At 49.6% G+C, this 115343-nt stretch carries 108 protein-coding genes, 7 tRNA genes and 3 rRNA genes (2 of these 118 only partly in view); 68 read left to right on the top strand and 50 right to left on the bottom strand.

Features of this window, described 5'->3' with window-relative positions:
• The 11 genes from ACRQU7_RS12360 to ACRQU7_RS12310 form a co-directional block, all read left to right on the top strand.
• Window positions 1-369 carry the 3' portion of a winged helix-turn-helix transcriptional regulator gene (locus tag ACRQU7_RS12360; protein ID WP_038324888.1) on the top strand. 15 nt of this gene lie to the left of the window's left edge, so 369 of the gene's 384 nt are visible here — the last part of the coding sequence; its start codon lies off the left edge, out of view; the stop codon is at window positions 367-369.
• A gap of 198 nt (window positions 370-567) precedes the next feature.
• Window positions 568-1293 carry a LytR/AlgR family response regulator transcription factor gene (locus tag ACRQU7_RS12355; RefSeq protein WP_052010642.1) on the top strand — a complete coding sequence of 242 codons (726 nt, stop codon included), beginning with the start codon at window positions 568-570 and terminating at the stop codon, window positions 1291-1293.
• Window positions 1294-1297: 4 nt separating this feature from the next.
• Window positions 1298-2608: a sensor histidine kinase gene (locus tag ACRQU7_RS12350; protein ID WP_444641184.1), complete on the top strand. Its 1311-nt coding sequence runs from the start codon at window positions 1298-1300 to the stop codon at window positions 2606-2608.
• A 139-nt stretch (window positions 2609-2747) separates the two neighbouring features.
• On the top strand, window positions 2748-2903 hold the full coding sequence (locus ACRQU7_RS12345) for a cyclic lactone autoinducer peptide (RefSeq protein WP_141825527.1): 156 nt from the start codon (window positions 2748-2750) through the stop codon (window positions 2901-2903).
• The gene (locus tag ACRQU7_RS12340; RefSeq protein WP_141825526.1) at window positions 2903-3496 is read left to right on the top strand and encodes an accessory gene regulator ArgB-like protein; all 594 of its coding nucleotides are present in this window, start codon (window positions 2903-2905) and stop codon (window positions 3494-3496) included. The genes ACRQU7_RS12345 and ACRQU7_RS12340 overlap by 1 nt, the downstream gene beginning before the upstream one ends.
• 10 nt (window positions 3497-3506) lie before the next feature.
• Window positions 3507-3707: a hypothetical protein gene (locus ACRQU7_RS12335; protein ID WP_038324883.1), complete on the top strand. Its 201-nt coding sequence runs from the start codon at window positions 3507-3509 to the stop codon at window positions 3705-3707.
• A gap of 307 nt (window positions 3708-4014) precedes the next feature.
• Entirely contained in the window at window positions 4015-5718 is a 1704-nt protein-coding gene (locus ACRQU7_RS12330) for a sensor histidine kinase (RefSeq protein ID WP_444641183.1), read from the top strand.
• Window positions 5711-6487 (top strand): response regulator transcription factor, encoded by a 777-nt coding sequence (locus ACRQU7_RS12325; RefSeq protein ID WP_444641182.1) that lies wholly within the window; start codon window positions 5711-5713, stop codon window positions 6485-6487. Before ACRQU7_RS12330 ends, ACRQU7_RS12325 begins: the two co-directional genes overlap by 8 nt.
• Window positions 6488-6618: 131 nt before the next feature.
• Entirely contained in the window at window positions 6619-7692 is a 1074-nt protein-coding gene (locus ACRQU7_RS12320) for an ABC transporter substrate-binding protein (RefSeq protein WP_444641181.1), read from the top strand.
• Between the two features lie 34 nt (window positions 7693-7726).
• The gene (locus ACRQU7_RS12315; protein WP_141825522.1) at window positions 7727-8815 is read left to right on the top strand and encodes an ABC transporter ATP-binding protein; all 1089 of its coding nucleotides are present in this window, start codon (window positions 7727-7729) and stop codon (window positions 8813-8815) included.
• A complete protein-coding gene (locus ACRQU7_RS12310) occupies window positions 8802-10457 on the top strand; it encodes an ABC transporter permease (protein WP_038324878.1) in 1656 nt (551 codons plus the stop codon). The genes ACRQU7_RS12315 and ACRQU7_RS12310 overlap by 14 nt, the downstream gene beginning before the upstream one ends.
• Window positions 10458-10603: 146 nt before the next feature.
• Here the strand turns inward: ACRQU7_RS12310 and ACRQU7_RS12305 are convergent, their stop codons facing one another.
• From ACRQU7_RS12305 to ACRQU7_RS12275, 7 genes are all read right to left on the bottom strand, one after another.
• The gene (locus tag ACRQU7_RS12305) at window positions 10604-11374 is read right to left on the bottom strand and encodes an ABC transporter permease (protein ID WP_444641180.1); all 771 of its coding nucleotides are present in this window, start codon (window positions 11372-11374) and stop codon (window positions 10604-10606) included.
• On the bottom strand, window positions 11375-12136 hold the full coding sequence (locus ACRQU7_RS12300; RefSeq protein WP_444641179.1) for an ABC transporter ATP-binding protein: 762 nt from the start codon (window positions 12134-12136) through the stop codon (window positions 11375-11377).
• Entirely contained in the window at window positions 12133-12504 is a 372-nt protein-coding gene (locus ACRQU7_RS12295) for a DUF1048 domain-containing protein (RefSeq protein WP_038324874.1), read from the bottom strand. The genes ACRQU7_RS12300 and ACRQU7_RS12295 overlap by 4 nt, the downstream gene beginning before the upstream one ends.
• The gene (locus tag ACRQU7_RS12290) at window positions 12497-12832 is read right to left on the bottom strand and encodes a PadR family transcriptional regulator (RefSeq protein ID WP_444641178.1); all 336 of its coding nucleotides are present in this window, start codon (window positions 12830-12832) and stop codon (window positions 12497-12499) included. Before ACRQU7_RS12290 ends, ACRQU7_RS12295 begins: the two co-directional genes overlap by 8 nt.
• Before the next feature lie 371 nt (window positions 12833-13203).
• Entirely contained in the window at window positions 13204-13797 is a 594-nt protein-coding gene (locus tag ACRQU7_RS12285) for a lactate utilization protein (protein ID WP_141825519.1), read from the bottom strand.
• A 197-nt stretch (window positions 13798-13994) separates the two neighbouring features.
• Window positions 13995-14504 carry a pyridoxamine 5'-phosphate oxidase family protein gene (locus ACRQU7_RS12280; RefSeq protein ID WP_444641177.1) on the bottom strand — a complete coding sequence of 170 codons (510 nt, stop codon included), beginning with the start codon at window positions 14502-14504 and terminating at the stop codon, window positions 13995-13997.
• Between the two features lie 179 nt (window positions 14505-14683).
• The gene (locus ACRQU7_RS12275; RefSeq protein WP_444641176.1) at window positions 14684-15250 is read right to left on the bottom strand and encodes a GrpB family protein; all 567 of its coding nucleotides are present in this window, start codon (window positions 15248-15250) and stop codon (window positions 14684-14686) included.
• A 295-nt stretch (window positions 15251-15545) separates the two neighbouring features.
• Between ACRQU7_RS12275 and ACRQU7_RS12270 the strand changes: the two genes are divergently transcribed.
• Window positions 15546-16190, top strand: coding sequence for a TetR family transcriptional regulator (locus tag ACRQU7_RS12270; protein WP_444641175.1), 645 nt, complete (start codon window positions 15546-15548; stop codon window positions 16188-16190).
• Window positions 16191-16193: 3 nt separating this feature from the next.
• Complete coding sequence (locus tag ACRQU7_RS12265) at window positions 16194-17441, top strand: glycosyltransferase (RefSeq protein ID WP_444641174.1); 1248 nt, start codon at window positions 16194-16196, stop codon at window positions 17439-17441.
• Window positions 17442-17596: 155 nt separating this feature from the next.
• Here the strand turns inward: ACRQU7_RS12265 and ACRQU7_RS12260 are convergent, their stop codons facing one another.
• The 6 genes from ACRQU7_RS12260 to ACRQU7_RS12235 all read right to left on the bottom strand — a co-directional run bounded on the left by ACRQU7_RS12260 (window position 17597) and on the right by ACRQU7_RS12235 (window position 23191).
• The gene (locus ACRQU7_RS12260; protein ID WP_141825514.1) at window positions 17597-18619 is read right to left on the bottom strand and encodes a hypothetical protein; all 1023 of its coding nucleotides are present in this window, start codon (window positions 18617-18619) and stop codon (window positions 17597-17599) included.
• Between the two features lie 250 nt (window positions 18620-18869).
• The gene (locus tag ACRQU7_RS12255; protein ID WP_444641173.1) at window positions 18870-20357 is read right to left on the bottom strand and encodes an MBOAT family O-acyltransferase; all 1488 of its coding nucleotides are present in this window, start codon (window positions 20355-20357) and stop codon (window positions 18870-18872) included.
• A 188-nt stretch (window positions 20358-20545) separates the two neighbouring features.
• Entirely contained in the window at window positions 20546-21310 is a 765-nt protein-coding gene (locus ACRQU7_RS12250) for a GNAT family N-acetyltransferase (RefSeq protein ID WP_444641172.1), read from the bottom strand.
• 40 nt (window positions 21311-21350) lie between these two features.
• Window positions 21351-22148: a glutamate 5-kinase gene (gene proB / locus ACRQU7_RS12245; protein ID WP_444641170.1), complete on the bottom strand. Its 798-nt coding sequence runs from the start codon at window positions 22146-22148 to the stop codon at window positions 21351-21353.
• Window positions 22149-22487: 339 nt separating this feature from the next.
• On the bottom strand, window positions 22488-22709 hold the full coding sequence (locus ACRQU7_RS12240) for a hypothetical protein (RefSeq protein WP_444641168.1): 222 nt from the start codon (window positions 22707-22709) through the stop codon (window positions 22488-22490).
• 29 nt (window positions 22710-22738) lie between these two features.
• On the bottom strand, window positions 22739-23191 hold the full coding sequence (locus ACRQU7_RS12235) for a GNAT family N-acetyltransferase (protein WP_444641166.1): 453 nt from the start codon (window positions 23189-23191) through the stop codon (window positions 22739-22741).
• Window positions 23192-23675: 484 nt separating this feature from the next.
• On the opposite strand from ACRQU7_RS12235, the gene ACRQU7_RS12230 reads away from it, so the two are divergent.
• From ACRQU7_RS12230 to ACRQU7_RS12175, 12 genes are all read left to right on the top strand, one after another.
• On the top strand, window positions 23676-24317 hold the full coding sequence (locus tag ACRQU7_RS12230) for a GntR family transcriptional regulator (RefSeq protein ID WP_141825508.1): 642 nt from the start codon (window positions 23676-23678) through the stop codon (window positions 24315-24317).
• A 128-nt stretch (window positions 24318-24445) separates the two neighbouring features.
• Window positions 24446-25354: a dihydrodipicolinate synthase family protein gene (locus ACRQU7_RS12225; RefSeq protein ID WP_444641163.1), complete on the top strand. Its 909-nt coding sequence runs from the start codon at window positions 24446-24448 to the stop codon at window positions 25352-25354.
• A gap of 54 nt (window positions 25355-25408) precedes the next feature.
• On the top strand, window positions 25409-26608 hold the full coding sequence (locus ACRQU7_RS12220; RefSeq protein WP_444641161.1) for an ABC transporter substrate-binding protein: 1200 nt from the start codon (window positions 25409-25411) through the stop codon (window positions 26606-26608).
• Between the two features lie 89 nt (window positions 26609-26697).
• Window positions 26698-27561, top strand: coding sequence for a branched-chain amino acid ABC transporter permease (locus ACRQU7_RS12215; protein ID WP_141825505.1), 864 nt, complete (start codon window positions 26698-26700; stop codon window positions 27559-27561).
• A gap of 35 nt (window positions 27562-27596) precedes the next feature.
• Window positions 27597-28586, top strand: coding sequence for a branched-chain amino acid ABC transporter permease (locus ACRQU7_RS12210; RefSeq protein WP_444641160.1), 990 nt, complete (start codon window positions 27597-27599; stop codon window positions 28584-28586).
• Window positions 28579-29394: an ABC transporter ATP-binding protein gene (locus tag ACRQU7_RS12205; RefSeq protein ID WP_444641158.1), complete on the top strand. Its 816-nt coding sequence runs from the start codon at window positions 28579-28581 to the stop codon at window positions 29392-29394. Before ACRQU7_RS12210 ends, ACRQU7_RS12205 begins: the two co-directional genes overlap by 8 nt.
• Entirely contained in the window at window positions 29387-30097 is a 711-nt protein-coding gene (locus ACRQU7_RS12200; RefSeq protein ID WP_444641156.1) for an ABC transporter ATP-binding protein, read from the top strand. Before ACRQU7_RS12205 ends, ACRQU7_RS12200 begins: the two co-directional genes overlap by 8 nt.
• 24 nt (window positions 30098-30121) lie before the next feature.
• Window positions 30122-31234, top strand: a complete 1113-nt coding sequence (locus ACRQU7_RS12195) for an iron-containing alcohol dehydrogenase family protein (protein ID WP_444641154.1) — start codon at window positions 30122-30124, stop codon at window positions 31232-31234.
• Between the two features lie 75 nt (window positions 31235-31309).
• The gene (locus tag ACRQU7_RS12190; protein WP_444641152.1) at window positions 31310-32257 is read left to right on the top strand and encodes a ribokinase; all 948 of its coding nucleotides are present in this window, start codon (window positions 31310-31312) and stop codon (window positions 32255-32257) included.
• A 4-nt stretch (window positions 32258-32261) separates the two neighbouring features.
• The gene (locus tag ACRQU7_RS12185; RefSeq protein ID WP_444641150.1) at window positions 32262-33716 is read left to right on the top strand and encodes an NAD(P)/FAD-dependent oxidoreductase; all 1455 of its coding nucleotides are present in this window, start codon (window positions 32262-32264) and stop codon (window positions 33714-33716) included.
• 18 nt (window positions 33717-33734) lie between these two features.
• Window positions 33735-34976, top strand: a complete 1242-nt coding sequence (locus ACRQU7_RS12180; protein WP_444641148.1) for an NAD(P)/FAD-dependent oxidoreductase — start codon at window positions 33735-33737, stop codon at window positions 34974-34976.
• Complete coding sequence (locus ACRQU7_RS12175; RefSeq protein ID WP_444641146.1) at window positions 34973-35332, top strand: DUF1667 domain-containing protein; 360 nt, start codon at window positions 34973-34975, stop codon at window positions 35330-35332. Before ACRQU7_RS12180 ends, ACRQU7_RS12175 begins: the two co-directional genes overlap by 4 nt.
• A 254-nt stretch (window positions 35333-35586) precedes the next feature.
• On the opposite strand, the gene ACRQU7_RS12170 is transcribed toward ACRQU7_RS12175, so the two are convergent.
• The 3 genes from ACRQU7_RS12170 to ACRQU7_RS12160 form a co-directional block, all read right to left on the bottom strand.
• Window positions 35587-35973 (bottom strand): hypothetical protein, encoded by a 387-nt coding sequence (locus ACRQU7_RS12170; protein WP_444641144.1) that lies wholly within the window; start codon window positions 35971-35973, stop codon window positions 35587-35589.
• An 18-nt stretch (window positions 35974-35991) separates the two neighbouring features.
• Window positions 35992-36525, bottom strand: coding sequence for a hypothetical protein (locus ACRQU7_RS12165; protein WP_444641142.1), 534 nt, complete (start codon window positions 36523-36525; stop codon window positions 35992-35994).
• 156 nt (window positions 36526-36681) lie between these two features.
• Window positions 36682-37035, bottom strand: a complete 354-nt coding sequence (locus tag ACRQU7_RS12160; protein ID WP_444641140.1) for a helix-turn-helix domain-containing protein — start codon at window positions 37033-37035, stop codon at window positions 36682-36684.
• 191 nt (window positions 37036-37226) lie between these two features.
• On the opposite strand from ACRQU7_RS12160, the gene ACRQU7_RS12155 reads away from it, so the two are divergent.
• On the top strand, window positions 37227-37874 hold the full coding sequence (locus tag ACRQU7_RS12155; protein ID WP_444641138.1) for a flavodoxin family protein: 648 nt from the start codon (window positions 37227-37229) through the stop codon (window positions 37872-37874).
• Window positions 37875-38102: 228 nt separating this feature from the next.
• Here the strand turns inward: ACRQU7_RS12155 and ACRQU7_RS12150 are convergent, their stop codons facing one another.
• The 13 genes from ACRQU7_RS12150 to ACRQU7_RS12090 form a co-directional block, all read right to left on the bottom strand.
• Window positions 38103-38636, bottom strand: a complete 534-nt coding sequence (locus tag ACRQU7_RS12150; protein ID WP_444641136.1) for a hypothetical protein — start codon at window positions 38634-38636, stop codon at window positions 38103-38105.
• A gap of 359 nt (window positions 38637-38995) precedes the next feature.
• On the bottom strand, window positions 38996-39361 hold the full coding sequence (locus tag ACRQU7_RS12145; protein WP_444641135.1) for a hypothetical protein: 366 nt from the start codon (window positions 39359-39361) through the stop codon (window positions 38996-38998).
• 12 nt (window positions 39362-39373) lie between these two features.
• Window positions 39374-39934: a CPBP family glutamic-type intramembrane protease gene (locus ACRQU7_RS12140; RefSeq protein WP_444641134.1), complete on the bottom strand. Its 561-nt coding sequence runs from the start codon at window positions 39932-39934 to the stop codon at window positions 39374-39376.
• 21 nt (window positions 39935-39955) lie between these two features.
• A complete protein-coding gene (locus tag ACRQU7_RS12135) occupies window positions 39956-41065 on the bottom strand; it encodes a helix-turn-helix domain-containing protein (RefSeq protein ID WP_444641132.1) in 1110 nt (369 codons plus the stop codon).
• Between the two features lie 588 nt (window positions 41066-41653).
• A tRNA-Leu gene (locus ACRQU7_RS12130) sits at window positions 41654-41740 on the bottom strand.
• A 123-nt stretch (window positions 41741-41863) separates the two neighbouring features.
• On the bottom strand, window positions 41864-42658 hold the full coding sequence (locus ACRQU7_RS12125) for an RnfABCDGE type electron transport complex subunit B (RefSeq protein ID WP_444641130.1): 795 nt from the start codon (window positions 42656-42658) through the stop codon (window positions 41864-41866).
• Between the two features lie 11 nt (window positions 42659-42669).
• Entirely contained in the window at window positions 42670-43278 is a 609-nt protein-coding gene (locus ACRQU7_RS12120; protein ID WP_038324790.1) for an RnfABCDGE type electron transport complex subunit A, read from the bottom strand.
• Window positions 43275-43964, bottom strand: a complete 690-nt coding sequence (rsxE, locus tag ACRQU7_RS12115; RefSeq protein ID WP_444641128.1) for an electron transport complex subunit RsxE — start codon at window positions 43962-43964, stop codon at window positions 43275-43277. The genes ACRQU7_RS12120 and rsxE overlap by 4 nt, the downstream gene beginning before the upstream one ends.
• A gap of 1 nt (window position 43965) precedes the next feature.
• Window positions 43966-44520, bottom strand: coding sequence for an FMN-binding protein (locus tag ACRQU7_RS12110; protein WP_052010635.1), 555 nt, complete (start codon window positions 44518-44520; stop codon window positions 43966-43968).
• Window positions 44510-45463 (bottom strand): RnfABCDGE type electron transport complex subunit D, encoded by a 954-nt coding sequence (locus ACRQU7_RS12105; protein ID WP_038324788.1) that lies wholly within the window; start codon window positions 45461-45463, stop codon window positions 44510-44512. Before ACRQU7_RS12105 ends, ACRQU7_RS12110 begins: the two co-directional genes overlap by 11 nt.
• Window positions 45460-46803, bottom strand: a complete 1344-nt coding sequence (gene rsxC / locus ACRQU7_RS12100) for an electron transport complex subunit RsxC (RefSeq protein WP_444641126.1) — start codon at window positions 46801-46803, stop codon at window positions 45460-45462. Before rsxC ends, ACRQU7_RS12105 begins: the two co-directional genes overlap by 4 nt.
• 171 nt (window positions 46804-46974) lie before the next feature.
• Window positions 46975-48024 (bottom strand): FAD:protein FMN transferase, encoded by a 1050-nt coding sequence (locus ACRQU7_RS12095; protein ID WP_038324785.1) that lies wholly within the window; start codon window positions 48022-48024, stop codon window positions 46975-46977.
• Window positions 48025-48260: 236 nt separating this feature from the next.
• A complete protein-coding gene (locus ACRQU7_RS12090; protein WP_444641123.1) occupies window positions 48261-50519 on the bottom strand; it encodes a diguanylate cyclase domain-containing protein in 2259 nt (752 codons plus the stop codon).
• A 489-nt stretch (window positions 50520-51008) separates the two neighbouring features.
• Here ACRQU7_RS12090 and ACRQU7_RS12085 point away from each other — a divergent pair, with 489 nt between their 5' ends.
• The 17 genes from ACRQU7_RS12085 (at window position 51009) to ACRQU7_RS12005 (ending at window position 67206) form a co-directional block, all read left to right on the top strand.
• Entirely contained in the window at window positions 51009-51497 is a 489-nt protein-coding gene (locus ACRQU7_RS12085) for a YbaK/EbsC family protein (protein ID WP_444641121.1), read from the top strand.
• Window positions 51498-51509: 12 nt separating this feature from the next.
• Window positions 51510-52172: a tRNA (guanosine(46)-N7)-methyltransferase TrmB gene (trmB, locus tag ACRQU7_RS12080; protein WP_444641119.1), complete on the top strand. Its 663-nt coding sequence runs from the start codon at window positions 51510-51512 to the stop codon at window positions 52170-52172.
• A 97-nt stretch (window positions 52173-52269) separates the two neighbouring features.
• Complete coding sequence (locus ACRQU7_RS12075; RefSeq protein WP_038324781.1) at window positions 52270-53283, top strand: methionine ABC transporter ATP-binding protein; 1014 nt, start codon at window positions 52270-52272, stop codon at window positions 53281-53283.
• Entirely contained in the window at window positions 53273-53935 is a 663-nt protein-coding gene (locus ACRQU7_RS12070) for a methionine ABC transporter permease (RefSeq protein WP_038324779.1), read from the top strand. The genes ACRQU7_RS12075 and ACRQU7_RS12070 overlap by 11 nt, the downstream gene beginning before the upstream one ends.
• A 40-nt stretch (window positions 53936-53975) precedes the next feature.
• Window positions 53976-54842: a MetQ/NlpA family ABC transporter substrate-binding protein gene (locus tag ACRQU7_RS12065; protein WP_444641117.1), complete on the top strand. Its 867-nt coding sequence runs from the start codon at window positions 53976-53978 to the stop codon at window positions 54840-54842.
• Window positions 54843-55004: 162 nt separating this feature from the next.
• The gene (locus tag ACRQU7_RS12060; RefSeq protein ID WP_444641116.1) at window positions 55005-55910 is read left to right on the top strand and encodes a magnesium transporter CorA family protein; all 906 of its coding nucleotides are present in this window, start codon (window positions 55005-55007) and stop codon (window positions 55908-55910) included.
• Between the two features lie 252 nt (window positions 55911-56162).
• Window positions 56163-57158: a LacI family DNA-binding transcriptional regulator gene (locus ACRQU7_RS12055; RefSeq protein WP_243122472.1), complete on the top strand. Its 996-nt coding sequence runs from the start codon at window positions 56163-56165 to the stop codon at window positions 57156-57158.
• Window positions 57159-57173: 15 nt separating this feature from the next.
• On the top strand, window positions 57174-58343 hold the full coding sequence (locus ACRQU7_RS12050; RefSeq protein ID WP_444641113.1) for a phosphopentomutase: 1170 nt from the start codon (window positions 57174-57176) through the stop codon (window positions 58341-58343).
• Window positions 58344-58356: 13 nt separating this feature from the next.
• Window positions 58357-59067 carry a purine-nucleoside phosphorylase gene (gene deoD, locus ACRQU7_RS12045; protein ID WP_444641111.1) on the top strand — a complete coding sequence of 237 codons (711 nt, stop codon included), beginning with the start codon at window positions 58357-58359 and terminating at the stop codon, window positions 59065-59067.
• Window positions 59068-59200: 133 nt separating this feature from the next.
• Window positions 59201-60283, top strand: a complete 1083-nt coding sequence (locus tag ACRQU7_RS12040; protein WP_444641109.1) for a BMP family ABC transporter substrate-binding protein — start codon at window positions 59201-59203, stop codon at window positions 60281-60283.
• A gap of 99 nt (window positions 60284-60382) precedes the next feature.
• Window positions 60383-61933 carry an ABC transporter ATP-binding protein gene (locus ACRQU7_RS12035; protein ID WP_444641107.1) on the top strand — a complete coding sequence of 517 codons (1551 nt, stop codon included), beginning with the start codon at window positions 60383-60385 and terminating at the stop codon, window positions 61931-61933.
• Complete coding sequence (locus tag ACRQU7_RS12030; RefSeq protein WP_444641105.1) at window positions 61908-63035, top strand: ABC transporter permease; 1128 nt, start codon at window positions 61908-61910, stop codon at window positions 63033-63035. The genes ACRQU7_RS12035 and ACRQU7_RS12030 overlap by 26 nt, the downstream gene beginning before the upstream one ends.
• On the top strand, window positions 63025-63945 hold the full coding sequence (locus tag ACRQU7_RS12025; RefSeq protein ID WP_038324769.1) for an ABC transporter permease: 921 nt from the start codon (window positions 63025-63027) through the stop codon (window positions 63943-63945). The genes ACRQU7_RS12030 and ACRQU7_RS12025 overlap by 11 nt, the downstream gene beginning before the upstream one ends.
• Window positions 63946-63984: 39 nt before the next feature.
• Window positions 63985-64650, top strand: a complete 666-nt coding sequence (gene deoC, locus ACRQU7_RS12020; protein ID WP_141825476.1) for a deoxyribose-phosphate aldolase — start codon at window positions 63985-63987, stop codon at window positions 64648-64650.
• Window positions 64651-64826: 176 nt separating this feature from the next.
• Entirely contained in the window at window positions 64827-65246 is a 420-nt protein-coding gene (locus tag ACRQU7_RS12015; protein ID WP_444641102.1) for a cytidine deaminase, read from the top strand.
• A gap of 1 nt (window position 65247) precedes the next feature.
• A complete protein-coding gene (locus ACRQU7_RS12010; RefSeq protein ID WP_444641100.1) occupies window positions 65248-65874 on the top strand; it encodes an HAD family hydrolase in 627 nt (208 codons plus the stop codon).
• A gap of 12 nt (window positions 65875-65886) precedes the next feature.
• Window positions 65887-67206, top strand: a complete 1320-nt coding sequence (locus ACRQU7_RS12005; protein ID WP_444641098.1) for a pyrimidine-nucleoside phosphorylase — start codon at window positions 65887-65889, stop codon at window positions 67204-67206.
• Between the two features lie 134 nt (window positions 67207-67340).
• Here ACRQU7_RS12005 and ACRQU7_RS12000 read toward each other — a convergent pair whose 3' ends face one another.
• From ACRQU7_RS12000 to ACRQU7_RS11985, 4 genes are all read right to left on the bottom strand, one after another.
• Window positions 67341-67910, bottom strand: coding sequence for a TlpA family protein disulfide reductase (locus ACRQU7_RS12000; RefSeq protein ID WP_444641096.1), 570 nt, complete (start codon window positions 67908-67910; stop codon window positions 67341-67343).
• A 10-nt stretch (window positions 67911-67920) separates the two neighbouring features.
• Window positions 67921-68592 (bottom strand): cytochrome c biogenesis CcdA family protein, encoded by a 672-nt coding sequence (locus ACRQU7_RS11995; protein ID WP_444641094.1) that lies wholly within the window; start codon window positions 68590-68592, stop codon window positions 67921-67923.
• A gap of 302 nt (window positions 68593-68894) precedes the next feature.
• Window positions 68895-70634, bottom strand: a complete 1740-nt coding sequence (locus tag ACRQU7_RS11990; RefSeq protein ID WP_141825471.1) for an ABC transporter ATP-binding protein — start codon at window positions 70632-70634, stop codon at window positions 68895-68897.
• 27 nt (window positions 70635-70661) lie between these two features.
• Window positions 70662-71177 carry a peptidylprolyl isomerase gene (locus ACRQU7_RS11985; protein ID WP_141825470.1) on the bottom strand — a complete coding sequence of 172 codons (516 nt, stop codon included), beginning with the start codon at window positions 71175-71177 and terminating at the stop codon, window positions 70662-70664.
• A gap of 255 nt (window positions 71178-71432) precedes the next feature.
• Here ACRQU7_RS11985 and ACRQU7_RS11980 point away from each other — a divergent pair, with 255 nt between their 5' ends.
• Together ACRQU7_RS11980 and ACRQU7_RS11975 are read left to right on the top strand one after the other, a co-directional pair.
• A complete protein-coding gene (locus ACRQU7_RS11980; protein ID WP_141825469.1) occupies window positions 71433-72209 on the top strand; it encodes an exodeoxyribonuclease III in 777 nt (258 codons plus the stop codon).
• Window positions 72210-72212: 3 nt separating this feature from the next.
• Window positions 72213-73817, top strand: coding sequence for an MBL fold metallo-hydrolase RNA specificity domain-containing protein (locus ACRQU7_RS11975; protein ID WP_444641091.1), 1605 nt, complete (start codon window positions 72213-72215; stop codon window positions 73815-73817).
• A gap of 79 nt (window positions 73818-73896) precedes the next feature.
• On the opposite strand, the gene mscL is transcribed toward ACRQU7_RS11975, so the two are convergent.
• The 3 genes from mscL to ACRQU7_RS11960 are packed head-to-tail and all read right to left on the bottom strand — an operon-like array spanning window position 73897 to window position 78503.
• Window positions 73897-74304 carry a large-conductance mechanosensitive channel protein MscL gene (gene mscL, locus ACRQU7_RS11970; protein ID WP_444641089.1) on the bottom strand — a complete coding sequence of 136 codons (408 nt, stop codon included), beginning with the start codon at window positions 74302-74304 and terminating at the stop codon, window positions 73897-73899.
• Entirely contained in the window at window positions 74301-75599 is a 1299-nt protein-coding gene (locus ACRQU7_RS11965) for a 2-hydroxyglutaryl-CoA dehydratase (protein ID WP_444641087.1), read from the bottom strand. Before ACRQU7_RS11965 ends, mscL begins: the two co-directional genes overlap by 4 nt.
• Window positions 75600-75608: 9 nt before the next feature.
• On the bottom strand, window positions 75609-78503 hold the full coding sequence (locus ACRQU7_RS11960; RefSeq protein WP_444641085.1) for an acyl-CoA dehydratase activase-related protein: 2895 nt from the start codon (window positions 78501-78503) through the stop codon (window positions 75609-75611).
• A gap of 310 nt (window positions 78504-78813) precedes the next feature.
• Between ACRQU7_RS11960 and ACRQU7_RS11955 the strand changes: the two genes are divergently transcribed.
• Genes ACRQU7_RS11955 through ACRQU7_RS11945 form a run of 3 tightly spaced genes read left to right on the top strand, consistent with a single transcriptional unit; the run spans window position 78814 to window position 81977 of the window.
• Window positions 78814-79449 (top strand): flavodoxin family protein, encoded by a 636-nt coding sequence (locus ACRQU7_RS11955; RefSeq protein ID WP_444641083.1) that lies wholly within the window; start codon window positions 78814-78816, stop codon window positions 79447-79449.
• Window positions 79450-79487: 38 nt separating this feature from the next.
• Window positions 79488-80228: a YebC/PmpR family DNA-binding transcriptional regulator gene (locus ACRQU7_RS11950; protein ID WP_444641081.1), complete on the top strand. Its 741-nt coding sequence runs from the start codon at window positions 79488-79490 to the stop codon at window positions 80226-80228.
• 48 nt (window positions 80229-80276) lie between these two features.
• Window positions 80277-81977 (top strand): PASTA domain-containing protein, encoded by a 1701-nt coding sequence (locus ACRQU7_RS11945; RefSeq protein WP_444641079.1) that lies wholly within the window; start codon window positions 80277-80279, stop codon window positions 81975-81977.
• Window positions 81978-82029: 52 nt separating this feature from the next.
• Here the strand turns inward: ACRQU7_RS11945 and ACRQU7_RS11940 are convergent, their stop codons facing one another.
• The gene (locus tag ACRQU7_RS11940; RefSeq protein WP_444641077.1) at window positions 82030-83136 is read right to left on the bottom strand and encodes a DUF3810 domain-containing protein; all 1107 of its coding nucleotides are present in this window, start codon (window positions 83134-83136) and stop codon (window positions 82030-82032) included.
• Window positions 83137-83297: 161 nt separating this feature from the next.
• Here ACRQU7_RS11940 and ACRQU7_RS11935 point away from each other — a divergent pair, with 161 nt between their 5' ends.
• From ACRQU7_RS11935 to ACRQU7_RS11910, 6 genes are all read left to right on the top strand, one after another.
• Window positions 83298-83789 (top strand): LURP-one-related family protein, encoded by a 492-nt coding sequence (locus ACRQU7_RS11935; RefSeq protein ID WP_038324755.1) that lies wholly within the window; start codon window positions 83298-83300, stop codon window positions 83787-83789.
• A gap of 129 nt (window positions 83790-83918) precedes the next feature.
• Complete coding sequence (locus tag ACRQU7_RS11930) at window positions 83919-86543, top strand: valine--tRNA ligase (protein WP_444641075.1); 2625 nt, start codon at window positions 83919-83921, stop codon at window positions 86541-86543.
• Between the two features lie 169 nt (window positions 86544-86712).
• Window positions 86713-88005, top strand: coding sequence for a bifunctional folylpolyglutamate synthase/dihydrofolate synthase (locus tag ACRQU7_RS11925; protein ID WP_444641073.1), 1293 nt, complete (start codon window positions 86713-86715; stop codon window positions 88003-88005).
• 156 nt (window positions 88006-88161) lie between these two features.
• Window positions 88162-88494: an STAS domain-containing protein gene (locus ACRQU7_RS11920; protein WP_038324753.1), complete on the top strand. Its 333-nt coding sequence runs from the start codon at window positions 88162-88164 to the stop codon at window positions 88492-88494.
• Window positions 88481-88930: an anti-sigma F factor gene (gene spoIIAB / locus ACRQU7_RS11915; RefSeq protein WP_038324752.1), complete on the top strand. Its 450-nt coding sequence runs from the start codon at window positions 88481-88483 to the stop codon at window positions 88928-88930. Before ACRQU7_RS11920 ends, spoIIAB begins: the two co-directional genes overlap by 14 nt.
• A gap of 1 nt (window position 88931) precedes the next feature.
• On the top strand, window positions 88932-89582 hold the full coding sequence (locus tag ACRQU7_RS11910; RefSeq protein WP_038324751.1) for a sigma-70 family RNA polymerase sigma factor: 651 nt from the start codon (window positions 88932-88934) through the stop codon (window positions 89580-89582).
• A gap of 49 nt (window positions 89583-89631) precedes the next feature.
• Here the strand turns inward: ACRQU7_RS11910 and metA are convergent, their stop codons facing one another.
• The gene (gene metA, locus ACRQU7_RS11905; protein ID WP_444641070.1) at window positions 89632-90555 is read right to left on the bottom strand and encodes a homoserine O-acetyltransferase MetA; all 924 of its coding nucleotides are present in this window, start codon (window positions 90553-90555) and stop codon (window positions 89632-89634) included.
• A gap of 423 nt (window positions 90556-90978) precedes the next feature.
• On the opposite strand from metA, the gene ACRQU7_RS11900 reads away from it, so the two are divergent.
• From ACRQU7_RS11900 to ACRQU7_RS11850, 11 genes are all read left to right on the top strand, one after another.
• Window positions 90979-92540 (top strand): 16S ribosomal RNA (locus ACRQU7_RS11900).
• 252 nt (window positions 92541-92792) lie between these two features.
• Window positions 92793-92868, top strand: a tRNA-Ala gene (locus tag ACRQU7_RS11895).
• A gap of 128 nt (window positions 92869-92996) precedes the next feature.
• Window positions 92997-93073, top strand: a tRNA-Ile gene (locus ACRQU7_RS11890).
• Window positions 93074-93406: 333 nt separating this feature from the next.
• Window positions 93407-96238: ribosomal RNA gene (locus tag ACRQU7_RS11885) — 23S ribosomal RNA — on the top strand.
• Between the two features lie 132 nt (window positions 96239-96370).
• Window positions 96371-96446, top strand: a tRNA-Lys gene (locus tag ACRQU7_RS11880).
• Between the two features lie 61 nt (window positions 96447-96507).
• A tRNA-Glu gene (locus ACRQU7_RS11875) sits at window positions 96508-96582 on the top strand.
• Window positions 96583-96801: 219 nt separating this feature from the next.
• Window positions 96802-96918, top strand: a 5S ribosomal RNA gene (gene rrf / locus ACRQU7_RS11870).
• The 16S, 23S and 5S rRNA genes sit together here with 6 tRNA genes alongside, the layout of an rRNA operon.
• A 7-nt stretch (window positions 96919-96925) precedes the next feature.
• A tRNA-Asn gene (locus ACRQU7_RS11865) sits at window positions 96926-97001 on the top strand.
• Between the two features lie 384 nt (window positions 97002-97385).
• A tRNA-Ile gene (locus ACRQU7_RS11860) sits at window positions 97386-97462 on the top strand.
• 167 nt (window positions 97463-97629) lie between these two features.
• Window positions 97630-97893, top strand: a complete 264-nt coding sequence (locus ACRQU7_RS11855) for a hypothetical protein (RefSeq protein ID WP_444645652.1) — start codon at window positions 97630-97632, stop codon at window positions 97891-97893.
• Window positions 97871-98014: a PfkB family carbohydrate kinase gene (locus ACRQU7_RS11850; protein WP_444645591.1), complete on the top strand. Its 144-nt coding sequence runs from the start codon at window positions 97871-97873 to the stop codon at window positions 98012-98014. The genes ACRQU7_RS11855 and ACRQU7_RS11850 overlap by 23 nt, the downstream gene beginning before the upstream one ends.
• An 822-nt stretch (window positions 98015-98836) precedes the next feature.
• Here the strand turns inward: ACRQU7_RS11850 and ACRQU7_RS11845 are convergent.
• From ACRQU7_RS11845 to ACRQU7_RS11795, 11 genes are all read right to left on the bottom strand, one after another.
• A complete protein-coding gene (locus tag ACRQU7_RS11845; RefSeq protein WP_279230985.1) occupies window positions 98837-99025 on the bottom strand; it encodes a XapX domain-containing protein in 189 nt (62 codons plus the stop codon).
• Between the two features lie 94 nt (window positions 99026-99119).
• Window positions 99120-100802 carry a phosphoenolpyruvate--protein phosphotransferase gene (gene ptsP / locus ACRQU7_RS11840; protein WP_444641068.1) on the bottom strand — a complete coding sequence of 561 codons (1683 nt, stop codon included), beginning with the start codon at window positions 100800-100802 and terminating at the stop codon, window positions 99120-99122.
• Between the two features lie 24 nt (window positions 100803-100826).
• The gene (locus tag ACRQU7_RS11835) at window positions 100827-102233 is read right to left on the bottom strand and encodes a M24 family metallopeptidase (protein ID WP_444641066.1); all 1407 of its coding nucleotides are present in this window, start codon (window positions 102231-102233) and stop codon (window positions 100827-100829) included.
• A 54-nt stretch (window positions 102234-102287) separates the two neighbouring features.
• Window positions 102288-102605 (bottom strand): PTS sugar transporter subunit IIB, encoded by a 318-nt coding sequence (locus ACRQU7_RS11830; protein ID WP_444641064.1) that lies wholly within the window; start codon window positions 102603-102605, stop codon window positions 102288-102290.
• Between the two features lie 51 nt (window positions 102606-102656).
• Window positions 102657-103676: a Gfo/Idh/MocA family protein gene (locus ACRQU7_RS11825; RefSeq protein ID WP_444641062.1), complete on the bottom strand. Its 1020-nt coding sequence runs from the start codon at window positions 103674-103676 to the stop codon at window positions 102657-102659.
• A gap of 63 nt (window positions 103677-103739) precedes the next feature.
• Window positions 103740-104447 carry a purine-nucleoside phosphorylase gene (gene deoD / locus ACRQU7_RS11820; protein ID WP_444641060.1) on the bottom strand — a complete coding sequence of 236 codons (708 nt, stop codon included), beginning with the start codon at window positions 104445-104447 and terminating at the stop codon, window positions 103740-103742.
• A gap of 69 nt (window positions 104448-104516) precedes the next feature.
• Window positions 104517-106289, bottom strand: a complete 1773-nt coding sequence (locus ACRQU7_RS11815; RefSeq protein ID WP_444641058.1) for an adenine deaminase — start codon at window positions 106287-106289, stop codon at window positions 104517-104519.
• The gene (locus ACRQU7_RS11810; RefSeq protein WP_444641056.1) at window positions 106286-107554 is read right to left on the bottom strand and encodes a PTS sugar transporter subunit IIC; all 1269 of its coding nucleotides are present in this window, start codon (window positions 107552-107554) and stop codon (window positions 106286-106288) included. The genes ACRQU7_RS11815 and ACRQU7_RS11810 overlap by 4 nt, the downstream gene beginning before the upstream one ends.
• Before the next feature lie 37 nt (window positions 107555-107591).
• Window positions 107592-107885 carry a PTS sugar transporter subunit IIB gene (locus tag ACRQU7_RS11805; RefSeq protein ID WP_141825453.1) on the bottom strand — a complete coding sequence of 98 codons (294 nt, stop codon included), beginning with the start codon at window positions 107883-107885 and terminating at the stop codon, window positions 107592-107594.
• Window positions 107886-107918: 33 nt separating this feature from the next.
• Complete coding sequence (locus tag ACRQU7_RS11800; RefSeq protein ID WP_444641054.1) at window positions 107919-108221, bottom strand: PTS lactose/cellobiose transporter subunit IIA; 303 nt, start codon at window positions 108219-108221, stop codon at window positions 107919-107921.
• A 50-nt stretch (window positions 108222-108271) separates the two neighbouring features.
• Window positions 108272-108529 (bottom strand): HPr family phosphocarrier protein, encoded by a 258-nt coding sequence (locus tag ACRQU7_RS11795; RefSeq protein ID WP_444641052.1) that lies wholly within the window; start codon window positions 108527-108529, stop codon window positions 108272-108274.
• A 314-nt stretch (window positions 108530-108843) separates the two neighbouring features.
• On the opposite strand from ACRQU7_RS11795, the gene ACRQU7_RS11790 reads away from it, so the two are divergent.
• Complete coding sequence (locus ACRQU7_RS11790) at window positions 108844-110718, top strand: BglG family transcription antiterminator (RefSeq protein ID WP_444641050.1); 1875 nt, start codon at window positions 108844-108846, stop codon at window positions 110716-110718.
• A 440-nt stretch (window positions 110719-111158) separates the two neighbouring features.
• Window positions 111159-113828: a calcium-translocating P-type ATPase, PMCA-type gene (locus ACRQU7_RS11785; RefSeq protein WP_444641049.1), complete on the top strand. Its 2670-nt coding sequence runs from the start codon at window positions 111159-111161 to the stop codon at window positions 113826-113828.
• 170 nt (window positions 113829-113998) lie between these two features.
• On the opposite strand, the gene ACRQU7_RS11780 is transcribed toward ACRQU7_RS11785, so the two are convergent.
• Window positions 113999-114556 carry a TetR/AcrR family transcriptional regulator gene (locus ACRQU7_RS11780; protein ID WP_444641047.1) on the bottom strand — a complete coding sequence of 186 codons (558 nt, stop codon included), beginning with the start codon at window positions 114554-114556 and terminating at the stop codon, window positions 113999-114001.
• A 257-nt stretch (window positions 114557-114813) separates the two neighbouring features.
• Between ACRQU7_RS11780 and ACRQU7_RS11775 the strand changes: the two genes are divergently transcribed.
• Window positions 114814-115343, top strand: partial view of a zinc-dependent alcohol dehydrogenase gene (locus ACRQU7_RS11775; protein ID WP_444641045.1) — the 5' portion only. 481 nt of this gene lie beyond the right edge of the window; the window shows 530 of its 1011 coding nt (coding positions 1-530); it begins with the start codon at window positions 114814-114816; its stop codon lies off the right edge, out of view.

The following is a 115343-nucleotide window of genomic DNA, read 5'->3' as shown; positions in this document are numbered from 1 at the left end:
GAAAAAATAAAATCGGTTCACAGCAAAAAGTGCGCGGTGGCACATGCTCTGGAAATTATCGGGGGAAAATGGAGGCTGCCGATTATCTGGGAGCTTTCCGCGAAGGAAAGCATGCGCTACAACGAGCTGAAACGGCATCTGGACGGAATCACCAATATCATGCTGACCAGAGCACTGAACGGCCTGGAGAAAAACGGTCTGGTACTGCGTACGGAAATCTGCCAGATACCGCCCCATGTGGAGTATTCCCTGACGGAAAGCTGCAAGCAACTGCTGCCTGCGCTGGAAATCATCAATGAGTGGGGGAAGGGCAGGATGCTGGACGCCGCCTGCCGGGACTCCGCAGAAAACAAAAATACAAATTCCTGAAAATGCCCTCTCGGCCATCCGGCAGAGAGGGTAAAATTTTACATTATTGTAAAAGGAAATAGGAAAGGTGGAAACGACACGTTGTGCTTATTTCCATATAATCAATACAAAATTTTCCAGAAATCTTGACAATCCGGCTTGATATGGGTTTAATAAGTAATGTAGTGGAAAAACGAATTAAAGATAGGTGATTATATGTTGGAAATTGCTATTTGCGATGACGATAAATACGAATTAGATCAACTAAATGCCATGATTGCAAAGTATTGCAATGAAAAAAGTATCAGAATGTTTACAAGCATATATGAAAAAGGGGAGGAATTATTACATAGCACGAAGAAATTTCATATTATTTTTTTGGATATTCGGATGGATCAAATGGACGGAATTGAAGTTGCCAAAGTAATCCGCTCGAAGGATAAGAACGTCAAAATCATTTATGTAACGAATTTTTCAAACTATCAAACAGACGCTTTTTCCGTCAGAGCTTTTGGATATGTAACGAAACCGTTTACCTATGAGACGATTTGCAAGCAATTGGATGACGCCATCGAATATACGAAAATGGAGAAAAATAAAATTACCTTTACTTTTGATACGAACTTAGGTATCAAAACGCTTAACCTGGAAGATATTTATTATTTTGAATCCTGCGATCACAAAATTGAAATTGTCGCAAAGGACAGAACCTATAAAATTAATGATAGTATTAATAATATTTTTAACAGTTTCAAGCCATATGGATTTTCTATGCCTCACAAAAGTTTTGTGATTAATCTGCTGTATATATCAAATATTAAAGGATATGACGTTACCTTGACTAGCGGCGATTTAATTCCAATATCTCAGAAAAGAGCGGTGGAATTCAAAGCGGAATTTCACTCTTTTCTGAAAAACAATTTTAATATGTTAATAAAGAGATGATGATATGTTAGAAACAATCATAAAATGGCTGTCTTACGTGATATCGTGTAGCGCCGGTACAGCGATTTTATTTGACTTCATGAACAAAATGTATGAGCCTCAATATTTGAAAAAAAGAACAAAGATCATTTTATATTTTTTATTTACTATCTTGTGGATCAGTATAAACTTATTGGATGCCCCGTTCCTCAATTTTACATATTTTGTGGCTATCACCTTTATCGTAGCGTATCTCTATAATGTCAGGCGGGCCAAAGAATATCTTCACATTATCGTATTTAATATTACTTTTGCGGGATGCGATGCGATTGTCTCTTCCTTACTGACGATTATAACAGGCTCGATTCCTCTTTATAATCATAATTCTGTAGTCTTTTTGTTTAATGTGATTGTTGTTCAGACCTTTATGTTTGCCGTCTGTAAGTTGTTGGTTATTTGTTTTAAGAGACAGAAGATCACCTATATGTATAAAAAGCAGTATGTTTTTCTGGCCCTGCTTCCTGTCTCGAATGTTGCGATTATTTATTTTATCGCGATATTGGCCGCCTACAAGGTTGATCCAACCACGACGCACTTTATTATTATGATGCTTGCGGTTATTTCGATCATTCTGAATCTGGCAGTGATCTATTTTTTTGAAAATGTATCGAAATCAGATCAGCTGGAGAGTGAAATCGTTTTGATTCAGCAAAGAATGGATATGCAATATAGTTATTACCAGCAGCTGGAAATAGAATACAATAACTCCCAGAAAATCATGCACGATATCAAAAATCACGTCAGAGTGTTTGAACGGCTTTACACGGCGGGACAAAATACGGAAGGCATTGAATATGCTAAAAAAATATCGGAAATCGTAGATGAACTGGGAATGAAATTCAATTGCAACAACAGGATTTTAAACATCATTGTAAATGAAAAAATGAAAATCTGCCATTTGGATGGAATCGAATTTATTTATTCTGTGGAAAATCTGAATCTGAATTTTATTGATGATATCGACATTACGGCGATTTTTGCCAACTTACTGGATAATGCTATAGAGGCGTGCAACAGGATTATCGATGGTACAAAAAGAATAGAGCTGCGTATTTATCAGTTTCACGATATGTTCATTATTAACCTCATCAATTCTATTCAGGAAATCCCTGTAAAAACCGAAGAAAAGTTTCTTTCCATTAAGAAAAATCATAAAGCGATCGGCCTTTCCAATGTGAACTCCTCAGTAAAAAAGTACGACGGAGATATTAATATAGAAGTTGAACAGGGCAAATTTTCTGTGAGCATTATCTTTCCTTTAAGCCGGAGAAGGTAGCAATATTATTGCATTTATTTTCCTATAGCGGCATATTCTCTGTATTTCAGCCCGAAAAACTGTAAGTTAGGTAAATCCCCTTGTGAACGTCTAAAATTCGATTATAATGGAGTCAATAAATTAACAAGGGGTGTTGAAAATGAAAAACGGTCAGAAAAATGTAAAAATGAAAGCACTGGATTTGGTTTCTAAAATCGCGATGCAGGAAGCTCGCCAGTCCGCCAATACGTCTTGCGTACTACTTGCTTATCAGGACAAGCTCCCTGAAGCGGTAAAGAGCCTCAGAAAATTCTGATGCTGACCAATTTTTCCAACTGGATCGTAAAAGCCCTGAGCGAGAGCGGCTTGATCTCGGAAAAAGATAAGGATCTCTATTCTTTTGGAGTGCAGACCGCTCTCCTCAAAATGATTCATTTTTCCACTATGTTTTTAGTCGGTTTGTTCCTCGGTATGCTGTTAGAGACTTTTGTATTTATCGTATCGTATTCATTTCTTCGGGTTTATGCGGGCGGTTACCACGCCAAAACCAAACTGGGTTGCTATGGGATGTCGTGGGTGATGATCCTTTTTGTGCTGTTGCTGACGAAATTCTGCCCGGGCTATATGGCATTTATCACGTCGATTGCAGTTCTCATTCCAGCTTCCCTGATTATTGTGATTTTAGCACCTGTAGAAAATATCAATAAACCACTTGATGATGCTGAAGTACACCACTACAGAAGGAAAACCAGAATTATTCTCTCCGTAGAATTCATCGTAACAATTATCTTCTTACTTATAAGCAGTATTCAATTTTCTTTTATCGTCAGCTTGAGTATATTTTGGGTCTCTGTTATGCTGATTCTCGGAAAGGCCCAGATGATGATGGTTGATAATGTATCAGTGTGAGGTGCCCTCTATGTATTACAGTGATTTATCCCGTGACGAAGTTACGGAAACAGAAGCACACATGCAAATCATTGAGCTATGCGAAAGATGGTATAATCTGGCTCATCCAAACGGTGATTTTGTAAAATACTTTAAGAAGCATCCCGACTTGCTGAGTATCGAGCAATGGCCGTGCTTTATGAAAATCGGAGAAACAAAAACTGTTGATTAAAAATTCTTTGCATTTATAAAACAGCCTTTTTAGCCGGATAAAAACGGTTAGAAGGGCTGTCTTGGTAACCAGCTTTTTTTCATCCCTCTATAAAACTCATATGCGCCGGTCCTGACGGGGTAATGCCATCGGGATCGGCGCATCTATTTGTATAGATGTGCGGATGGGATATCGTATCTCCATATTTTAAGAATAGGGATTGACGGCGAAGCTTGTTAATTCTGACAAAATATGCTTTAATTAGAACGAATTATGGTCGGAATTGTATCTTGTATATAGAATTGCGGGTAAGGCAGGGATGATAGAATTGCGGACGGGAGAAACAACGAACAGTCCTTTTAAAAAACAACTGGAAAAGCAGGCGCTGCAAAAGATCATTTTTTTGGTCATTGTCGGCTGCCTGCTGTTCTGTATCCCTATTTTCGGGCTGAATTATCTCAATCAGAACTTCAATATGGAGGAACACCTGAACTTTCTGAACCGAACGTTTGACGAGGTTTATGGAGACGTTACCGCTTATCTGGAGGATGAAGAAAACGAGGGGCTTTTTCTCCGCTGTATGACCGGTGTTTCCGACAGCCGGGAGGTGCAGTACTCCCTCAGCAAGCATAACGTGGCAAGCCCGGTGCGCGTTCGTATGATTCTGATGAACCGGGAAAAGCAGATCGTCTATACCAGCTTTGGGCAGGAAGCGATGAACCTGCACAGAACGGAATTCAATAAAATTGTGGCGGACAATGCCTTGAAAGCAAATCTGCCCATTTACACGACCGTTTATTATTTTTCGGGAGACAGCTCGGAGTGCGTTTTTGCGAAACCCGTTTACCAGCATGGGGTGCTGGCCGGATTTGTCATGGCCTATCTCAATGGAAACGACTGGGGCAGCCTTTTTTCAGGATATCAGTATGACTGCATTATCACAAACCTGAACGGAGATATCATCTACTGCTCCAAAAGCGCGTTCCTTTCCGAGCGCAACACCAACAAATACAAAGCGGATCCGTCCCAGCACTTTGTGACGGTGCAGGAAAACCGGTACCGGACCGGCGCGCGGGTTCTGACGGATAAAAAAGCGGTGCTCTATTCGTTTGTGTATTCTTCGGGGAATTCGCTCTATATCATCATCGGCGTCATGACGATCGTTCTGCTGGGATGCATCTGGCTGGTAATGTTCCGAAAGCTGTCCCAGATGATGGCGGAAAAAACCGCTCAATCCGTAGAGGCGCTGGTAGGGGAGATCCGCGTCATCCGCCACGGGGACAACGAGCATATCATCCGGATCAACACCGGGGACGAAATCGAGGAGATCGCGGCGCAGATCAATAAAATGGTGAAAAGCATCAACGAGCTCAACACGCGCAACACCGATCTGATTAAATTGAACAGCATGATTGAGATGAGAAATCTGCAGACGCAGATCAATCCGCATTTTATTTACAATACGCTGGACAATATCAAGTACCTCATCCTTGGGGATGCGGAAAAAGCATCCTATCTGTTGGAGAAATTTACCCACATTCTTCGCTACAGCATCAACAATACCAAACAGGACGTCCTTCTTTCGGAGGATATCGGTTACATAGAGGATTATCTATATATCCAGAAAACAAGGTTCGGGGAGCGTTTCCGGTGCCGAATGGAAATAGAGCCGGACTGCAGCCAGTGCATGATTCCCAAGCTGCTTTTACAGCCGCTGATTGAAAACAGCATTAAATACGGTTTTCAGAAACAGATGGAGCTTTCCGTTCAGATCAGGGCCTGGTGCGAGGGCGATTATCTGTTCCTGCGTGTGGAGGACGACGGTCCGGGGGTTCCTGTGGAGATGCTGGAACGCCTGCAGAGCATGATTGTTTCCGAAGGAATCAAGACCGAGCACAACGGTCTGCAGAACCTTTCCCGCCGGATTATTTTGGAATATGGGGAGGAGTGCGGCCTGTTTATCAACAGTGAGGAAGGAAAAAGCTTTACCGTTACGGCAAAGCTGCTGCGCAGGGGGAGAAAAGATGTTTAGCGTGATACTGGTGGAGGACGAGGACATTATCCGAAAGGGCATCCGTTACGCGGTGCCGTGGGAAGAGCACGGCTGTACCGTGGTGGGGGAAGCCCGCAACGGCGTGGAGGGAAAGGAGCTGATCCAAGCGCTCAACCCCGATATCGTGATTACCGATATCAACATGCCGGTCATGGACGGGCTGCAGATGATTGCCGAAACGAAATGCCGGAGCGATTATGTGGCGATTCTTTTGACCGGCTATTCCGACTTTGAATATGCCAAGGAGGCGATCCGGAACGGAGTTTCCGACTATATCCTGAAACCGCTGAATCAGGAAGAAATGATGGAAGCGCTTGACCGCGCCGCTCTGGAATGTGAAAATATCCGCATTTTACGCAAACGGAATAAAGGTGTGGCGGAGCTGAAGGATATTTCCCTGTTCGGCAATCTGCAGCTGGAGCAGCCGGAGGACCCTGTGGTTGCGCAGATTCTAGACTATATCGCGCGGAACTATACTCAAAAAATCACACTTGCCGAATTGTCGGAAAAGCTGTTTTATTCCGATCGGTACATTAACCAGAGGTTTCAGAAGGCGCTGGGGACCACGGTGATCGAGTACCTGAACCGGTACCGCATCCAGAAAGCGCTTTCTCTCCTGCAGGAAAACAGGCTTCCGATTTCCGAAATCGGGGGAGCGTGCGGCATCGGGGATTACAAATATTTCAACCATGTCTTTAAAAAGTATGTGGGGTGTTCACCCAAAGAATACAAGCTGAAAATTCGCTGAGAAAAAGATACCGGATCAGAATTGTTCGGTATCTTTTCTATTTTGTTCCGTAATTCAGGTATTAATTTTATGCAATATTTTTATAAAATAAAGATACCAAAGCAAAACACCAAACTAGAGGAGGAAATGAAATGAAAAAGTTAATGGCACTGATTCTTTCCGTTGTGCTTGCCGTTTCCGCGGCAGGCTGTTCTTCCGCTCCGGCCGCTTCCCAGGCGGACGGAGCCGGCAGCGCCGCTTCCGAAGCCGCGTCTTCGGAAAAACAGGGCGGCGGCAAGCTGGTCATCTATTCCCCGAACTCCGAGGGCCTGATGAACGCTACCATCCCGCTGTTTGAAGAAAAGTACGGCGTGGATGTCGAGGTCATCCAGGCGGGTACCGGCGAGCTGATCAAGCGTATCCAGTCCGAAAAAGAAGACCCGTACGCGGACGTTATGTTCGGCGGCTCCTGGTCTTTGGCGTATGACAATAAGGATTTGTGGGAGCCGTATGTTTCCAAGAACGACGCCGGTGTGCTGGATGCCTACAAAAACACCAGCGGGTTCATTACCGGGAACGTTCTGGACGGCAGCTGCCTGATCGTCAACACTGATCTGATCGGCGATATCAAGATCGAAGGGTATGCCGACCTGCTGAACCCGAAGCTCAAAGGCAAGATCGCCACGGCCGATCCGGCCAATTCCTCTTCCGCTTTTGCGCAGCTTACCAACATCCTGCTGGCAATGGGCGGCTATGAAGACGAAAACGCATGGAAATATGTAAAAGATCTGTTTAAAAATATCGACGGCAAAATCGGGGAAAGCTCCTCCTCGGTCTACAAAAGCGTTGCGGACGGCGAAAACGTAGTCGGACTTTCCTACGAAGACCCCTGCTCGCAGCTCGTGCGCGACGGCGCTCCCGTCAAGGTGATCTATCCCAAGGAAGGCGCGGTTTACCTCCCGGCATCCGCTACCATCATCAAGGGCGCCAAGAACATGGATAACGCGAAGCTCTTCATCGATTTCATTATCAGCGAGGAAGTGCAGAATATCTGGGGCAGTACGCTGACCAACCGCCCGGTGCTGAAGGACGCGAAAACCAGCGACTTTATGACTCCGATGTCCAAAATCCACGTCATCGAGGAAGATATCCCCTATGTCAGCTCCCATAAACAGGAAATTGTAAACAAATACACGGATATCTACACCAGCCTTCAGAGTAAATAAGAGCAACCATCGATAAGAACTGCGGGGGTATGAAATGAGTAAGATCCTGATCCAAAACGCCGTAAAGAAATACGGGAACAATACGGTTATCCCGGATTTGAATATTGAAATAAAAAACGGGGAGCTTTTTACGCTGCTGGGTCCCTCCGGGTGCGGAAAGACGACCCTGCTGCGCATGATTGCCGGCTTCAATTCCATCGAGGGCGGTGATATCTACTTTAACGATACGCGTATCAACGACATTGATCCAAGCAGGCGGAATATCGGCATGGTTTTTCAGAATTATGCTATTTTTCCGCATATGACGGTACGCGACAACGTCGCCTTCGGGCTGAAAAATCGCAAAATGGAAAAAGAAAAGACGCAGGAGCTGACGGAAAAATACCTGCAGCTGATGCAGATTGCGCAGTATGCCGAACGAATGCCGAACCAGCTTTCCGGCGGGCAGCAGCAGCGTATCGCGCTGGCGCGCGCCCTTGTGATTTCGCCGGACGTTTTGCTGATGGATGAGCCGCTTTCCAATCTGGACGCAAAGCTGCGTCTGGAAATGAGGAGCGTCATCCGCCACACGCAGAAAAACGTGGGAATTACCACCGTATATGTCACGCACGATCAGGAAGAGGCCATGGCCATCAGTGATACCATTGCGGTTATGAAGGACGGCGTGATCCAGCATGTCGGCGCGCCGAAGGAAATTTACCAGAGGCCGAAAAACGTGTTTGTCGCAACCTTTATCGGCCGGACCAATATCCTGCCGGCCAGGGCGGAGCGGGGCACCCTGATTTTTCCCAGCGGCTACCGGGTACCACTGGAATGCCTGAATGCCTTGGAGGACCAGGAGGTGCAGTGCTCCGTCCGCCCGGAGGAATTTGTCATCAGCAAACAGGGGGACGAGGGGATTCACGGCGTCGTAAAGGAATATACATACCTTGGTCTGAATACGCATTACGCCGTGGAGACCGAGAGCGGCCTCACGGTGGAGATCGTTGAGGAGTCTTCCCTGGAAGATGAGCTGAAGCCCGGACAGAACGTGCTGCTTCAGGTGAAAAAACACAAAATCAATGTGTTTGACAAAGAGGGCGGCCGGAACCTTGTAAGGAGCGAAGCTTATGAAAGACAATAGCAAATTCCGTCTGGATATCTGGGGAACCCTTACGCTGTGCACCATCGCGGTCTATCTGCTGTTCCTGATCTATCCGATGGCCCATCTGATGCAGCAGTCCGTTTACGACTCGCAGACCGGGCAGTTCACTATGGCAAACTTTGTAAAGTTCTTTTCAAAGAGCTATTATTTCGACACCCTGCTGAACAGCTTCAAGGTCTCGCTGGCGGCGACCGTCCTTTCCATTGCCATCGGCACCCCGCTTGCCTACCTCTTTTCCGTTTTTAAGATCAGGGGAAAGTCGGTGCTGAATATCCTCATTGTGGTCGCGTCCATGTCCGCTCCGTTCATCGGCGCGTACTCCTGGATTCTGCTCCTGGGCCGCAGCGGGGTCATCACGGCTTTCTTCCGGAAGCTGGGCATTCTCCTGCCGGACATCTACGGCTTCGGGGGAATCGTGCTGGTTATGTCCCTGCAGCTCTTTCCGCTGGTGTTCCTGTACGCGAGAGGCGCCTTGAAGAATATAGACAATTCCCTGATCGAAGCGGCGAACAACCTGAGCTGTTCCGGTATCAAATGCTTCTTCAAGGTGGTAGTCCCTCTCATCATGCCGACTTTGCTCGCGGCCGGGCTGCTGGTCTTTATGCGGTCGTTCGCGGATTTCGGTACGCCGATGCTGATCGGTGAGGGGTACCGCACGTTCCCTGTCGTCCTGTATACGGAGTTTATCAATGAAGTGGGGGGGAACGACGGGTTTGCGGCGGCAATCGCGATTATCGCCATTGTCATCACCACCGTTGTCTTCCTTGCGCAGAAGTATGTTTCCAACAGGAATTCCTTTGCCCTGAACGCCCTGCATCCCATTGAAGAGAGGGAGCCGAGGGGAGGCAGGAAAGTGCTCGTGTATCTTTTTTCCTATCTGGTGGTGGCGATTGCCATTCTGCCGCAGGTATACGTCACCTATACGTCCTTTAAAAAGACCTCGGGCAAAATTTTTATCCGCGGCTATTCTCTGGGCAGCTACGAATCCGCGTTTTCCAAGCTGGGAAGAAGCATCCAGAATACCATTATCATTCCGATGCTTTCCCTGGTCGCGATCATCCTGCTCGCTGTGCTGATTGCCTATCTGGTCGTGCGACGCAGGAACGCCCTTACCAGTACGGTCGATATCCTTTCCATGATTCCGTACATCGTGCCGGGAACCGTTCTCGGCATTGCCCTGCTGACGGGCTTTAACCAGAAGCCTCTGATGCTGAGCGGGACAATGCTGATTATGGTGATTGCCCTGATTATCCGCAGGCTGCCGTATACCATCCGTTCCTCGGTGGCCATCCTGCAGCAGATTCCCATCAGTATCGAAGAAGCGGCCATCTCACTGGGCGCTTCCAAAATGAAGGTTTTTTTCCGCGTGACCGTTCCGATGATGGCCGCCGGCATCGTTTCCGGTGCGATTTTAAGCTGGGTAACGATGATCAGCGAGCTGTCCACCGCGATCATTCTGTATACAGGCAGGACAAAAACGCTGACGGTCGCCGTCTATACGGAGGTTGTCCGCGGTAATTACGGAGTGGCGGCAGCGCTCTCTTCGATTCTGACCCTGCTCACGGTGGTTTCCTTGCTGGCATTTAACAAGGTGAACGGCGGAAAGGATTTCAGCCTGTAACAGCATTCCACAATAAAGAATCCGAACCTCTTTCCGAAAGGAGAGAAGTTCGGATTTTTAGGTTTCTTAACTCCTGCGTTTGCATAAAAATAACGGCAACAGCTTTTGTATATCAAGCCGCTGCCGTCAGGTTTCATATCCGGATTTCATGCTGCTTTCCGTTTGTAGACCCTCATTGCGAACAGATACGCAACAATGAGGATACCCACACACCACGCGAGCGCGGCCCAAATTTCAATGCCGACAGGCTGATTAAATAATAACGCGCGGATGGCATCCACGATCGAAGTTACCGGCTGGTTTTCGGCAAAGGCGCGGACGGGTCCAGGCATCGATTCGGTCGGCACAAACGCCGAGCTGATAAACGGAAGGAAGATAAGGGGGTAGGAGAAGGCGCTTGCGCCGTCCACCGATTTTGCGGTCAGCCCGGGGATCACTGCGATCCATGTCAGGGCCAGAATCACAAGGACGAGAATACCGGCTACGGCAAGCCATGACAATACTCCTGCCGATGAGCGAAAGCCCATAATCAGCGCTACGAGAATGATGACGATGACCGAAATCACGTTGGATACCAACGAGGTCAGCACATGTCCCCAAAGCGCGCTTGAGCGCGCAATCGGCATGGAGTGGAACCGCTCGAAGATGCCGTTCTGCATATCCGTAAACAGGCGAAAAGCTGTGTAGGAGATGCCGCTTGCGATTGCCATCAGCAGGATGCCGGGCAGCAGATAATTCACATAATTGTCTGTGCCGGTCTGGATTGCGCCGCCGAGCACGTAGACGAACAGCAGCATCATCGCAATCGGAGTGATGCATACCGTGATAATGGTGTCCATGCTGCGGGTAATATGGCGCATGGAACGACCAAGCATCACACCCATATCGCTGAGAAAGTGATTTTTTGTCGCTTCCATTTATTTTTCCTCCTGCTTGCCGATAATTGCGAGGAAAATTTCCTCCAACGTCGGCTGTTTTTCTATATACTCCACCTTCACGGGCGGAAACAGCTTTTTCAGCTCCTCGAGCGTGCCGCTCACGATTATCTTTCCTTCATGGAGGATGGCGATCCGGTCGGCGAGCTGCTCGGCCTCTTCCAGATACTGCGTGGTCAGGAACACCGTCGTGCCATTGTCGGCGAGCTCTTTTACAGTCTTCCAGACCTCGATGCGCGCCTCGGGGTCAAGCCCGGTGGTCGGCTCGTCGAGGAAAATGAGCCGCGGGTTTCCGATCAGGCTCATGGCGATGTCAAGTCTGCGGCGCATCCCGCCCGAATAGGTGGAAACCCTGCGGTCGGCAGCATCTGTCAGGCCGAAGCGGTTCAGCAGATCGTCAGTGATCTGGCGCGAATTAGCAAGATGCCGCAGCCTCGCGATCATGATGAGGTTTTCCCGCCCGGTCAATATCTCGTCCACGGCGGCGAACTGCCCGGTCAGGCTGATCGACTGCCGTACGTAGTCTGGCTTTGCCACAACATCGAAGCCGTTGACGGCGGCGGTCCCGCCGTCCTGTTTGAGCAGCGTGGTGAGGATTCTGACAACCGTCGTCTTGCCCGCTCCGTTGGAGCCGAGAAGGGCAAAAATACTGCCTTTTTCCACCTCAAAATCCACGCCCTTCAGGACATGGAGCTGCTTGAAGGACTTTTGCAGCCCTTTTACATGAATAGCGGTTTCTGTCATTTTGAAGCCTTACCCTTTCCAAGTTTTTTCAGTATGTCGCGGTTGAGTGCCTCACGCCAGTCTTCCGTATATGTCCTGGCGCTGCGCAGAAGCTCGTCGCAGAATGCGGCCACATCCTCGCCGGTAATTTCCAAAACAGGCTTGCCCTCCGCCGCGCCGGCTTCGAACAGTTCTATCAGGTCATAATGGATCTTCATCATGTCATAGCCTGATCCCGCCGCGAACATCCACATGTGACTTTGGATTTTTTTAAATACGTATTGATAGTCTTTCGGCAGAGCCTCCACCCTTGCCATCTGCTGCTTGTATTCGCGTTTGCTCTCGATTATTTTTTTGATATTGAAATAATTATCGAAAAACTCAGACATCTGATTGCCCCTCCTTTAACTCGCTGATTTTTGACGCGACAAATTCCCATTTTTCCCAGAACCTCCGCAGTTCCTCGCGCCCTGCGTCGTTGAGCGCGAAAAACTTTCGCGGCGGCCCCAAGTCGGAGGGCTTTTTGGTAATCTCCACCAGCTTGCTTTTTTCAAGCCGGAGCAGGATAGTGTATACCGTTCCCTCCACAACGTCAGTGAAGCCGAGAGCGTTCAGCCGCCGCGTAATTTCGTAGCCGTAGGTTTCTTTGCGGCTTATTATTTCAAGGACGCAGCCCTCAAGCACGCCCTTGAGCATTTCTGTCAAGTTTTCCAGCATAATCCCTTCTTTACTATTATGTATGACTGGTATGAAGCGTTACTTACTACAACTATATAGTAACACGCAATAGATGCTTTGTCAATAGCGGTTATTTTTGTAATGTATTCCATCTATAACGCAGGATGCAAAACAGCAGTCCGCCGGCAAATATCATTCCCTCACGCACCGGCATTCCCTATTACATTGCTTTTATAATTGTACAATTGTCCTGCCTTTAATATTAAAAAGTCCCGCTGTCTGTTGGTTTTCCAGCAGACACCGGGACTCGTGCGGGTGATTGTACTTTCTTTGTTTTTGTTTCTCTTAACATTGCGGTTCAAGGCCTTCGCTCCATCAACGCCAAACAGGGAATACCGAAATGGGCATTGTTAAAACCCTAATTCCTGATCTATAAAGATGATTTCACACTTCATGCCCATCGGGGCACGGTCTATAACGGTCGTAATACGGCAAATCCGCTCGGGACTGTTGCAATCATAGCATTTGTCCGCATTTTTGGCGCATGGGGTTTTTGCGTTCATCCGTTTGGCGTTTTTCGGGGCAGCTACGTTTTTGCAGCGGTATATTGCGTCACTCAGATTCGCTGTGATTTTATTTTTTCCCACAATATAGTAGCAGGTTTCGGGACCGAAAGCCGTCATGGAAACACGATTTCCCGTCGCGTCGATATTGACGATCTCTCCGGATTCAGTCACGGCGTTTGCACTGGTTATGTAAATATTTGCGCAGTTGGCTAAGCGCCGGACGTCCCGGGAAGGTACCTTATTGTGCCATACCACGGCATTGTTTTGTTGTAAAGCCTCAAACAGTCCCATTTCCTTCAAAGTCGCGCTTCCACCGAATCCAATCGTTTGACGCTGGAGGGTGTTCACCAGATAATCGCTCGCTTCTTCTTTAGATGAAAAAAGCTGAGTTGAAAAACCATGCTTTTCAAAATTCTGCCTGATCATGGAATACTCCATTGCCGTCACTCCCGAAATTATTTTATCTCTCAAAGCTGAGAGCTTTCTTATTTATATTATACCACAGGCGTACAGCGCCGTCGTAGTATAAAATATAAATTGGGAGGATGGCTAATACCATAAAATAAAATCGTTTTCACAGGATGGTTTCTCAATTTCCATAAAACGATTTTATTAGGATGTTCACAGAGGAAAACTTAATCGGACTGAGCTTGCAGATGTTTCGCTTTAGCCAGTTCAATGGCTTCCTTACCGGTCATGTGGTCAATTGTAAGTTCTATCATACATACAATGTTAAACTCTTTTTCAATTACCTGTGAAAGATGGCTTTCGTCATGGCCAGGGGCATATCTTACAGCTAAAATCTCAAGAGCGCTTCTTTTTTCCGCTTCCTCTTCGAGGATGCGGGCTTTACCAAAGACAATAACACTGCGAAAGTAAGTGGTATACTCGTCCGGCACTACCTGATCCTTATCAATCACACAAAAGGAAACTTTTTTGTTTCTGGCGATGGCGTCCAGCTTATGGCCTGTTTTGGCACAGTGAAAGAAAATCTTATTGTCGTGATAGACATAGCTGAGCGGGACGGCATAGGGATAATCGTCGTCCCCGGACACAGCCAGCACTCCCGATGTTCCACGGCTCAAAATTTGAATACATTCCTCTGAGGATAAAGCCTGTTTTTTGCGGCGCATTTCTCGAAACATATAGACACCTCTTTCATAAATAAAACAATAAAACGCCTGATCTTCATTCCTTCAAGGGCCTAATGGAATGAACAAAAGACGTTTACCCGGCGGCAATTTCATATTACAAATACAATATAGCATACTTGCACATCAAAATGCAACACTCTCATCATGCCTCTTAGCGGATAGGCCATCCGTCAAACGGGATCCGACTGTTCCATTATGCGTCCCATAATTTCCTGTATGACACGTGTTTTTGCATCAGCATAATCTTGAATATACTGCCATACTTGCTTCGCAAGCTGTCGCTTGGCTTCCGCATATAAATCCCTGTCTCTCTCATGCGTACAGAGCCAATCACGGAACGCGGTCATTCGTTCTGCTTCTTCACAATTCTGCGAAAAGACGTGTAAATTGACCGCGGGGTCTTTTCCCTTGAACATACGATGTTCAAACCATTTCGGTTCCCGAATGCGCAATAGATAGCCAACTCTCTCAAGCTGCTTTCCATATTCGCTTTCCTTCGCAGAGTCTTCCACACACAATAAAATGTCAATGATTGGTTTTGCGCACAAACCCGGGACAGAGGTAGAACCCACGTGTTCAATTTTCAAAGCTGTCGTGCCAAGCGCGTTATAAATTTTCGCGGCTTCTTTTTGAAATAAAACCGGCCAGTTATCATCGTATTCGCATAGTTTAATTTTCTGATTATGTACGGTAATCTCTCCAACGGTTACTTCCTGTAAATATTTCTCTGAACTCATACAGTATCACCTTTCATTCATCCCAATTGACCGTTTATCTACAGCATTTTTTCCAGTTGATTCTGCAACAAGTTGCGTTTCTCCCCCGCCGAAGACGGGGGAGAAACGCGTTTTGTCTAGCAAACTGAAATGGACCTGCTGTAAGTGACCTTTGAATTTACGGATATCAACATTATAGCCGTTTGGAAAGCAAAAGGGAAGACAGGGACACTTGCGACATTGACATCAGCAAAAATCTGAGATATGATAGTTTATAGAATCAATTCTATAAACTATCATGATGAGGAGCAGTCGTATGGCGAGACCTAAAAAAGACCCAAACATAAAAAGAAAAGAATTTATAGATCAAGCTGCCGTTCTTTTCTTTGAAAAAGGATATAACGACACTTCTATCCAGGACATATTGTACGCCGTTGGCAAAGACGGGGCTTTATCCCCAAGCGTTTTTTATTACTATTTTAAATCTAAGGATGAGATATTTGAAGCGGTTGTACAGGATTACATGAATCAGTATATTGGACAGATTATGGAAGTGCTGGAGCAGGAGCATCTAACCTATGCTGAAAAAATGCGAAAGTCCATAGCAATCTATCGAAACGCGATAGAGGATTTCAAAAAAATTGACGCTTACTTTGACCAGGATACGCCGAGGGTATCTTATTTCAATTATTTAATCGACAGTCAAGCAATTTCTATGTTGATAGACCCTCTTGATCAATTGCTCCGGCAAGGGGTAAAGTCTGGCTGTATTCCGAAAACAGCATTACTTATGCAAGCAGGAACCAAAATAATGGCGCAGGTTTTTCTGTCATCTATCATACCGCTGACACACCAGGGCCGTGAGAATGACGGACAGCACCATTCGGAAAAATACGCCCAATTTGTTCCTCAGATCTTTGCACAGTTATTTGATGTTCATTCAATACTTGAGGAGGAATGAGGAATGAAATTCACAATCGTGACGATTGGCTCAAGGGGGGATGTGCAGCCATTTCTTGCATTGGGAAAAGGACTGCAGGATAGAGGGCATAGGGTTCGTATCTGCGCCATGCATGTTTTTCAGGATGTAATAGAAAAAGAAGGATTTGAGTATGCGCCTATGGCAGGTGATGCCAGGGAGGTCATGAGGCGGCTGATTGGAGAACAGGTTTCCTTTTTTGAGTATTTCAGCAACTTAAAATATTTATTGAATCCTGTCAAAGAGGAATTTTTGTCCAATATTGAAACCGCCTGTACCGGCGCAGACGCTATATTATACAGCCTTCTTGGAAGCGTTGCTTACCATGTGGGAGAAAAATTAAAGATTCCCTGTTTTCGCGTACCGTTTTGCCCCGTTGACCCTACAGGTGAATTTCCCGCAATGACAGCGCCCCTTCTGCCATTAGGAAGAGTGTATAACAGGCTGACTTTTTGGGGCAGTGATCTTCTCTGGTCAAACGCAACAAGGTCATTGCTAAACGATTGGCGCTCTGAGATGGGGTTGAGGAAAATCAGGCTTTTTGAGTTTCCGTATCGCAGAATGAATGGAGAAACGATTCCTACGCTTTATCCGTTCAGCCCTGTGCTCGTGCCAAAGCCTAAAGAATGGAGCAAGGACTGCTATTTGACCGGATTCTGGATTCGGGAAAGCACAGAAAATTGGGCGCCGGATGAAAAACTGGCAAACTTTCTCAGCAATGGAACAAAACCGATATACATAGGCTTCGGCAGTACGGTTGGCGGAGATTTTGACCGGATTCTTCATATCGTTTTGGAAAGCATTGCAAATACAGGGCAGCGTGCCCTCCTATCATCAGGCTGGCGCAGCCTGAAAGGCGTTAAGCTGTCGGACAATGTCATGCAAATAGGCAATATCCCGCATGAATGGTTGTTTAAGCGTATGGCGGCTGTCTCTCATCATGGCGGTGCAGGGACAACCGCCGCCGGTGTACGCGCCGGCGTGCCAAGTGTGATCGTTCCTTTTGGCGGCGACCAGCCTTTTTGGGGAAACAGGCTGTTTGAGTTAGGCATAGGAACGAAACCGATCTGGACTAAAGAGCTTACGGTAGAGAACTATTCAAATGCAATCATGGAAGCTGTCGGCAATCACAGCATGAAAGAAAAAGCCGACCAAATCGGAGAACGGTTAAAAGCTGAAAATGGTGTTCATAATGCCGTGGAAATTATCGAAAAAATACTTGCGGATAAATGACCATTCTCACATCGGGCCAAGCTGGCCGATGTAATGCCAAGGGTGCATCCTACGGTTTAAATAAAAACGCCCTCCCGGCCGTCATGGTCAGGAGGGCGCAATTTTTATCGATTATGCCGGGACAGACCCGGACAGCGGCGTAAGCGATTTCAGACTCATGTGACCGAAGCGGCCTGAGAGTATTTATAATCCTCATTCCACTGCGCGTAAGCGCTGTCCGACCGATGGTCCTCCAGATCATAATTCTCAGCGAGATAATTTCCAAAGTAAGAACTGATTTTGTACGCGCCCCAAAGATTAAGGTGCCCCGCATTGTTCATGTCGTTCGCAAAGTCCAGCCCGACCTCGTCCTTCTTATCATAGAGATCGAGGAACGGAATCCCGTTTTCCTGCGCCACATCCGCGACCGTGTTGAACAGAGCCTCGCAGTCGTTCACCCAATCGCTTTCCTTTTCGGCTTCGCTGTAGTCGCAGGGCATGTTTATAAAGATGAGGTCAAAGTTCTCCGTCTTTGACAGATCGATAATTTTATTCAGGTATTCCAGGGACTTCTCCGGAATATCGATTCGGTTGTCCGTAGCCTTCCATTCGGAATTCGGTTTGCCGTACCGGTTGGTCCCGGCTGCAAACCCTTTTGAGTAGTACAGAGACGCGACGTCGAAGCCGAAGTCCTTTTCCTGCAGGGACGACCATCTGAAATGATATTTCAGGACCGGCAGAAGATACGCAATCCGGTCCTGCGGAGAGACGCAGTTCCAGATAGTCTCCAGTTTATTTCCTGAAAATTGCATATTGTCCACCGTGTTGCTGATTAACCCGGATTCTCCATATTGGGTTGTCATGCCGAGATAAAACAGGTCCACAACGACAAGAGGACTTTTGTGCGTCTTTAAGACTTCTTTTAATAAATAGTAGGTCACATCAAGCGACTGCCCACCCGTCGCATAATTAAAGCTGGGGATGCCCTGCTGGTTCCAGATGACGTTTGGGTCCAGCCCGCCGTTCATATGGCTGGAACCCATAAAAATAACGTCGTACTGGTCGTCGGACAGGTACAGGCCCTCTTCCAGCTTTGCCCGGTGCTCCGTTTTGTAAACGAAGATCGGGCTGAGCGCGGCGAGAAGAACAGCCAGCAAGGCGGTAAAGAGCAAACTTTTCCCAATCATTTTTTTACGCATTCGTTTCCTCCACTTGGCTCTGTTCGTAAATTGAAAATTGGCGGATTTTCGGACACAAAGTGCCTTACCCGCCTACGGTGTCCACAATAATAACCTATTCCATACGGGTTTCTGTATTGCTTTGAATATGCTTCAAAGCCACTGATGTGCGAGACGTGCATGCAGGTTCAGCCTGCCCGTATGCCGGGCATTTTTGATGCGGTCGGACGTAAATTCATCCGAAACAAGAATCCCGATTTGCGAACGGGGCCTAAAATTTGGTATAAATAAACTGCTGAGCGTTGTATTCCGACCCATAAGTGCCGAAGACGGCCAGCATCAGGGCGGCAGTCAGATACACTGACCACCGCACCGCGGCATTGCTGCCCAACACGACGCTGCGCAGGTCCCATCTCCTTTTTATGAAGTCCACCGCGGCCACGACGAAAATCCCGAGGACCGCGGCCAGGAATTCCGGCTGCGTAAGGCCGAGGCTGAAAAGAGAACCGTCCCACAGGGACGCCGGATTGAAGCGGAACAGATTCCCGATCATCGCGGCTGCGTCGGGCAGCGTTTCCGCACGGAAAAAGATCCATGCAAAGCTGACCAGTAAAAAGGTGAAGGCGGTCTGCAAAGCCCGGTACCAGGCGGAACTCTCGCCGATTCCCAGACGGTCCCGGACATTTTTCCTCAGCCGCTTCGACAGCAGCCCCGCTACCTGATACAGCCCGTGCAGGGCGCCCCAGATCAGAAAATTGACCGAATCCCCGTGCCAGAGGCCGCAGACCACAAACACGGTCATCAGATTCAGACAGCGGCGGAACGCGGAGCATCGGCTTCCGCCGAGCGGGATATACAGGTAATCCTTGAACCAGGAACCCAGCGAAATATGCCAGCGCCGCCAGAACTCCTGAATCGACCTTGAAAAATACGGCCGGTCGAAATTGGTGGTCAACCGGAAGCCCATCACTTCCGCCGCGCCGATGGCAATATTGGTATAGCCGGCAAAATCGCAGTAGATCTGGAACGCGTAAAAGATGACGGCAACGATGGAGGCGAGTCCGTAGTACTGCGCCTGATCTCCGTATACCGTGTCAACCAGAACCCCGAGCCGGTCCGCTACGACCATTTTCTGAAAATAGCCCCACAGCATCAGCAGGACGCCTCTTCTGGCCCGGTCGTAATCAAAGATATGTACCTCGTCAAGCTGAGGGAGAAAGTTCTTCGATTTCTCAATCGGGCCGGAAGTGACCTGCGGGAAGAAGGAAACGAAGAGCGCGTATTTTCCCAAATGCCGCTCCGGCGGAACGTCCCCCCTGTAAACGTCCACCGTATAACTCAGTGCCTGAAAGGTATAGAAAGAGATTCCTACCGGCAGCAGCAGATCGAAATGCGCCGCGGCTGTGGGAACACCCGTCAGGGAAAGAATGCCCGCGCCGATCTCACTGAACAGGTTCAGATATTTGAAGACGGATAAAATACCGATATTGATGCAGAAGCTCAGGGCGGCCCAGATTTTCTTCTGCCGCGCTGCTCTGACGGGATCCGCCAGCCGGGCGGACTTGCCGATCAGCAGCCCGCTCGCGTAGGTGACCAGCGTGGAAACACCCAGGAAGATGGCGTACCACGGATTATAACACAGGTAAAAAAAACAACTGGCAGCAAGCAGCCAAATCCATCGGAATTTGTGGGGGAGGACAAAATATACCACTGCCGAGACAGAGAAGAACAGAAAAAATTCCAGCGAGATGAACGACAAAAAAGCAACCCCCTTAACCTGCAGTTGGCCCATATCCTGATCTGATTGGTTTCTTTATTATTAAATCATAAAAATGCAAACATTTTGTTAACAATTGTAATCTTTTTGTAATCTTTTTTAAAGATGTTTTGGAAATAAAAGAAATTTCCCCGTCAGCCAATAGGCCAGCGGGGGAGAATTGGTTGTCATCAGTTAATAATCTGTTGATCGAGGAATTTTTCAAATTTTGCCGGCCCCAAAATTTCGTTGGTCACAAACTCGCCGTCATAGAAAAGGCTGTAGGTGGTAAAGGGCGTGGGGGCCGACTGTGCCTGCCCGGTCGTCTCGATCTTGTGGATACTGATTTCCGTTCCGCGTTCCTTTGCGAGATTGACGATGATCGGCACATATTTGTCGGTGTGCGGACACTGGTTGGTGTAGTACAGCACCATGCCCTTTTCGGCAATTTTGCCCTGCTTTGCGCAGTCCCTGAACCTCGGAGCAGGAGCGTCCCCGGTAAACGGCAGGCAGTAGAGAACAAAAAAGGGCGCGGCGGTATCGGCAGCTGAAAAGCCTTTGTATTTCAAATAATCCGGGTCGAACAGAAATGGACGCTTTTTCTCCGGGGCGACAACGGTGAGGCCGCAGAAGCCCTTGGATTTGGCATCCTGAATGCACTCCTCCAACAGACGGTCGGCGTAGCCCTTTCCCTTATACTGCCCCGAAACCCAAAAGCAGTTGATGTGCATATATCCCTGTGCGTCGATGGGGCACCATGCCTTCTCTGCGGGGATGTACTCAATAAACACCTTCCCCCGGACATCCAGCTTCCGGAACACCAGGCCATCCGCAAAGCGTTCGCTCATCCACGCCTTTTTGGAGGATACACAGGTTTCGTCCTTCTTGTCGGAGATGGCGCAGCAGATATGCTCGCAATCAATGTTATCTGCTGTTACGGCGATGATGTTTTCCATTACTACACCTTCTTTTTGATATTTCACATTCCGGCACGGCTTATTTCTGCGCCACAAACAGGGTCCCTACTTTTTTCCCGGTCACGATGTCGTAGAGTACATCAGGATTTTTTCCGTTTGTGACAATGACATCGATTCCCTGTGATGTAGCAATATCTGCCGCTTGAAGTTTTGTTCTCATACCACCAGTACCTCTTCTGGAACCGGCGCCTCCCGCGAGTGCGTATGTAGATTCATCGATATATTCAATTTTGCTGATCAGTTTAGCAGTTTTCGATAGTCTGGGGTCTTTATCATAAAATCCATCTATGTCTGACAGAATTACCAGTTTATCGGCGCGACACAATACTGCAACAACCGCTGACAGCATATCATTATCCCCAAATATTTTTTCTTCGGATTCTATTTCTTTATAACTCACGGAATCATTTTCATTTACAATTGGAATGATTCCCTGTTCAAGCAAGGTTTCAAATGTATTGGCAAGGTTTTCTTTCTTTTCTTCATCGATGATGTCATCAGCATTGAGCAGAATCTGTGCAACAGTTTTATTATAATAGCCAAAAAATTTGTCGTACAAAAACATGTTCTCGCATTGTCCTACTGCAGCCGCCGCCTGTTTCATACGCAGCTCTTTAGGTTTTTCAGCAAGATGCATTTTCTGCGCTCCAATTGCAATTGCACCGGAAGAAACGAGTATCACTTCATTCCCCATATTTTGGATATCAGCTAACGCCAAAACCAGTTCTTCGACCGTCCGCAGATTACTGTTTCCTAATTCATTTGTTAATGTCGATGTCCCGACTTTTACAACAATACGATTCCTTTTTATACCCATTGATGTGCTCTCCTTCATCTCCACGAATTTCGATTTATCGCTCAGCTGATTATATCGTTCTACAAATATCTTTGCATTCCCACAAGTACATAACCTTCTGCGGGCACTTCGACACCCGTTTTTTCAAAATAATTTCTGATCCAATATGCTTCGCTTTGATAATTCCCCTTAACATATGCAAGGTTTGCAGCAGAAAGGCCTGTTTCTTTGAGGTAATGACAAACTTCTGTAATGATGGCGGCCCCGACGCCTTTTCCCTGCTTTCGTAGAAAGCAACTCGATTTTCATTTTCTTACCCTCTTGCGGATTAATGTATGTGCAAAGTTCTAATCAGTGACCTCAATCAGAATAGTATTTTTTCAGCTTCTCAATATCAATTGGATTATCAATCCATTCTTCTGTATATCCGCATGAGGTGCATAAATATCTTGTTATTTTCACTGCACTAAAAATAGTACGTCCAGCTTTAATATTATTACCTGTGCCATATGCTCCGACATTTCCAGGAATGCTAATTATTTCACTGGAATGACATTTAGGACAAGTACCTTTGCTTTTCATAACGCTTAACCTCCTTATAAAACATAAGCTCAAAGGGCAGGGGAGACGCAATCAAGAAGCATCTGAACATGGGGGATTCCATCCTCAAGAAATATTCCTGAAACCTGTTTAAATCCTTGCTTTTCATAAAATTCTTTTGCATATGTTTGCGCTTCTATTCTTATAGCAGTCGCCTTTAATTTGTTTTTCGCAACCTTTATCCCTTCTGAGAGAATTTTGCTGCCTATGCCATGCCGTCTTTTCACGGCGATCACTCGGCCAATCGATACCTCATCATAGGACACACCTTTATCAACAACTCTTAGGTATGCCTGTATTCCATCATCATCTTTTAAATACACATGAAATGATTGTTTATCCTTGCCATCGATCTCCTGATACGGACAATTTTGTTCAACAACAAACACGGAAACTCTTATCTTAAGAATCTCATACAATTCCTTAACTGTTAACTCTTCAAATCTTTTTACTATAAGCTGCATTTTGATCTATCCTTCATTTCAAATTTTTGTTTAATAAAATGTTTTATAAATAATTTAGCCAAATCTTCATTCAGCCAATTTCCGAGGCAACCAACCGATCAAGTTCAACGGTCAAATAAAAAAGACCAAAATAAATTGAATCTGTTTATATTTTATCACTTCCCTTTATTTTCCTCAATGGCAACTTGCCCAAAATGATGGAATAGATGAAAGGAGCCGTGCTCATTTGCGGGGACAATAATATAAAGAGAAGATGTAAACGTTGTTACATACGGAAAAATCATCCCTGTCCGGCTTTCCATTCCCGAAACCTTCAGGGGGAGAAAAACATCTCAACTTATATGAAATAAATAATAAATTAAAAATTTTATATTATATTTGTGAAGAGTCACGAAAAATTAAAAATTTTTTTAATAAAAAGCACATAGACTTTTCCTGTAAAAGGGTGTACTCTATATACAGTCTTGTGAATGGGTGTGACTCTGTGAAAACTTTAAAAAGAAATTTAGACGATATCGTCTATGAAACTATATGTGATGGATTTGTCGGCGGACAATATATTGCCGGAAAGCGCTTGGACCCTGCGGAGCTGGCAGAACGGTATCAAGTAAGCCAGACGCCGGTCATTCAGGCTTTGAAGCGGCTGGTACATGAACATATCTGTGAAATATCACAGGGCGGAAAATATATGATCCCCGTGGCGACCGAAGAAGAAATTCAGGAAGTCTGTATTGCCCGGCTGCTGTTTGAAGAAGACGCGGTTGTAAAGCTATGCGATACGATTACCACGGAGGACTTGGATTTTTTGGCCTTACAGGAAGAAAAGTGTGAGAAGCTTTACCGGCAGGGGAAGTCTGACGAGTATTTCAAGGCGGATATGGCTTTGCATAAAATGCTGGTGAAATTGGCGGGCAATCATTACCTTTACAATTTGTATCGTATGCTGAACAATAAATATATGATCATCCGGGCGACAACCGGGACCTCTCTGCAGCACAACGAGGCCGCCGTCCGCGAGCACAAAGAGCTGCTGGAAGCGCTCAGAAAGCATTCAAAAAAGGACGCCCGCCGCCTGATTCGGAATCATATTGTAAAAATGAAAAAGCGAATAAACGGACAGGAATAAGGGTTTTCCCTTATTTTTTTACTAAATAAAAAATTTTTTATTTTAAATAAATAATAATGCATCCTGGAAAAAGATGCTTATTATAAAAAGCAGTATTTACATTACTGAACAATCAAGGAGGAAAAAGTATGAGTATCAAAAAAGGGATTATGCCGGCGGTAATGACCTTCTGGAACAAAGATGAGTCTTACAATGAGGCGGAGACACTGCGCTATGTTGACTGGGTGATCGAGCAGGGGGCTCAGAACATTTCCTGCACAGGCAGTACGGGAGAAAACATTTCCATGACCATGGAAGAGCAAAAAAAGATCATGAAGAGCATCATCGATCATGTAAACCACCGCGTTCCGGTTTATGCAGGAACCGGCAGGTATTCCACCTCTCAGACCATTGAACTGAGCAAATACGCGCAGGAAGTCGGAGCAGAGGGCGTTCTGGTGATTATGCCTTATTACCTGCAGCCGCACAAAAGAGCGGTGGTCAACCATTTCAGGGCATTGCGCAAGGCCATCGACATCGATATCATCCTGTACAATAACCCCAGATTCTGCGGCTATGAGATGACGCCGCTGGAGATCAAGGCCATGGTAGATGAAGGTCTGGTCAACGGCGTAAAATCCGCACAGGGGGATCCAAACCGGGTGCATGAGCTGAAATACTATTGCGGGGACAGGCTGACCGTCGAGTACGGCCATGATTATGCTCCGATGGAAGGCTTTTTCGCAGGTGCGGACGGATGGTTAAGCGGTATGCCGGCCATTTTCCCGAAATTTGCACGGAATTTATATGACATCTGCGTGGAAGAAAAGAATATTGACAAAGCGCGCGAGTACTGGACAAATATTCAGCCGTTTGTGGATTATTTTATTACATACAGCACAAACGATCCCCATTGGCATGAAGTATTTAAATATGTTCTGAAGTGCCTGGGATTCGATGCGGGCCTTCCAAGAATGCCGCTCGGCGATTTGGAGGAGAAAGAAAAGAAGAAAGTCGACGCGTTGCTTGCCGACCTGAAGGCCAAAGGAATCATATAAAAAATTCATAGAGAAGGCCGGTACTGAGATCATAGCGGAGGAGGAGAAAAGACTATGAAAAGAAGAATCATAGCAGCCATTATCTCGCTTATTCTTGTAGGGTCATTAATCGGGTGTTCCAAGGATCCATCAGGTACCTCAGGCAGTTCTGACACAGGCAGCAATCGTTCCGCTTCCACGGATGGGGATACCATCCTGATCGGTGTTTCCGCGTCCAAGTCCGGTTCCGCTCCCGTCAATGGGATGAGAACCGAACAGGGCGCGCAGATGGCGGCGGACGAGATCAATGCGGCCGGTGGAGTGCTGGGCAAAAAAATTAAACTCTATGTCGCGGACGACGGCGGTACGACGGATACGGCGATCAACGCCATCAATCTGATCCTCAGCCAGAACGTCGTTGCGCAGCTGGGTCCCAATCTGAGTGGATTGACCCTGGCGATTGAACAGTCGATGGCGGATGCCGGCGTTCCGTTCCTTACGGGGGCGACCAGCCCGAAGCTGGTGACCACCATCGACAACAAGTATTTGTTCCGTGTCCGTGCATCCGACTCCATTCAGGGGCAGATTGCCGCCAAATACATTACGGAAGACCTGAAATGCAAAAAGATCGGCTTCCTGACGGACAGTGACGACTACGGGGCAGGCGCTTTGGAAGTCGCGTCCGCTTATTTTGACAAACAGGGAGTCAAATGGGTTTCCGAAACGTTTAATTCTGGCGACACCGATTTGACAAGTCAGATTCTGAATCTTCAGAAGGCGGGTGTGGACGGAATCATTGTATGGGCGCACGACACAGAGACGGCTCTTGCCGCAAGACAGTTCAATGACCTAGGCGTCCAGGTGCCGATTGTCGGCTCAACCTCCATTTCCACAACACAGGTTCTTGACCTCTGTGAAGAAGACTGGCTGACCAACTGGTACAGCGTTACCGATTTTACGCCGACGAATCCGAATGAGAAAGTGAAAGCTTTTGTGGAGAACTTCCAGAAATCGTACGGCGGCGATAAGCCGGAGCTCTATGCGTCCACCTATTACAGCGCGCTTTATGTGCTGGCGGATGCCATTAAAAGGGCCGGCTCGACGGACCGGAATGCGATCCGGGATGCTCTGGCCAAGACGGACGGGTATGAGGGCGTCTTGGCGACCTATACGCCCAACAGCAAGCAGGAGATGGTACATCAGGGCATTGTCTGCAAGATCAAGGGGAAAGAAGCCGTTTATGGGAATACCGTTACGGTAGAAGTGGAAGCTTAAAAAATGTCTGTTTGTTGTCTGCAGACACATATGTGGCTGCAGACAACCTTGTTTAGAGCCTGCTATTAATATTCGGGGAGGCTGGCGGTATGACGATTGTCGTACAATTGATTATCAGCGGGATTGCCATGGGCTTTATCTATGCCCTTGTGGGAATTGAGTTTACTTTGATCTCAAACGCATGTGACGTTGTTAACTTTGCGCATGATAAAATGATTACCTTTGGAGCGTACATTTTTGGCGGAACCTTTATGGTCGGCCTGCAGTTCGGCTTTGTTCCGGCCATTTTGCTTTCATGCATTGCAATGATGCTTTTCGGCTTTGCAATATCGAGGATTATTTTCATTCCATTGAGAAATATACCTGAAATTTTTACCATTATGGCGACGATCCTGCTCGGAAAGATCGCGATTGAGCTTTGCCGGCTGATCTGGACACCGGTGCCGTTCAGTGTTCCGGGATTTTTGTCCGGGACATACCGTCTGGGGGGGTTCGTAATCTCCAAAGCCAATGTCGCGATTATTGTGGTCGCCATGATCATAGTCATAGCCTTACAGGTCTTTCTGTATAAGACAAAGGCCGGAAAATCCATGCGCTGTGTGGCGCAGAATAAAATGGCGGCACAGATCATGGGTATTGACGTAAAACGGGTGATCTCCCTCAGCGTCGCGCTGAGCATGGTGATCTGCGGAGTTATTGGCATCCTGATTATTCCGCTTCAGAATGTCGCGACCACAATGAGCGATATGATCGGCCTGAAAGGATTTGCGGCCGCGGTCATCGGTGGGTTCGGTTTTCTGCCCGGTGCCATTGTCGGCGGCCTTTTCTGCGGTATTCTGGAAAACATCTGCACCCTTTTTATTCCGGCTGTATATAAAGATGTCATTTCCTTTGTTTTGTTGATCGGATTCCTGCTTGTCAGGCCGAAGGGGCTGACAGGGCGGACGCGTTGAGGCAAGCATACCACAGGCAGAAAGGAGAAAGAAGAGTGAAACGTTTGATTGATAAAAAGAATCTGGCTCCTGTTATGATTCTGATGCTTGCAATCCTGTTACCGGTTTTTATCAGCAATAATTATTACGTCGTTATTTTCAATCAGATTCTGATTTATTCCATTATTGTATTCGGACTGAATTTTATTACCGGTTTAACAGGACAGACAAATCTGGGAACAGCAGGAATTATGGCGTTAGGAGGGTATGTGTCCGCGATCCTCTGCACGAAATGCGGATGGAGTCCGTGGCTTTCGACGCTGCTGGCGGTTTTTGCGGGATACTTCATTGGGGTTCTTCTCGGATACCCCAGCTTGAAATTGAAGGGGGTCTATCTGGCGCTCACCACGCTGGCTTTCAATGAGGTGGTCCGGCTTCTGTCGACCAATCTGACGGGGCTGACCGGGGGAACGCAGGGCATCAAGAACATTCCGCGGTATTCTCTCTTCGGGTTTGAACTGGATACCAACCGAAAATATTACTATTTCGTTCTGGTCATAGCTGTTCTGATGTTTCTTGTTTCCGTGCGGATCGTCCATTCCAAATGGGGACGAGAGTTCAAGGCCGTGCGGGATAATATTGACGCGCTGCCCTCTCTGGGGCTGGACGTCAAAAAAATCAAGATCCGTGCCTTTACGCTTGCCGCCGTATACGGCGCGTTCGGCGGAGCCCTATACGTCCACTTCAATATGTATATGAATTCCTCAACGTATACGGTGGACCTCTCAATCAAAATGCTGATCATGCTGCTCTTCGGCGGAATCGGCAACGTTGTAGGCAATGTTTTCGGTACGGCGGTTGTCATTTTCCTTCCGGAAGCGCTTCGCTTCCTGGGAGATTACTATCAGGTTGTGTTTTATGCCATCGCGCTGGGCTGCTCCCTGTTTTTCCCAAATGGCATTATTTCCATGTTCCAGGGAATCGGGCGGTTCTTCCGGAACAGAGTGCAGAAAAAGCAGGCGGAAGGCGGTGCCCAGAATGAGTGACGTCGTATTGGAGGTAAAAGGGCTCACAAAACGTTTTGAAGGGCTGCTCGCGGTGGACAATCTGAGCTTTCAGGTAACGAAGGGCAGGCTGCATGCGCTGATCGGTCCAAACGGCGCGGGCAAAACCACGACCGTCAATATGATCACCGGCGTGTATCCGCAGACGGAGGGAGCCATTGAATTTTTCGGAGAGGAAATTTCCGGAAAACAGCCTTATCAGCGCGCGGAAATGGGCATCGGGCGGACCTTCCAGAACATTAAATTGTTTCCGACCATGACGGTGCTGGAAAACCTGATGCTGGGCGCTCAGTCCCGGACGGGACAGAACATATTGAAATGGCTGCTGCTGCCCGCACAGGCGCGGAACGAAGAGAAAAAGCTGAGGGAACAGGCGGAATCGGTACTGAATGAAATCGGGCTGTATCCCCTGAAGGAGGAAGTGGTGTCGAACCTTCCGTATGGGCGCCAGAAAATGACGGAGCTCGGGCGGACGCTGATGGGAAATCCGAAGCTGATTCTGCTGGACGAACCGGCGGCGGGGCTGAATCCCTCCGAGCGGAAGGAGTTTGTCGGGATTATTGATAAAATTGCGCAGTCCGGTGTGGATATGTTCCTGATTGAGCATAACATGGACGTTGTCATGAGCATCAGCAAGGATATTACGGTGCTGGATTTCGGTAAAAAAATTGCATCCGGAAGTCCCGCCGAGATTCAATGCAACGAAGAGGTCATCACGGCGTATCTCGGGGAAGGCTACCGGATGCAGCAGGAAAAGAAGCGCACGGAAGGGGGGATTGACGATGCTTAAAGTATCCCAGGTCAATACCTTTTACGGCAAGGTGCAGGCTCTGTTTGACGTCGATGTGGAGGTGAACGACCGGGAAATCATATCGATTATCGGATCAAACGGGGCAGGAAAATCCACCCTGATGAAAACGATTATGGGAATCGTAAAAGCGAAAAGCGGAAGCATCCGTTTCAACGACGTCGAACTGACCAAGCTGCCGGCGTCGAAAGTGATCTATAACGGGATTGTATATGTTCCGGAAGGACGTGAGATATTTGCCGAGATGACGGTTCGGGACAATCTGGAAATGGGAGCTTTTTCCAAACGTTTTTCCCCAAAAGAGATGGACCGCCATATCGAGGAAATGTATGAGCTGTTCCCAAGGCTGAGAGAACGTGAAAAGCAGATTGCGGGTTCCCTGTCCGGCGGGGAGCAGCAGATGCTGGCCATTGCCAGAGGGATGATGAGCGATCCGCAGCTGCTGATGCTGGATGAACCGTCGCTCGGCCTGGCGCCCGTGATCGTGGAGGAGGTCTTCAGGGTGATTTCCACGATCAACAAAGAAAAAAACCTTCCCGTGGTTCTGGTGGAGCAGAATGCCTACATGGCGCTGAAAATCTCCGACCGGTGCTATGTCCTGGAAAACGGGAATATCTCGATCACGGGCAAAAGCTCCGAGCTGATCGAGAGCGATCAAATTATCAAATCCTATCTCGGAGGGTAGGAGATCATTGCAGGAGGCATTATGATGCAAAAAGATATGAGCTTTCAAAATACAATCCGATACAATAAATCAGGCCCCGCCCGTTACTGCAACCGCATTGGTGTTTGGGATGAGATAGAATGCCTTCTGGCCCCTTTTGGAAAAAAATGTGTTGTCAGCGGAGGTGTGCGGGCAAGGGCCTCGGTTCAGAACAAACTGTTTCCGCAGCTGGAAAAAGCGGGAATTCAATATGTGGTGAATGCGTTTGCCGGCGAAAGCTCCGAAAACAATGTTCATAAGCTGTTACATATCTGCGAAGAATTTTCGCCGGACTATCTCATTGGGGTAGGAGGGGGGAAATCGCTGGATACGGCGAAATATGCCGCCGCTTTGTACGGCTGCCCGATTATTACGGTTCCGACGATCGCGGCCACATGTGCGGCCAGCAGCAATCAGATCATTGTTTATTCGGATTCGGGAGAGTATCTGGAGAATGTCTATCCGAAGACGAATCCGGAGCTGGTCCTTGTGGACCCGGACGTCATCCTTCACGCGCCGATCAATTATTATATTTCCGGTATTTACGACGCACTGGCCAAATGGTACGAAGGGCGAGCTTCCCTGCCGGGTTCGGAGAACGCGGATATTTTTGACCAGATGGCGCTGGCGCTGGCGCGCATGCTCAGGGAGAGCGTCTATGCGGAAGCAGCCGTGGCGGTGGAGTGCGTCCGGAAGGGAGAGCTTACCAGAGAGTTCATCGACATCTGCAACATCAATCTCTACACGGCTTCGACGGTGCAGGCACTTGGCATCAAGGCGGTGCGAAACGGGATCGCGCATTCGGTGAACAACGGTCTGTCCCTGTTGGAAGGTGCGCACGATGTCGACCATGGAATGAAGGTGGCATACGGAATCGCGGTGCAGCTGATCGTTCTTGACAGCCCGCGGGAAGAACTCCGGGAGCTGTTCGGCCTCTACAATTCCATGGGCTTTGACCCGTCCTTTCAGGGCATGCACCTCCGTTTTACTGAAGAGAATGTGGGGGCGGTTGCAAAGAAAGCGACGGATGATGTACTGATGCGGGCAAAACCGTTTGACGTGATATCACGGGAGATGCTTGGCAGCGCCATGAAGAAATTGGAAGAACTGCGCAGCTAGCGGGAGATCCGGAAGGCACCGTCTGCCGGGATTCATACCCCGGCAGGCGGTGCCCTTTTCCGTCGGCGCAGATTTATGAGAGGAGGAGGCTGTGATCACAGGAAGCCGATGCTTCGCGGTGATCACGGGAGGAAAATGAAGGTTTTAAACTATGGATCACTGAATATGGATTATGTATATTCTGTTCATCATATCGTAAGGGAAGGGGAGACCCTTGCCGCGGAGAAGAGGGGAATTTTCTGTGGCGGCAAGGGCCTGAACCAGTCCATCGCCCTGGCCAGGGCGGGTGTTCCTGTTTATCATGCCGGGGCGGTGGGAGAAGACGGCGGCATGCTGCTGCAAACCTGCCGCAAAAACGGGATCGACGCGTCGCTGATTCGGAAAACCCCCGGGGCCAGCGGGCACGCAGTGATTCAGGTGGACCAAAACGGGCGGAACAGCATTGTGCTCTTCGGAGGCGGAAACCGAAGCCAGACAAAAGAGTATGCCGACGAGGTCCTCAGCCGGTTCGGGGAAGGGGACATTCTGGTCCTTCAGAATGAAATCAATCTGCTTGACTATATCATTGACCGGGCCTGGGAAAGGAAAATGTTCATCGCACTCAACCCCTCTCCTTTCAACGAGGCCGTTCAGGCATGCGATTTAAAAAAAGTATCCCTGCTGCTGCTGAATGAGATTGAGGGTGCTCAGATCACGGGGAAAACCGATCCGGATGAGGTTCTGGACGCGCTTTCCTCAAAATATCCTTCCATGCAGATTGTTCTGACTCTCGGTGAAAAAGGGTCGGTTTATGCCAATGGGGGCAGGCGGGTCAGGCAGGAGGTGTTCCAGACCCAGGCTGTGGACACCACTGCTGCGGGCGATACCTTCACCGGCTTTTATCTGGCCGGGGTGGTTTGCGGCCAGTCGGTGGAGGAAGCGCTCCGGACAGCCTCAAAGGCGGCCTCCATCGCGGTTTCCAGACCGGGAGCGGCCGCGTCCGTTCCTTTTATGGCAGAGGTTTCGAAAGGGCTGGGATCGTGAGAAAATGGATGGAGAGTATGATGTCGTGATTATCGGCGGCGGCGTGGTCGGAAGCGCCGTGGCCCGCGAACTGTCCCGGTACCGGACGAGGATTGCCGTGCTGGAAAAAGAACTGGATGTGTGCATGGCAACCAGCGGCCGCAACACCGGCCTGCTGCATTCGGGAATTCTCAATGCGCCGGGGCTTCTGCGCACGGTCTGCTGTGTGGAGGGCAACCGGGAATTTGACCAGGTGGCGGAAGAACTGGACGTGCCGTTCAAACGGACAGGAAAAATGATCGTCGGGTTCACGCGGGAAGACCGGAACAAGCTTACTTGTTTTCAGAGACAGGGGAAGGAAAACGGAGTGCCGGGATTGAAATTTCTGGACAGGACTCAGATGGATGAGGTCAATCCGGCCATCGGAGGAAGCTTCGCGCTTTATGTGCCCTCGGCGGGCATCTTGGACCCGTTCCTCTATACGATTGCCCTGGCGGAGAACGCGGTCGCCAATGGAGTGCGGTATTATTTTGACAGCGAAGTGCTTTCCATCGCGCGGGAAAGCGGCGGGTATACTCTGCGCACGGGAGGCGGCCGGTTCCGGACACGCTGGGTCGTCAACTGCGCCGGACTGTCCGCCTGCCGGATCAGCGAGATGCTGGGATTCGGCCATTATAATCCCCACCGCCTCCGCGGGGAATATTTTCTGCTGGATAAGCTGGCCGGAAAGAAGGTTACACTCCCGATTTATCCGACACCCGGCGAAAACGGAGAATTCGGCGTCCATGTGACGCCGACCGTAGACGGAAATGTTCTGATTGGACCGGTGAATTACTATCCTGACGGGGAAATAAGCTATGCAACCACGAGAGAGGCCGTCGGGCCTTTGATGGAAAACGGGAAAGAGCTTTATCCGCAATTGGATCGAAGGAATGTCATCCGCTCCTACGCGGGTGTCTTTCCGCGCGTGGAAGATCCGGAGACCGGGAAGGAGCTGGACTTCCGGATTGAAACAAAGGAGGAGGCGCCCTGCGCGGTCAATCTGGTCTCCATCACGTCTCCCGGGCTTACCGGCGCGCTTCCGATCGCGCGCAGAGTGGCCGCGGCGATTGTGGAAAAAGAGCCGCTGCCGCCCCGGCCCGGATTTGATCCCCGCCATAAACGGATCGTCCGTTTCGCGGAATGTACGGCGGAGGAACAGGAGCGGCTGATTGCCGCGAACGCGGATTACGGCGAACTGGTCTGCCGCTGCGAGCACGTGACGAAGGCCGAGCTCCGGAAGGCAATCCGGAATCCTCTGCACGCCGTGACGGTCAACAGTGTCAAGTACCGGACGCGGGCGGGCATGGGGCGGTGCCAGGGCGGCTACTGTGAGAGCCGGATTGTGGAGCTCATGCAGGAGGAATACGGCCTCAGGCCGGAAGAAATCCGGCTTTTCAGTAAGAATTCGTATCTGTTTACCGGAAAAGTAAAGAATTAGAAGGGAAGAGGCGATCAGATGATCCGGACAGAGAAAGAGGTCGTGATTATCGGCGGCGGCGCTGCCGGCCTGTCGGCCGCGGTAGAGCTGTGCCGGAAGGGTGTCACGGACATCGTGCTGCTGGAACGGGAAGAGGAGCTGGGCGGCGTCCTTCGGCAGTGTATCCACGATGGGTTTGGGCTGTCACGGTTTGGAGAGAACCTGAGCGGGCCGGAATACGCGGATCGGTTCATCCTGGAAGTGAAGAAACGGAAAATCGCATACAGAACGCGGGCGACGGTCGTCCGTATTACGGCGGACAGGGTAATTACCGTCGTAACGAAAGACGGGCTTCTGCAGTATGCGGCAAAAGCGGTAGTGCTGGCAATGGGGTGCCGGGAACGGACCAGGGGAAACCTTGCGGTTGCGGGGACAAGGCCGGCCGGCATCTATACGGCGGGGCTTGCGCAAAATTATATCAATCTGAAAAATATCATGGTGGGAAAAGACGCCGTAATTATGGGCTCTGGAGATATCGGCATGATTATAGCGCGCAGACTCAGCCTGGAGGGGGCCAGAGTCCGCGCCGTTTTTGAGCTGATGCCTTATCCGAGCGGCCTTCCCCGGAACATTGAGCAATGTCTGCGCGATTATGATATTCCGCTGTACCTGAACCGCTCCGTGACGGAGATCAAGGGAAGGGAGCGCGTCGAAGGGGTAACCGTGATGGAGGTGGACGGGGAGTTCCGGCCGATTCCGGGAACCGAGCAGGATTTTCCATGCGACACACTGATCCTTTCCGTGGGGCTGATACCGGAAAATGAACTGTGCCGGGAGGCGGACATCCGGCTCGACCCGCATACCGGAGGGGCGGCGGTGGATGAGAATTATCAGACGAGCGTTCGCGGGATTTTTTCAGCGGGCAATGTCCTTCACGTTCATGATTTGGTGGATTTTGTATCGATCGAGGCCGAACGGATGGCGGACATGATCGCACGCTATCTGGAAGAGTCCTCCCGGTTCGGCGACTGCGGCGTCCGGGTTTCCTGTGGGAAGGGAATCGGCCATATTCTGCCGCAGTATATCAGCGGGACAAGGGACGTCGTCTTTTCCCTGCGGGTCTGCCGCCCCATGGAAGACTGTGCGGTTCAGATTTGGCAGGGCGGAGAGGTCATCCTTCAAAAACAGTATAAAAAAGCGATGCCGGCCCAGATGCTGCAGCTGACACTGCCCAGAAACCGGCTGAAACAAGGATACGAAATCGAGGTCCGATGCGTATGAAAAAAGAAATGACCTGTATCATCTGCCCCAATGGATGCCTGCTGACGGTGGAAACCGAAAAGGAATGCGTCCGTATCCTCGGGGCGAAATGCGAGCGCGGGAAGCAGTACGCATACACGGAGATGATGGACCCGCAGCGCACCGTAACGACTACCGTCCTTGTGGAGAACGGGACGGAGCCGTTGTGCAGCGTCCGGCTCAGCAAAGCCGTTTCGAAGGGGGCGGTTTTCACCGTCATGAGAGAGACGCGGAAACTGCGTGCGCGGGCTCCGATTGCGATCGGCGACGTTCTGACCGCGAATCTCTGCGGCCTGGGCTGCGACCTTCTCGCAACACGTAACGTTTCCGCGAGATGAAGGAAGGGAAAAATCGGTTTTCCCCAGAACCTGCACCGCGGTTCGGGGAATGGGGCCCATCAACGCGAAAAAACAGCCCAGCCCATAAGGACCGAACTGCTTTTTGGTGTGGGTGTTCATAAGGACAAACTCGAAAACTCGCATAAAAAATGGTTTACGGCATCGGACAAATGAATATAACACACGAAAAGCACTTAACTTTGAATGGTTGGTGCTTTTTGCTTATATAGTGCAAAGGCGGCTAAAGAATAGATCTACCTTTGTGCAAAGAATTCGTTGTTTTGGCCTCTCTTATTGAGTACTATAATCGGATACAATTTTCTATAAACAATTCTGTCACTTTTTAATTTATATCGAATTGTCTCAATCTCTATTAGATCATCATTTTCATTAATAAGTCTTTTAAGAGCTGCAATTTCTCTCAATGTGAATTTTGGGAGAGGTACGCCACCACTTGGATCAGTAGGCCCAGTAGGATCCTGTGGCATCAGATCAAATTCCTTCCGAATAAAAATATTTTTACTGCGCGGTTCCAATACTTGATAAATAGGTAATCTATTTAATTGTTCTTGACATCCAATAATTACAACGAATAGTGTTGTGCGTTTATCAACTACAGTTTCCCCTAATCTAAATTTCAATTTAATACCCCCACATAATTATAATAATATTACGATGGATGTAACGAAGAAAATTAAGCACAGGAAAATTGATAAATAAAACGCAATCATGGATATTGTTATGTAAAAAACACGCTTTTCATTTGCTTTAAACCTATCAGTCTGTAATTTTTTCAATAGATTAGTCTTATAAACGATTATTTTTTCTTCCGATAATAGTTCATTGATACTGTCTATAATATTATTCTGTATGTCACTACCTGAAAGTGTTCTTATTTTAAACCTCCATTGAGCTAACAGCGCAAGAACAAAACTTACAAGTAGAAAAAGTGTAATTATTGATACAAAAATAAAAATGAAGGTGAGGTCAAGTGTTCCTCGATTATCAATGAGTATTGGTAATAACATAAACAAAGCCGCAGTTATCACAGAAAAAGCCGTTTGCATTTGTGCTGCTTGTGTTAATAGCGATTGTTCACGTGATAATTCCTCATTGTATTTTTGTTGCAATAGATTCTCACCTAATTTTAATACTCTTATTTTAGCCAGCTCTTTGTCTTTAGTATTATCCATAGTAAATCTCCCGTAGTAATGTTCAAAAATCAGCGGCCATTGCCCAAAGTATAGCATATAAACAATCAAATAAAAACCACAGGACGACAAATGTCAGCCTGTTTTGTCCTTATGAACACCCGATATTTTTCCTTTCGCCGCAACAGATTGAAAGGCCTAAGCTTTTGGATTTTCACCCAGACGGAACTTTAATGCTTTTATTGTGTCCAACAAAAAAAGCTGTTCTTCTTCGGACAAGCTTTTTGCAGAATCATAGAGTTCAGCCAAAATCTTTGCGCTTCGAGAAGTTTCGCTTTTATCTTCCATATCGCCAACGCCATATAGTAGCCAGTCTTTATTAATTTTTAATGTCTGACACACAGCATTCACAACAATGCCTTGAGGCTCGGTCTTATCTTTCTCAAGGTTAAAAATAACTCCCCTTGAGATCCCGATCGCTTCCGACAAGGATTCTTGGGTATAACCGCCTTTTTTGCGAGCATATTTTAATCGTTCGCCTAATGTATTCATAGAACCACCTCAAGACCATTATACAACACCAAAAATCATTGTCAATGATTTTATTAAGCCGAAATCAAAAAATAGCTTTGATAGATGCATTGACAATGATTTATAAAGGGCGTACAATTCATTTTCAAGGCAATAAAGCAGAAAATTAAGCGTTGACAATGAAATTTCTCAATAGAAAGGTTTGTATCATTATGAAACTTATCGCCGTATGTGGCAGTGCAAGAAAACAGGGCAATACCGCAAAGATGTTACATAAAGTCATTGAAGGCGCAAAATCAGTAGGCGCTGAAACGGAATTTGTAAATCTTTTCGACCTAAATTACAAAGACTGCATCAGCTGTTATGCGTGCAAACTGAAAAACCGCAAGTCCTCCGCGCATTGTGCGTTAAACGACGATTTGAGGCCCTTGCTGCAGAGTATTGAGCAAGCGGATGCCATCGTTCTTGGTTCGCCCATTTATTATGCTAATATATCAGGTCAAATGAGTTCATTCACAAATAGATTAATGTTCCAATATCTTGATTATGGTGCTAAAGGTACAGGCCCGAAACCAAAATTCTTTAAAACAGCCCTGATTGCGACAATGAATGGGGATGATGAATCTTATGTTGCAAGAGGAGTTAAGGATACTCTAGATCGTTTAAAAGAAATGCTTGGTCATACCTTGGGTAGCTGTGAGTTGCTGACGCTGACCGACACCGTTCTGTTTGATGATTATTCAAAGTATGTTTATCAGATGCCGGATCTGGAAGAAAAATCGAGCCGCGTCGAGAAAATTCCGGCTGAGGATTTAAAGAGGGCGTTTGATTTAGGTGTTAGACTTATCCGGGAGCGTTAGAGTCAGGGTGAATGCCGGTTTGTTTTCACATTATATAAATAATCGACAATTCACTGCCCGTCAAATCCCTGTTTAGCTCTCCGGCATCGATACACCATTTATTAAATTATAGCACAAAATAGAAATCGTTCCTACAAAATGATTGTTAATAAACTGGATTTGTACATCTTTATACCTCATTATTAAATCATAAGCAAATCGGAATTCATTTTATATTTTTAGTTTGTTTTAATATGAGGCTCCTGTCCAATCAATCCCTTCCAATAATTTTATTAAAGAATTCCATTTGCCATTTTCCCAATCTATTTTCCTGTCCCCCTCATTGACTTTTCCAAGGGAGATTCTCTTATCTTTAATTTCACCAAATTCACCCGAACCTGCATATAAGCGCCATTCCAAGCCATTTGTATATAATACAACTAGTGGATTTTCGGTATCATTTTCTCTGTACCGATGCTTTTCTGCTTGTGTTTCCTCGTTGTCAAGATTTACAACAAATCTCTTTATTTCAACTACACCTATCATTTTTGGTTCTTTTATTGTCATGACTGCGAAATCCGGAAAGCCAGCTGTAGTCAGAAATTTATTGCCAATTGCGGATTTCCGCCGGGCAGATACATCTCTCAAAGAATAATTTTTCATGTTTTCTCTGTTCCTAAGCAATGCCGCGATTACGGAATAGAGCTCGCATTCTATGGGATTCTGTATCAGTATTAAATTTAATTCTCTTTGATATAATTCAAACTCCTCTGTAATAGTCATGTTAACTCCTTATTATCAAAAAACACTTACTAATCTAGACTATAAATTCCTGTTTGGTGCTCTGTTATCTATCAAAATTATAGCACAAAATAAAAATCGTTCCTACAGAATGATCACTCAATTTCTGTAGAAGCGATTTTGGTGCCGGTGGCCGGACTCGGGTGTTGGCACGCTGAACCCGCGTTCCGCGAGTCCCTGCATTTATCCCGGAGAATTTGATTTCCAGATGTTTCTCCCAACCTGCACCGCGGTTCGGGGGATGGAGCCATCAACGCGAAAAAGCAGCCCAGCCCATAAGGGCCGAACTGCTTTTTGTGTCATTTGCTCAATCTAGATGCAGGCTGCTAACCGAGAAAATCTTATTTCTGTTCCAGTCGCCCATTTTCTCGCTGGTGCGCGCCCTTTTCACGCAACGACATTTTATTGCCCTCCGTTATTAACAATATCACAGCTAAAGCGATAAACGGAAGACCGCCGATAATGCCGGTGATTGCGGGGCCAAGCAGCGTGTTATAGCTGCCTTTGATCAGAAGAATCGGCAGTGCCGCGCCCGCATTGACTGTCGAATGTATCATGGCGGCGGGGATGGCACTTTGCAGTTTGATTGATATATAGCCTTCTATCGTGCCAAGTATAACACAAAAAACAATCATGGCAATAATACCGAGCCAAGGATAGCCCCAATAGCTGGTTCCGTAATTGTGACCCATCACGATAACGGGCAAGTGCCAGATACCTCATATTGCCCCTGTAATGATTAACGCGGCCCTGTCAGATAAAAACATGCGCAGTTTTGGGAGCAGATACCCTCTCCAGCCAAGCTCTTCACCCATGGTCGGAATGATATTTACAATCGGTCCTAATACAACAAAAATTAAAACCTGAACAATCAGCAGATTGGATGTGGCAAGCCCCTGCTTGCCGCTTGAAGCTACCATTCCTTTTAAAGCTGTAAGTTCCGGGTCAAACGAGCTGGGGAAAATCAGGAAATAAAGTGCACCGCTCAAAAGCAACAAGACTGTCGGGCCGAAGTACACAAGCAGATAGTCTTTCGCATGCCCCTTGAAGTGAGGACGCAGATACATATTTCCAAATCCTTCTTTTGTGATAAGCCGCGTTAATATGCTGCTCAGAGCTGGGGCAAACATTGCTGACGCGATGATTACCACTGATACACCGGTTCCGTAAAGCAGCCCGTAGATTGGTACCAATAAAAACAAAATCCATGCGATGACAATTGTAAGCGTAACAAACATAATTAGCCGTTTTTTTGCTGCCAATTTTTCCTGTTCCATCATAACTATCCCCTCTTATCGATATTATTTGAAGTTATTTTGAAGTTCTTCAGTGATATTCTGAAAGCTCTGTTCATCTGAGAGAACGGAGAACACCGGATTATTCACGATTACATCAGACATGCTTTTCCTGATTGTTTTCTCATCCCGGGGAAGATCCGTTCCCAGATCGAGCTTATCCAGCCAACCTTCTATATGGTCAAAAAAAGCGTCGCCATGCAAGTGCAGAGGGTAAATATCACTTGTTACGATCTCAGTATACTTTTGCAGCATCTCAAGCGCCTTATCATGATTTTTCTGCGCAATATATCCCTGCGCGGCGGAAATATACAAATTGACCAAGACGCCGGGATGCAGATGCCTCATGTCAAACGATTCCGCTAAGACAAGCGAGCGCCGCAGCACCTCGTCAAATTTGGAGGGAACATCCGCGCATAGCATAAGGTAAGCTGGGAAGAAATTGAACAGGACAACGATATTCTGAAAAATTCCAACCTGTAAAACAGATTTTGCCTCATCGGCGCGCCCCGTCATTTGATAGGCGGAAGCCAAAAGCGATTCAGGGGGAAGCGCAGGCGCGACTGTTCCGTTCAGCAGTTCCAGCACGGCATTGGGATCATTGGAAATGAGGCTGCATAAAGCCTCCATATACAAAGCCTGTCTGGTAATCGATACATCGTCGCATTCCACTCTGACCCGGATAAAGAGAGCCTTGGCTTCCTCGATCACAGACACGGATTTTTTGGGGTCCTTCAGCAATTCTATGTGATTGATCATCAGTATCCCCATATGCAGCAGCAATGGAAAACAGGAATAGTATTTTTTAATTATCTTTCGGCAGTTTTCCATGACCTCGTCAAACGGTTTTGACGTAAAATCCGCCGACAGGTTTCGGTACAGTTTACGAATATCCTCTTTTGTCATCTGTGGCTTATAATCCATCAATTGGTCAATGCTGATGTTAAAGTACGCAGCCAGTTGCGGAAGAAAGGTAACATCGGGATAGCTTTGCTCTGTTTCCCATTTGGAAACGGATGCTTTAGATACTCCAATGTAATTTGCAAGCTCATCTTGAGTGATGCCCATTTCCTTGCGCTTATTTACAAGAACTTTCGCGATATTAATTTCTTTCACATTAATCACCTCTGATTACATATTAGTGAATAGTTCAAAGAAAATCAATGGATTTGCGGTAGATAAAAGTTGAATAAATCAACTTGTGAGATACTTCTGACCGGAGCTGCTATTATATCGCATTAGCTGGGGTAAATAGTACAGCAGATAAACTCAACTTAAATTATATAAAAAAGCAACATGAAGGTTTGAATCCTTACATGTTGCTTTTGTTTTGGTGGATAATCACGCTAAATCCGAACACATTTATTTTATTAATGGCATGCTAATCCTACTTCTACCTCGTTACGCATTGGAGACTGCACGGAGCATATGTTAGTTAATTTCCAATTACCGATTTTTGGAGTCACTACAAAAGAGTAAAACATGCCTGCCTTCTGAATATTAGTTAAAATATTGATTAATTACTAATTGATTATTCCCAAAATATGGTTTATCGCAATGCTTACCGCTAAGGCAAATCTATAATTGCTTATAGTTATTGTATCGTATTATTTGAACAGAAATTTGGTGTTGAGAATAATTTTAAAGTCTATTTTGAAATAAAGAAAGCCTTAAAACCCGCATTACAGCTAGGTTTTAAGGCAATGGTGCCGGTGGCCGGACTCGAACCGGCACGGTATCGCTACCGGTGGATTTTGAGTCCACTACGTCTGCCAATTCCATCACACCGGCATGAACAACGTGTTATATTATATAATAAACTCATAGAAAAAGCAATATAAACCTTTATGAAAGTTGAATAAATTGGGGTGCATCCCGGCTGGCCGGGTTACACCCCGTTTTTCGTTCTATTGTTTACACTCCGAACATGGTAATGCAGTGCCTTGGGCAAACGCCGGCGCACTCGCCGCAGCCGACACATTTAGAAGGATCGACGGCTGCAAGGGAATTTGCGACATGGATGGCGTCGTACTGGCAGGTCTTTTCACATTTCATACAGCCGATACAGCCGACTTTGCAGACTTTGCCAGTCAGGGCGCCCTTGTCGCAGTTGCTGCACCGGACCACCGCCTGCTTTGTTGCGGGGACAAACGAAATCAAATGTTTCGGGCAGGCTTTTACACACATGGAACAACCTCTGCACTTGACCGGATCGATTTTGGCAACACCGTTGCAAACGCTGATCGCGCCATATTGGCAGGCATTCATACAGTCGCCCAGGCCCATGCAGCCGTACTGACAGCTTGCCACGCCGCCGGCGACGATCGCCGCCCCCGCGCAGGTCGCAATTCCTTCGTACTCCACCTTATCGGTCGTATTGTCATAGCTGCCAAGGCAGTGGACCAAGGCCACCTTTGCTTCCACGTCACCCGGGGCGCAGCCAAGGTATTCGGAAATAGTTTTTGCTACCGCCGCGCCGCCCACAGGACAGAGTCCGGGTTTCGCCTCGCCCGAGGACAACGCCTTTGCGTAGCCGTCACAGCCGGAATATCCGCAGGCGCCGCAGTTGGCTCCCGGGAGCATGTCGCGGATTGCTTCGGCTTTTTCGTCCTTGGGCACGGCCATGACGATCGACGCAATCGCAAGGATGAGGCCTGACAAGAGGCCGATCCCGGCCACAATCAGGACCGGAGTCAATATTTCATTCATATCTGCATCTCCTAACCCAGCATGCCGTCAACAAGGCCCTGAAAGCCGAGAAACGACACGGCTGTCAGCGACGCGGCAACCAGTGTGATCGGCAAGCCCTGAAGGGATTTCGGAATATCGTTGTTTTCAATTCTTTCCCGCACTCCCGCGAAGATGACCATGGCCACCAGAAAACCGATACCGGAGCCAAACGCGTTTACAAGCGACTGGATAAATCCAAAGGTCGGGTCGGACTGGCCTTTCTCAATGACCAGCATGGTTACGCCGAGCACGGCGCAGTTGGTGGTAATGAGGGGAAGGTATATGCCGAGCGCATTGTACAGCGATGGAATGTATTTTTTCAGTACCGTCTCAATAAACTGAACGAGGGCCGCGATAATCAGAATAAAGACGATTGTCTGCAAATACGCAAGGTTGAGCGGAACCAGTACATAGGTATAAATCGGCCATGTCACCGCGGTGGAAATCACCATGACGACGGTAACCGCAATGCTCATGCCGGTTGCGGTGTCCAGCTTTTTGGAAACGCCCAGAAAGGGGCAGATGCCCAGGAATTTATTAAGAATGTAGTTTTCGGTTAGTATGGCAGCCAAAAAGATGGCGACTAATCCCTTGATCATTTTCCCGCACACTCCTTTTCTTTTTCAGCCATCATTGAGCAGCTTCCGCAGAGAGGACAGTTCTGGCAGCCCAGCTCAGCCGGTTCGGCGCCCTTTTCAGTAGCAAATTTGTTTGCAAGCGCAATCATCATACCAAACACGAAGAAGCCTCCCGGAGGGAGAAGGAAGATGATAATGGGTGACACAAACCCGGCAGTAATCGGAAAGCCGAAAACCGTTCCGGCGCCCAGAAGCTCGCGGATGATACCCATCACCAGCAGCGTGGCGGTAAAGCCGACGCCCATCCCCAGGGCGTCCAAAACGGACGGAAGGACTTTATTTTTGTTCGCGAACATTTCGGCCCTGCCCAAAATGATGCAGTTGACAACGATCAGAGGCAGGTAGATTCCGAGCGCCGCTTTCAGGCTCGGGGAATACGCCTCGATCAGCATCTGCACAATGGTGACAAAGCCCGCGATCAACGTGATATAGCAGGGGATACGCACCTTGTCCGGGATGACCCTGCGCAGCAGGGAAATAACCGTGTTCGATCCCACCAGCACAAAGGTCGTGGCAAGGCCCATGCCGATCGCGTTGCTTGCGGAGGTACTCAGCGCAAGCGTAGCACAGGTACCAAGCACAAGGCGAAGAACGGGATTCTCCTTGATGATACCTTTGCTGAATTCCTGCCATGGAGTTTTCGCCATTTTATTCGCCCCCCTTTACTTTCTGATATTGTTTGATTGCGTCGTTCACGCATGTGGTGACAGCCTTGCTCGTAATGGTGGCGCCCGTCATCGCCTCGATCTGTGTATCCGACGCGGTACCGGATTTAATCACTTCAAACCCGTTTTCGGGGACGGCTTTTTTGTACTGATCGCGGAAGCTTTCTTTTTCCGCATTCAGGCCGAGGCCCGGCGTATCTCCGATGGTCAGCAGGACAACGCCGGTGATTTTGCCGTCCTTGTCAATGCCAGTCATTACCTTCAGATCGCCGCCGTAGCTTTTTGTCTTGGTGGTAAACACATATCCGGTAAGCTCGTTTCCGTCTTTGCCGATGGCGTAGGAACCGTCTTTTGAATTCTCAAAAGCCTTCGCGGAAGGAAGTACAAGCTGGCGGGAAGCAGCTTCGGACTGTTTGTTGATCTCCACGATTTTATCGCGCGTCATCAGGTTTGTGCCAGCCAGCAGAACCGCGGTGACCAGACAGATCACAAACAGTGTGAGGGCGGGGGTGAGCACCTCTTTTTTGTCAATCCTCAACTTTCACACGCTCCTTTCCGAATGCCGTAGGACGTGTTAAGCGCTCGATATGCGGTACCAGAAGGTTCATAAGGATAATGGAGAAGGACACACCCTCCGGAAGCTGTCCGAAAATACGGATCAGCATGGTAATGATGCCCGCACCGACGGCAAAGACGATCTTGCCCTTCAGGTTGATCGGGGAGGTGGCGTAATCGGTTGCCATGAAGATGGCGCCGAGCAGCAGGCCGCCCGCGAGCAGGTCGAACAGAACATTCCTTCCCGCGATCAGAGAGATCACGGCAACGGAGCCGATATAGCACAGCGGGATGACGGGGCTGATGACCCCGCGCACCACCAGATAGATACCGCCGAGAATCAGCGCCACTGCACAGGTCTCCCCAAGGCATCCCGCGCGGACGCCAACCAGCATATTGAGCAGCGTCGGCATGGTGCCGCTTGCGCCCTCCTTCAAAATGCCGAGCGGGGAAGCGGTGGTCATCGCGTCGGTGCTGTGCAGATAATAAAACGGGGTGTTCCAGCTGCTCATCTGGGCGGGAAAGGAAGACATCAGGATGATGCGCGCGGTCAGCGCCGGATTTACAAAATTCTGTCCGATTCCGCCGAACATCTGCTTTACCACCACAATGGCGGCAACTCCGCCGAAGATGACAATGAACGGGCTGACGCCCACGGGTACGTTAAACGCAATCAGAATTCCGGTTACTGCGGCGCTCAGGTCGCCGATGGTATTTTCACGCTTCATGACCTTTCTGCAGATATATTCGCTGAGGACGCAGGAGGCAACGGAGCAGAGGATAAGCACGAGGGCCTTGAATCCGAAGATAATCACGGAAGCGATTGCCGCCGGAGTCAGCGCCAAAATAACGTCCAGCATGATTTTTGGGGTCGTTACGCCGCTTCTGATATGGGGAGAAGACGATACGATCAATTTCTCTGTCATTGTTTTTTACCTCCCGCTTTTACCAGTCCCTTGCCGAGCCGGATGGCCTGTACCAGAGGCCTGCCCGCCGGGCAGTTGAAAGCACAGGTGCCGCATTCCATGCAGGTCATGACGTCGTATTCCTGAAGCTTTTCAACATCCTTGGCATTGGAGTATTTTTCAAGCTGCGTGGGGATCAGATTCATAGGACAGCCGTCCACACAGCGGCCGCAGCGGATGCAGGCGGTCGGCGCGTTCATCCGGGCTTCCTTTTCCCCGAACGCGAGGATGCCGTTGTTCTGCTTGAGAACGGGCAGTCCGTCACTAGCCAGGGCAAGGCCCATCATGGGGCCGCCCATCAAAAGCTTTTTCGGTTCCGACTGGTATCCCCCGCAGAATTCAATCATGTCGGCGATCTTTGTGCCGATCGGGACAATGACATTTTGCGGATTCCGGATCGCCGACCCGTCAATGGTGACCCTCTTTGTCACAAGCGGCATCCCAGTTTTCAGGTATTTGGCAATAAATGCAACAGAGGTAATGTTCATTACGAGGCAGCCCACGTCAGCCGGCAGTTTTCCCATCGGGATTTCGCGGTCCGTACAGGCCTTGATAAGCACCTTTTCAGCACCCTGCGGATAACGCGCATGCAGAGGAAGAATGCGCACGCGGTCGTCCGGATCGTTTGTCTCGCTGTCCGCGATTTTTTTCAGAATCTCAATGACGTCGGGCTTGTTGTCTTCAACGGCAATGATCACGCGTTCCAGCTTCAGCAGATCCACCACGGCGTAAATCCCCGAAAGCACGTCCCAGGAATTTTCAATCGCCTCGCGGTTGTCCGCTGTTATGTACGGCTCACATTCCGCCGCGTTGACAATCATGGTGTCAAGCTTTTTATCCTTCGGAACGTTGAGCTTTACGTGCGCCGGAAACCCCGCGCCGCCAAGCCCCACCAGTCCGGATTCCCGGATCGCTTTCGTAAATGCTTCCGGTGTTTCTGTTGCTGGCGGCTTTACGTCCGGGGAAACGGTCATCTGGCCGTCGGAGTCGATGACAACCGCATCGGTGTACTGCCCTCCGGGCAGCATGACTTTTTTGATCGCGCTGACTCTTCCCGAGACGCTCGCATGAATCGGAGCGCTGATGAATGCGCCGCTGTCTGCAATTTTCTGTCCCACCAAAACGGTTTCGCCAACTTTTACAAGCGGGGTGCAGGGAGCGCCTGCATGCTGCTGCATGGGCAGCACCACCTGCGCCGGAGGCGGCATCACGGCAGACTCAATTTGCGCCGTGTTCTTATGGTGGGGAACGTCCGCACCGCCATGCGTTTTGAATGGCCTGGCCGGAAATGTCAATTCCATGTTTTTTCCTCCATATAATTTACTCAATCTGCTATCAAACCGGAAAACGGTTCTGATATATAAAGAAAACACGCCTGCAAAGTTTGTTCACAGACGTGCCGCGGGAAAACCAATGCTGCCGGAACATACTTAAAAGGAGAAGAAAATTCTGATATTCTAATTTTACTCAATCTATATCAAACTATATTTCTTTTGAATAATTTTAAAGCAATTTGCAAGATTATCCGTTACGAATACCTGATGATCACTGTTGATAAAGATTCCGCCGGCGTTGAATTCTTTCAGAAGGGCGGTCCCTTTCTCTTTTCCCAAAACAAAACAGGCGGTGGAGAGCCCGTCGCTCAGCGCGCCGTTGTCACAGACCACTGTGACGGAAAGCAGGCCGTTGTTTTCCGGATAGCCGGTTTTCGGGTTTAAAAGATGGTGATAGGTAACGCCGTTTTCTGTAAAATTTTTTTCATATGTACCGGAAGTGGACACAAAGCCGGAGGCCAGGTCAATCGTACCCATGGAAGCGCTCTGTGTTTCGAAACTGTTGGGATCGCGCACCGCCACACGCCAGGGCGATTTGTCTTGCTTGGTTCCGAATACTCCCACGCTGCCGCCGACGGCGATGATTCCGCAGTCCGCTCCGGCCTGCCGGTAGGCGGCGACTGCTTCGTCACAGGCGGCGCCCTTTCCGATCGCGCCCAGCTCGACCGCGGTGTAGTGCAGCTTCAGGGACGCGGTGGAATCCTGTTCGTTTACTCTTAAATTGTTATAGTCCACGTATTTTAAATAGGTATCGATTTCCGCCTTAGAGGGAACACGCTGATTCTCTCCTCCGAAATCCCATAGGGAGGTAATCGGCAGGATGGTAGGGTCAAAGGCTCCGCCGGACTTCTGAGCGACGGTAAGGCTTTTTTGAAGCAGAGCGACGGTCCTCGCGTCGAGCTTGACCCAACTGGAACCGGAAGCCTGATTCAGCTTGTCGATATCAGAGTCCGCGATTCTCCATGAAATCAGGTCTTCCAGTTCGCCTATTTTTTTAGCCGCGGCGGTTGCCGCCGTTTCCGCATTTTTTCCGTAAACGGTCTGCTGGACATAAGTTCCCATTGCGAAGTTCGTACATTCGTAGCTGTCCGCGCGCTGTCCGAATCTGATCCAGAGGAAGGCCAGACAGACGATGACGGCGGCTAGCAGGACGCTGAGCGTCAGAATAATTTTTTTGTTTTTATCCATTGTTACCTCCCTTGCATAACTGCTTACAGCATTTCCAGTTGATTCTGCAACAAGACTGCGTTCCTCCCCGCTGAAGGCGGGGGAGGAACGTGCTTTGTCTCGCAAACTGAAATGGAATTGCTATAGAATTATATCACGATTTGGGGTTATTTCAAGGATTTCGGTGATTTATGAAAAGGGAAGCCGGTCGCCGGCGCAGTTGCCGGAAGCTGGCTTCCTGTGGTTTCCAATGGCTTTTACTGAGGGGGATCATATTGTTCGGGTGCGCCGTTTATGTGCCCGGATGTTTCAAGCTGGCTGTCAAAAACGACAAACCGGCTTCTGCCGCAGCGCTTCGCTTCGTAAAGGGCGGCGTCCGCTTTTTTGTATAAGTCCGCGTAGGTTCTGCCGTCTTTCGGATAAATTGCGATACCGATGCTGCCGGAGATGGAATACTGTTTCGGCCCGTTTTCGAAAGTCTGCTGCAGGCTCCGGTGAATGGCGTCCGCCTTTTCGGCCACCAGGGACAGGTCGCCGATGCTTTTCAGAAGCACCATGAATTCATCCCCGCCGACACGTCCCACCACATCGGAGGTACGGAACAGCTTTTTCAGCTTGCCGCCGATTTCCGCCAGCACCGTGTCGCCGAACATATGGCCAAGGTGATCGTTGATATCTTTGAAATGATCGACGTCGATGATATACAGTGCGCAAAGCTCGTTGCCGGCCAGCGCCTGTTCAATATACGCTTTTGTGGCGGATTTGTTCAGCAGCCCGGTCAGCCCGTCGCGCTGCGCTTTCTGCACCAGCTTTTGGGTGGCTTCCTTCTGGCAGGTGATGTCGCTGATCCGTCCGATGGCCCGGACCGGCTCGCCGTTCTGATTAAAAATCGTAGTGATCTTCATGCTGTACCAGAGATAGGAGCCCTGCTGGTCCTTCAGCCGGTATTCGCCTTCCGCGCTGTGCGCTCCGTTTTTGACGCTGGTAAACATGGAGCGGAACAGGCCGAGGTCGTCGGGGTGAATCCTTTCGCTTTCCAGCACACTTTCAGGAAAGTTCCGGATTGCGCTGCCGCCGCCGAACACAGAAAGGCCGCTTGTGCTGTTGGATACCGTCCCGTTGACGATATCGTATTCAAAAATCATACTGTCCGACTGGTCCAGTACGATTTGATAGCGCTCATTGCTGATTTCCAGCTCCTGCATGATTTCCCGCTGGCCGGTAATGTCCGTCAGCAGGCAGTAAAGCTCGGGCTCCATGCCGCTTTCGGCCATCAGCTGTCCCTTGTCGAGAATCCAGATCAGGGAGCCGTCCTTTCTTAACAGGCGGTACTGCACGTCGATGACGCTGCCGTTCTGAAGTTGGGCGTCTATGCTCCGCTGAACGACCTCACGGTCGGGCTCATAAATCATGGTGAGGAACCGGTTGTGAAAGCACCGCCCGATTTCTTCCGTGGTATATCCGGTCAGCTGCGGAAAGCCGTCGCTGCAGTACACGATCGTAAGGGAACTGTCGTATTTGCAGTGCTGTACGCAGCCGGGAATATTGGCGGTCAGCGCTTTCAGCTCCTGAATCCCTTTTCTGACGTCGGCGTTTTTCCGACGCAGCAGAACGACAAAGTAAGTTCCGAGCAGAAGAAAAGTCAGCGCGGTCCCCGCCACAGGAATTGCGCACAGCAGCAGAATACGCCCGAATCTGGAAAAAACCGCGTCACCCGGAACCGAGGCGGCCAGGTACCAGTCCGTCCCCATAACGGGAGCAAAGTAAAGATAGCCGTAAGAACCGCCGGTCCTGTACTCCACGGCACCGCTTTCCGAGCGGTCCATGATCCCGCGGATGCGGTCAATGCTGTCCCGATTGCCCTGGCTTCTGTTCAGCAGACAGGAGAACAGATTTTCGCTTTTGCTGTCAAACGGCGTGTCCGACTGAAGAATGACGCTGCCGTCGCGCCCGAGCAGAAGGCGGGAGCCGGAGCCGCCGTATACGGCTGTGCTGAGGGCGTCCGTCAGCGGACCGGTGTCGGAAATCCCCATCAGGACGCCGGTTACGGCTTCTTTTTGATAGACCGGTACAGAAAAAAGCAGGCTCTTTTTTCCGTAAAAAGCAAAGCCGCAGACTGCTTTTTGACCAGTTAAGGACTTTTTAAAGAAATCATATTCCGCCACATTGCTTTTTTCGCCGCTGTCCGAAGTGCTGTCTCCGTTCAAATCCGCAATGGCGGTCTGTACGAACGCGCCGTTTTTGGCAAAAGAGCGCATCGCTTCTGTAACAATTGGGCCGCTTTGAACCTCCCTGCTGCCAATAAAAGACGCCAGAGAGCCTAAAACCGCAAATTTTTCGCTGAACTGGTCGGACAATGCCTTGGAATTCTGCTGTTCGCTTTCCTCAATTTCCTGATCGACAAAATTCCGGATATCTTTTTTCAGCTGAAAGGCAAATACAGTGAAGGAAGTGGTTAGAACAGAGCAGGAAATGGCAAGAATCAAAACCGTTTTCAGCTTTGGGTTTGTTTTCACATGCTCACGTCCTTTCCAATAGCATTATTGAAAAAACAGCAGATGACATTAAATAAAATATACACTATTTTATTTTCGTGTACAATGATTTATTTTCATAAAAATAATTATATATAAAGAATAAATTGTAATAATCTAACGGAAAAAGGGGGTTCAGAGTACACCCTGCGCTTCGCGGGTGATAATCTTTATGCAAATGACGGCGGCATTATGCGATGTCCGGCTTACCGCCAATGCGGGTTGGGAAGCGGAAATCCCCGGATTTTCGGCATAGGGAAACAGATACATAAAACGCGAAAATAATCCGTTGAAATTTGTGTCTTATTACAAATTTGAATAAAAATACTTTTTACTTTCACGCAGTATGCTATACTATAAGAATTCAGTAATTTATCAGGATAGAGCAGGGGAATCCTGCGATTTTCGACAGTCTGCATGTTCGACATGCTCAGATAGATACTATCAATTCTTGGAAAGCCGGAGGAAATGATGTCGGTTCAGAAAGTAAAGGATTATTTAAAGTTATACGGGATGGAAGAACGCCTGCACGAGTTTTCGGTTTCGAGCGCGACGGTGGAACTGGCCGCACAGGCGCTGAATGTTGAGGAAGCGCGCATTGCAAAATCGATCTCTTTTCACAGCGACGGCGGCTGCGTGATTGTCGTCGCTGCGGGAGACGCCAAGGTGGACAACGCAAAATTCAAGGCGGAGTTCAACACAAAGGCGAAAATGCTTGCTCCCGACGAGGTGGAGCAGCTGACCGGGTACCGGGTCGGGGGCGTCTGCCCGTTTGGAAATCCGCCCTGCGCAAAGGTGTACTGCGACGTTTCGCTGAAACGCTTCTCCAAAATTTTTCCTGCGGGCGGCAGCGCAAGCTCCTGTGTGGAGCTGAGCTGTGACGAGCTTTTCAGCGTTTCCCAAAGTGTAAAATGGGTGGATGTCTGCAAAAACTGGCAGGATCTACAGGGAAAAGGATAGGGGTTTACCTTCATGAGAATGCGCAATAAACCATGGGCCGCGCCGGAGCTGGATGCGTGCGGCTTTTTTGTCCGCGATCCCGCACAGTATATTGGAAAATGGCACAGCTTTTTCCGGCGGCGGCAGCCCATCTATCTGGAGCTCGGCTGCGGTAAGGGCCTTTTTATCGCCGGGCTTGCCCCGCAAAATCCGCAGATCAATTATATGGGCATCGATTTGAAGGATACCGTTCTCGGCCCGGCCAAACGGAATATTGAACAGGCGTTCCGGGAGCGGAACGCGGAGCCGGACAACGTCGTGCTGATGGCGCAGGATATTGAGCGGATTCTCACTGTGATGAATGCCGAAGATACGGTGGAGAGAATCTATATTCATTTCTGCAATCCGTGGCCGAAGGCCAAGCATCACAAACGGCGGCTGACCTATCCCCGCCAGCTTGAGAATTACAAGAAGATTCTGGAAAAGGGCGGAGAAATCCACTTTAAAACGGATGACGACGTCCTTTTTGACGATTCGCTGGTGTACTTTGAAGAAAGCGGATTTACGATTCTGTCTGTGACCTACGATCTGCACGGCGGCGGTCAGCAGGAAAATGTGCTGACCGAACATGAAAAAATGTTCATGGAAAAGGGCATAAAAATCAAGGCGCTTGTCGCCCGGTGGACGGGAGAATAAGATTGTTTTATTTATTTTTGCAATATGCATTGACAAATTATGCAATATTCACTATAATTCCTATATGTTTAGTAATGTTATTTGAGGGGGTGTCGGCTTGGGCGAGGCGATCATCGAAATTCAATCGTTGAGCAAAACCTTCCACACGAAGGACTCCGAGGTGCGGGCTTTGAGCAATATTGACCTGACGATTGAAAAAGGCGATATTTTTGGCATTATCGGCATGAGCGGCGCCGGTAAGAGCACGTTGGTACGATGTATCAACATGCTGGAAAAACCGTCGGAGGGCACTGTCCTGTTCGACGGGCGCGACTTGTCCGCCCTTTCCGACAAGGACCTGCGCACGGTTCGCCGGTCCATGGGAATGATTTTCCAGCAGTTCAATCTTTTGATGCAGCGCACGGCGGAGCAGAATATCTGTTTTCCTCTGGAGCTGGCCGGCGCTGACAAGGCATCCGCAAAAAAAAGGGCGAAAGAGCTTCTGGAGCTCGTCGGCCTGGCCGACAGGGCCCGGGCTTATCCCGCCCAGCTTTCCGGCGGCCAGAAACAGCGTGTGGCCATTGCCCGCGCGCTTGCGACCAATCCGAAGGTGCTTTTGTGCGACGAAGCCACCAGCGCCCTTGACCCCACCACCACCACGTCGATCCTGGCGCTGCTGAAGGATATCAACCGCCGGATGGGCATCACCATTGTCATTATCACGCACCAGATGAGCGTAATAGAGGAAATCTGCAACCGCGTCGCCATTATTGACGACAGCCGGATTGCCGAGTCCGGTTCTGTGGAGGATATTTTCCACAGGCCGCAGACGGCGGCGGCGCAGAAGCTGGTCTATCCCGAAGGGAAACATCCCGATAAAATGATCAGCAAGCGATGTATGCGCATTGTGTTTGATGGAAATTCTTCTTTTGAGCCGATCATTGCGAATATGGTCCTCGACTGTAAGGCGCCCGTCAATATCCTGTACGCAGACACCAAAGACATAGACGGCAAGGCATTTGGCCAAATGGTGGTCCAGCTGCCGCAGGACGAGGCTCTGGCGCAGAAGATGTTTGACTATGTACGCGCGAAGGGTCTGTCCGCTGAGGAGGTGAACGGTTATGTGGGATGAGTCGACGCTGAGCATGCTGCTGCAGGGCATTGGTGAAACCCTGTATATGGTTCTGACTTCCACACTCTTTGCCTATATTATCGGATTGCCTGTGGGAATCCTGCTGTTCACCAGCGCAAAGGACGGGATCCGCCCGCACGCTTCTCTGTATAAGGTGCTGGATGTGATCGTCAATCTGACCCGTTCCATCCCGTTCCTGATTCTGATGATCGCCATCTTTCCGTTTACAAGGCTGGTGACGGGCAGCGCCATCGGCGCCACGGCGACCATCGTTCCGCTGACCCTGTCGGCGGCGCCCTTTATCGCGAGGCTCGTCGAGTCTTCGCTCAAAGAGATCGACATCGGCGTTATTGAAGCCGCGCAGTCCATGGGCGCGTCCGACTTCCAGATTATCTGGAAGGTCCTGCTTCCCGAATCCAGACCGTCCCTGATTGTGGGCTGCGCCATTGCGGCGACTACCATTCTGGGATATTCCGCCATGGCCGGCGTTGTCGGCGGCGGCGGGCTGGGTACCATTGCAATCAATTACGGCCTTTACCGCTGGCAGGGCGAAATGATGCTGATCGCCACTATCCTGCTGGTTGTGATCGTTCAGGTGCTTCAGGGCATCGGGATGAAGGCGGCCGGACTGAGCGACAAAAGAAAAAATTAAACGATAAACGGTTTCTATCTGAATTTTGGAGGTTTTATTAATGAAAAAGTTATTATCAGCGATCTTAATTGCGGCGCTTTCTGCTTCCGTATTTGCCGGCTGCTCGACTTCCGCACCTGCTTCCTCTGCGGCCGCTTCCTCGGCTGCTGCCGCCAGCGAAGCGGCAAGCACGGCGGCCCCCAAGAAAATTGTCATCGGCGCGTCCCCGACACCGCACGCGATTATTTTGAAGGAAGCCGCCAAGCTGCTGAAAGACAAGGGATACGATCTTGAGATCAAGGAATTCTCCGATTATGTTCTGCCCAATAAGGCTCTGGACAGCAAGGATCTGGACGCCAACTACTTCCAGCATCAGCCGTATCTGGATGAATTCAACAAGGAAAATGGAACCAAGATCGTTTCCGCGGGCTCCATCCACTATGAGCCGTTCGGCATTTACGCCGGAAAAACCAAAGCCCTTGCCGATCTGAAGGAAGGCGCCACCATCGCGGTTCCGAACGATACTTCCAATGAGGCCAGAGCGCTCCTGCTGCTCCAGGATCAGGGACTGATCAAGCTGAAGGACGGCGCCGGGATCACTGCCACGCAGAAGGATATTGCGGAAAACCCGAAGAAGCTGAAGTTTACGGAAATTGAAGCCGCCCAGCTGGTCCGTACCCTGCCCGACGTGGATCTGGCCGTCATCAACGGCAACTATGCGCTTGAAGGAAATCTGAAGGTTTCCGACGCGCTCGCAGTCGAAGCGGATGACTCCCTTGCGGCGACCACATACGCCAACATTATCGCTGTCCGCGAGGGCGACGAAAACCGCGAGGACATCAAGGCGCTGGTAGAAGTGCTCAAGAGCGAGGAAATCAAAACCTTTATCACTAATACGTTCAGCGGAGCTGTTGTTCCGGTAAAATAAGCGAAAGCAATGATAAGAAACACCTGCACGGAGAAATCCGTGCAGGTGTTTTAGCGTTGAAATAAGAGCTGTATTTTGCTACAATAGGATTAATTCCATCGAAACCCGCCGCTGCGAAACAGCCGCAGAAGAGTGGGAAAAGAAAACATAGGGAGTATGGCTATGAAGTGTTATCGGATTACGAAAGAAACGCTTGAGGAAGCGGAAACTCCGTTTGCGCCGGATACCGTCTGCGTCTGTACGCCGGAGGAACTGCGCGCCGGTCATTTCTGCGCGGCGCAGCACACGTTCGACGAGTGCGGGAACCCGGGACCCGCCAAGCTGGAAGCGTACGACGGGTATGACTTTATTCTTCTGAATGTCGTCAACGACAACGAACGATATCTGACCCGCCGGATCGGGCTGTATATCATGCCGGACCGGATTGTCTTTGTCGGCAACAGGGAAAATTGCGCGGTACAGGATGTGCTGGATGCTTTTGCAGGCGGCAAAACATCCAATCTGAACATCACGCGGATTCTTTACGCATTTTTCAACAACCTGACCATTCATGATTCGGAGGAGCTGGAAGCGCTGGAAGAGGAAATCTCCGCGCTGGAGGAGCGGGTCATGGAGGGCGCGAACGAGGATTTTATCAAGGACATCATCGCGATGCGGAAAAGGCTGATGTTCTATAAAAAATATTATGAGCAGCTGCTGGATGTCGCGGAGAGTATCGAGGAAAACTCCAACGGGATTCTGTCCTCCGGCGCGCTGCGCTATTTCAAGATGTTTACGGCCCGGGTGGACCGCCTGAACCGGAGCGTCCTCAACCTGCGCGACTATATCACACAGGTGCGCGAGGCGTATCAGTCACAGGTGGACATCGGGCTGAACGCGATTATGAAGCTGTTTACCGTTATTACCGCTATTTTTCTTCCGCTTACGCTTCTGGTCGGCTGGTACGGCATGAATTTCAAGTATATGCCGGAGCTTCAGTGGCCGTACGGCTATGCTTTTGCCGCGGGTCTTTCGATCGCTTTTGTGGTACTCTGTATTCTTTTTTTCAAAAAGAAGAAAATACTGTAAAAACCTTCTTTTGAAAATAATTTCAAAAAGTACTGGAACTATTTTGCTCGCTGTAATATAATTATGAGGAATCAGACAGTTTTCGCAGGATAAAAAAGCTTGTTCGATGGTCATTATAAACAAAAAACATTGTTAGTGTGAAATAATATTGACAATCAGATCACTCTGATGTAGAATGGAAATACCTTGAAACCGGTTTCAAAATTGGAAAGGAACAAGGTCCGGTTCAACCGCATTTTTAACAGGAAAGCTATGGTGATGATTTTGGCTCAGATCAGTGATGTGGCGAGATTAGCTGGTGTTTCGTCGGCAACTGTGTCTCGTGTCATCAACGGGACGGCAAAGGTAAGTGACGAAAAAGTAAAACGCGTTTTGGAAGCAATCGATGCAACCGGTTTCAAACCGAATGAAATCGCGCGTTCGCTCTATAAGAAGTCTTCTAAAATCATTGGTTACATCGTGCCGAGCATCCTGAACGTTTTCCTGACCGAGATCGGCCGGGCGATTGAGGACGAGGCATTTCAGAACGGCTATAAGATGATTCTGTGCAATTCGGACGAAAATCCGAAAAAGGAAGTCGCCTATATCAATATGCTTACCGCCATGAATGCGGACGGCATTATTATTACCGCAAACAATGATAATCTGGACGAAGAAATCCGCAACTGCCCGCTGCCTGTTGTCGCTCTGGACAAGGACGCAGGCAGCCGTTATACTGCGGTGGTCCAGTCCGACAATTACTCGGGAGGGCGCATTGCCACCGAGCATCTGATCGAGTGCGGGTGCCGCCATATCGTCCTCATGCGCGGGCCGCAGAAATATTCCAGCGGAAGCCAGCGCTTTCTGGGCTATGTGGATGTCTGCAACGAACACGGCATTCAGCCTTTGTTCATGGAAAGCCAGTACAGCTTCGACGCGGTCGAAAGCTCGCGCGAGCTTCTGAAACGCTTTCCGCACGTGGACGGGATTCTTGCCCTGAGCGATATGACCGCGCTGTCCCTGTATAAGGTGCTGTGCGAGCAGGATAAAAAAGTTCCGGAGGACATCATGATTGTGGGATACGACGGAGTGGAGCTCAGCTCTTTGATGACGCCTGCGCTGACCACCGTCGTACAGCCGATCGAGGAAATCGGGCGGCTTGCGGCAAAACTGATTATCGATCAGGTCGCAAATGGGAAGCTTAGCTCCAGAGAGAACGTGTTGCCTGTTTCTCTCAAAATGGGGCAGACGACAAGAATGCGCAAATGAAGAAAGGCGGATACTATGAATAAACGAGTTTTTTTGATTGTACTCGACAGTGTCGGTATCGGCGAAGAGCCGGACGCCGCGGAGTACGGCGACGAAGGGAGCAATACGCTTGCCGCCGCCGCGACAAGCAGGTATTTTGATATGCCCAACATGCAGAAGCTGGGCCTTTTCAACATCGAAGGCGTCACCTGCCGCCCGGGGGCGGAGCATCCCGAGGGCGCGGTCGCGCGCATGAGGGAGATTTCCAAGGGCAAGGATACCACGATCGGCCACTGGGAAATTGCGGGAATCAATTCGCCCAAACCGCTGCCGACTTATCCGGACGGCTTTCCGCCGGAGGTTATCCGCGCGTTTGAAGAAAAAACGGGCCGCAGGGTCATCTGCAACAAGCCCTATTCCGGCACCGATGTCATCCGGGATTACGGCAGGGAGCATGCCGAGACGGGCGCGCTCATCGTTTATACCTCCGCGGACAGCGTGTTCCAGATCGCGGCGAATGAAGAGCTCGTGCCGGTGGAAGAGCTTTACCGCTACTGCCAGATCGCAAGGGAACTGCTGGCGGGCGAGCACGGCGTCGGTCGGGTGATCGCAAGGCCCTTTGTCGGCACCTATCCGGATTACACCCGTACCACCAACCGCCACGACTTCTCGCTGCTTCCCCCGAAGACGACGATGCTGGACCAGCTGAAGGAAAGCGGCTATGACGTGATCGCTGTCGGCAAGATCAACGACATTTTCGCCGGCAAGGGGATTACCCGGTTTATGAGGACAAAGGGCAACGCGGAGGGGATTGACCGTACGATCGAGCTGACAAAGGAAAGCTTCAACGGCCTGTGCTTTATCAATCTGGTCGATTTCGATATGCTTTACGGCCACCGCAACGACGTGGACGGTTACGCCAAAGGCTTGACCTATTTTGACGAAAAGCTGCCTGAAATTCTGGCGGGCCTTCGCGAGGACGACCTGCTGATGATTACCGCGGACCACGGCTGCGACCCGATCACGCCCTCCACCGACCATTCGCGGGAATACACGCCCTGGGTGATTTACGGCAAACAGGTGAAGGCCGGGGCCAATCTGGGGACTCTGCCGACCTTTGCCGATATCGCGGCCACGATTCTTGATTATTTCGGGGTGAAGCCGGAAATTACCGGCATGTCCCGGCTGAAAAATATTGTCGACTGAACAGGAGGAGACTATGTCTAACGTACCAACGCCCCATAACGGGGCCAGAGAAGGAGAAATCGCAAAAACCGTCTTGATGCCGGGCGATCCGCTCCGCGCCAAATTCATCGCCGAAACCTATCTGACCGACCCGGTCTGCTTTAACACCGTACGCAATATGCTCGGCTACACCGGAACGTACCGCGGCAAACGCGTGTCCGTCATGGGCGGCGGAATGGGAATCCCCTCCGTGGGGATTTACACCTACGAGCTTTTCAATTTATACGGGGTGGAAAACATCATCCGCATCGGTTCCGCCGGCGGGATCGCCGACAATGTGCACGTGCGCGACGTCGTGGTCGGCATGGGTGCCTGCACCAATTCCAACTATGCGGCGCAGTACAATCTGCCGGGTACGTTTGCGCCGATTGCCGGCTATGGCCTTCTCAGAAACGCGGTTGACGCCGCGGAAAAACTGGGCGTGCATACGGTCGTAGGCAATGTGCTGTCCTCCGATACCTTCTACGACGACAACGAAAACGCGCTGGCTTCGTGGAAAAAGATGGGCGTGCTGGCGGTGGAGATGGAAGCCGCGGCTCTCTATATGAACGCCGCAAGGGCCAATAAAAACGCGCTCTGCCTCCTTACGATCTCCGACTGCCCGTTTACCGGGGAATCCCTTTCGGCACAGGAGCGTCAGACAGGATTTACCCAGATGATGGAAATTGCGTTGGAAATCGCCTGACTTCATAGAAAAATTGATTGCAAAATGCGGTAAAATAAAGTAAGATAATTTTCGGCGCGAAAAGAAAATGGGAGTAATATCACGTTTACGTGGTATTCCATATATCCAAAAAAATAATCAGGAGGAAAAATTAATGAAGAAGATTGTAGCACTTTTTCTTGCAGTTATGATGGCAGTTTCTGCGACCGCCTGCGCTTCCAATGCCCCGGCGGCATCCAGCTCAGAAGCGGCCAGCTCAGCTGCCGAAAGCAAGGCGGAATCCGCGGCAGCGACCGATTTTAAAATCGGCATGGTAACGGATACCGGCGGTGTCAACGACCAGTCCTTCAACCAGTCCGCGTGGGAAGGCCTTCAGAAGCTTTCCAAGGATACCGGCGTCACAGTCAAGTATTCTGAATCCAAGCAGGAGTCCGACTACGCGACAAACCTGGACAAAGCTGCCGACGACGGCAACAATCTGATCTGGGGCATCGGCTTTGCAATGGCCGACGCCATCCTCAATTCCGCAAAACAGAATCCGGACATCAACTATGCGATTATCGATAATGCATATGAAACCACCCCCGCGAACGTAACCGGCGTAATGTTCCGTGCTCAGGAGCCTTCTTTCCTGGTCGGCTACATTGCGGCCAAAACAACAAAGACAAACAAAGTCGGTTTTGTCGGCGGCATGACCAGCGCCATCATCGACCAGTTTGAGTACGGCTACAAAGCCGGCGTTGCTTACGCTGCAAAGGAACTCGGCAAAACCATTACTGTTGACTCTCAGTACGCGGAGAGCTTCACGGATTCCGCAAAGGGCAAGGCAATTGCGACAAAGATGTTCTCCAACGGCTGCGACGTTGTGTTCCATGCCGCGGGCGGCGTCGGGGTCGGCGTTATCGAAGCAGCTAAAGAAGCCAAGAAATACGCGATCGGCGTTGACCGCGACCAGGCTTATCTTGCACCCGAAAACGTTCTTACCTCTGCTTTGAAGCTGGTTAACCAGGCTGTCGAGCTCGTTTCCAAGGAAGCGATGGACGGCAAGGAAATCGGCGGAAAAACTTACACCTACGGCCTGACCGAGGATGCTGTCGGGATTCCGGAAGAGCACAAGCTCATGGGCGACGACACCTATAACGCGGCAATCGCGCTCGAAGGCAAGATCAAGGATAAGACAATCACTCCTCCGGCGAATAAAGATGAATTCGCAGAGTTCGAAAAAGGACTTAAATAATTATTACTCTTTTATTCTTTTGGGCAACGGGGCGCATAAGTGTTATTGCGCCCCGTTGCGCTTAAAAAGAATTGATTAACGGGCAGGGGGTCTGTTGTAATGGAAGTCAACCGGGAATACGCGGTGCAGATGCACGGTATTACAAAAATGTTCGGCTCCTTTTGCGCTCTGAATGACGTCAGTCTCGATGTTAAGAAGGGTACGATTCATGCCATATTGGGCGAGAACGGCGCCGGAAAAAGTACATTGATGAATGTTCTGTACGGCCTGTACCAGGCCGAAGCGGGGGAAATCTTCCTGAATGGGGAAAAGGTCAATATCAAAAACCCGAATATTGCCATTGAACACGGAATCGGCATGGTCCATCAGCACTTTATGCTGGTAGACAATTTCACCGTGACCCAGAACATTATTCTGGGCAACGAAGTGACCAATCAGTTCGGCGTATTAAACATGAAAAAAGCACGCGAGGAAATTCTTGAAATCGTAAAGAAATACGGGCTGGAAGTGGATCCGGACGAAAAAATCGAAGATATTTCCGTTGGCATGCAGCAGCGTGTTGAAATATTAAAGGCACTCTACCGCGGAGTCGACCTGCTCATCCTGGATGAGCCCACGGCGGTCCTTACTCCGCAGGAAATCGATGACCTGATTCAGATCATGCGCAATCTGATAGCGGATGGGAAAACGATCATCATCATCACTCATAAGCTCAAGGAGATCAAAGCCTCCTCGGACGTCTGCACCATTATCCGCCGCGGCGAGTATGTCGACACGGTAAACGTCGCCGATGTGGACCAGGAGGAGCTTGCTACCAAGATGGTCGGCCACGCGGTCCAGCTTGTGGTCGAAAAATCTCCGGCCGATCCGGGCGAGGTCGTCTTTGAAATCGACAATCTGACGGTCAGGGACGAACGGAAGCTGGAGGCGGTCAAAAATCTGTCGCTGAAGGTGCGCAAAGGCGAAATCGTCGGCGTGGCGGGCATTGACGGAAACGGCCAGAAAGAGCTGGTCGAAGCCATCACCAACCTGACAAGGGCGGTGAGCGGCACCATCAAAATCAACGGCGCCAAAATCCAGAACACAACGCCGCGCAACGTTATCGACCATAAAATCTCCACGGTGCATGAGGACCGGCAGAAGCGCGGACTGGTTCTTCCGTTTACGGTGGCGGAAAATATGGTGGTCGAAAAATACCGCCGTCCGCCGTACAGCAAAAGCGGTATGCTCAACAGGAGCGAAATCCTTTCCTACACGAAGAACCTGATAAAAGAATACGATATCCGCCCGGATAACTGCGAAAGCCAGCCGGTGCGCGGGCTTTCGGGAGGAAACCAGCAGAAGGTCATTCTTGCGCGTGAAATATCGAACGAGCCCGATCTTCTGATCGCCGTTCAGCCGACCCGCGGGCTGGACGTAGGGGCGATTGAATACGTACATAAGACGCTGATACGCGAACGGGACAGGGGCAGGGCGATCCTTCTGATTTCCCTGGAGCTTGACGAGGTCATGAATGTCGCGGATACCATCGACGTGATTTACGCGGGAACGATTGTCGACAGCTTCAGGCAGGGAGAAGTCGACGAAAAGACGATAGGACTTTTGATGGCGGGAGGTAAGCTTGATGAAAACAACAGTCAAAATTCTTAAAAAACCGATTACCTCCACCTTTATTGCGATTCTGTTCGGTTTTCTGGTTGCCGCGGTCGTGCTCGTCTTTGCGGGCTACAATCCATGGGAGTCCTTCGGGGCGCTGTTTCGGGGAATCTTCGCAAAGCCGAAGTACATTTCCAACGTCATTATCAAGGCGACACCCATCATATTGACCGGACTGAGCGTTGCGTTTGCCTTTAAAACCGGCATGTTCAATATCGGTGCCGAGGGCCAGTACATAGCGGGAACCATCGCCGCCGTCTGCGTCGGTGTCAAGTTTAATTTTGCCCCCGTCATTCAGATTCCGCTTGTGGTGCTTTCCGGCGTGCTTGCCGGAGCGATTTTCGGCGGGATCATCGGCTATCTGAAGGCGCGGTTCGGCATTCATGAGGTCATTACCAGCATCATGCTGAACTGGATCGGCCTTTACCTTTCCAACTTTATTGTCAATACGGCGACTTATCATCAGCCGAATTCCACAAGCTCCTTCGCGGTGAACGACTCGAGCTTCACCATGCTCCTGCCGAACTGGAAAACCTCCAAAGCAGGCATGGCCGCGCTGAAGCCGCACCAGTGGCTGTATGAAATGATGCTGAAAACCGATGTGAATTTCGGTATCCTGATCGCCGTGGTCATGGCCCTCGTTATCTGGGTGCTGCTTTACCGTTCCACAAAGGGTTACGAACTGCGCGCGGTCGGCTTTAACCGCGACGCCGCGGAATTCGCGGGCATCAATGTGGGCCGCAACATCACCCAGGCGATGCTGATTGCGGGGGCACTGGCGGGCCTTGCGGGGGCACTGGCGATTACGGGAACCTCGCCGCACAAAATTTCCCAGATGGCGGCGTTTGAAAACAACGGCTTCAACGGCCTGTCCGTCGCGCTGATCGCCGGTTCCTCTCCGATAGGCTGTATTTTTGCCGGGCTTTTGTTCGGCGGCCTGCTTTACGGCGGGCAGAGCGTACAGCAGGATGTCGGAGCGCCGACGGAGATTATCAACATCATGATCGGCACCATCGTATTCTTTGTGGCTCTGACGAAAATTGTGCCGTCACTTGCCGACAGGCTTGAAAAGAGAGGTGCTCACCGTGTTAAGTAAAATTCTTCTGTTGCTCGGTATTACGCTGATGTACTCGACTCCCCTGGTGTTCGGCGCTTTGGGCGGCGTTATTTCGGAGCGCTCCGGCGTCGTCAACATCGGGATTGAGGGAATGATGACGGTAGGCGCGTTCACGGCGGCCGCGGTCAGTTATTTTACCGGCAATCCGTGGCTCGGCCTGCTTGCGGCCGGCGCGGCGGGCGGCCTGATCTCCCTTCTGCACGCGGTGGCTTCCGTCACCTTTAAGGCGGACCAGACCATTTCCGGTATCGCTATCAATTTGATCGGGCCGGGGCTGGCGCTGTTTTTCTGCCGTCTGATGTTCGACGACGCGACCATGACGCTTCCGGCAAAAACACTGCCAAAGCTGTTTGGGGAAAGCGGGTTTGCCGACAGTCCTCTGAAAAATCTGAACGTGGACGTCACGGTCGTGCTTGCGCTGGCGGTGTCCGCCGCCATGTGGTTCTTCCTTTACCGGACCAAATGGGGACTCCATGTGCGCTCGGTGGGCGAGCATCCCGCCGCCGCCGACACTCTTGGCATTAATGTCAGCCGCGTCCGCTACCTGTGCGTGTTCGTATCCGGCATCCTGGCCGGTTTCGGCGGCGCTTCCATGACGCTTGCCATTATCTCTCAGTTTACGCCGACCGCGATCAGCGGGCAGGGTTTCATCGCGCTGGCAGCCGTTATCTTCGGAAAATGGACTCCGTTCGGCGCTTACGGCGCATGTCTGCTCTTCGGCTTTGCACAGGCTCTGACGATTGTGCTGGGCGGCGGCGACTTTGCCGTTCCGTCCCAGATTCTTGCGATGCTTCCGTATATTCTGACCATTGTGGTCCTGATTCTGTTCGTCGGCCGCTCGGTCGCCCCGAAGGCGGACGGCGAGCCCTATGAAAAGGGCGTAAGATAACAGGACGCAGCATTGAAAATAAAAAAGGAGATCATGAAAATGGATCACCAGGAAATACTGGAGAAAGTAGATCATACCCTGCTGACACAGACCGCGACATGGGAAGAAATCAAGCAGATCTGCGACGATGCGGTCAAATACCGCACCGCGTCGGTCTGCATCCCCGCCGCGTACGTGAAGCGCGCGAAGGAATACGTCGGCGACAAAATGGCGGTCTGCACCGTGATCGGTTTTCCGAACGGCTATTCCACGACGGCGGTCAAGGTATTTGAAACGAAGGACGCGATTCAGAACGGCGCCGATGAAATCGATATGGTCGTCAATATCGGCTGGGTGAAGGACGGGCTTTTCGATTTACAGCTGGACGAAATCCGGCAGGTAAAAGCCGCCTGCGGCACGCGCATCCTGAAGGTCATTATTGAAACCTGCCTGCTGACGAAGGAAGAAAAGATCAAAATGTGCGGGGTAGTGACCGAATCCGGCGCGGATTTCATCAAGACCTCGACCGGCTTTTCGACGGCTGGCGCTACGTTTGAAGACGTCGCTCTTTTTGCCGCCCATATCGGGCCGAAGGTCAGAATCAAAGCCGCCGGCGGCATCAAAACCATGGACGACGCGGAGAAATTCGTATCGCTCGGGGCTTCCCGCCTCGGCACGAGCAGGATTATCAAAATCATAAAAAATGAAGAGGCGCACGGATATTGACCGGCTCCCGGCAAATATGAAAATTCTGAGGAGCGGCGGCAGCCGTTCCTCAATTCTATCTACAGCAGTTTCATTCAGCTTGTGAGACGAAATACGTTCTTCCCCGCCGAAGGCGGGGAAGAACGCAACCTTGTTGCCGAAACAACTGGAAATGCTATAGGAAGAAAGGTGAAGAGATGGAAGATTATAAAAAATTGGTTGCGGCGGCTATTTCCGCAAGGGAAATGGCCTACACCCCCTACTCGGGATTCGGAGTGGGCGCGGCGCTGCTGACGAAGAGCGGAAAGATTTACAAAGGCTGCAACATTGAAAACGCGACCTTTACCCCCACGAACTGCGCCGAGCGCACGGCTTTTTTCAAAGCGGTCAGCGAGGGGGAGACGGAGTTCGACTGCATCGCGATTGTCGGCGGCAGAGCCGGGGGACCCGTCAGCGGGCTTTGTCCGCCCTGCGGGGTCTGCCGTCAGGTCATGATGGAATTCTGCGACCCGGCGACCTTTCGGATCATTCTCGGGAAGAATCCGGAGCAGTGGGAGGTTTTCACGCTGAGGGATTTGCTTCCGCTCGGATTCAGCAAGAAAAACATGGAGGAATAGAATGATAAAAAATATTGTTTTCGATATGGGCCAGGTGCTGGTGGACTTTGATCCGGACTTTTTCGTCAGCCATTATACCAAAGATCCGGAGGATATCCGCCTGATTCGTATCGCGGTGTTTGAAACGAGCGAGTGGACGGAAATTGACCGGGGCACCATTACGGAGGAGGACCTGATCGAGCCGGCCTGTGCGCGCCTGCCGGAGCGCCTGCACGGCGCCGCGACGAAGCTGCTGCTGAACTGGATGGACCATATGCGGATCATGGATAATATTCTGCCGCTGGTGCGCGAGCTGAAGGAAAACGGTTATTCGCTGTATCTGCTGTCCAACGCGGGAAAAAAGATTCACAGCTTGACGCCCAGAATTACGGCTCTGCAGTATTTTTCCGGTATTTTCTTTTCGGCGGATCACGATTGCATCAAGCCGGATGAGGAAATCTATCGGAAGTTTTTTAAAAAGTTTACACTCGATCCGCGCGAGTGTTACTTTATCGACGACCGCGCGGACAATGTGGAAGCGGGAAGAAGACTCGGTATGGAAGGGCACTGCTACGAAGGGGACCCGGACGTGCTCCGTACGGCCCTTCAGGAAAACGGGATCTTCCTGTTGGATAAAATGATCGTATGAAGGTGACTGAAAATGAGAATGTATGATATCATTGCGAAAAAGCGCGACGGCGGGTCGCTCTCCGATGAGGAAATCCGGTTCTTTATCAACGGCTATGTCAAAGGGGAGATCCCCGATTATCAGGTATCCGCTCTGCTGATGGCGATTTATTTTCGGGGGATGACGGACAGGGAAACGGCCTCCCTGACCATGTGCATGGCCAACTCCGGCGAAACCGTGGATTTGTCCTCCATAGACGGCATCAAGGTGGATAAACACAGCACCGGCGGTGTCGGCGATAAGACCACGCTGATTATTTCTCCGATCGTCGCGTCCTTGGGGGTGCGCGTCGCAAAAATGAGCGGGCGCGGGCTGGGACACACCGGCGGCACGGTAGATAAAATGGAAGCCATTCCGGGAATGCAGACCTCCATTGACCGTGAAAAATTCTTCGATATTGTACGGAAGGTGGGCGTCAGCGTGATCGGCCAGTCCGGCAATCTGGTACCCGCGGACAAAAAGCTTTACGCGCTGCGCGACGTGACCGCGACGATCGAAAGTATTCCGCTGATTGCTTCCAGCATCATGAGTAAAAAAATCGCTGCCGGCTCCGACTGTATCCTGCTGGACGTCAAAACAGGGAGCGGCGCTTTCATGAAGACGGTGGACGATTCCATCCGGCTGGCGCAGGCAATGGTGGCGATCGGCGAGCATGTCGGGAGAAAGACCATCGCGCTGATTACTGACATGGACCGTCCGCTCGGAAACGCCATCGGCAACTCGCTGGAAATCAGGGAGGTGTGTGAAACACTCAAGGGTCACGGGCCCGGGGACCTCACGCAAATCTGTCTGGAGCTTGCCGCCAACATGCTGTTTCTGGCGGGCAAGGGAAGTATGGAAGAGTGCAAAAAGCTTGCCGGACGCCAGATCGACAATGGCGAGGCCTTTGCAAAGCTGAAGGAAATGGTCGCGGCGCAGGGCGGCGACACTGCCGTTCTGGACCACGGCGCAAAATTTGAGCAGGCAAAGGTAAAATATGACGTTCCGGCACTGAGCGAAGGATATCTCTACTCCATGAATACGGAGCAGTGCGGGATCGCTTCCGTCGAGCTGGGCGCGGGGCGCGAGAAGAAAGAGGATTCCATTGATTTCAGCGCGGGCATTCTGCTCCGCAAAAAGATCGGGGATTACGTCAAAAGAGGCGACGTAATCGCGGAGTTTTTCTCTTCCTCTATGGACAAGTGCAGGGAGGCGGAAAAGCTGTTTGAAAGCGCGGTTTCCATCCGCCCGGAAAAACCCGCGTTTGTCCCTGTGATCCACGGCCGGGTGACCGTGGACGGCGTAGAAAAATAGGAAACAAATTAGGGCCCTTACTGAATTTTTCAGTAAGGGCCCTATAGTAATTCCATTTCAGTTTGCGAAACGCAATCCTGTTACAGAATCGACTGGAAATGCTGTAATAGTAAGGCTGGGAGTGGGGATTTTCCTTATTTTTTGATCGATTCGATTCCGGCAGCCAAAGTCGCCTCGTCGATCGCTCCCTGATAGGCGTTTACAATATAGCCGTCCCGGTCGATAAAGACCGTGTCCGGGATGGCTGAAATCCCGTAAGTATTCGCGGCTTCCTGCTCCTTGTCAAAATAGACGGGAAACGCAAATCCCTGCTCTTTTACATAATTCTGCCCTTTTTCCTGTGTTTCCCGCTGACCGTCCACCAGATCGATCATCAGAAAGACCACGTTGTCTTTTTCCTTCTGGTACTGACTGTCGAAATGCGGCATTTCCCCCTTGCACGGCGGGCACCAGGAGGCCCAGAAGTTCAGCACAACGGGTTTTCCCTGGAAGTCCGACAGCTTGACCTTGTTGCCTTTTTCATCGTATACGGTAAAATCGGGAGCCTGTGTTTTCCCGCTTTCTCCCGCGGAGCCGCCTGTTTCGGACGATGCCGGCAGATTTGGCCGGAACCGGCTGGATAACGTGCTGTAAGCATAGTATACGACGGCGAAAAATGCCACGAACGCGAGAAATCCCAGCAAAATTTTTCCGTTTGTTTTCATATCGTTCTCCTCAAAAAGTAAATAAGGACAAGAAGTAACCCATGAGCCCGGTCGCCATCATCAGGCCGACGACGACGAGCAACCCGCCCGAAATCAGGCTGATGATCCGGTAGTTCCTTTTGATAAAGTCGAACGCGGACATCAGGCGGTCGATCAAAACGGCGCTGGCAAGAAAGGGAATCCCCAATCCGAGCGAAAACGAGAGAAGCATAAAAATGCCTTTGATGCTTTCCCCGCTCGATGCGGCAAGCATCAAAGCGGAGCCTAAAAACGCGCCCACACAGGGGGTCCAGCCAATGGAAAAGATCACGCCGAACAGCACGGAGGTCCCGAAATTCATATTCGGTTTTTTAAAGGTCAGCTGCCGGTTTCCATTCAGAAAAGGGATTCTGATCAGCCCCATGAAGTTTAACCCGAACAGGATGACGACCATACCGGTGACAAGATTCACCGCGGTATGATATTCTTTCAGAAAGCTTCCGACCGTCCCCGCGAACGCCCCCATTGCCGTGAATACCAGGGTGAAGCCAAGCACGAATCCAAGGGAATTCCGAATCACCGGGGCCTTCTGCTTCTGAGTTTCCTGTCCGGCAAAATAGGAGATGTAGATCGGCAGCATGGGTAAGAGACAGGGAGAAATAAATGTGATGATCCCTTCCAGGAATGAAATCAGATAATCCATGGTTTCTCCTTTCTTTCTACAGCGATCCCATTTCAATTTGCGAGATAAAACACGTTCTTTCCCCCCGCCGAAGGCGGGGGGAAAGAACACAATCTTGTTGCAGAATCAACCGTAAATACCGTAAACTTGTGTTTTCCATTTGTATTCCAAAGTATGTACATTCATGATAACATATAAAACCTTCCGGTTCGGTGATCAGGTCACATTCCGGTCCCAATAAGACGGAAAAAGGTATCCTCCACTGGCTGCGGGGGATACCTTTTATGCTGCAGATGACCTGTGGCGGGAAAAGCCGGAGGGCCTTAAGCGTCCAGCCCTTCAAACTGCATATTGTAGTATTTTGCGTAGATGCCGTTTTTCTCAATCAGCTCCTGATGGGTACCGCGCTCCTCAATGCCTTCGTCGCCGATCACAATGATTTCATCCGCGTTGCTGATGGTGCTGAGCCGGTGGGCAATCACAATGGTGGTCCTGTCCTTGGACAGTTCCTCCAACGAATTCTGGATGTGGCGCTCGCTTTCGTTGTCCAGCGCGCTGGTCGCTTCGTCCAGAATCAGGATTTTCGGATTTTTCAGAAAGACGCGGGCAATGGCCAGACGCTGCTTCTGCCCGCCGGAAAGGCGCGTGCCGCGCTCGCCGACATAGGTGTCGTAGCCGTCGTCAAGCCCCGCGATAAAGTCGTGGATATTCGCGCTCTTTGCGGCGGCGATGATTTCCTCCTCCGTCGCGTCCGGTTTGCCGTAGGCAATGTTTTCTTTGATGCTGCCCGCAAACATGTAGACGTCCTGCTGGACGATCCCGATCGCGCTGCGCAGGGATTTCAGCTTGATGTCGCGCACATCCGTGCCGTCGATCGTTACGCTTCCGGCAGTGACGTCGTAAAAACGGGGCAAAAGGGAGCAAAGGGTGGTTTTGCCGCCGCCCGAAGGCCCGACCAGCGCCACGGTTTTTCCCGCCTCAATCGAAATATTGATATTTTCCAGCACGTCGTTAGCGGAATCGTAGCTGAACGAAACGTTTTGATAGCGGATGTCGCCTTTCACGTCCTTCAGCTCGGCCGCGCCCGGCCGGTCGATAATCTCCGGCTCCGTTTCCACCACTTCGATAAAGCGCTTAAAGCCGGAGTAGCCCTTCTGGAACTGTTCGGTAAATTCGATCAGTATGTCAATGGGATTGATAATAATGTTGATGTACAGGGCGTAGACGGCCAGATCGGCAACGTGCAGGGAGCCCTGCGCAATAAACAGGCCGCCGCTGACCAGCACGGTCAGAAAGAGAAGCCCCTCGAAAAACGAGGTGCCCGCGCGGAAGCTTCCCATCACCCGGTAGCTGCTCTCTTTTGAGTCCAGAAATTTCAGGTTGCTTTCGTTGAATTTTGCCTGCTCCAGCTCCTCGTTGCCAAAGCTTTTTACCACCCGGATGCCGGCCAGGCTGTCCTGCACGCGGGAATTGACGCCCGCGATTTTTTTGCGGTTGTCCATGAACACCGCACGCATTTTCCGGTTCTGGTGGATGCTGAAAACAATCATAATCAGCGTTACTCCCAGCAGAATCAGGGTCATCGGGACGTTGATGATCATCATCAGCGCAAAGCTTCCCACGATTTTCAAAAGCGAAATCAGAATGTTTTCCGGCCCGTGGTGGGCAAGCTCGCTGATGTCGAACAGGTCGGACACAAGCTTGCTCATCATTTCCCCGGTGTTGTTGCGGTCGTAATACGAAAAGGAAAGGCGCTGCAGGTGGTCAAACAGGTCCTGCCTCATGTCGCTTTCCATTCTGGCGCCCATGACGTGGCCCCAGCTGGTAATGTAGTACTGGCAGCCGAGGCGGATCAGCTCCATGACCAGAAGGCCCGCCGCAATCCACGGGAGATTCTTCAAAATGGTATGCGCTTCCTGTGCAAACAGACCCTTGGTCAGAAAGTTCAGAATCTGCGGAAACGCGACGTCAACCGCCGACACGATCAGCGCACAGAACATATCGAAGTAAAACATTCCCCGGTACGGTTGATAGTATCTTATAAATTTTTTAAAAATCGACATTGCATGCTCCTAATATCATTTCTTCCGTTACTGTTTTTCGGGTTCGCCGTATTCCTCTCCGAACGTATCGACAGTAACGCTCTTCATCATTTCGTCTTCATACGGCTTATCCCTGTAGTCGCGGCGAACCGACACAATGCGCTCCGCTTCCTCCATTCCCTCGATCACCTTGCCGAAGGCGGCGTATTCCCCGTCAAGGTGCGGCGCGTCGGCGACCATGATAAAGAACTGGGACCCCGCGCTGTTCGGGCTCATGGACCTCGCCATGGAAATGACGCCCTTCGAGTGCTTCAGGTCGTTCTGAAAACGGTTGGAGCGGAATTCGCCCTTGATGCTGTAGCCGGGGCCGCCCATTCCGGTGCCTTCCGGGTCGCCTCCCTGAATCATGAATCCGGGGATCACGCGGTGAAAGATGGTTCCGTCATAAAATCCTTTTTTGACAAGGGAAATAAAGTTCTTTACGGTGTTCGGAGCAATTTCGGGATAAAGCTCCATTTTGATCGTGCCGCGGCCTGTTTGAATGGTAACAATTGGATTTTTCATAATCTTCCTCCATCAATTCTGTAAAAAGTCATATCCCTATTATAGCGGGAATGCAGGCTTCGTTCAAGGCATATTTTTGATAGAAGAAGTATTGCGCTTTCACCGCCTCTTATGCTTTTCGCGGAAGTCCTGAGGAAATTATTTACTCTTTTCGATATGAATATGGTATAATACTCAAAAAGTGTTTGCTCAACCGAAAATGAATGGTTCCTCCGGCAGGCCGGAGGCGGAAATAAAAAAATGGGGGATGAAGGATTGAAGCTGATATCATGGAATGTCAACGGGCTTCGCGCCTGTTTGAACAAGGGCTTTACGGACTATTTTCAGTCGGCCGACGCCGACGCCGTGTGCATTCAGGAAACGAAAATGCAGCCGGAGCAGGCGGAAATCGTTTTGCCGGGCTACCGGCAGTACTGGAATTCCGCGGAAAAGAAGGGCTATTCCGGCACGGCTGTTTTCACCAGAATAGAACCTCTTTCCGTCGGTTATGATATCGACGACCCGGAGCATGTCGGCGAAGGGCGTTCCATCACGCTGGAATTTGAGGATTTTTACCTTGTAACGGTGTATACGCCCAATTCCCAGCGGGATCTGGTGCGCATTGAATACCGGATGCGCTGGGAGGACGCCTTCCGCGCTTATCTGAAACGGCTCGACGCGAAAAAACCGGTCGTTGTGTGCGGGGACATGAATGTGGCGCACAATGAGATCGATCTGAAAAATCCGAAAACCAATGTCGGCAACGCGGGCTTTTCCTTCGAGGAACGCGAAAAGATGTCGGAGCTGCTCGCCGCCGGGTTTACGGACACCTTCCGTTACCTGCACCCGGAGGAAACAGGCGCCTATACGTGGTGGTCTTATATGTTCAAGGCAAGGGAGAAAAACGCGGGGTGGCGGATCGATTATTTTCTTGTGTCCGACTCCATCCGCGACAGAATCGAGGCCAGCAACATACACCCGGAGGTGATGGGCAGCGACCATTGCCCGGTCGAGCTTATTTTGTCCATGAAAAATACACAGACAGGAGAATAGAGGATGCAACTGATATTTTACGGTGCGGACAAAGAGGTCACCGGAAGCTGCCACTGCTTACTTGTAAACGGAAGAAAAATACTGATTGACTGCGGCCTGCAGCAGGGCGCCGACGAGGACGACAACCACAGGCTGCCTTTTTATGCGTCCCAGATCGATTATGTCATCGTAACGCACGCGCATATTGACCACAGCGGACGGCTGCCGCTTCTGGTCAAAAACGGCTACGACGGGAAAATGTACGCGACCGGGGCAACCTGCAAGCTGCTTTCCATCATGCTGCGCGACAGCGCCCACATACAGGAGATGGACGCGATCAACGAGAACCGGAAGGGAAGGCGTGCCGGGCGCGAACCGGAAGAGCCGATTTACACCGTGGAGGACGCGCAGGAAACGCTGAACCGGCTGGTCCCGTTTTCCTACGGGGAAATGGTGGAGCTTTGCGAAGGGGTCCGGTTCCGCTTTACGGACGCCGGTCACCTGCTCGGTTCCGCAGCGGTGGAAATGTGGCTGACGGAGCACGGCAAAACGAAAAAAATCGTCTTTTCCGGGGACATCGGCAACAAAAACCAGCCGATCATCCGTGACCCGCAGTATATCCGGGAAGCGGATTATGTGGTGATGGAATCGACCTACGGCGACCGCGATCACGAGAAGATGGACGACTATGTCCCGAAGCTCGCCGAGGTTTTCGATAAAACCCTTTCCGCCGGGGGCAACGTGGTCATCCCCAGCTTTGCGGTCGGCCGCACGCAGGAGCTGCTTTACTATATCCGTGAGATGAAGGAACGCGGCCTTGTCAGAAGCAACCCGGATTTCCCGGTTTATGTGGACAGCCCGCTTGCGGCGGAAGCAACCAAAATCTACGGCGGCAATCTGGACGGTTACGCCGACGATGCCGCCGTCAAGGTCATCAGGGCCGGATTTGAGCCGATTCGTTTTTCCAACCTGAATATCTGCGCCAGCGTGGAGGAATCCAAAGCGCTGAATATGGACAACGTACCCAAGGTCATCATTTCCTCCAGCGGGATGTGCGAAGCCGGACGAATCCGCCACCACCTCAAGCATAATCTGTGGCGGCCGGAATGCGCGGTCGTGTTTGTGGGCTATCAGGCCAACGGCACCCTGGGCAGAATGCTGGTCGACGGGATCGATCAGGTGAAGCTTTTCGGCGAAGAAATCACGGTACAGGCGCATATTTACAATTTCCGGGCGCTTTCCGCGCACGCAGACCGGGCGGGCCTGATTCAGTGGATTCAGGCGTTTGACCCCAAACCGAAGCGCGTGTTTGTGGTGCACGGGGAACTGCAGGTCAGCGAGATGTTCGGCGACACCCTGCGGCAGCTGGGCTACAACTCGATTGTCCCCAATTTTGAAGCCTCCTTTGACCTGGCGGAAAACAGCATTCTGGAAGAGGGCGTCGCGCCGGAGCTGCGCAGCCCGCGCAGGGAGGACAGGGGAAAGAAATTCTCCGCTCCGTTTGCCCGCCTGACGGAGGCCGGAAAACGGCTGGTACAGGTGATACAGAGAAACGAGGGCGGCGCGAACAAGGACCTTGCCAAATTTGCCGACCAGATCAACGCGCTGAGCGAGAAATGGAACCGGTAATCCCCTTTAACAGGATAATAAAAAATCCCCAGCCAACAGCATTGTCGGCTGGGGATGTGTTTTACACGGTGTTTTTCTGTCAGTTTTTCTTTTTCAGCAGGTCGCGGATTTCCGTTAGCAGCGCTTCTTCCCGGCTGATTTCCGGGGCGGCGGGCGGGGTCTCTTCCTTTTTCCGCTTCAGGCGGTTGGATGCCTTAATGACAAGGAAAATGGAAAAAGCGACAGCGATGAAATCCAGCACCGTCTGCAGAAAATTTCCGTAAGTAATGATAATCGGTTTGGGACTTCCCATCGCCGCGGGAATGGTCACCGCCAAAGCCGTCAAATTGATTCTGCCGATAACCAGCGAAAGCACGGGCGTAATGATGTCGGCTACCAGCGAGGACACGATTTTCCCGAACGCAGCGCCTATGACAACGCCGACCGCCATATCCATGACGTTTCCGCGCATGGCAAATTCTTTAAATTCACTGACTAATTTTTTCATGATTTGTTCTCCGTCTCTTCATTCGTTTGTGCGGCAAGCTTCTCCCTGGCGACGGCCAGCATCAGCTTGATCCGGTTTTCCTGATTGACACGCGTCGCGCTCGGGTCATAATCGATGGGGACAATATTGGACCGTTCGTCCACCGCTTTAATCCGGTGAATCATGCCTTTGCCGCAGATGTGGTTCGGCAGGCAGCCGAACGGCTGTGTGCAGACGATATTCTCATAACCTTGTTCGACCAGCTCCAGCATTTCCGCGGTCAGAAGCCAGCCTTCGCCCATCTTGTTGCCGTAGCCGATGACGTTTTTCACCAGGCTTTTCGTGTGGGCGTAGGGCTCCGGCGCCAGAAAGCGGGGCTCGGTTTTCACCGCGCGGATCAGGATGTCCTGCATTTTCAGCAGATAGTCCATCAATGCCTTGACGACCACGTACTTTGCCTTGTTCCCGCCGTACAGCTTGATATCCTCCAGCCGGTTGTCGACCTTGAAAAGGCCGAAATTCAGGATGCCCGGCACGTTTACCTCACAATCCTGTTCCGCGAGGAAATCCTCCAGATGATTGTTGCCCAGCGCGGAATATTTCACATAGATTTCCCCGACAATGCCGACCTTGATTTTCGGCCTGCGGTCGATTTCGATCTGTGCGAAATCGTGAACGATTTGATGGAGGTTTTCTTTCAGCTGTTTCAGCGATAGGCCCTGCCCCTGATTGAACTGCTCCGTCAGGGCGTCCGTCCATTTTTTGACCATCCTGCCGCTCTCGCCGGGGACCGTTTCATATGCCTTCGTCTGGTTGTCCAGCTGCATCAGCGCGTCGCCGTAGACAAGTCCCGCGATAAATTTCCGCAGCATCGGCAGGGTCAGCGTAAATCCGGGGTTGCTTTCCAGCCCGGACATATTGAGCGAAACAACCGGCACCCGTTCCAGCCCGGCCTTTTTCAGCGCCTTGCGCAGAAGGTGGATATAGTTGGACGCGCGGCAGCCGCCGCCCGTCTGGGTAATAATCAGCGCGGTGCGGTCCAGGTCGTATTTCCCCGAGTGAAGCGCATCGATAAACTGGCCGATGACCAGCAAAGCGGGGTAGCAGGTGTCGTTATGGACATATTTCAGGCCCTCCTGCACAACGTTCGGGCCGTCGTTCGTCAAAAGCTCAATATGGTATCCGCAGTTGTTCAGCACGTTTACGATCAGCTGAAAATGGATCGGAGCCATCATGGGGCAGAGAATGGTATATTCCTTTTTCATTTCCTTCGTGAAAAGCAAGCGTCCGTCCTTGCTGAATTTCAGTTCTGCCAAAGAATCACCTCATTTCTCCAGAGCGGCAAAGAGGCTGCGCAGCCTGATCTTTACCGCGCCGAGATTCGTAATTTCATCGATTTTGATCTGTGTGTAAATTTTGTCGTTCGCTTCCAGAATGCTGCGCACCTCGTCGGTGGTAATGGCGTCTACGCCGCAGCCGAACGAAACGAGCTGGACAAGGTTCATGTCGGGCTTGTCGCCGATGTATTCTGCGGCCGCGTACAGCCTTGCGTGATAGGTCCACTGGTTCAGAACCGTGGTGTGGAAGCGCTTGACCTTATCGCTCAGCACGTCTTCCGAAATGACCGCCGCGCCCAGGCTGACGATCAGCTTGTCGATGCCGTGGTTGATTTCCGGGTCAAGATGGTAGGGCCTTCCGCTCAGGACGATGATCGGCTTCTGCTGCTTCTGCGCTTCGGCAATGATCTGGTCGCCCTTTTCGTGTATTTTCGCAAAATAGCCGTCGTATTCGCGGTACGCTTCTTTTGCCGCTTCTTTCACCTCGGAAAGGGAGATATCGTCAAAATATCCGGAAAGAATCCCGTGCATCTTTTTCGGGAAGTCGCGTTTTCTGTGGATTCCCACATAGTCGTGGATAAAGTGGAAGCCTTCCGGCATGCTCATGTTTGCGGAAATGACCTCCGGATAATAGGCAACGACGGGGCAGTTGTAGTGATTGTCGCCCAGACCCTCGTCGAAATTATACGACATGCAGGGGTAAAAAATATTTCTGACGCCCTCGTCGATCAAAGCCTGCACATGCCCGTGCATCAGCTTTGCGGGGAAACACACCGTATCGGAAGGAATGGTGCTCTGGCCCTCGATGTAAAGCTCTCTGCTGGAAAGGGGAGAGAGCGTTACCTCAAAGCCGAGCCTGGTAAAAAAGGTGTGCCAGAAGGGGAGAAGCTCATAGAGATTCAGCCCCATCGGAATGCCGATTTTGCCCCTTCTGCCCGGTATGGGCTGGTAAGAGCGCAGCACCCCGAGCTTATAGGCGTACATGTTGAGCTCATCCTCCGACGTGCGCTTCGTCACCGGCTTTTCGCAGCGGTTTCCGCCGATAAAGCGCCGGTTTCCGCCGAAAATGTTGATGGTCAGCCGGCAGTGGTTGTTGCACAGCCCGCAGGAGGTGACCCTGACGTCGTGCTGGAAGTTTTCCAATTCCTCCCTGCCGATGATCGCGCTCTGCCCGTTTGAATGGGCTCTGGCGTAGATTCCCGCTCCGTAAGCGCCCATCAGGCCGGAAATATCCGGGCGGGAAACGTTGACGCCCAGCTCGTTTTCAAACACACGCAGCACCGCGTCGTTCAGGAAGGTGCCGCCCTGTACCACAATATTTCGGCCCAGCTCCTCGGCTGAAGCCGCGCGGATGACCTTGTAGATCGCGTTTTTCACCACGCTGACGGAAAGGCCGGCGGAAATATCCTCGGTGGTCGCGCCGTCCTTCTGCGCCTGCTTGACCTGCGAGTTCATGAACACGGTGCAGCGGGAACCCAAATCCACCGGGTGCTTCGCAAACAGGCCCAGCTTTGCGAAATCCTCTATTTCATAGCCGAGCGTGTTGGCGAAGGTCTGTAAAAAAGAACCGCAGCCGGAGGAACAGGCTTCGTTCAGAAAGATGTTGTCGATTGCTCCGTTGCGGATTTTAAAGCATTTCATATCCTGTCCGCCGATGTCGATGACAAAATCGACGTTGGGCAGAAAACATTTGGCAGCCGTAAAGTGCGCCACCGTTTCCACGATGCCGAAGTCAATATTGAAGGCGTTTTTCAAAAGCTCCTCGCCGTAACCCGTCACGGCGCCCGCGGCGATCCGGATTTTCGGGAAGCGGTCGGAAACGCTGAGCAGGTATTCCCGGATAATCGGCACCGGGTTGCCCGAATTGCTGCGGTAAATGGAATCCAGCACCTCGCCGTCCTTGCCAAGCAAAACGGCCTTTACCGTGGTGGAACCCGCGTCGATCCCCAGGTAGGCGTCGCCCGTGTAGGTTTCCGCGCTGCCGCGCGGCGCTTTGCATTCGGAGTGGCGGCGGGTAAAGGCGTCGTAATCCGCCTGTGTTTCAAACAGCGGGGGAATGGAAAGAAAGTTCGCCGTATTGCCGTAGGCGGCGATGCTTTCCAGAGCGGTTTTTAGGTCGATTTCGGTGTCGCTGCTCAGCGCTGCCCCCATTGCCACATAATAAAGGGAATTTTCGGGGCATACGCCCTGTGTTTTCAGCGCCTGGTCAAAGCTTGCGCGCAGCTGCGGCAAAAAGGTGAGCGGCCCGCCCAGATAAATCACTTTGCCGGCGATTTTTCGGCCCTGTGCCAGCCCCGCGATCGTCTGGTTCGCCACGGCGGCGAAGATGCTCGCCGAAATGTCGCTTTTGCGCGCGCCCTGATTCAGCAGGGGCTGCACGTCCGACTTTGCGAACACGCCGCAGCGCGAGGCAATGGTATATATTTTCTCGTACTGCTCCGCCAGCTGATCCATTTCGTCCAGCGAGATATTCAAAAGAGTCGCCATCTGGTCGATAAAAGCGCCGGTTCCTCCGGCACAGGAGCCGTTCATGCGGACCTCCATGCCACCGGATAAAAACAGCATTTTCGCGTCTTCTCCGCCGAGCTCAATGATGACGTCCGCGTCGGGAATCAGCTTCCCAATCGCCACGCGGGTCGCGTAAACCTCCTGAATAAACGGCAGCTTGCAGGACTGTGAAATTCCCATTCCGGCGGAACCGGAAACCGTAAGCCGGGCCTTCGCGCCTTTGAGGAGTTCCTGATTGATTCTTGTGAGAAGCTCCGACATTTTTTGCGTAATCTGGGAAAAATGCCTCTCATAAGATTGATATATGATTTGATTGCCGTCGTCCAGCACCACGCATTTGATCGTGGTGGAGCCGACATCTAAGCCGATTTTCATAAAATGCCACCGTTTCTGATTATATTATTCCATGAACGATAATAATACATTTTAGCCTAAAATAGTCCACATTGTCAAGCGACAGACTTTATAAATCTTTGGGTGTTCCGCGCCTTTCCGTCGGTGAAAATTTTCATCCCTCCCGCGGCGGCGCACGGATTTCGACAGGTTTGCTCTTCCCACCGGCGGGGCTGTATGGTACAATTATTATAATAGAATGCTAAATATTGTTATTCCTGAAATCAGATGATAAACGATATTTTATAAACTTTTAAAGCAGGCTTAACATTGTCCGGGTGTCTGGACCTTTGTGATTGTTCCTGCGAAAGGGGTGGTCGGTTTGCATGCGGAGGCTGTGCGGGAAAATGCGGAGGAGCGGAAGCTGGTGCTTGTCTTTTTCGGTTCCCCCAACAGGGACGGAACCACTGCGAAGCTTCTGAACGAATTTCTGAAACCGCTGGAAGGGAATACGCGGATCGAGACCGTCAGCGCCTACGAGCGGAACATTGCGCCCTGCATTGCCTGCAACGTCTGCGTCGGGGAAGAAAGATGCTCGCAGCCGGACTTTGACGATATCGACGCGCTGATCCGCGCCGCGGACGTGATCGTCGTCGCCACGCCGGTTTACAACCTCAGCCTGCCCGCGCCGCTCAAGGCGATTGTCGACCGGACGCAGCGGTATTTCGCGGCCCGGTTTTCCCTCGGGATCAGGAACCCGGTCGAAAAGCATAAGCTGGCCGCCGTGCTGGTTACCTGCGGCTCAAAGGACTGCGAGGGCGCACAAATCATTGCCCGCCAGCTAAAGCTGGCGTTTTCCGTCATCAATACCTCAATCGCGGGCATGGCTGTCTGGCCGGGAACGGATTTTGACGAAGGCCGCGAAACGTTTGAAAAAGCGCGGAATTCCGCCCGGGAGCTGGCGCTTGCCATAGAATGTGAATTGTGATATTATAAAATGTAACCTATTATTTGGGAGGAAAAAATATGTCTGGCCATTCAAAATGGAATAATATCAAACGTAAAAAAGAAAAGACAGACGGCGCAAAAGCGAAGGTATTTACAAAAATCGGCCGTGAGCTTGCCGTAGCGGTAAAAGAGGGCGGCGGCCCGGACCCCAACACCAACTCGAAATTAAAGGACTGCGTTGCCAAGGCGAAGGCCAACAATGTGCCTAATGACAATATTGAACGCATTATCAAAAAAGCTGCCGGAGACGGGGACGATACCAAGTATGAAAACATTACATACGAAGGATACGGCCCGAACGGCATCGCGGTCATTGTGGAAACGCTGACCGACAACCGCAACCGTACCGCCGGCGACGTCCGCCATTATTTCGACAAATTCGGCGGCAACCTCGGCACTACCGGCTGTGTTTCGTTTATGTTCGCCCAAAAGGGTCTGATCGTCGTCGAAAGGGAAGGCCTTGAGGAAGACAAGGTCATGGAGGACAGCCTGGAAGCGGGCGCGTCCGATTTTCAGGCCGACGAGGACGTCTTTGAAATCTATACCGAGCCGGAGGATTTCAGCGGCGTGCGCGACGACCTTGAAAAGAAAGGCTATGAGTTCGTTTCCGCGGAAGTGGAGATGGTGCCGAACACCTATACCACGCTGACCGACGAAGAATCCATTACAAAAATGCAGCGTCTGCTCGATGCCCTTGAGGACAACGACGACGTGCAAAATGTTTGGCACAACTGGGATAATCCGGATATGGACGACTAAGAATATATAGAAAGTTTTTCCATATTTGTGAAACATGGAGGAAGCAAGATGACTGGCTTTGACAATCTATGCATGAACTGCATGTCCGATACAAACGGCAAAACCGAATGTTCCAACTGCGGCTTCAGTTCTTCCGAGCCACAAATGCGCCATGCGCTTCCGTACAGGACCAGACTGCAGAACCGGTATATCGTCGGCCGCGCGAAAAAGAGCAACGGCGAGGGAATCACCTATATCGGCTACGATACGGTTCTGAACATACCGATTGAACTGCGCGAGTTTTTTCCGCAGACCCTGTGCGAAAGACCCGCCAACGGGACGGATATCCGTGTGATCGGCGGCAGCGAGATCATCTTTGACGAATGTCTCGCCGCTTTTCTGAATTATTCCAGAGAGATTGCGCACATGCGCGAGCTTTCCGCCATTGTACAGATTTACGATATCTTTGAGGAAAATCATACGGCCTATACCGTTTCCGAGTGGAGCGAAAGCATTACGCTCCGCTATTTTGTCGAGCGCAGCGGCGGCAACCTCAGCTGGAACGCCGCAAGGCAGCTCTTTATGCCCGTTCTGTCCGCGCTCAGCTCGATGCAGGCGGCGGGAATCCGGCATCTTGGCATTTCTCCCGACACCCTGAATATCATGCAGGACGGCAGGATGAAGCTCGGCAGCTTCTGCATCAGCGCCGTCCGCCGGATGGACACGGATTTGCCGCCGGACCTCGTTCCCGGCTGCGCCGCCATAGAGCAGTATGTGATGGACTATGTCCCCAATGAGTCGACGGATGTCTATGGCTTTGCCGCGTCCCTGTTTTTTGCCCTGACGGGCACCATGCCGCAGGAGGCCTTAAAAAGGCGCAACGATATGCGGCTTTTGATTCCGACCAGCATTATGCGCAGCCTGCCGCCCCATGTGGTAACGGCGATGGCCAACGCGCTGCAGGTTTCCCCGGACAAACGCACCCCCACCTTTGAGCGGCTCCGCGCTGAGCTTTCCGCCGCGCCGACCGTCACGGCCACCATAGAGGATACCCAGAGGATTCACAGGTCCGCCCCTGAGCCGGAGGAGGAGGACGGCAAAAAGGGCGTTCCCAATTTCGTATGGGTCATTCTGACCTGTGTGGCCGCCCTGATCGTGTTCACCATCGTCGGGATTATCTGGATTTCCAACACCGGACGGGGTGATACGGAAACGCTCGCTTCGGAAACCTCTCAGGTTGAGTCCGCAACCGCGGGCTCGCTGGAAATGACATTGGATTCCGTGGATTCTGCCGATTCCGCCGACCCGAATCTGATCGAAGCGCCCAATCTGGTCGGCCAGGTTTTTCAGGAGCAGACCAATTCGGGCGAATCCTCCTCCAGTCAGGATTATCAGGTGCTTCTGTCCAGTAAGCAGTTCAGCGATACCATTCCCGAGGGCAGCATCATTTCCCAGTCGCCCGCCGCGGGCACGAAAATGGCAAGGGGGACGGCGATCGTAGTCGTTGTCAGCGAAGGGGCTGCCGTGCGCACTCTTCCGCCGATCGCGGGGAAAACGCTTGCGGAAGCTTCGGAAGCGGTCACCTCGGCCGGCTTTACGCCCACCAAAACGGAGGAATACAGCTCCGGCGTGGAAAAAGGGATGGTCATCGGCTACAAGGATGTGCAGGAGGGCAGTCAGATGGCCTACGGGTCCCAGGTCTCCATTGTCGTCAGCAAAGGGCCTGCGCCGGACGGCGCTTCAGAAACTGCTTCCGATTCGGCTCCCTGAGCGCGGCGCTGTCTGAACAGCCGTTTTGAGTATCGATTAAAAAAGGAGCCTTTCAGCCGGCTCCTTTTTTTGTGCGGTATTCGGCGAGCAGCAGGTCGACCATCCGGCCGTAGCTTTTTATGCCGTCCGTCTGTTTGTTGGCCTTCAGATAAGAATCGTTGACATGGTCGGCAGCGGTAGCGACCGGTCCCTCAAACTGCTTCCAGTACGCGGAATTGTTTTCCAGATCGCGTCTGACGCCGTCGCTCAGGGTCCCGTAAATCTGATTTGCCGCCGACGGGTCGGTGCCGTAAAGCGCGTTGGAAGCATAGATATAGGCGAGCATCGTCCCCGAATACCGGAAATCCGCGTCCCCGCTTTTTTCACAGGCAAGGTAGCCGATGAAATTCGCCTCGTCCTCGCGCATATATCCGCGCAGATGGGAAAGCTCGTGGCACATTGTCAGCGGGATGGAATAGTCCGGAATATCCACGTTGACATTCGCTTCAAAGGTAAACGGGAAAAAAATGCCCGTAGTGTCGCAGTAGGACATCAGCCGGGAGAAAAACACCGGCTTCGGCGGACCGTACCCCGCGCGCAGAAGCGGATAGTCCCCGCTGACCGCGTCAAACGCCGTTCTCGCCTTTTTTGCCGTTGCCTTAATATCCTCCGTGTTCAGCCGCATAACGGAGTTCCGGTCGGTTTGGACTCCTTTGCGCAGCTCGTTTGCCCGATCGGCAAGGTCGGCACAGAGCGCCGTCAGCTCGGCCTTGGACGAAGGACGGATTTCCAGCCCGCAGGTCTGCGCGAAGGGATAACGGTAATAATTGATTCCGCAGGAGACCACAAACACAAAATACAGCACGCTGGCAATGCATATCAGGTTAATTGCGAAAAGAGAAAATATTTTTCTTCGTTTTCCGCGGTTATGTATGATTTTGGTAATAAAGAAAATCATATAAAAAACGGTGCCCGCGCAAAGAAGGACAATCAGGGCCTCCATAACGGAAAACGGGACAAGGGAAGTGACGCGGTTTACCCCGCGTGACAAGACGGGATAAATGGTGTTTGCGTACCATTCCGCAAAATCCGGACGGTTTTGCGCGGCAAGGGTAAGCAGCAAGGCAGCCGGCGCAAACGCAAGGAGCCGGATTCGCCTGAGAGGAAGGAATTTTTTCAAAACAGCACCTCCGATCCCGTTTATTGTAGTATATCCGCACAGGTACGTCAATGGAAATCCGCTCTGCCTTTTCCATATTTATACGGAAAGGCGGTTGCCTATACGGTACAAAAATGATATGATAAGCATTAATAATCGATTTCAAACAGGGAGGCCGGCGCATGAAATTTTACATTAAACAGAGCACCGGTACGGAAGCTCTTTTTACCGTAATAGATGCTCTTGGTCAGTCTGTCTACAGTGTTACCGGTGATTCGTTGTCCATCGGCAGCAAGGTCTACCTGATTGACAACAACCAAAACGAGGCGGCCCGTATCTTCAGTCTGGGGATTTCGGCCATGTCGAGGTACTCCGTTTTTATCGGGGACAAGGAGCGCGCGCGTGTGACGCTGAATCTTGCCTCGTCGAAGCAGCCCATTAAAATCAAAGGCGTCGGCTGGAGCTTTCGCGGCGATCTTCTGACGCGTTCCTATGACCTGATCGATGTGGACTCTACTGTCGTAATGACGCACGGCCGGTGCTGGAACGAAAACGGCGACTGTTTCGCCGTCGATATCGCCAATCAGTCCAATGTCCTGCTGTGCCTTTGCATTGCCGTCATCCTTGACAGCACCGTGATCGGCGGTTCCGTCAAACCAGTTCCAGCAAGCTGAAAAAATTGACAAACGACCCATGGAATGCCATAATAAACAGGTTGCTTTCCGTGGCGGCGCACCAGGCGCGCCGCGGGGAATGAAGGGGTATGCCATCATTTTAAGGGATAAAATTCAGGAGGAAAATATATGAGCAGGGAACTTGCAAAAACCTATGACCCACAGGAAGTGGAGGACAGAATTTATGACTTCTGGCTCTCCGGCGGCTATTTTCACGCCGAGCCGGACCCCGAGAAGCAGCCATATACCATTGTGATTCCGCCCCCGAACATTACCGGCCAGCTCCATATGGGACATGCTCTGGACGAAACCCTGCAGGATATCCTGATCCGCTGGAGAAGGATGCAGGGCTATTCGGCGCTCTGGCTGCCGGGAACCGACCACGCTTCCATTGCCACAGAGGCGAAAATCGTTGAGGCAATGCGCAAAGAGGGCATTACCAAAGACGAAATCGGCCGCGAGGCCTTTTTGGAACGCGCGTGGAAATGGAAGGAAAAATACGGCGGAAGAATCATTGAACAGCTGAAAAAGCTGGGTTCCTCCTGCGACTGGGAACGCGAGCGTTTTACCCTGGACGAGGGCTGCTCCAAAGCCGTCCGGGAGGTTTTTGTAAGACTGTACGAAAAGGACCTGATCTACCGCGGGGAACGCATCATCAACTGGTGCCCGCACTGCCGCACCTCTATTTCCGACGCGGAAGTGGAGTTCAGCGAGCACGACGGCTTCTTCTGGCACCTGCGTTATCCTTTCAAGGACGGCAGCGGCTACATTCAGCTGGCTACCACCCGTCCGGAGACAATGCTGGGCGATACCGCGGTCGCGGTACATCCCGAAGACGAACGCTATGCGGGTCTGGTGGGGAAGACACTGGTTCTCCCTCTTGTGAACCGCGAAATCCCGCTAATTGCGGATACTTATGTTGAGCGCGATTTCGGAACCGGCGTGGTGAAAATCACCCCGGCCCACGACCCGAACGACTTTGAAGTCGGTCTGCGCCACGATCTGCCGATCATCAATGTCATGGATGACGGCGGCAATATGAATGAAAACGCCGGGAAATACGCCGGTATGCCCGCCATGGAGGCCCGCAAACAGATTGTGGAGGACCTCAAGGCACAGGGCTTCCTTGTCGAGGTAGAACCGATCAAGCACAATGTCGGCTCCTGCTACCGCTGCGGCACAGTTGTGGAGCCGCGCGTTTCCAAGCAGTGGTTTGTAAAAATGAAACCGCTGGCTCAGCCCGCTCTTCAGGAAGTAAAGGACGGAAAAGTAAAATTTGTTCCCGACCGTTTTGAAAAGATTTACGACCACTGGATGGAAAACATCAAGGACTGGTGTATTTCCCGCCAGCTTTGGTGGGGCCACCGCATTCCCGCGTGGTACTGCCAGGACTGCGGGGAAACGGTCGTTTCCCGCGAAGAGCCGCACACCTGCCCGAAATGCGGTTCCAAAAATCTGAAACAGGACGAGGACACCCTTGACACTTGGTTCAGCTCCGCGCTCTGGCCGTTTTCCACCCTCGGCTGGCCGGACAAAACCGAGGACCTGAAATACTTCTATCCGACCGATACCCTTGTCACCGGCTACGATATCATTTTCTTCTGGGTAGCCCGCATGATTTTCTCCGGCATTGAGCAGATGGGGGAGGTCCCGTTCCATACCGTCCTGATTCACGGACTTGTCCGCGACGCAAAGGGCAGAAAAATGAGCAAGTCGCTGGGCAACGGGATAGACCCGCTTGAAATTATTGAAAAATTCGGCGCAGACGCGCTCCGTTTTACGCTCGCAACGGGCAACAGCCCCGGAAACGACATGCGTTTTTCCGACGAGAAGGTGGAGTCCAGCCGCAATTTTGCCAATAAAATCTGGAACGCCTCGCGCTTTATCCTCATGAATATCGACGGTCATGACGTAAAGAATGAGCTTCCCGCGAACCTTGCGATGGAAGATCGGTGGATCATCGATTCCTTCAACCGCGTGACGAAGGAGATCACGGAAAACTTGGAGCACTTCGAGCTCGGGATCGCCGTACAGAAGCTTTACGATTTCCTCTGGGATGAATTCTGCGACTGGTATATTGAAATCGCGAAAATCCGCCTGAACTCCGACGATCGGGAAACCGCACAGGGCGTGCGTCAGGTGCTTGTCTGGGTCATGAGCGGCACCCTGAAGCTGCTGCATCCGTTTATGCCGTATATTACCGAGGAAATCTGGCAGACGCTTCCGCACGAGGGCGAATCCATCATGGTGTCCCGCTGGCCGCAGTACGAGGAAAGCCATTGCTTCCCGCAGGCCGCGGAGAACATGCGCAGCATTATGGAAGCAGTGCGTGCCGTCCGCAACCGCCGTTCCGAAATGAACGTGCCGCCTTCACGCAAAACCCATCTCTATATTGCCACCGGCGACGCCGCCATGTTTGAAGATGGCAGGGAAATCATCAAAAAGCTCGCCTACGCCACGGAGGTGGAAATCGGGGCCGATTATCAACTCGACGGCGCGGCGACCATTGTCACGGCCAATGCGAAGCTATACATCCCCATGTCCGAACTGGTGGACAAAAAGGCGGAGCTTGAGCGCCTGACCAAAGAGCTGGAATCCGCACAGAAGCAGTATCAGAACGCACAGGAGAAGCTTGCCAACGAGAAATTTATGTCGAAGGCTCCTGCGAACGTAGTGGAAGGCGTCAGACAGAACGCCGACAAGCTGCGCGACCATATTGCGCTGATCCAGTCCGGTATCGAAGCTTTAAAATAATCGTAAGGCGGACGTTTGTCCGCCTTTTCCATCTTTCTTACAACATTTCCAATTGATTCTGCAACAAGTTTGCGTTTTTCCCCCGTCGAAGGCGGGGAAAAACGTGTTTTGTCTCGCAGACTGAAATGGAATTGCTGTAATATATATTTTCAGAAAAGTAGGCGTAAAAATGATAACGTATGAGGAAGCGCTTCAAAAGATAGAAAGCCTGCTCCGCTTCGGCTCCAGACCGGGGCTCGAAAGAGTGGAGAAGCTTCTTGCCCTGCTCGGAAATCCGCAGGACAGACTGAAATTCGTTCACGTGGCCGGCACCAACGGGAAAGGCTCCACCTGTGCGCTGATTGCCTCGGTAGTGAAAAAATCCCAGTATAAAACAGGGCTGTTTATTTCTCCTTTTGTCACGGATTTCTGCGAAAGAATGCAGATCAACGGTGAAATGATCGGCCGTGAGGAGCTGAGCGCCCTTGTGGAAAAAATCTTTCCCCTTGTGGAGCAGATGGCGGAGAACGGCGAGATCATCACGGAATTTGAACTGATTACTGCGCTGGCAATGGAATGGTTTGCAGAGAACCAGTGCGATATCGTCGTACTGGAGGTAGGGCTCGGCGGCCGTCTGGATGCGACGAACGTCATTTCTACCCCGCTTGTGTCCGTGATTACGTCAATTTCTCTTGACCACACCGCGATTTTGGGCGATACCCTCGCAAAAATCGCCTATGAAAAATGCGGCATTATCAAGGAAAACGGCGTGACCGTGTGCTCGCCCGGACAGGATCCGGAAGCACTTGCGGTCATCAGGAGTACGGCGGAAGAGCGCAAAAACCGTTTTGTCCCGGCCGATACGGACAGCGTGGAAGTGCTGTCTATGAATATTAGCGGAACCGGGCTCGAGTACCGCGGACTTCTGGTCAGTCTGCCGTTCCTCGGGGAACACCAGGTCAAAAACGCGGTGACCGCGCTGGCCGTGATCGAGGAACTGAAAAAACAGGGGTACCAGATTGCCGACCACAGCATTGAGGCGGGATTTTCCTCGGCAAGCTTCCCCTCCCGGATGGAGGTGCTTTCCGCCGACCCGCTGATCGTGCTGGACGGCGCGCACAATCCCGGCGGCACCGCCGCGCTGGCGAAAGCGGTCGGAAAATATTTCGGTGATCGGAAAATCATAGCCATTGTGGGCATGCTTGCCGACAAGGACGTTACCAGCGCCGTACGGAATTTTACGGGGCTGTTTTCCAAGGTGTTTACGCTGGCACCGTCCAGTCCCCGCGCGCTGGACGCACAATCGCTCGCAGAGCATTTTCAAAAAATCGGTACTGACGCAGAGCCCGCGCAAACCGCCGACGCGGCCCTCGCAAAGGCATTTTCGCTGCTGGATGGGAACAGCGCGCTGCTGATCTGCGGCTCGCTCTACCTTGCGGGCGATATCCGGCCGCGCATTGTTAATCTGCTTCATGCAAAATAAAAACAGCCTGTCCGCAAATTTCGAGTAAAATTTTACACAAAAGCCCTTATCTTTATAGTTAAGGGCTTTTTTTATTGCCGATTTTCTAAATTCATGAATAACAGGTCTTAAATCTGCCGATACTAATAAGATTACATATATCATGGAGGGATCCGCATGGGTGTCAGACTAATACTGAAGGATGGCGAGATGACCGCTGTGCTGAGCGGCGAGATCGACCATCATTCCGCACGGGAAATCCGCGGCGCCATTGACGAGGCGGCGTCGAAAGTAAAGCCGAAACTGCTTACTCTTGATTTTTCAGGGGTGCAGTTTATGGACAGTTCCGGTGTGGGGCTGATTATGGGGCGCTGCAAGCTGATGCAGATTTGGGGCGGCAGTGTCAGAATTGCAAATCTACAGCCGAAAATAGAAAAAATCGTTTCGCTTGCAGGTTTAAACCAGCTATGCAGTATTGTAAAGGATGTGAAGATTCATGAAGCCAATTAATGAAATGACGGTCTCCTTCCCAAGCTGTTCGGCGAACGAATCCTTCGGAAGGGCGGCGGTCGCGGCATTTGCCGCACAGCTTGACCCTACGATCGATGAACTGAGCGATATTAAAACAGCGGTTTCAGAAGCGGTTACCAACTGTATTGTCCACGCCTACCGCAACACCTTAGGAACCATATACATAACCTGTAAATTATACGAGAACGGCAGAATCAGCATCCGCATCCGGGACAAGGGCTGCGGCATCGAAGATATCGAACAGGCCATGCAGCCGCTTTTCAGCACTTCCGAGGACGAAGAACGCGCGGGGCTGGGCTTTGCCGTCATGGAGAGTTTCATGGATGTTCTGAGAGTGACCTCCAAGCCGGGGCGCGGAACATCGGTTACCATGAGTAAGACCATCCAGCGCCGCCGGACGGAAAAGAACCATTAATATGGACAGAGAGCAGACAATAAACGATAATATCGGTCTTGTACACGCCTGCGTCAAGCATTTCAAAGGACGCGGGGTGGAATACGACGACCTTTTTCAGGCCGGTTGTCTGGGCCTTGTCAAGGCTGTGGACAATTTCGACAGTGAGCGTGGGGTCAGGTTTTCCACTTACGCCGTCCCGGTCATTCTGGGGGAAATCAGACGCCTTTTCCGTGACGGGGGCGCAATCAAGGTCGGCAGGGGGCTGAAAGAACTGGCCATGCGCGCCGCGCGCGAATCGTCTGCCTTCAGCGAACGGGAAGGACGCACACCGACTGTCAGCGAGCTTGCGGAGCTTCTGGATGTGGAACCCGCCGAGGCCGCCCAGGCGCTCGGGGCTTCCCAGCTTCCGCTTTCGCTCACCGCCTCTCCGGAAGAGGGGGGAGGCCAGATCGATGTGAGCGTGGAAAGCGGCGACGACAAAATCGCGGAGCTGCTTTCCCTGAAACAGGTCGTTACGGAGCTTCCGCCCAAAGACCGAAGCATCATTGTTTTCCGCTATTTCAAAAGCCGGACGCAGACGCAGACCGCAGAGGCGCTTGGCATGACGCAGGTACAGGTGTCCCGGCGTGAAAAAGTGATTTTGAATCAATTGCGCGAAAAATTGTCGTGAGTTTCAGTATAAACTAAAAAAAGAGCTCTCCAGCAGCGGAGAGCTCTTTTCAGTTATCGGTAAGATCTTTCAGATCGTACGGTGTCTGCTGGTATACATAGTAGTTCAGCCAGTTGATAAACAGAAGGTTTGCGTGACTGCGCCAGACAAAGGGAGGTTCCTGCGTGACGTCGTCATTCGGGAAATAATGTTTTGGAATATGGGGATGGATTCCTTTCCTCAGATCCCGGAAATATTCATTGGACAGCGTGTTGCAGTCGTACTCCAAGTGGCCGGTGACAAAGAACTGCCTGCCGTTCTTTCTGGCGATAATATGGACTCCGGCTTCCTCCGAAGCGGTCAGGACAATCAAATTCTCTATTTTTTCAATATCCTCCATCCTGACTTCGGTATTTCTGGAATGCGGCGAAAAGAAATCGTCGTCAAAGCCGCGGACCAGCGGATGCCGGCAGTCGAGCAGATGGTGAAGAAATACGCCGGAAAGCTTTTCGGGCAGCTGATATTTTGGCACTCCGAAGTGATAATAAAGGCCGGCCTGAGCTCCCCAGCAGATGTGCAGAGTGGAATAGACGTTGCGCCTGCTCCAGTCCATAATTTTGCAGAGCTCGTCCCAATAATCGACTTCTTCAAACGTCAGGTTTTCGACAGGGGCACCCGTAATAATCATACCGTCGAATTTTTCTTCCTTCAATTCGTCAAATGTTTTATAAAAGGTATTGAGATGCGACGCCGAAGTATTCTTGGAAATATGCGTCGCCATCTGCATCAGTTCGACATCCACCTGTAAAGGGGAATTTCCCAAAAGCCGCAGAAGCTGCGTTTCCGTATCGATCTTTGTGGGCATCAGATTGAGGATCACGATTTTCAGCGGGCGGATATCCTGTGTGATCGCGCGCTGATGCGTCATAACAAATATATTTTCCGACTCCAGCACTTCCACTGCCGGAAGGTTTTCCTGTATTTTGATTGGCATAGTCTGCCCTCCTGTTAATAGAGACAATAGGTTTATTATACCAAACATCTATAAATCCTGCAATATACAGCAAAATCTTGAAAGTTTCATAAAATACTGAAAAAAGCGTTGACAATGTATAATGGAAGTGGTATTATAGTGAAGCCGTCGAAAAACGGGAACAAAATGCTTGACAAGTCCACTGAAATATGATAGACTTCAAAGCGTTCTCCTTGTACAGTTTGACGGAGACAGGACCTTGAAAATTAAACAACGATAGAATTAAGGAACCCGTAATGAACTTGAGAGTATAGAATGTACTTTCGGACGAAGTTGGTTGTCACTTTAAAAGACAACGAAAATACACGTTAGTGTATCGTATTTAGAGCTCTTCAAAAACTCTGAGTATTTTGATATAAACGCCTCCGGGCGATTATATACAATATTTTAGAGAGTTTGATCCTGGCTCAGGACGAACGCTGGCGGCGTGCCTAACACATGCAAGTCGAACGGAATTAAGTTTAACACCGAACACTTAGTTTGGTGGGGACACCTGACCGAGTGGTGGGTGTTGAGCTTAATTTAGTGGCGGACGGGTGAGTAACGCGTGAGTAACCTGCCTTTCAGAGGGGGATAACGTCTGGAAACGGACGCTAATACCGCATGACATATTTGGGCTGCATGGTCTGAATATCAAAGGAGCAATCCGCTGAAAGATGGACTCGCGTCCGATTAGCTAGTTGGTGAGATAAAGGCCCACCAAGGCGACGATCGGTAGCCGGACTGAGAGGTTGAACGGCCACATTGGGACTGAGACACGGCCCAGACTCCTACGGGAGGCAGCAGTGGGGGATATTGCACAATGGAGGAAACTCTGATGCAGCAACGCCGCGTGAGGGAAGACGGTTTTCGGATTGTAAACCTCTGTCCTTGGTGACGAAACAAATGACGGTAGCCAAGGAGGAAGCTCCGGCTAACTACGTGCCAGCAGCCGCGGTAATACGTAGGGAGCAAGCGTTGTCCGGATTTACTGGGTGTAAAGGGTGCGTAGGCGGCTCTGCAAGTCAGGCGTGAAATATATGGGCTTAACCCATAGACTGCGTTTGAAACTGTGGAGCTTGAGTGAAGTAGAGGTAGGCGGAATTCCCGGTGTAGCGGTGAAATGCGTAGAGATCGGGAGGAACACCAGTGGCGAAGGCGGCTTACTGGGCTTTAACTGACGCTGAGGCACGAAAGCATGGGTAGCAAACAGGATTAGATACCCTGGTAGTCCATGCCGTAAACGATGATTACTAGGTGTGGGGGGTCTGACCCCTTCCGTGCCGGAGTTAACACAATAAGTAATCCACCTGGGGAGTACGGCCGCAAGGTTGAAACTCAAAGGAATTGACGGGGGCCCGCACAAGCAGTGGAGTATGTGGTTTAATTCGAAGCAACGCGAAGAACCTTACCAGGTCTTGACATCCAACTAACGAAGCAGAGATGCATCAGGTGCCCTTCGGGGAAAGTTGAGACAGGTGGTGCATGGTTGTCGTCAGCTCGTGTCGTGAGATGTTGGGTTAAGTCCCGCAACGAGCGCAACCCCTGTGATTAGTTGCTACGCAAGAGCACTCTAATCAGACTGCCGTTGACAAAACGGAGGAAGGTGGGGACGACGTCAAATCATCATGCCCTTTATGACCTGGGCTACACACGTACTACAATGGCTGTTAACAAAGGGAAGCAAGACCGCGAGGTGGAGCAAAACCTAAAAAACAGTCTCAGTTCGGATCGCAGGCTGCAACCCGCCTGCGTGAAGTTGGAATTGCTAGTAATCGCGGATCATCATGCCGCGGTGAATACGTTCCCGGGCCTTGTACACACCGCCCGTCACACCATGGGAGCCGGTAATACCCGAAGTCAGTAGCCTAACCGCAAGGGAGGCGCTGCCGAAGGTAGGATTGGCGACTGGGGTGAAGTCGTAACAAGGTAGCCGTATCGGAAGGTGCGGCTGGATCACCTCCTTTCTATGGAGACATGAGCAGCTGAATAGGCTGGTCTAACATCCTAGGTCGGTTACGGAAGACGAAATTCGAATCGTTGTTTAATTTTGAAGGCCCCGGGCAGTGCCCGGTGACAATGGCCCGCCGCAGGAATGCAGCAGGAAATTGCCCCGGTGTGGCGGGACGGTAACAACCGGCTCCCGGCACAGAACTGCAAGAGAGCTTTCAGAGAAGTGGAAACAAGGGTAGAACACCTGAGTGAAGCTACCTTTATATGGGGGTTTAGCTCAGCTGGGAGAGCGCCTGCTTTGCAAGCAGGAGGTCAACGGTTCGATCCCGTTAATCTCCACCAGCGGCGAGTCGCCGCAGACAATTCGCGGGTAAGATTTGACGGAAACGTGAAATGAGTGCACGCGGAAAGAAGCGAAGACGAGCCAAAACAAAATGTGGCTAAGGGTGACAACCTGAACGCCGGAATATGGGCTTATAGCTCAGCCGGTTAGAGCGCACGCCTGATAAGCGTGAGGTCGGTGGTTCGAGTCCACTTAAGCCCACCACGGACACAGTCCGTTTTTGCCGCGCACAAAGCAAACTTGAAAGAGGAAGCGGAGTGCCCGCGTAACGGAGGAAGTCCTCAAAAATACATACGGTAGTTTGAATTCACTTCTGTGGAGGAAAGGGTATCGTGTGGAAAAGGTCGGCAGAAGGTAGAATCCGCGACAGAACGGGTCTTTTGATCTGGGAGCTGTCCCGCGATGAAACGGCCTGCGGCCGTGTACATTGAAAACTGAATAAAGAAGAAGCAGATATTAAGCGAGAAATAACTTGTTATTTTTAGATTTAAAATCTACAATTTCAAATTTTTAAAGAAGAACCAAGAAAAAACACATGGTCAAGCTACAAAGAGCGCAAGGGGAATGCCTTGGCACTGGGAGCCGATGAAGGACGCGACTAACTGCGAAAAGCTATGGGGAGCCGTAAGTGGGCATTGATCCATAGATATCCGAATGGAGCAATCCAACTGGAGTCATGTCCAGTTATCATACACTGAATTCATAGGTGTATGAGGGGAACCGCCTGAACTGAAACATCTAAGTAGGGCGAGGAAAAGACATCAAATGAGATTCCGCTAGTAGTGGCGAGCGAACGCGGAAGAGGCCAAACCGGGGGTAGCAATACTCCCGGGGTTCGGACAGCAATGTGGACGCAGGAATTTAGCAGAATGGCATGGGAAGGCCAACGAAACAGTGTGAGAGTCACGTATGCGAAAAAGGAAAGCGCCTAGCTGTATCCAGAGTACCGCCGGACACGTGAAACCCGGTGGGAATATGGGGGGACCACCCTCCAAGCCTAAATACTACCCAGTGACCGATAGTGAACAGTACTGTGAAGGAAAGGTGAAAAGGACCCCGGAAGGGGAGTGAAAAAGAACCTGAAACCTTGTGCTTACAAGCACCGAGAGCCCGTCAAAGGGTGATCGGGTACCTTTTGTAGAATGGTCCGGCGAGTGAATGTAACTGGCAAGGTTAAGTCCTTAAGGGATGGAGCCGCAGGGAAACCGAGTCTGAACAGGGCGTATGAAGTCAGTTGTATTCGACCCGAAACCGGGTGACCTACCCATGTCCAGGTTGAAGTGGGGGTAAAACCCCATGGAGGACCGAACCGACTCCTGTTGAAATAGTAGCGGATGAGGTGTGGGTAGCGGAGAAATTCCAATCGAACCCGGAGATAGCTGGTTCTCTCCGAAATAGCTTTAGGGCTAGCCTCGTATTAGATTACCGGAGGTAAAGCACTGAATGGTCTAGGGGCCGAAAGGCTACTGAAACCTATCAAACTCAGAATGCCGGATAATTGATGTACGGGAGTCAGACAGCGTGAGATAAGTTTCGTTGTCAAAAGGGAAACAGCCCAGACCCACAGCTAAGGTCCCAAAATATGGTTAAGTGGAAAAGGATGTGGGGTTGCACAGACAACCAGGATGTTGGCTTAGAAGCAGCCACTCATTAAAAGAGTGCGTAATAGCTCACTGGTCGAGTGACCCTGCGCCGAAAATTTAACGGGGCTAAATCATATACCGAAGCTTGGGATTCCGTAAGGAATGGTAGGAGAGCGTTGAATAAGGGGTGAAGTCAGAGCGGAAGCGCTGGTGGACTTTATTCAAGTGAGAATGCCGGAATGAGTAGCGAGAAATGTGTGAGAATCATATTGGCCGAAAGTCTAAGGTTTTTGGAGGAAGGTTCGTCCGCTCCAAGTAAGCCGGGAGCTAAGGTGAGGCCGAGAGGCGTAGCCGATGCACATACGGTGGAAATTCCGTAGCCGCCAAAAGATTTAAGTAAGAGGACACCTGCAAAGGGCATAACCCGGGCGATGGTTGACCCGGGCGTAAGGGACCGAAATTAGAGTAGGGAAGTATGCTTAGCGCAGGGCGAGAAAAGTCTTATGTATATCTTCGGCGCCCGTACCGCAAACCGACACAGGTAGATAGGAAGAGAATTCCAAGGCCAACGGGAGAAGGGTAGTTAAGGAACTCGGCAAATTGACCCCGTAACTTAGGGAAAAGGGGTGCCACAGCAATGTGGCCGCAGAGAATAGGCCCAGGCGACTGTTTAGCAAAAACACAGGTCTCTGCCAAATCGCAAGATGAAGTATAGGGGCTGACACCTGCCCGGTGCTGGAAGGTTAAGAGGAGATGTGCAAGCATTGAATTGAAGCCCCAGTAAACGGCGGCCGTAACTATAACGGTCCTAAGGTAGCGAAATTCCTTGTCGGGTAAGTTCCGACCCGCACGAATGGTGTAACGATCTGGGCACTGTCTCAATTACCCGCCCGGCGAAATTGTAGTACCGGTGAAGATGCCGGTTACCCGCGACAAGACGGAAAGACCCCATGGAGCTTTACTGCAGTTTAATATTGGGTTTCGGTAATTTATGTACAGGATAGGTGGGAGACTGCGAAGCAAGGGCGCCAGCCTTTGTGGAGTCGCTGTTGGGATACCACTCTTAAGTTGCTGAAATTCTAACCTGCGGCCGTGAATCCGGCCGGGGGACATTGTTAGACGGGCAGTTTGACTGGGGCGGTCGCCTCCAAAAGAGTAACGGAGGCGCTCAAAGGTCAGCTCAGCACGGACGGAAACCGTGCCTTTGAGTGTAAACGCGTAAGCTGGCCTAACTGCGAGGGTGACGGCCCGAGCAGTAACGAAAGTTGGAGTTAGTGATCCGGCGGTATGAGAGTGGAATTGCCGTCGCTCAACGGATAAAAGCTACCCTGGGGATAACAGGCTGATCTCCCCCAAGAGTCCACATCGACGGGGAGGTTTGGCACCTCGATGTCGGCTCATCACATCCTGGGGCTGTATTCGGTCCCAAGGGTTCGGCTGTTCGCCGATTAAAGTGGTACGCGAGCTGGGTTCAGAACGTCGTGAGACAGTTCGGTCCCTATCTGTCGTGGGCGCAGGATATTTGAGGAGAGCTGTCCTTAGTACGAGAGGACCGGGATGGACGCACCGCTGGCGCACCAGTTGTCATGCCAATGGCACAGCTGGGCAACTATGTGCGGATCGGATAAACGCTGAAAGCATCTAAGCGTGAAGCCGACTCCAAGATTAGATATCCCATAGCGTAAGCTAGTAAGGCCCCTTGAAGACTACAAGGTTGATAGGCTGCGTGTGTAAGTACGGTAACGTATTCAGCTTGGCAGTACTAATAGGCCGAGGGCTTGACCATATTTTTCTTGGCAACCCTCATTTCTCACTTCTGCTTCCTTCCCTTTATTCAGTTTTCAGTGTACAAATGTACCTGTGAAATGCAAAGAGCAGCGGATGAAAATCCGGAGCGTGCAGGCTCAACCTGCCATATGCACCATTAGCTCAGTTGGTAGAGCACCTGACTCTTAATCAGGGTGTCCCGGGTTCGAGTCCCTGATGGTGCACCATTAAGAAGTCGGAACGGGGGCTGGAGCCTCTGGCCTCTGCATCTGACTGTATGAAAGATATGGCCCGTTGGTCAAGCGGTTAAGACACCGGCCTCTCACGCCGATAACGGGAGTTCGATTCTCCCACGGGTCACCATTTTCTGTTCTATGGCATTCAGTTTTGTTTCCGCCGAGTCGGAGAATCGAACTCCGGTCTTCCACAGGAAAGCAAAGACAGAGATTCGAAGTGGCTGTCTGAGGTAATCGTCGCAGGCATATGCCGACTGCAAAGTCCTCCCACGGGTCACCATTTTCTGTTCTGCAGCAATTCGTTTTTGTTTCCGCCGAGTCGGAGAATTACAATTCAATAAGTTTAGTTGGTACTGATGACGGTGAGGGTCCACCCGTTCCCATCCCGAACACGGAAGTTAAGCTCACTGGTGCCGAAGATACTTGGCTGGTAACGGCCCGGGACAATAGGAAGGTGCCAACACAAATATTCCTCAATAGCTCAGCCGGTAGAGCATGCGGCTGTTAACCGCAGGGTCGTTGGTTCGAGTCCAACTTGGGGAGCCAGAGAAGACCATCAGTCGCAGGATTGGTGGTCTTTGTGTTTTACCCGTATATCCTGAAAGATTCAATCAGGGCGTCGGAAAATGCAGGCCGGATTGTTTTGGACCTTGGATCAAGGGGCGAGCATAACCTGGAGAGAAGAGGAATCTCTTTAATGTCTTATAAAGAGGTTCTTTATATTTTCGCGTATCTGAGAGAAAGCTTATTGACTTGGCTTATATTGATCTGCGCCTTTTATTTAGTCTCTGTAACAAGGGGATTGCTTATTCGATGACAGTATTTGGGCCGTAAAAATTACAACTTGAGATTGCTTTTTATACAGATTTGTGGTATTATATTCAAGCACTTTGTTAGACAGAATTCTTTTCTGTCCTTCGTTTTTAATACGGGCCATTAGCTCAGTTGGTTAGAGCAACCGGCTCATAACCGGTCGGTCCAAGGTTCGAGTCCTTGATGGCCCACCAAACAAAAACCGTATCAGGCAGCCATTTGTTGGCTGTTTGGTGCGGTTTTTTATTGCATGCTCTGCCCACTCTGTTAATAAAAATGCTAAGGGCATACTGAAAAATTCTGCTGATACAATCATCTAACTTTGGCCCGAAGGAAAAGGTGTCGTAAAAAGAATATCAAGGTGATTCTTAAATCTGCACCAGCAGATGGTTTTAATCAGGATATGTTGGAAGAACTGTATATGCTGGCAGCTAACGAAACGGAACTGCATCAGTTGGTACCTGACGGCCGGAATTTGAGAGCAAAGGCAAAAATTCTCTTAAGCCATGGGCTGCAAAATATTATTGCTACTTTGGGGCCTAACGGATGTTTTTATATGAATCGCCAAAAAGGAATCAACTTTGGAGCAGCCAATTTCACCAGTGGACGCTACTGGCGCAGGTGATGCATTTATCAGCTCTCTGGTTGTATTTCTTGCAGAAGGGTACTCAATGGCTAAATCAATAGAAATAGCTACTGTGGTGGCCGGGAACAGCGTTACCAGAGAAGGCGTGCGGACAGCCTAGCCGATAGAAACCTACTAAATCTATATTGCAAAGGGATGTTGAAGTTCCTATATGGAATTCCATTAATAAGTGATTGTCAGCTCTTTGGTATTCTCCAAAAAGAAACTGTCTTTCTATAAGTAGTCTCTTGTTGAAAAATACTTATGGGCTGCTTTTTTATTGGGCACAGAAGGTATTATGCTGATGTGCGCGATTGCGGTGTGCTGGAGGCTATTTTACCGCCGTACTGGGTGTAATCATTGCTATGGAGATTGGTGCCGTGTACGCCTGTCTGTACACATTTATCGTGTTAAGGCTGCGGAGCAAGGCAATTCCTATTTATTCAATTTTCATCAAGAAAAAAAGCACAAATCGATAGGGGCTCAGAAGAAGGAGGAAAGTGTGTCCGAAAGATAGACGTCTGGCGGTAAGCAATTATTCAGAAGGCAGCTTTTCGCCTCAACAGAAGCCTTCAGGAGCTTTTATCTATTTGGCTTAGGTCGTCAGCCGCTTCAAGCCGACGGGCTTGCCGATGATTAAGCAGGAACAGCATTTTATGCAAAGACATATATAAAGAGCGTTAAAATGGAAGCACATGAGATTGCCACCAGCTATTAAGAAACACACTTTCCGATGTACAGATTGGAAGAAACCAGTTGGGCAAGCGAAAAAACAAATTGATCGCGGTTTGAATTTGAGGTTTGTTTTTCTGCCTTCAGGAGACTTTCGGTCCCAAATTCAGACCATTGGACTTTAGCTCAATGATAAAAGAAAAGTAGACACTATGGAGATATCCATAGTGTCTACTTTTTGTTGGTTTCATTACGAATTCAATTTCAGATATCATTGCTTGAAAAAGATGCCAATGGCCAATTCGGCCAATTTTGCGCCATAATAGATGCCAACAATTCCTACGACACCCGCCAGGACCGAAGGAGCGGGAATGGGAAGTTTTACGAGTTTAAAAATAAACCCTACGATCAGACCCGTAATCAGGGCTAAAATGATTTCTTTTATAATAAATTCCTCCAAGATGTTATACTAACGACTGAAATCCATCCTCTGTTTACCGTACCAGGTATCCGTCAAATTGCCGTTCGGGCATGGAAAATCGGTTTCGCCAACTTTACTGAATTTCACAAACAGCTTTACGAACCGGCAAAATCATAGAGGGAGCAACCGACAGCTCGTCCACACCCATTTTTATGAAGGTTTCTGTCAGCGTCAGGTCGGAACCAAGTTCCCCGCAAATTCCAATCCAAATGCCTTCTTTATGGCCGCAGTCGATGACTCTTTGGATTAACCTCATTACCGCGGGATGGTGCGAGTCATAAAACTTGTCCAGTTTTGAATTTTGACGGTCAATAGCCAATGTATATTGTGTCAGATCGTTTGTTCCGATGCTGAAGAAGTCGACTTCTTTTGCCAGCTCGTCGGCAATCAGCGCTGCGGCGGGGGTTTCCACCATAATTCCGAATTCCACATTCCCGACCTTAACACCACTCTCTTTCAATTCTTTTTTGATCTCTTTTAGAATTTCTTTTGTTCTTCTGACTTCCCATAGAGAAATAACCATTGGAATCATAATAGAAACGGTTCCGAAAGCACTCGCCCGTAAAATCGCTCTTAATTGCGTACGGAAAATGCTCTCTTCCTGAAGGCAGATACGGATCGCCCTGTAACCCAGCGCGGGATTTTCCTCCTTATCCAAGCCGAAATATCCGACTTGTTTATCCGCTCCTATATCCGATGTCCTGATGATTACTTTTTTTGAACCCATCGACTGTGCCACTTGTTTATATATTTGGAACTGTTCTTCCTCAGAGGGGAAGTCCTCCTTCTGAAGATAGAGGAACTCGCTCCGAAACAGGCCGATGCCCTCCGCACCGCTCTCCAAAACCGATTTTAAATCTTCAACGCCTCCGATATTCGCATATAAATCGATTTTCTTTCCGATTTTCGTCTGTGTCTTTCGGCTTATATATGCATGAAGCGACTCTTTTTCGTCTCTTTCCTTTTGCCGGATTGTTTCAGCGAGCTCCATAACAGAAGGCTCGGGTTCCAAACAAACAGTGCCGGGATTCCATATTTCTGAAGTCCCTGTGTCAGGAAACTCACCTTTCGTTTTTCGCCCGTCAAGTGCGTTTATAATGGCTGTGTATCCGTTTACGCCCTGCGGCAGTCCTGAGCAGATCAGGGCCGGGATATTCAGCATACGCGCCAAAATAGCAGTGTGTGAATTTTTAGAACCCTCTCTCGTCACAAAAGCCAAGATATTCGATTTATCCATTTGCATAACTGCACTGGGTGATAGGTCATTCCCTACGACAATAACGGGTTGTTCCAATTTTACCGCTTGTTCTCTTTTTCCGTCTAAAATGGCACTTAATCGGGTGGAAATATCTTTAAAATCAACGGCCCGCGCCTGCATATACTCATCATTCATGGAAGCAAACTGATCCGAAAAGCGCTTACCGACCTGCACAACAGCATAATTTGCGTTCACATGCTCATTCCGTATGATATCTAAAACCGCATCCGTGAAATCTTCATCTTCCAATATCATCTGTTGCACTTGAAAAATTTCTGCGTCTGCTTCTCCTATTTCTTCAAAAGCCTTTTGATAGAGCATTTCCAATTGAATATTTGCGTCTTCTCTTGCTTTTTCGAACCTTTCTTCCTCTGCTTCTGCATCCCCGACATGCTGTTTGACGACAGGCTTGTTCTCTTGCTCCATCTCCAGAATCGTTCCAATTGCGATCCCTTTTGAAAATATTTCTCCTTGATAGTATTGCATGCCCTTGTGCATAGTTTTTTCTCCTATAGGTATATTCTATCTTCGACTTTTCTTAAAAGCCAGCGCTTTGTTCACGAAAAAGGGACGATAGTATGCGACGGTATCATTCATTGGAAGAACATCTTCCGAAAGCTCTATCTGCAGGACTTCCTGGATATACCGTCTCCTTTTTAAAAAGCGATCATAAAGTGCGGGATATTCCCTGTTGATTTGTTCTTTTAACACTTTGTCCGCTAATGCTATTCCGCTTTCGCATCCTGCCCCGCCATATCCCGGCATACTGGGAATGATATCTGTCTGTAAAAGCATACCGCTTTTTAGAATTTCTCTGGAATCCGGGTAAATAGGAGATGACATCCATTCCTCGTCCCCGATTAGATGTCCGGGGTTAAGCTCCCAATGATAGACGTCCTGCGGCAGAACTTCCTGTATTAAGCGATACATTTCGTTCCCGCTCATCCCGATGCGAATATTCTCCAGCCATGCGGTTATCGCGGCAAAATAAGGCGCCGCGATCTTCTTGATATAGTCCCTTTCCTGCTCGGGCAGCTGATCTTCCTGCTCCACCGCGTAGCCCGCTCTGCTGGTCAGCCCGCCTTTATAGCCCACGGTTAAAGACATCCTGTCCCCAAGCTGTACTTTTTTATCGGTCGGATAATAATTGGCATTTATAAAGCGCTCTCCGGTAGCGGCAATTGTCACGACACTGTTGCGCTGACCTTCCGAGTTTAAATAAGTGCCGAGTTCCAGTTCCGTGATTCCTTCTTCCACATGATCCAAAGCCGCTGCTACACCGTCGCTGGCCAAAGAAGAACCGTACTCGTAATGGGCGATTTCATTCGCGTTATTGGTAATTCTTACTCCGGCGTCCCCGCCGATAAACAAATCGCAGCAATTAACGACATTTTCCTGTCCCGCAAGCTGCTGCACCGCTTCTATAATGTAGTGGGGGATGTCAAAGATTTTTCTGTTCTTTTCTATGCCGCTGGTAAACATTTTCCAACCTACCGCACCCACCTGTTGTCCGGGACGGATTTGTGCCTCTTGAAAATACGCTGTAATAGAGCGATCATCTTTCATCGGCTGATTTGGCAAGGAAAAAAACGGCACGTGGATAAGCGCCGCGGGGATACGGCTGTATTTCTGCATCTTGATATTTTCATTTCCCAGGAGCAAAAACGCTTCTCCGGTCCGATGCAATACCAGGACGCCCTCTTCAAAACGCGTCAAAAATCCGGTCAGATATTCAAAATTGGAGCCGTGCTCCAGGTCATTATATATGATAAGAACGTCTAACTGTCTTTCCTTCATCGCGTCAAGAACTTTTTTAAGCCGTTCTTCCATGGTTTTATCACTTAAACTGACCGGATATACCGGTTCATGCTCTTGTATCCGTACGATATCTTCCAATACGAATAAGCTGCTTTTATAATGTCCATTCATAAATAAAATCCTTTACATATCATTCTTTCCATTTGGTTCTTATCCTGGGCGGATTCAGTACAAACCCAATAGGTTCATCATTTTTTGCAGTACGATTTCGCCGCGCATCATTCCAAAGTCTGCCGTGTCCATACTCATCAGCTTGGTTTTGGGGGAACACCGATCGATTACTTCTCGAATTTCTTTCATCTGATATCGTATTTGAGGGCCGAGCAGCACCACATCGCATCCTTCCAAATGGCTTTGAATCTCTTCCAGTCCGACTGCTTTTACAGAAATGTCAATCTGTTTCGCTTTTGCAGATTCTTCCACCTTTTTTTTCATGATATTTGTGCTTAGTCCGGCTGAGCACGCCAGCAGAACATGAATCATAAAAATTTTCCCCTCCCCAAAGTGGTGCGTGAAACAGTCTTTGTTTTCCTTCTATAAAACGGACGTTAACCGATCTGCCGGGAAAGAAATTCCGGCCTGCCGGCGCAATTGAAACAAAAGCTCGTGAGCCATTTTTGTTCGAAGTGTGGCGTATTGATACTCCGAACATACCTGCGGACTTGGAAACTCAGAAATCCATTGTGCGAATACGGCGGCTTCTTCCGCCAGCGGGTTGCCAAGAGCGGAGGAAAGAACCGTTTCTGTTGTTTTTGCGTCCCGTTTCCATATTTTAATATCGGAAACACTCTGAATACCGTCCAAAAGGACCGTGCCTTTTTTTGTATAAATCTCGCACGGTAAAAAAGAGTCTCCGACTTTTCCCACCTGACAGCAAACGCGGAAGGCTGGGTAATTCAATATGATGATTCCCGTTCCATCCACACCCGTTACTATCTTATCACATATATATGTTCCATCCAATGGTTTCCCAAACAATTCAAGAGCCGCATATACGAGATAAATCCCCAAATCCGTCAGGGCTCCTCCGGAGTATTGCAGAGAGAAGACGTTGGGTTCTTGTCCTTCTAAAACCAGATGATACCGGGAAGAATATTTCATATATGTAAAATTGGCACCCGTTACTTCTTCCGGCTCGACGATCAATTTTTTGATTTTCTGAAAGTTTTTCTCGTAGACATTGCGAATCGCTTCGATGTAATACAAATTTTTTTCAGCCGCCAACGAAATGAGATGCGCTAATTCCATCGGATTGGAAACAGCCGGTTTTTCAACCAGAACATGTTTACCGCATTCCAAAGCCAGTTTTGATTGAGCAAAATGCAGGCTGTTTGGAGAGGCAATGTAGACCACGTCAAATCCGGGTTCCCGCATAAATTCATGAAGATCAGAAAACAGCTTTGTTTGTGAGCTTCCAAATTCCTTGGAAAAGGAAACCGCCGTTTCGCGCTTTCGTGAGAGGACAGCCGTAATTTCATATTTTCCGGATTGAATGGCGGCGTCCGCAAATTCCCTGTTTATCCAGCCTGTCCCCACAATTCCTAACCTTAGCATAATGAAGTTCTCCTTTCATTTCCAATCAGGTATCTCTCAAAATTTTAGCTCCTTTAAACGAAGCTATTCACTAATTATCGCTTCAAAGCCTACAGACATCATTTCAAGGAAACTGGTTTGGCGTTCTTCCGCAGACGTCGTTTCCTGCGACACAAGGGAGTCTGAGACAGTTAGAATCGCAAGAGTTTCAACACCTAATTTCGCTCCCAAATAATAGAGCGCGGCGGTTTCCATTTCCACGGCCAGAACTCCGTATTGTCCCAACTTTAAATTTTCCTGTATAAAGTCCGAGTGAAGTAGATCCACGGACAAAACATTCCCAACATGGACCTGACACTTCCGTTCGCTGGCGATCTGATATGCCTTATAGAGCAGATTAAAATCGGCGATTGGTGGGAAGTCCAAATTTGGCCAGTCCTTTTGGATAATCCGGGAGGTTGTTGCGGCACCCTGTGCCAGAATAAGGTCCCTGATGTGGACTTTTTCATTCAGGGCTCCTGCCGTTCCTATACGAATCAATTTTTTTACATCATAGTACCGGATCAATTCATAGGCATACAAAGAGATTGAAGGCATTCCCATTCCGGTACCCATAACGGAGACCCTGGCCCCACGGTATAATCCCGTATATCCCAGCATTCCGCGGATATTATTAAATTGCCGGGGACTTTCCAGAAAATTTTCAGCAATGAATTTCGCCCTTAGAGGATCGCCGGGCAATAAAATTCTGTCGGCGATTTCTCCTTTTTCCGCCCCGATATGTGTGCTCATATTTTCAGTTCCTTCCTGATTTCATCATTTTTAATCATCCATGGGCTGGAGTGGTTGTTTTATGGTTGCTTAGTCAGCAAATAAGGGAATCAATCTTTGCTTTTCCACATCAATTAAGCCCATATCCGACAGTTTTACCGCTGGGCATGCCAGCAAGGAAAGAATCGTAATTCTTGATGTCGGATTCCCCAGATAGACATTTCCCAGCCTGCGGTTTGCTTCATCCATCGCTTCGATTTGCACTGCTACTTCCGGCGCGGTCCTGTCCGACATAAGGCCCCCGATGGGCAAAGGCAGTGAAGCGATTACTTTCCCGTCTTCGACCGCAGCCATGCCGCCTTTTTGTTTTTCCAGTTGACATAAAGCAAGGTACGCATTGTCCGCACAGTCATATACGATTACAATATTATGGGAATCGTGAGATACGCTGGAAGCGACAGCACCGTGGGTAATGCCGAACTTTTTAACGACTGCAATGGACTTCAGCGGCAATCCGTACCGGTTGATCACGATGGCGTACATGGCGTCTTTTTCTTCACTCAGGTCAATATAACCGGATTTCACGGGGAGCCATTGAGGAACGATGCTGGTAAAGGAGGATGTATACGATTCATATTCCATGACGTTAACATGCGCCCTGTCGGAAAATGAATCGGAGCTTTTCAGCAGAAAGTCTTCTTTTGCGATTTCAGGGACCCGAAGCATGTTTACTTTTTCAAGATCACAGCTCCGCGCTTGTCCGGACCATGTAAGACTGCCGTTTTCAGCTACTGTTTCTCCGCAGTGAATGACACCGGAAACGGACATTTCCTCAAGGGAATCCACGAAAACAATGTCAGCCAGATACCCCGGAGCCAACGCGCCTAAGCGGTCCAGCTTTAGCTCCCTTGCCGGATTCAGTGTCCCCATGCGGATTGCGTCTATGGGATCCACGCCCGCTTTTATTACCTTTCTGATAATCGCATTGATATGGCCTTCTTTTAATGTGATGCTGCATCTTCTATCATCGCTGCACAGGGTAAACCGGTCCTTATTGGGCCAGCTTTTGATTTTTTCAGCGAACATGCTAAGCCGCTTGTTGGTATTGCTGTCACGCAGATCAATATAAAAGCCCTGGCGGTATTTTTCAGTCAATTCCTCATAAGATGAGGATTCGTGATCCGATTCCGGTCCGCACAAACGATACGCGGCTAATTTCTGTCCGGATAATTTCGGGCAATGGCCCTGAACATATTTCCCGGCCTTTTGTGTTGCCTGAATCAGGTCCATGGTTTTTTTTGCGCCTTTCAGAATGCCTTCATAGTCCATGACCTCACCCAGCCCAATTGCGTTGGGGTTGGAAAGGAAGGGGCCAATGTCTTTCGCATAAATTGAAGCGCCGCTGTGCTCTAATCCTTCCACCGAAGGGACGCTGGAAGAAAGCGTGACAAGCATTCTCATAGGAAGGTCGTCGCTGACATTGATAAAATAGTCAAAAGCTTCCACCCCAAAAACATTTGCCAGCTCGTGCGGATCACAGGCAACAGTGGTTGTCCCGAAGGGGACAACCACCTGAGAAAAATGTTCTGGGTTCAGCATGGAACTTTCAATATGTACATGGCTGTCAATAAAGCCCGGAACCGCATAACGCCCTTTTCCGTCAATAACCTGTAACCGGTCCGGCAGACTGCCGTTTTGATAATCCACATAGGAAATATATCCGTTTTTTACATAGATTTTCCCGGGCAGAATTTCTCCGGTAAAAACATTTACAATTTTTATATTCTGAATGACATAGTCATTCAGCGAAAGGTCCAGTGCTGCGGCTTTGATCACTTCCGCATCAAATGAGAGAGCTTTCATGCGGGATTTGCCTCGCTCTCCTTCTTTAACTGCCGCTCATTCATTTTTACAAACGGCAAATAAATCAGGATATCGAGAACCAGGCATATAACATTCACGACCAACGCCTTGAAATCTCCCGTCGATAACCAGGCTCCGAAGATACTCGGCATGTTCCAGGAAAGCATAGCGTACGTCTTGTGGATGAGCCCGGTCGACATTGCCAGATAAGCAAGGGTAGCGTTTACAAGTCCTGTGCCGATTCCCGGAATCAGGTAAATCGGGTTTAACATCATTGGCAGGCCAAACACAATCGGTTCCGATATGCCAAAGAAGGCCGGTGCAATTCCAAGACGGCCCACCGTCTTTAATTCCTTATGTTTTGAGAGGCACAGAAGAATTGCGAGGGACAATACTTGTCCGGTTCCTCCGATGCAAATGAAATATGCCCAGAAGGATTCTGTCAGAATGGAAGGAAGGGCCTGATTTGCCATCTGTGCTCCTGCGTTTGCAGACAAACTCATATACATAATCGGTCCCATAAGACCCCAAAAGGTTGCGTTATGAATGCCGAAAAGCCACGCAAGATTAATGATGAATACCATAAACAAAATAAACCACAGGCTGTCCGTTCCTTTTACCGCCGGAGCGATCACTTGTGTAAGCCAAATAGCCAAGGTAGTACCGCATTTGTTGAAAATTGTAAAAATAATAATATAGAGTATCATGATGACCATACTTGTGGCTAAAGACGCGAAGGTCTGTGAAAGAGACCCGGGCACGTTATCCGGCAAACGGATGACGCCGAATTCTTTCTCTTTCAAAAATCGGAACAATTCCACTGTTACGATACCCACAAAAATTCCTACCAGGATTCCCTTGCCGTCAATATAAGATATTTCCACTACCTTTCCGTCAAAAGCAAGTTTCTGTGGATTGATAGTAAGCATCATCACTCCTGTAATTGACAGCAGTACAGGGATGATAGGGTCTATTTTGTAATGTCTGCATAAATTATAGGAAATTGCAATTGCCAAGTAAATAGCGATCGCGCCCAATGTTAAAGTATTAATCCAGGAAAAAATCATACTGTTTGCAGAAACAAAATTACCCCATGCCAATAAAAAACTGTTTGTTGTTTTGTCTGTAACCGGCGCGGAACTGAGAACCGCACACAGCCCGCCCATCATTGTGATGGGGAGGATATACATAAATGCGTTCCTGATTGCTCTTAAATGCCTTTGATTTCCCAAACGATTTGCGATCGTCATAATCTTTTCTTCCATCTTTTTGCCTCCTCTAAACGTTTGAACGACTTTTTTGTCAGTTTTCCCCCAGCTCAGCCTTTGCAGCTTTGATTACTTCCACGACATTCATTGTCCCATAATGGACCGGATTAATCGAAATAACAGGTGCTATGCCATTCGTTTCCTTTTTGATTGTGGGCACCATATGCCGTATTTGCGGCCCGACCATAATTAAGTCACATCCGTCAATATAATCCAGATATTCTGCTTCGCCCTTAGCGATTACGTCAAACTCTCCCGTTTCGTTTATCTTCTTCGCCATGATTGCCGTGGAATAGCCTCCGTTACAGACCAACAATATTTTCTTCAAGTCGATTCACCCCCATCTTTATTTTATTTGTTTTTAACAGCTTTTTTCGAATAGATAGCAAAAGGTATTCATAAGGTCGCGGATGACCTGTGTTGCGTTAATGTGATCCTCTGCATGGACCATTAGAAGACTGACCTTCAAATTTTCATCGGTAACCGCTTTGGAAATGATTTCAGCGTGGTTCTTTTTGGCTTCCAGCAGTTGTCCGTTTGCTTTATTCATCAACTCCTTTCCTTCTTCAAACTTTCCGAGGCGGAATTGCTCAAGTGCCTCCAAATACATGGAGCGGGCATCTCCGCTGAAAGCGATGCTTTGCATTAATTCTTCATCGTACATATTTTTTCCCTTTCTGCAATTTTAAAATTAAGAGAGCGTACATTGCCATTTTAAATATTCTGGCAACAAAATTCTCTCAGTGCCGATAATGTCTCGGTTTCATCTTCTCCTTCCAAGATAAAAGAAACGGTTTCCCCGTATTTAATGGCCAGACCCATAATCGCTATTCCTTTTTTTGCACTGACTCTTTCCCCGTTTCTTTCAATCAGGACGGTACTTTTGTATGGAGCCAAAGCTCTTGCCAGCTGTGCAGCTGGGCGAGCGTGAATACCGACTTTATCTTTTACGGTATAGGTAAATTGTTTCACCGTTTTCACCTCCTCATGACGACTACGTCAAATTGATTGTAATTATCTGAAATTGTTTACTATTATAGGGCATCATTACTTTATACTCAAACTGCCTTTTTCTCTAGAAACAGCAGGGTTGAAAATTTTCAGATTCCCGCGCAGATGTCATTTTTTCTACTCGGCTGGAAAATCTCTGTATTTACAAGTTTTATGGAATAACTTACAATAACAATAATTATATCTATGGTTTTCGCATAAAAGATTGTTTTTATCTTTGATGAAAGCTTTTTAGGTTTTTATAGTTTAGTAACAAAAAGGAAATTTGATTGCTGATGAAAGAATTTAACGAACGGCAGCGAACAATTATTGTCCATCTGGTTTCCAGAGGGAAAACAAAAGGTGAGGTCTTAGCAAGGCTGTTACAAGTATCCGATAAGACGGTCCGTAACGAAATAAGAAAGATTAATATGAATCTAAAGGCAAACCTGATTGATGCCGATCAAGAAGGTTTTTATATCCAAAATCAGGATTTAGGTCTTCTGCCCGATTCTTTTGCTACGGATTCCAGCAGCTTTAATAATAACTACACAATCCTTCAGCATATATTGCTGGCCTCGGAACCTGCTAATTTTGACTTAATTGCGGATCGCTTTAATTATTCTTCCTCTGCATTACAAAACAAGGTTAAAGATTTGAATTCTTTTGCGTCTTCTTACCATGTCGTCATTAAAAGAAAAAATAATGCCCTCGTAGTCGAGGGCAGTGAATATAACAAAAGACGGCTCTTTCTGAGTATCATTTATCAAGAGACAGATTTTTTATTCCATGATATCCATGATTATCAGCGCTTCTTTCCTCAGATCAAGGATATTGATAGGGAAGCGGCCCTGATCATGGAGGCAATTAATTATTTCGACTGCCACTTGCCGTCTTACTATGAAACAAACCTGTTTATTAATATTTTTGCAAGCTTGTCCATAGGGACCCCTCTGGAAGATGAGAAAGGGGAGGGGGGTACTGAAGGGACACCGGAAGAAAAAATTGCCCAATATATCATAGAACATACGGGGATTGAGTGTAATGATTTTTATATTAAGATTGTTGCCTCTACCCTGCAGGGCATTGTTGTTCCAAACCACCCGAAAGCAGGTACTCACGGACAGCCCAAAATGGATTACGACCGCAAAAAAATTGAGGAACTCATCCTAAGCGCTTTCCAATACTATTCCATTAGTATCGATTTTTCCAGATTTTTGCCAATATTTATTAATCATATTCTTGTTTTGCTCAGGAGGTTGAAAACCGGCAACAGTTGTTTCTTTTCAACCCCATTTTCCATAAAAGATTCTTCTGTTTTTATTTATGACGTGGCGGTTTATTTCTGCATGAAATTATCCGATGCTTTTCAGGTGCTGATTCCGGAATCCGAAATTTCTCTTATAAGCATCCATATCGGTTTTGCGGTTGAAGCCGCATCCTATAAGGATCAAAAGATTTTTGTATCGTTATATGCGTCCAACTATTCTCCGGTTGAAAAATATATCGTCAATAAAATCAATATGGAATATGAAAATCAGATTCAGGTCACAACGGTAAATAATGCCGCCACCTTAAATGCCGCAAAAACGGATCTTCTGATTACCACGCAGCCCATGATACCGAATGGCTCCTATGAATACTGTCAGATTACACCTTTACTCACGGAAAAAGATAAGGTCAATATCCAGATGGCGATCTCTAATATTGTAGAAAAACGGAATCTCAAGGAATTTTTTGCTCTTGCCCGACGTTGTTTTGATAGGAAATTATTTTTTTATGAAATAGATCTTGACACACGGGATATTGTATTGAAATTTCTCGACTTGCATCTACAGTTGCAAGGTGCGGTTGATACCGATTTCCTCCCTTCTGTTCTCAAAAGGGAGGAAATGGATGATACCTGTTTTATGAACACTTTTGCTCTTCCCCACGCCTTTGATTCCAACGCGCTGCAAAGTAAAATCGCCATATTAATAAATCCAAATGGAATTCAGTGGGGACGGCAAAAAGTGAATTTTGTGTTTTTTGTCGCTCTGAACAAAGAAGACAAATCGGCTTTTCGGCCTTTATTTGATGGCCTTGCAAGCGTCTTGTCTAATCAAAAGAAATTATTAAAATTAAATTCTATCACTAATTTTGAAGAGTTTATGAAATTATTGGAGTACTAAATTACGCCTACGGATGGATAAGGACGTTTGCTCCTTCCGCGATGTTTTCTCGCCTGATAGCCATAGCAAACCAGCCGGCAGCAAGCTGATTTCCACCGCGATGATCGAACCGTTATACCTTAGACTATTGACTCTTGTTACTGAGAAATTGACCGTTGCTTTGTAACAGTTTTTCTATCTTGACGGCATCTTATTGAAATGTTATAATAGGCTAACAATTCAAAATGCTCGTGAGGGAGTAGTTTGCGCAGGTTTTGCGCGTCAAGTCAACATACTGACCGGTAAAGGTCTGGCTTGTCTTAATAAACGAGACTCACGTATGGCTTTCAGCTGTACGTGGTCTTTTTTTAGGCCCGTGTATGGTTTATTGCCATACGCGGGCCTCTTTTGTTTTGTATAAAACGTTGCGGGACTTAGAAAATTGTCAAGGAGGAAATCAAATGAAGGAATTTGTGGAAAGCAGGGAAGGTCTGCTGGCCCAGTTCTGCACCGATTCATTGGTGGGATTGACCATCGCACAGGCGGAGCAAAATCAGGAGAAATACGGTGGGAATACGCTTACCAGAGAAAAGCCGAAATCACTGGTGCGGCGAATTTTTGAAGCTGCAACCGAGCCAATGATTCTCATGCTGATTATGGCGGGAATCGTAGACATTGTGGTAAATGTCATACGCGTCGCTACCGGCGGTGAGGCGGACTTTTTGGAGTGCGTCGGAATATTCGTCGCAATTTCCCTTTCAGTCGTTATTACCGTTGTGATGGAAGTAAAAAGCGCGAAGGCGTTTGAAGCCCTTTCCCAAATCGGCGAGGACACCTCCGTTAAGGTGCTTCGCAGAGGGGAAACCATCCTGCTAAGCCAAAAAGAGCTTGTCGTGGGGGACATCGTGCTGCTCTCTACCGGGGATAAGGTTCCCGCTGATGGAAGACTTCTGGAGGGCGTCGGTCTGGAATCCGATGAATCTGCACTTACCGGGGAAAGCATCCCGGTGAAGAAAGATGCGGAAATGATCCTTACGGATGAAAAAACACCCCTGGCGGAACGAAGCAATATGCTTTACTCCGGTAATTACATTACAAACGGATATGGCAAAATGGTTATCACCGCGGTCGGCGACAGCACCGAGTTTGGAAAAATTGCGGGGGAATTGACTAAAACGGGGAAATCATCCACACCGCTTCAGGAAAAACTTGCAAGGCTCGGCAAAACAATTACCGTCTTGGGTGTTATCGCGGCGGCAGTTGTTTTTATTACAGAACTAATTTCGTTTGCCCTGTCGGACGGGCTTGTTTTTGAAGAGGTGCTGGAGGCTTTCATCACCAGCATCGTTCTGATTGTCGCCGCCGTGCCGGAGGGCCTCCCGACGATTGTCGCGGTATCGCTTTCCATCAACATCATCAAGCTTTCTCGTCAGAACGCGCTGGTCAAAAAGATGATCGCATCCGAAACCGTGGGCTGTATCAATGTAATTTGCTCAGACAAAACCGGCACACTGACGGAGAATAAAATGACGGTTTCCTCTTTCTATGACGGCAGGTGGCATGAAAACGCGCAGGGGCTGTCATCCGACTGGATGGTTCACAATATTTGTCTGAACACGACGGCGGATGTTTCCCCGGATGGTACTTTCATCGGGAACCCCTCGGAATGCGCTATGCTGAATTTCTATGAACGCTCGGAAGCCCAAGAAAAAAGCGGAAAATCTTATCGGGACGAACGTTCCGAACATGATGTGCTGATGGCCTTTCCCTTTTCCTCGGAGTTGAAGCATATGACCACCATCAGTAAGGTGGACGGGAAGATCATTTCCTATGTCAAGGGAAGCCCGGAGTCTGTTTTTTCCATGTGCGATATTCCGAATTCTCAGCGGAAAGAGTTGGAAAACTACATTGTAGGCGCTCAGGAAAAGGCCATGCGCGTGATTGCTTTTGCACACAAGGAACTCGACACGATGCGTGATTACGAAGACGAACGCCTTCACGCCACCATGGAAACCGGCATGACTTTTGACGGTTTTGTCGCCATTTCCGATCCGCTTCGAGCGGATGTGTATGATGCCGTCGAGAACTGCCGCCGCGCCGGAGTTGATCTGAAAATGCTGACGGGAGACAACATTATCACCGCGACTGCGATTGCCAATGAGCTTCACATCTTAAATGACGGCCGAATCGCAGTGGAAGCAAAAAATATTGTAGATTTAAGCGACGATGAGCTGTCAGAGCTTTTACCCAAAATCAGCGTGATTGCCCGGAGCACGCCTACCGTCAAGATGAGAGTCGTCAAACTGCTCAAGGCACAGGGAAACGTGGTTGCCGTTACCGGGGACGGGATCAACGATGCTCCCGCGCTTAAAAATGCAGATGTCGGAATTGCAATGGGGATATCCGGTACGGATGTGTCCAAGGAAGCAAGTGACATCGTACTGCTGGACGATTCTTTTTCCACTATCGTAAAGGCTATTGCGTGGGGACGCGGCATCTACGAAAATTTCAAACGCTTTATCCAGTTCCAGTTAACCGTCAATGTGGCTTCTGTTATTGTCGTATTTACATCGATTATTCTTGGATTCAAGGCCCCGTTCACAGCCCTTCAGCTGCTATGGATCAACATCATCATGGACGGGCCTCCCGCGCTCACCCTTGGTTTGGAGCCGATTTATGACGATCTGATGGGCCGCCAGCCCACAAGAAGAAACGAGAGTATTGTTTCCAAGCCGATGTTTTTAAGAATCGGATTTACAGGCGCGTACGTGTCCGTGATCTTCCTATGCCAGTACGTTTACAATTTCTTGGGTGCGGCACCGGAGCAAATGACTACGGTTCTTTTCACCCTATTCACTCTGTTCCAGTTGTTTAATGCCTTCAACTGCCGGGAACTCCACACGGTCAGCATTTTCAAACACCTGTTGAAAAACAAAATCATGCTGCTGGTTATTTCAGTCACCTTCCTGTTGCAAATACTGATAATACAGTTTGCGGGGGCATTTTTCGGAACGGTTCCTCTGGATTTAACGATGTGGCTGAAAATATTTGGGGTTTCGATTACGGTTGTCTTTCTGTCCGAAATTGTAAAATTAGTATGGCGAAAACAAAACACTTCATCCAATGGATGAATTTATGAGAAGGAGCTGTGGAGGGTGTTGAATGTCTCCTTCTTCCATAGTGAACACTCAAGTACTCTCTCGATGCCTGTAAAGGTTTGTATGGGTATTTATGGTTCCTCTTTTTTAGACGTAGACAGCGCCGCCATATTTCTATGACGGCGCTGTCTATTATTGCTTTTCTATATTGGATTGGCGAGGCAGTGCAGGAAATAGCCGCAGATTTGTTCCACCGGTACCTGGCAGCCTTGATCGACCCATCGCTTCAGACACATTGTTACGCCGGCCTGATAAAAAACAAAATAGTACATCATTTCTTCTTCCTCTGTGATTCCGTTGTGGAGTGAATACGGCTTGACAATAGTATTCCACAATGGCTCAAATCCGGTTTCAATGGGGAAACTCTTCCGCTTATTCAGAGTGGCACGGTAAAAACTTTGATTGCGCTTTATGAAATTCAAAAACGGCACAAAGAACTCGGCCGTCATAAAAAAGGATCCGTTCCGTTCGACGGTATCATATTGGCCTATAAGACGGGCGTTCATCTTTTTTTCCAGTTTATCCAGCAAATCGTAAATGTCCTGATAATGGGAATAAAAGGTGCTGCGATTGATATTTGCCGCCTGGCAAATAGACCGGACGGTGATTAGGTCGATATCCTGCGTTTTTAGCATGGAAACAAGGCATTCTTCGATTTTCTTTTCATTATCCTGAAACCGCTGATTGTTTTTTGTGTTCATAAAATCCTCCTGCTTTGATTATCCCAACACATGATACAAAAATGATGGTTGTACCTTTCTCATGCAGATATTATACTGAATTTATATTAACAATACAAACGTTGGGTTAAACGTTTGACATATTTCAATATGCAAATCAGATCCAAGGTTTGAGCATCTGTCCTCTGTGCAATAAGCGGCTTGTAAAAAAGCTAGTAGAGTGAAGGGGGGATTGGCCGGAAGGTCAATCCCCTGTTTTGACAAAAGGAGAAAACGTAATGAGAGCAGCAATTTATAACGGACGGAAAAATATCGCAATGACTGAACTGGATACTCCGGTCCCTGGCGACAATGACATCGTAGTGAAAAATCTTTATGCAAGTATCTGCGGCACCGATGTCGCGGTATATAACCATGGACCTGGGATGGGTCATAAGATCACCGTCGGAGGCGAATTTGGCCATGAGGTGGTGTGCGAGGCCGTTCAGGTCGGTAAAAATGTGAAAGACATCAAGGTCGGCGACCGTCTGTATCCATATCCGGTTCTTGCCAAGGGCGACCCCGGCAGAGCCGGAACGCTGGGCGGATTCTCGGAATACATGCTGCTCCCCAATCCGGAACTGAATAAACAGGTCTATAAAGTGAGCGATAAGATCTCTTCCAGGACCGCCAGCCTGATCGAGCCCTTTACGATAGCATGCCGGGCGGCGCGCAGATCTTCCCCCAGGACAGGTGAGAAGGCGATCGTATTCGGTGCGGGGACCATCGGTATCGCGGCGTCGATCGCGTTGAAATATTTCGGATGCAG

This window comes from Caproiciproducens puteiluti, assembly GCF_052442865.1.
In the GTDB taxonomy this organism is placed as follows: Bacteria; Bacillota; Clostridia; order Oscillospirales; family Acutalibacteraceae; genus Caproiciproducens.
This window is presented reverse-complemented; position numbering and strand designations above follow the sequence as displayed.

Coding starts and splice junctions, on each gene's coding strand:
- ACRQU7_RS12285 (WP_141825519.1), bottom strand. CDS start 13,797: ATGGAGTATTCCATGATCAGGCAGAATTTTGAAAAGCATGGTTTTTCA.
- ACRQU7_RS11910 (WP_038324751.1), top strand. CDS start 88,932: ATGGACAGAGAGCAGACAATAAACGATAATATCGGTCTTGTACACGCC.
- ACRQU7_RS12180 (WP_444641148.1), top strand. CDS start 33,735: ATGATCCGGACAGAGAAAGAGGTCGTGATTATCGGCGGCGGCGCTGCC.
- ACRQU7_RS11950 (WP_444641081.1), top strand. CDS start 79,488: ATGTCTGGCCATTCAAAATGGAATAATATCAAACGTAAAAAAGAAAAG.
- ACRQU7_RS12040 (WP_444641109.1), top strand. CDS start 59,201: ATGAAGAAGATTGTAGCACTTTTTCTTGCAGTTATGATGGCAGTTTCT.
- ACRQU7_RS11810 (WP_444641056.1), bottom strand. CDS start 107,554: ATGGAAGAAAAGATTATGACGATCGCAAATCGTTTGGGAAATCAAAGG.
- ACRQU7_RS12225 (WP_444641163.1), top strand. CDS start 24,446: ATGAGTATCAAAAAAGGGATTATGCCGGCGGTAATGACCTTCTGGAAC.
- ACRQU7_RS12340 (WP_141825526.1), top strand. CDS start 2,903: ATGCTGACCAATTTTTCCAACTGGATCGTAAAAGCCCTGAGCGAGAGC.
- ACRQU7_RS11990 (WP_141825471.1), bottom strand. CDS start 70,634: ATGTCGATTTTTAAAAAATTTATAAGATACTATCAACCGTACCGGGGA.
- ACRQU7_RS12220 (WP_444641161.1), top strand. CDS start 25,409: ATGAAAAGAAGAATCATAGCAGCCATTATCTCGCTTATTCTTGTAGGG.
- ACRQU7_RS12060 (WP_444641116.1), top strand. CDS start 55,005: ATGAAGTGTTATCGGATTACGAAAGAAACGCTTGAGGAAGCGGAAACT.
- ACRQU7_RS12305 (WP_444641180.1), bottom strand. CDS start 11,374: ATGGAAGCGACAAAAAATCACTTTCTCAGCGATATGGGTGTGATGCTT.
- deoC (WP_141825476.1), top strand. CDS start 63,985: ATGGATCACCAGGAAATACTGGAGAAAGTAGATCATACCCTGCTGACA.
- ACRQU7_RS11835 (WP_444641066.1), bottom strand. CDS start 102,233: ATGAATGGACATTATAAAAGCAGCTTATTCGTATTGGAAGATATCGTA.
- rsxE (WP_444641128.1), bottom strand. CDS start 43,964: ATGGCGAAAACTCCATGGCAGGAATTCAGCAAAGGTATCATCAAGGAG.
- ACRQU7_RS12250 (WP_444641172.1), bottom strand. CDS start 21,310: ATGGAAAACATCATCGCCGTAACAGCAGATAACATTGATTGCGAGCAT.
- ACRQU7_RS12265 (WP_444641174.1), top strand. CDS start 16,194: ATGAAATTCACAATCGTGACGATTGGCTCAAGGGGGGATGTGCAGCCA.
- ACRQU7_RS12270 (WP_444641175.1), top strand. CDS start 15,546: ATGGCGAGACCTAAAAAAGACCCAAACATAAAAAGAAAAGAATTTATA.
- ACRQU7_RS12185 (WP_444641150.1), top strand. CDS start 32,262: ATGGATGGAGAGTATGATGTCGTGATTATCGGCGGCGGCGTGGTCGGA.
- ACRQU7_RS12015 (WP_444641102.1), top strand. CDS start 64,827: ATGGAAGATTATAAAAAATTGGTTGCGGCGGCTATTTCCGCAAGGGAA.
- ACRQU7_RS12320 (WP_444641181.1), top strand. CDS start 6,619: ATGAAAAAGTTAATGGCACTGATTCTTTCCGTTGTGCTTGCCGTTTCC.
- ACRQU7_RS12310 (WP_038324878.1), top strand. CDS start 8,802: ATGAAAGACAATAGCAAATTCCGTCTGGATATCTGGGGAACCCTTACG.
- ACRQU7_RS12120 (WP_038324790.1), bottom strand. CDS start 43,278: ATGATCAAGGGATTAGTCGCCATCTTTTTGGCTGCCATACTAACCGAA.
- ACRQU7_RS12335 (WP_038324883.1), top strand. CDS start 3,507: ATGTATTACAGTGATTTATCCCGTGACGAAGTTACGGAAACAGAAGCA.
- ACRQU7_RS11785 (WP_444641049.1), top strand. CDS start 111,159: ATGAAGGAATTTGTGGAAAGCAGGGAAGGTCTGCTGGCCCAGTTCTGC.
- ACRQU7_RS12350 (WP_444641184.1), top strand. CDS start 1,298: ATGTTAGAAACAATCATAAAATGGCTGTCTTACGTGATATCGTGTAGC.
- mscL (WP_444641089.1), bottom strand. CDS start 74,304: ATGAAAAAATTAGTCAGTGAATTTAAAGAATTTGCCATGCGCGGAAAC.
- ACRQU7_RS12030 (WP_444641105.1), top strand. CDS start 61,908: ATGAAAACAACAGTCAAAATTCTTAAAAAACCGATTACCTCCACCTTT.
- metA (WP_444641070.1), bottom strand. CDS start 90,555: ATGCCAATCAAAATACAGGAAAACCTTCCGGCAGTGGAAGTGCTGGAG.
- ACRQU7_RS11920 (WP_038324753.1), top strand. CDS start 88,162: ATGGGTGTCAGACTAATACTGAAGGATGGCGAGATGACCGCTGTGCTG.
- ACRQU7_RS12085 (WP_444641121.1), top strand. CDS start 51,009: ATGTCGGTTCAGAAAGTAAAGGATTATTTAAAGTTATACGGGATGGAA.
- ACRQU7_RS12055 (WP_243122472.1), top strand. CDS start 56,163: ATGGTGATGATTTTGGCTCAGATCAGTGATGTGGCGAGATTAGCTGGT.
- ACRQU7_RS12315 (WP_141825522.1), top strand. CDS start 7,727: ATGAGTAAGATCCTGATCCAAAACGCCGTAAAGAAATACGGGAACAAT.
- ACRQU7_RS11975 (WP_444641091.1), top strand. CDS start 72,213: ATGCAACTGATATTTTACGGTGCGGACAAAGAGGTCACCGGAAGCTGC.
- ACRQU7_RS12195 (WP_444641154.1), top strand. CDS start 30,122: ATGCAAAAAGATATGAGCTTTCAAAATACAATCCGATACAATAAATCA.
- ACRQU7_RS12105 (WP_038324788.1), bottom strand. CDS start 45,463: ATGACAGAGAAATTGATCGTATCGTCTTCTCCCCATATCAGAAGCGGC.
- ACRQU7_RS11960 (WP_444641085.1), bottom strand. CDS start 78,503: ATGAAAATCGGCTTAGATGTCGGCTCCACCACGATCAAATGCGTGGTG.
- ACRQU7_RS12165 (WP_444641142.1), bottom strand. CDS start 36,525: ATGGATAATACTAAAGACAAAGAGCTGGCTAAAATAAGAGTATTAAAA.
- deoD (WP_444641060.1), bottom strand. CDS start 104,447: ATGAGCACACATATCGGGGCGGAAAAAGGAGAAATCGCCGACAGAATT.
- ACRQU7_RS11790 (WP_444641050.1), top strand. CDS start 108,844: ATGAAAGAATTTAACGAACGGCAGCGAACAATTATTGTCCATCTGGTT.
- ACRQU7_RS12260 (WP_141825514.1), bottom strand. CDS start 18,619: ATGCGTAAAAAAATGATTGGGAAAAGTTTGCTCTTTACCGCCTTGCTG.
- ACRQU7_RS11945 (WP_444641079.1), top strand. CDS start 80,277: ATGACTGGCTTTGACAATCTATGCATGAACTGCATGTCCGATACAAAC.
- ACRQU7_RS12065 (WP_444641117.1), top strand. CDS start 53,976: ATGAAAAAGTTATTATCAGCGATCTTAATTGCGGCGCTTTCTGCTTCC.
- ACRQU7_RS11985 (WP_141825470.1), bottom strand. CDS start 71,177: ATGAAAAATCCAATTGTTACCATTCAAACAGGCCGCGGCACGATCAAA.
- ACRQU7_RS12095 (WP_038324785.1), bottom strand. CDS start 48,024: ATGGATAAAAACAAAAAAATTATTCTGACGCTCAGCGTCCTGCTAGCC.
- ACRQU7_RS11830 (WP_444641064.1), bottom strand. CDS start 102,605: ATGATTCATGTTCTGCTGGCGTGCTCAGCCGGACTAAGCACAAATATC.
- deoD (WP_444641111.1), top strand. CDS start 58,357: ATGTCTAACGTACCAACGCCCCATAACGGGGCCAGAGAAGGAGAAATC.
- ACRQU7_RS12070 (WP_038324779.1), top strand. CDS start 53,273: ATGTGGGATGAGTCGACGCTGAGCATGCTGCTGCAGGGCATTGGTGAA.
- ACRQU7_RS12010 (WP_444641100.1), top strand. CDS start 65,248: ATGATAAAAAATATTGTTTTCGATATGGGCCAGGTGCTGGTGGACTTT.
- ACRQU7_RS11815 (WP_444641058.1), bottom strand. CDS start 106,289: ATGAAAGCTCTCTCATTTGATGCGGAAGTGATCAAAGCCGCAGCACTG.
- ACRQU7_RS12290 (WP_444641178.1), bottom strand. CDS start 12,832: ATGCTGGAAAACTTGACAGAAATGCTCAAGGGCGTGCTTGAGGGCTGC.
- ACRQU7_RS12300 (WP_444641179.1), bottom strand. CDS start 12,136: ATGACAGAAACCGCTATTCATGTAAAAGGGCTGCAAAAGTCCTTCAAG.
- ACRQU7_RS12125 (WP_444641130.1), bottom strand. CDS start 42,658: ATGAATGAAATATTGACTCCGGTCCTGATTGTGGCCGGGATCGGCCTC.
- ACRQU7_RS12345 (WP_141825527.1), top strand. CDS start 2,748: ATGAAAAACGGTCAGAAAAATGTAAAAATGAAAGCACTGGATTTGGTT.
- spoIIAB (WP_038324752.1), top strand. CDS start 88,481: ATGAAGCCAATTAATGAAATGACGGTCTCCTTCCCAAGCTGTTCGGCG.
- ACRQU7_RS11925 (WP_444641073.1), top strand. CDS start 86,713: ATGATAACGTATGAGGAAGCGCTTCAAAAGATAGAAAGCCTGCTCCGC.
- ACRQU7_RS11825 (WP_444641062.1), bottom strand. CDS start 103,676: ATGCTAAGGTTAGGAATTGTGGGGACAGGCTGGATAAACAGGGAATTT.
- ACRQU7_RS12275 (WP_444641176.1), bottom strand. CDS start 15,250: ATGAGTTCAGAGAAATATTTACAGGAAGTAACCGTTGGAGAGATTACC.
- ACRQU7_RS12140 (WP_444641134.1), bottom strand. CDS start 39,934: ATGATGGAACAGGAAAAATTGGCAGCAAAAAAACGGCTAATTATGTTT.
- ACRQU7_RS12035 (WP_444641107.1), top strand. CDS start 60,383: ATGGAAGTCAACCGGGAATACGCGGTGCAGATGCACGGTATTACAAAA.
- ACRQU7_RS12190 (WP_444641152.1), top strand. CDS start 31,310: ATGAGAGGAGGAGGCTGTGATCACAGGAAGCCGATGCTTCGCGGTGAT.
- ACRQU7_RS12150 (WP_444641136.1), bottom strand. CDS start 38,636: ATGACTATTACAGAGGAGTTTGAATTATATCAAAGAGAATTAAATTTA.
- ACRQU7_RS12325 (WP_444641182.1), top strand. CDS start 5,711: ATGTTTAGCGTGATACTGGTGGAGGACGAGGACATTATCCGAAAGGGC.
- ACRQU7_RS12215 (WP_141825505.1), top strand. CDS start 26,698: ATGACGATTGTCGTACAATTGATTATCAGCGGGATTGCCATGGGCTTT.
- ACRQU7_RS12155 (WP_444641138.1), top strand. CDS start 37,227: ATGAAACTTATCGCCGTATGTGGCAGTGCAAGAAAACAGGGCAATACC.
- ACRQU7_RS11780 (WP_444641047.1), bottom strand. CDS start 114,556: ATGAACACAAAAAACAATCAGCGGTTTCAGGATAATGAAAAGAAAATC.
- ACRQU7_RS12280 (WP_444641177.1), bottom strand. CDS start 14,504: ATGTTTCGAGAAATGCGCCGCAAAAAACAGGCTTTATCCTCAGAGGAA.
- ACRQU7_RS11800 (WP_444641054.1), bottom strand. CDS start 108,221: ATGTACGATGAAGAATTAATGCAAAGCATCGCTTTCAGCGGAGATGCC.
- proB (WP_444641170.1), bottom strand. CDS start 22,148: ATGGGTATAAAAAGGAATCGTATTGTTGTAAAAGTCGGGACATCGACA.
- ACRQU7_RS12205 (WP_444641158.1), top strand. CDS start 28,579: ATGAGTGACGTCGTATTGGAGGTAAAAGGGCTCACAAAACGTTTTGAA.
- rsxC (WP_444641126.1), bottom strand. CDS start 46,803: ATGGAATTGACATTTCCGGCCAGGCCATTCAAAACGCATGGCGGTGCG.
- ACRQU7_RS12200 (WP_444641156.1), top strand. CDS start 29,387: ATGCTTAAAGTATCCCAGGTCAATACCTTTTACGGCAAGGTGCAGGCT.
- ACRQU7_RS11995 (WP_444641094.1), bottom strand. CDS start 68,592: ATGGATTATCTGATTTCATTCCTGGAAGGGATCATCACATTTATTTCT.
- ACRQU7_RS12240 (WP_444641168.1), bottom strand. CDS start 22,709: ATGAAAAGCAAAGGTACTTGTCCTAAATGTCATTCCAGTGAAATAATT.
- trmB (WP_444641119.1), top strand. CDS start 51,510: ATGAGAATGCGCAATAAACCATGGGCCGCGCCGGAGCTGGATGCGTGC.
- ACRQU7_RS12160 (WP_444641140.1), bottom strand. CDS start 37,035: ATGAATACATTAGGCGAACGATTAAAATATGCTCGCAAAAAAGGCGGT.
- ACRQU7_RS11935 (WP_038324755.1), top strand. CDS start 83,298: ATGAAATTTTACATTAAACAGAGCACCGGTACGGAAGCTCTTTTTACC.
- ptsP (WP_444641068.1), bottom strand. CDS start 100,802: ATGCACAAGGGCATGCAATACTATCAAGGAGAAATATTTTCAAAAGGG.
- ACRQU7_RS12295 (WP_038324874.1), bottom strand. CDS start 12,504: ATGTCTGAGTTTTTCGATAATTATTTCAATATCAAAAAAATAATCGAG.
- ACRQU7_RS12005 (WP_444641098.1), top strand. CDS start 65,887: ATGAGAATGTATGATATCATTGCGAAAAAGCGCGACGGCGGGTCGCTC.
- ACRQU7_RS12175 (WP_444641146.1), top strand. CDS start 34,973: ATGAAAAAAGAAATGACCTGTATCATCTGCCCCAATGGATGCCTGCTG.
- ACRQU7_RS11930 (WP_444641075.1), top strand. CDS start 83,919: ATGAGCAGGGAACTTGCAAAAACCTATGACCCACAGGAAGTGGAGGAC.
- ACRQU7_RS12000 (WP_444641096.1), bottom strand. CDS start 67,910: ATGAAAACAAACGGAAAAATTTTGCTGGGATTTCTCGCGTTCGTGGCA.
- ACRQU7_RS12235 (WP_444641166.1), bottom strand. CDS start 23,191: ATGCAGCTTATAGTAAAAAGATTTGAAGAGTTAACAGTTAAGGAATTG.
- ACRQU7_RS12050 (WP_444641113.1), top strand. CDS start 57,174: ATGAATAAACGAGTTTTTTTGATTGTACTCGACAGTGTCGGTATCGGC.